We start from the raw sequence: 111,943 nt of genomic DNA, 5'->3' as shown, positions 1-111,943 counted from the left end.
ACCATCGCGTAGCGGATCGCGAGGTCGCCGAACCAGGTCGGGCTGAAGCGCTTCACGCCCGACTCGGGCACGAAGGTCTGCGAGGCGGTGCGGGTGTCGGTCATTGGTCGTCCTTTGCGGAGGGTGCGGTGCCGGAGGGTGCGGTGCCGGAAGGCGCGTCGGAGATGTCGAGTCCGCTCGCGAGTCGGAAGATGCGGTCCTGCACGTCGGGCTGTTGGAGGGCGGTGCGGTCAAGCTCTGCCACCACGCCGCCGTCCTTGAGCACGAGGGCGCGATGCGACAGGGCGAGGATCTCCGGCATGTCGCTCGATGCCATCACCACGGCCATTCCCGAGGCGGCGAGGTCGGTGATGATCCGGTAGATCTCGCTGCGGGCGCCGATGTCGACGCCGCGGGTCGGCTCGTCCAGCAGCAGCACCTTCACTTCGCCGGTGAGCCAGCGCGCGAGCACGACCTTCTGCTGGTTGCCGCCCGAGAGCGTCTCCATCAATTGCCCGAGGCCTCGGCTGCGCAGGCGCACCGAGCTCATCACCTCGGAGACGGCGTCCACACGGCTGCGACCCTTGAGCCATCCGGCGACCGAGAACTGGTCCATGCGCGGCAGGGTCGCGTTGGCCAGGATGTCCATGCTGAGCACGGCGCCTGCTCCCTTGCGGTCCTCCGGGACCAGAGCCATGCCGGCGGTGATCGCGTCGGCGGGGCGTCCGCGACGCACGCGAGCGCCTCCGACGGTGATCTCGCCCGCGGTCGAGGAGCGCACGCCGAACAGCGCCTCGATCAGCTCGGTGCGTCCGGCGCCGACGAGCCCCGCGAGCCCGACGATCTCGCCGCGGCGCACCTGCAGGTCGACCGGTTGCGGGGCCGGCGTGTACTCGAGCCCGTGCACCGAGAGTGCCACATCGTCCGCCGCAGGTGGCAGATCGGGGAAGAGGTCTTCGAGCTCGCGGCCGATCATCGCGGTCACGATGTCGTCGTCGCTGAGTTCCGAGAGCGGCGCATCTGCGACGAGGCCGCCGTCGCGGAGCACTACGACCCGGTCGGCGATCGCGCGGATCTCCTCCATCTTGTGCGTCGTGAAGAGGATCGCGACACCGCGGTCGCGCAGCATGCGCATGCTCTCGATCAGGCGAGCGACCTCGCGCTCGGCGATCGCGCTGGTCGGTTCATCCAGCAGCAGCACCCGTGCACCGGTGCTGGTGGCCTTGACGATCTCGACGATCTGTCGCAGTCCCACCGGCAGTGATCCCATGCGGGCCCCGGGATCGATGTCGACCCCGAACTCGGCGAGCATCTGCCGGGCCTCCCTGGCCATGCGGCGGCGGTCGACCAACCCGAACCTGTTGCGCAGCTCTCGCCCCACGAAGATGTTCTCGTACACCGTGGTGTCGAGGATCGAGGCGAGCTCCTGCGGCACGATGGCGATGCCGCGCTGGTGGGCGTCGCGCGCCGATCCCGCGGTGAGCTCCTCGCCGCGCACGAGCACACGCCCGGCATCGGCCTTCATCTGTCCCGAGGCGATCTTCATGAGCGTCGACTTGCCGGCGCCGTTCTCGCCCGCGAGCGCGGTCACGGTGCCCGGAACGAGGTGCAGCCCGACGCCCTTGAGCACGGGCACTCCGCCGAACGCCTTGCGGATGTCGACGCACGCGAGCATGTCGGGCTGCTCATCGAGGGTGATGTTCCCCGTGAGCTCGAGGTCGGTCATGCTTCCCTCGCGTGCTCGCGGTCCGGACGCACGATGCTCTTCAACGTCGAGGGGTGCGAGGCGGAGTCGAGTGCCTCGCGCACCTCGGCGAGGCCGAACGAGCCGGTGACCAGCGCGTCGAGGTCGACGTCTCCCGACGCGACAAGTTCGATCGCGGCCGGCCAGGTGTTCGCGTAGCGGAAGATGCCGGTGACGATCAGTTCGCGGTTCTGGATGGTGGAGACGGGGAGCGCGATCTCGTCGGCGCCCATGCCGACGAGCACGGCGACGCCGCCGGGCTTCAGCGCCGAGATGCCCTGTTTCACAGCGACGGGGGAACCCGAGGCGTCGACGAAGGAGTCGTATCCCGATCCGAGCGGTCCCGCCGCCGGATCGACTGCTGAGGTCGCGCCGAACCGGAGCGCGACTTCGCGGCGCTCGGCCATCGGATCGCTGATCACGATCTCGGCGGCGCCGAACGCCCGCGCGGTCTGCGCGGTGACGATGCCGATGGGCCCCGCCCCGGTGATGAGCACGCGGCTCCCTGGGCGCACGCCTGCCTTCTGCACCGCTGCGATGGCGACGGAAAGCGGCTCCATGAGCGCCGCGGCGTCGTCGCTCACGGAGTCGGGCACCGTGTAGGCGAAGTCGCTCTGGATCGCGACGTACTCCGCGAAGGCGCCGTCGATCGGCGGAGTCGCGTAGAACTCGATCTGCGGGCAGAGGTTGTAGCGCCCGCTGCGGCAGAACTCGCACACGCGGCACGGGCGCTGCGGTTCGATCGAGACGCGCTCGCCGACGCGGGAGTCGTCGATGTCGGCCCCGACTGCGACGATCGTGCCGCCGGCCTCGTGGCCGAGGACGAGCGGTTCCTCCACGACGAAGTCGCCGATGCGCCCCTCGTGGAAGTAGTGGACGTCGGAGCCGCAGATGCCGACTGCGTTCACCCGGACGATCACCTGATCGGCGAACGGGACCGGTACGGGGCGGGTCTCCACCGTGAGCTCGCCGGCTCGCACCAGCACGCTCGCACGCATGGTCGTCGGCAATTCAGTGCGCTTCATCGGGCTCCTCGTGGTGCGGGGTGCGATCGTGCGGTCGTGATCGCTCGACCGACATTAGCCATGCGTGACGAATGAGACAACTGACCGCTCATATGAGCGCACCGGGCCGAATCGGGATATGCTGAAGCGACCGGACACGACGCGAGACGAAGAGGCGACATGGGACCCGATGAACTGGTGCGCATCTCGCACGTCGCACGCCGGCACTATCTGGACGGCCGGACGAAGATCGAGATCGCCGAAGAGCTCGGCCTCTCCCGTTTCAAGATCGCCCGGATGCTGGAGGATGCGCTCGAGCAGGGGCTGGTGAAGATCACGATCGAGGCGCCGGACTCCCTCGATCTCGACCTGTCCATGCAGCTGCGCGCCCGCTTCGGTCTGACGCGCGCTCTCGCGGTGATCACCCCTGGCACCACACCCGATCTGATCCAGGATCGACTCGGGCGCGCGGCCGCCGACCTGCTCAGCGAGATCGTCACCGAGGGAGACGTCCTCGGGCTCACGGCCGGCCGCACGCTGACCGCGATGGCCGGACACCTGCGCACGCTGGCGACGTGCGAGGTCGTGCAGCTCGCGGGTGTCGCCGCGCCGACGCCCGAGAACGGCGTCGAGGTGATCCGTCAGGTGAGTCGCATCTCCGGCGGCCGATCCCGCGCCATCTTCGCGCCGCTCCTCGTCGAGACCGCTGCCACCGCCTCGGCCCTGCGACGCGAGCCCGGCATCATGGAGACGTTCCGCCGCTTCGACTCGGTGACCAAGGCCGTCGTCGCGGTCGGTTCCTGGAGCCCGCCCGACTCGCAGCTGTACGACAACGCCGGGCGCGCGGGTGCGCTCGACGAGCTGCTCGCCGCGGGGGTGAAGGCCGAGATCTGCGCGACCCTGATCGATGAGAGCGGTGCTGTCGTCGGGTCGGTGGCCGAGCGGTCTCTCGCGGTGTCCACCGAGCAGCTGCGCCGCATCCCCGAGGTGATCGCGGTCGCGGGCGGCCCCTCGAAGACGGGGGCCGTCGCCGCGGCCCTGCGCTCCGGGATCGTCGATTCGCTCGTGACCGACGCGGCTCTCGCCCGGCGCCTGCTCGAGACCGCGGTCTGAGCGGAGCCGGCCTGCCCGCTCAGCGGGTGATGGGTTCGTAGCGCCGCAGGTCTGTGGAGGCGCGCACCATGCGGCGCAGGTCGCCGAGGGTTCCCCGCGCGGCGCCGTGCGCACGGGCCTGCACCAGGATGTTGCCCATCGATGTCGCCTCCGACGGCCCCGCGACCACAGGGCGTCCGGAAAGATCGGCGATGGCCTGGGCGAGGATCGACGACTCGGACCCGCCACCGACGAGGTGGATCACCCGCACGTCCACCCCCGAGAGCGCCGCTGCTTCGTCGACCTGCCTGGCCACGAATGCCCCGAGGCTCTCGAGCACCAGGCGCACGACGGCGGCACGATCGGTGGGCATGCTCCCGCCGGACTCGCCGACGAGCTGGGCGATGCGCGCGGTCATCTGCCCGGGACGCAGCAGGCGGGGGTCGCCGGTGTCGACCAGCACACCGGGGGTCGGGGTGGCGTCGGCGCGGGCGAGCAGCTCGCGACGGGCGGCGGTGCTGCGCGCGCCCCAGCCGTCGAGTCCCCATTCCCGCATGCATTCGTTGATGATCCAGAGCCCGGCGGCGATCCGCAGGAAACGCACGGTGTCGTCGAGGCCGAGCTCGTTGGTGAAACCCGCCTCCCGGGCGCGGTCGCTCGTGATGAGGTGATCGACCTCGACCCCCGTGAGGATCCACGTTCCGCACGAGACGAAGGCGAAGTTCTCGTCGAGAGCGGGGGCGGCGATCACGGCGCTGGCGGTGTCGTGCGAGGCGACGGTGGTGATGTCGGTGGTGTCCCCCGGGGCCAGGATGCCGCCCGCCACGCGCCCGGTCACGGTGCCGGGTGCGACCGTCTCGGGGAAGATCCGCGCCGGCAGCCCCAGTGCGTCGATCCGGCGGGCGTCCCAGCCGGTGCCGCGGGGGAGGGCCAGGCCGGTGCTGGAGACGTTCGTCGCCTCGGCGACCTCTTCGGCGCCCAGCCAGTGCGCGAGCAGGTCGGGCATCAGCAGCATCCGCTGCACGGTGTCGAGGCGTCCGGCCTCTCGGTCGGCCATCAACTGGTAGATCGTCATGATCGGGAGTGCGGTGACCCCGGTCTCTCGGAAGGCGTCGGCAGCGGGGAGGATCGCGTCGACGAGGGGAAAGCTGCGGTCGGTGCGCGCGTCGCGCTGATGGAAGGGGGCGTCGAGGATGCCGTCGTAGGCGAGCAGTCCGTAGTCTCCCGACCAGGCGTCCACTCCGACGCTGGCGAAGGCGGGCCCGTCGTGGCGAAGCGCGGCGAGACCGGCGACCGCGTCGCGGTACAGCCGTTGGGCGTCCCACCGCAGTCCGAGCTCATCCGTGAACGCACGGTTGCGGAACCGGTGCACCCCGTCGATGCGCACTCGTTCCCCGTCGACGGTCGCGCTCACGACGCGACCGCTGGACCCTCCGAGGTCGACGGCGGCAGCTCGGAAGGTCGCCGAGCCGAGGGGCAGTTCGGGCATGCCTCTCAGCCTATGGTCCGGCGGGCTCTCACACGCTGGTGTAACCGCCGTCGATGAGGATGCTCTGCCCGACGACATAGCTCGACCGCTCGCTCGCGAGATAGACCAGGAGGTCGCCGAGCTCTTCGGGCTCTCCCATCCGCCCGACCGGGATGCGGCGCACCCACTCGTCGGCCATCTCGGGGTTCTCCGCAACGAAGTCCCTGGTCATGTCGCTGGCGAAGTATCCCGGGGCGATCGCATTGACGCGGATGCCGTGGGGCCACCACTCGATCGCCGCGCTCTTGGTGAACATCGACACGGCGGCCTTCGACGTGTTGTAGACCGCCTGGGTCTGCGGGATGTTCACCGCGAACGCCGACATCGACGACACGTTGACCACGCTGGCCGGGTTTCCTCGCGCGGATTCCACGTGCCGTCGTGCGAACTCGCGGCTCGTGACGAAGGTGCCCGTGACGTTGACGTCGAGCACCCGCCGCCAGTCCGCAGGCGTGGTGTCGAGAAGGGGTGTGCCCAGCGTGATGCCCGCGCTGTTGACGAGCACGTCGGCCACGCCCAGGTGCTCGGAGACGGCGTCGAAGGCGGCGGCGACGGATGCGTCGGAGGTGACGTCGACGCCGACTCCGACGCACCGTCGCCCCGATGCGGACTGCAGGGTCTCCGCCGCTTCGGCGACGGTGTCGAGGCGGTCGAGGAGCGCGACATCGGCCCCGGCGGCGGCGAGTGCTTCGGCCATCGCGTACCCGAGGCCCCGTGCCCCGCCCGTGACGATGGCGACGCGGCCGAGAAGAGGTTCCGTGGTGTTTCCGAGCATGAGCAGAGCCTAGCGTCGGCGCTCACCTCGCGATACTAGCCGCTCATATGAGCGCATCGAATCGATGTCGTGGTTCGGAGGATCCGCCTCCTCGCGCGCACCGGATAGATTCCTCCCATGGCTCTTTCCGGCAATCTCGAGGCGCAACGACGTCGAGACGAACTCGTCGAACTCGCGAACGGCCCGCAGGGCGTGATGATCGAGGCTGCCGCCGAGCTCTTCGCGGTGTCGTCGATGACGATCCGACGAGATCTGCTCGAGCTGGAGGCCGAGGGTCGGGTGCGCCGGGTACGGGGTGGGGCGACCGCCGCCCCCCGAGCGCGGCCGTTCGACGCACGCCGCGCCATCAGGGCGAGCGCGAAGAGGGTGATCGCCGAGAAGGCGCTGCGACTCGTCCCGGCCCACGGCACCATCGCGCTCGACGCCTCGTCGACCGTCAACATGCTCGCCTCGACGATCGGTCCGCGCGCCGGGCTCACGGCGTACACGAACTCGTTCGAGTCGTTCCAGGTGCTGCATCCGCTCGACGGCGTGACCGCGGTGATCTCCGGCGGCACGGCAGAGCCCACCACGGGCAGCCTCGTCGGCCCGATCGCCCGCCGGAGCATGCGTTCGGTCTACTTCGATATCTTCTTCTCCTCGGCGGACGCGCTCGACAGCGCCGACGGCACCTCGGAGGTCTCGGTGGACGAGGCTGAGCTGAAGCAGGCGATGGCCGCGAATGCCGGTACCACGGTGGTGTGCGCCGACTCCAGCAAGCTCGGGCGCCGGTCTGTGGCCCGCGCGCTCGAACGCGACGAGATCTCGGTGCTGATCACCGAACTCGATCCTGGTGACGAGCGGTTGGATGTCTTCCGGGACATCTCCGACATTCTCTGACCGTTCCTCGACAACCTTTCTGCGCGACGTTAGTTCGTGTTATCTTTCACAAGAAGTAACAGCACGAATGCACACGGTCGTGTGCATCGCCCCTGTCTTGGAGAGTCATGACCAACGCCAACGCCGCCGCTCTGATCGCCCGGTCGAACCGCCTCGGCGCCGACCCGAAGAACACCAACTACGCCGGAGGGAACACCTCAGCCAAGGGCACCGCGACCGATCCCGTCACGGGTCAGCCGGTCGAGCTGATGTGGGTCAAGGGCTCTGGCGGAGACCTCGGCACCCTGACCGAGAGCGGTCTCGCCGTGCTGCGCCTCGACCGGATGCGTGCGCTGGTCGATGTGTACCCGGGACTCGAGCGCGAAGACGAGATGGTCGCGGCTTTCGATTACTGCCTGCACGGCAAGGGTGGTGCCGCCCCGTCGATCGACACCGCCATGCACGGCCTGGTCGACGCTGCGCACGTCGACCACCTGCACCCCGATTCGGGCATTGCGATAGCCACCGCGGCCGACGGCGAGGCGCTGACGACGAAGATCTTCGGCGACAAGGTGGTGTGGGTGCCGTGGCGTCGTCCCGGCTTCCAGCTCGGGCTCGACATCGCCGAGATCAAGAAGCAGAACCCGCAGGCGATCGGCTGCATCCTCGGCGGGCACGGCATCACCGCCTGGGCCGACACGTCGGAGGAGGCAGAGGCGAACTCCCTCTGGATCATCGACACCGCGGCCGCGTACATCGCCGAGCACGGCAAGGCCGACCCATTCGGCGGCGTCCGCTCGGGCTTCGAGGCCCTCTCAGCGTCCGAGCGCCGAGAGCGGGCTGCCGCCCTCGCCGGCACCATCCGGGGCATCGCGTCGACAGACAAGCCGATGGTCGGACACTTCACCGACACCGATGTCGTCCTCGACTTCCTGGCCTCCGAGCAGGCGCCGGCGCTCGCCGCGCTCGGCACCAGCTGCCCCGACCACTTCCTGCGCACCAAGGTCAAGCCGCTGATCCTCGACCTGCCGGCCACCGCCTCCATCGACGAGCAGATCTCCCGCCTGCACGAGCTGCACGAGCAGTACCGCACCGACTACCAGGCGTACTACGACGCCCACGCCACCGCCGAGTCGCCCGCGATCCGCGGTGCCGACCCGCTCATCGTGCTGATCCCCGGTGTCGGCATGTTCTCCTACGGCGCGAACAAGCAGACGGCCCGCGTCGCCGGCGAGTTCTACGTGAACGCGATCAACGTGATGCGTGGAGCCGAGGCCCTGTCGACCTATTCGCCGATCTCCGACGCCGAGAAGTTCGACATCGAGTACTGGGCGCTGGAGGAGGCGAAGCTGCAGCGGATGCCGAAGCCGAAGTCGCACCAGGGGCGCATCGCCTTCGTCACCGGCGCCGCATCCGGCATCGGCAAGGCCATCGCCACCCGTCTCGCGGCGGAGGGCGCCTGCGTCGTCGTCGCCGATCTCGACGCCGCGAAGGCGCAGGCCGCGGCCGCCGAGCTCGGCAACACCGATGTCGCGATCGGCATCGCCGCCAACGTCGCCGATGCCGAGGCCGTCCAGGCCGCACTGAACGAAGCGGTGCTCGCGTTCGGTGGCATCGACCTCGTGGTCAACAACGCCGGACTCTCGCTCTCGAAGCCGCTGCTGGAGACCACCGAGAAGGACTGGGACCTGCAGCACGACGTGATGGCGAAGGGCTCGTTCCTGGTGTCGAAGGCCGCCGCCCGCGTGCTCATCGATCAGAAGCTCGGCGGTGACATCATCTACATCTCGTCGAAGAACTCGGTCTTCGCAGGTCCCAACAACATCGCCTACTCCGCCACGAAGGCCGACCAGGCGCACCAGGTGCGGCTGCTCGCGGTCGAGCTCGGCGAGTACGGTATCCGTGTGAACGGCATCAACCCCGACGGCGTGGTCCGCGGCTCCGGCATCTTCGCCTCCGGCTGGGGTGCGAACCGCGCCGCGACCTACGGCGTGGCCGAAGAAGACCTGGGCCAGTATTACGCGAACCGCACGATCCTCAAGCGCGAGGTCGTGCCCGAGAACGTCGCCGACGCCGTCTACGTGCTGACCGGTCCCGAGCTCAGCCGCACCACGGGTCTGCACATCCCCGTCGACTCCGGCGTCGCCGCGGCGTTCCTGCGATGAGCGTGCGCGCGGTCGCGGCCGTCGATCTCGGGGCGACCAGCGGCCGCGTGATGATCGGGCGCATCGGGGAGGGGCGACTCGAGCTCGAGCTCGTGTCGCGCTTCCCGAACGGCCCCATCGAGCGGGAAGACGGTCTGCACTGGGACTTCTCCGCCCTGTACGAGCATGTCGTGGCGGGTCTGGCGGAGGCGGTGCGGCGAGAGCCGGCGATCGAGAGCATCGGGATCGATTCCTGGGCCGTCGACTACGGCCTGCTCGCGGACGGCGCTCTTCTCGCCGAGCCGTTCCACTACCGCGACTCCCGCACGGCGCAGGGCGTCGCAGAGGTGCACGACATCGTTCCGTTCGCGGATCTCTATGCCCGCAACGGACTGCAGTTCCTGCCCTTCAACACCCTGTACCAGTACCGGATCGACGAGCGGATAGGGGAAGCCGACGTGGCGCTGCTCATCCCCGACCTGATCGCGTTCCTGCTCACGGGCGTCAGCGCGGCGGAGCGGACGAACGCCTCCACGACGGGGCTGCTCGGAGTGGGCGACGGGGAGTGGGACACCGATCTCGCATCGCGCATCGGCATCCCGTCGCGCATCCTCCCTCCGCTCATCGACCCCGGCGCGGTGATCGGGTCGCTGCGTCCCGACCTCGCCGCCCGGATCGGCGCAGACCTCCCGGTGATCGCGGTCGGGTCGCACGACACCGCCTCAGCAGTGGTCGCCGTGCCGATGACGTCGCCCTCTGCCGCGTACATCTCGTGCGGCACGTGGGGCCTCGTCGGACTGGAGCTGGCCGAACCCGTGCTGACGGATGCCGCTCGTGAGGCGAACTTCACCCACGAGCTCGGCGTCGACGGTCGATACCGCTTCCTGCACAACGTCACCGGCCTGTGGCTGCTGAGCGAGAGCGTGCGGGCGTGGGAGGCGGAGGACGGCGCGTCGATCGATCTGGCGGAGCTGCTCGCTGCGGCAGCCGCGGTCTCGGATGAGGTGCCGCTGTTCGACGCGAACGATCCTTCGCTCAGCGCGCCCGGTGACATGCCCGCCCGCATCGCCGCGCTGATCCCGGCGACCGGGGGCTCTGTTCCGATGAGCCGTGCGGCGTTCGCCCGCAGCATCGTGGAGAGCATCGCCGTGGCGTTCGCCGAGACCGTGCGGACGGCATCCGCGCTGTCGGGGCGTGAGGTCGACGTGATCCACCTCGTCGGGGGCGGCTCGCTCAACGCGCTCCTCTGTCAGGTCACCGCCGATCGTTCCGGTCTTCCGGTGCTTGCCGGTCCGGTCGAGGCGACTGCTCTCGGCAACGTGCTCGTGCAGGCCCGGGCCCGGGGTGCGGCCGCTGCCGATCTGGAGGGGCTGCGCGCGCTCGTCGCGGCGACCCACCCGGTCCGCCGGTTCGATCCGCGAGGCTGAAGGCGACGTCCGGAAGCGCCCGCGGCTCAGATGACGTGCGTGTTCGGCAGCGAGCTCACGGTCGGTCGGGTGTAGGCGCGACGTCGGGCGGAGATGTCGGTCGGTCGTGCGGCACGGGGCATGCTCCGCTCGACGGCGATCACCTCGAACTCCTGGATCTGTGCGGGTCGCACCGGGGTGAGGTGGATCATGCAGATCAGCTCGCCGCGTGCGGCGGGGATCGACCAGGTGATGTCGGCCGGGGTCGCTGCGGAGACGACCTCGGGTGTGCCGAGGCCGTTGCGCAGCGGTCCCACCCGGGCGATGAGCTCGTCGATAGCGGCCCGGCGCTGGGGGAGCGGGCGATCGAAGTCGATGTTGTCGGCGAAGATCTCGGCGGCGAGGGCGTCATCCCAGGAGCGGATCAGATCGTCGGCGGCGGACATCAGTCGTCGCGTCTCCGGCCACGGCTGCACGGTGCGTGCGGGCGTGTCGTCGAAGGCGAGCGCGCGGAACAGTGCGTCTTCCGACAGGACGACCGGGTTGCTCCGGTGACTGTTCGTGAAGACGACGATGCCCTTCCCGGACCCCGCGTGCCACACCATGTTCAGGATGAAGCCGGGAAGGCCGCCGCTGTGCGTGACGATGCGTCCGCGGTGCAGGTCTTCGCGCACGAAGAGGCCGAGCGCGTAGCCCCCGGTGACGAACTTCCAGGTGCCGTCAGGACGTGCCTGGAGCGAGGGGATGTCGACCTGATGGATGCGCTGCAGCTCACGCCGTGACGCTCGGCTCACGATGGCATCGTCACTGCTCGCGGGCGTCGAAGCAGGTCGTGTGGCGGCGGCGAGGAAGCGCACCCAGATGCTGAGGTCGTTGATCGTCGACTGCATGCCGCCGGCTGCGGCCATGGCGTCGGACACGGCGGGCGGGAACCCCACCCAGTCGCCATCGGTGTTCAGCGAGTATCCGACCGCTCGGTGGAACCCCTCTTCCGGTGCGCGGTTGTCGAACCAGGTGCTGTTCATCCCCAGTGGTCGCAGGATCTCGTCGGTGACCCAATCCTCCACGCGCCGACCGACGGCCGTGCCCACGGCGAGACCGGCCATCGTGAAGCCGATGTTCGAGTACTCGAAGGCAGTTCCGGGGTGGGTGCTGTAGTTGAAGCCGGGTCTGATCCGTTCGACCAGCTCTGCTTCGGAGAGGCCCAGGAACGGGTCGACCCACGAGTTGTCCTCGGTGAGTCCGCCGCCCATGCTGAGCAGCTGCCGCAGCGTCGGGGCGGCAGCCGGTTCGTCACCCACCGTGCCGTGCCACTCCGGATAGAAGTCGGTGATGGGGGCTTCCAGGTCGAGGAGCCCGCGGTCTCGGGCGAGCAGGCCGCCGAGTGCGACGAAGCTCTTGGTCATCGAGGCGATCGGGAAGACCGTGTCGCCGTCAGGGGCGCTGCCGTCGTCGTCGGCGGTCCCGAACCCTCGGGTGTGCTCGAGGCCATCGGGCCCGACGACTCCGTACACGAGCCCCGGCGACTGACCGGCAGCCGTGTACTGCCCGAAGAACGCGTCGAGCTGATCGACGAGTGGCACGACCAGGGTTTCGCTGGACATGGAGACTCCTTTGTTCGGGCGTGCTCTCGCGGCGGGTGCTCCCAGGCAGAACGCCGGTTCGTCTCCACACTCTCGTGCCGCGCGGGCGAAGTCATGTCCGCGGGCACCGAGTGTCGGGGCCCGATGTGTGCGGAGCGACGAACACGGCGTTCGTCGTCTGGCTCCGCTGCCGTCCGCACCTTCTACGCAGCAGGATCACGAACAGCGGCGAGAGCAGCGATAAGACGGGTAACATCATCACCGTCATGCGGTCTGGTGGCGGAGGAACGAGCGGAGGCCGCTGATGAGCATCAGGTATGACCCCGAAGTGGACGCGGCATACATCACTGTCGGTCGCGACTTAGGCAAGGGCGAAGCAGCCGCTCAAGTCGGAGACATCCGTGGTCCTCGCGGAGAAGGCGAGATCATCCTCGACTTCGACGCAGAAGGACATCTCGTCGGCATCGAAGTTCTTCACGCGTCGCGACTCCTCCGGGCCGAAGATCTTGATCGCGCCACACGCATTTTCGCGACGGACTCTTAACAGGCCGAGACATCGAGGCTCGCCTCTGCTTCACGGGATACAGCTGAGGTGGTCTCGAATGGAGACGACCTTGCCGATCCAAAAAAGCCGGCGATGATTCGGATGGGGGAATCCGGTGGATCAGTCCTGGTCGGGTACTCGTCGGCGGCGCTTCACGATGATCACGATGAGGATGATGACGCCGGCGACCGCGGCGAGGGCGAGGACCGCGACGATTGCCAGGCTCACGAGCACCATCGGGAGCCGCGACTCTTGGGGAGCGACAGGCTCGGCGGTGGGCGTGGGGGAGGGCGGGTTGTAGACCGCGTCGAACGACGGCGAGCGGCCCTCCACGAAGAGAGGGTTCTCGTCCGGGTACTGTGTCGGGTCCTCGGCGATGAACCGGGTGGCGTTGACGATCCCGTACCCGAACCGGTCGGACCGTTCGAGTTCGTGAGGGGTCGATCCGGTGTTGTGGATGAGCGACTGGGTCAGCTGCGCGGCTGTCGCGTCCGGCCATTTCTGCATGCCGAGGGCGATGAGTCCCGCGACCAGGGGCGCCGCGGCGGAGTTGCCCTGCCAGGTGGTCATGCCCCAGGTGTCGTTGAAGCCGACGCCGGCCACACCGATTCCGGGAGCCGTGACGTCGGTGTTCGGGTCGGCCATCTCCTCCTCTGAGTGCCTCTTCTTCGCAGGAGCAGCGGTTGCGTCCACGGAGGCGACGCTGATGACACCGTTGGCCGTGTCCAGCTCGTTCGCCCACACGTCGTCGTTGTTGGGGAGCCCGGTGACGATGACGACTCCGGCTCGCAGCGCCCTCGCGACACCCTCGTATGCGCCCTCGGCCAGTTCCTCGACGAGGAAATTCGTGCCGCCCGACATCGTGACGATGTCGGCCCCGCGGGAGACGGCGTCGTCGAGGAAGTCCTCGAACGGCGCCTTGCACGTGTACGGGGACTGACCCAGGCTGTCGCCGCCCTGCAGCGCCCCGTAGTAGAGGATGTCGACGTCCGGTGCGATCCCCTTCGGCCCCTCGCCGCCCTCGGATGTGCCGTTCCCGACGATGAGAGAGGTCACCGAGGTGCCGTGCTGCAGTTCCTCGTACTGGGTCGGCGCGTAGTCCAGCGGGTCGTGACACGCGTCGAAGTCGGGAACCTCTATGTCGGCGTCCTGCAGCGTGGGTGACTCCAGGTACAGTCCGCCGTCGAACACGGCGATGGTCACACCTTCACCGGTGATGCCGGCGTCGTGGATGGGGGCGAGCTTCATCGCATCCATGTACCAGTTGGGCCCACCGGACGAGAAGTCCTGCGCGGCGGCCGCGCTCGGAACCACCGCCGCGGTCGCCAGGGCGGCCAGCGCTGCTCCGGCCGCAATCCATCGTCGTGCGCGATCAACCATTCTCTTCCCCCCGTGATGATGCTGACTATTCAGCCTAGATGGGGGGAAATCACATGGAGGGACTGACGGGAATCGAACCCGCGCCATCTGCTTGGGAAGCAGAAGTTCTACCATTGAACTACAGTCCCGTACTCGCATCCGAGGAGCGGGTGAACGCAAGCCTACCTGGCGGGTGCCCGATGGCCAAAGCAGGCACGACGGCCGACGCCCACGGCAACTAGGCTGAACCCGTGCTTCTCAGCGACCGCGACATCAAGGCAGAACTCGCATCCGGCCGCATCGGCCTCGAACCGCGCGAAGACGGGATGATCCAGCCGTCGAGCATCGACGTGCGCCTGGACCGGTACTTCCGGCTGTTCGACAACCACAAGTACCCCTTCATCGATCCGTCGGTCGACCAGCCCGAGCTCACCCGCCTGATCGAGGTCGACCCCGACGAGCCGTTCATCCTGCACCCCGGTGAGTTCGCGCTCGGCGCGACGTTCGAGCAGGTCACGCTGTCCGACGACATCGCGGCACGCCTCGAGGGCAAGTCGTCGCTCGGGCGCCTGGGACTCATCACCCACTCGACCGCGGGGTTCATCGACCCGGGGTTCACCGGGCACGTCACGCTCGAACTCGCGAACGTCGCGACCCTCCCCATCAAGCTGTGGCCGGGGATGAAGATCGGGCAGCTCTGCTTCTTCCGCCTCACGTCTCCTGCCGAGAACCCCTACGGCTCCGGCCCCTATGGCAACCGGTACCAGGGGCAGCGCGGACCGACCGCCTCCCGGTCGTTCCAGAACTTCCATCGGACCGATGTCGGCACGACCGACATCGGAGCAGTCGGAGGCTGAGATGAGCGATGTCAGCGGCACACCCCCGGAAGACCCGGTCGTCCCGGACGAGCCGGGCGCCCTCCCGGACGAGCCGCTGATCCCGCCCGCCGACGTCGTCATCCCGCCGCCCCCACCCGAGATCCCGATCCCGGAGGGGCTGCTGACCCCGCCCCCGTCGGACACCCCCTCGACGGTCTCCGCGGCCGACGCGGTGATCCCGCCGCCACCGCCCGCGATGCGCCGCGGTTCCGACCGCCCGCGTCCGACTCCGGCCATCCTCGAGGGGGAGCCGCCCGCCGCGGTGGCGGATGACTGGGCGTTGCCCTCCGTCGCGCCCGAGGCTCCGACATCCGGCGGCTACCGGGTGCTCACCGTCGTGATCTTCGCACTCCTGTTCGTGCTCTTCGTCGCCGCGATCGTCGTGGGCGTTTACCTGCTGAACACCACGACCTTCCCGTTCGCGGGCGCCGAGCTCGCGGCGTCGATCTCGTTCGCGCCGATCTCGTTCGCGCCGATCTCGTAGGTTCGCAGCCCGCGGGCCTGCGAAACCCGAACAACTGAGGCTCAGGCGCGCTTCGGCAGCTGTCGGCGCCGGAGAGCCGCCGACGCGACGGCGACGAGGGTGCCGACGGCCACGCCGATCACGGTCTCGATCGCGCGGTCCTGCAACAGCATGTCGACCGGGGTGGGCGCGGCGAGGTGCACCATGAGCAACGCGAGCGGGGTGATGAACACCATCGCGATGCCGTAGTTGCGGCCGACGAACAGCTCGGCGGCGGCCTGCAGCACGACCACGAGGGCGATGACGGCGAGCGGCGGCAGGTCGATTGCGAGGATGCCCGCTGCGACCAGGACGCCGAGCAGGGTGCCGACGAGGCGCTGGATGCCGCGGATCACCCGGGCATTGAGCTGCGGCCCGCTGACCGCGGCGACCGCGCCGACGGCCGCCCAGTACCAGTGCGAATCCATGATCAGCAGACCGGCGAAACCTGCACCCACGATCGCGATGCCGACCGACACGGCCATCTCCCCGGCGATCGGCCCCACGGGTTGCCGGGTCTTCGGCGGAACGGCGTCGGTGTTGCGGGCGAAGACGCCGATGAGCGCGGTGATGGCGAGCCCGAACAGCACGCTCGGTCCGCCGATCACGAGCACGTCGCCGAACGAGGCGACGGTCGCCGGGATCGTGGCGCACGCCCCGACCGCGAACACCGGGAACAGCGGCCCCGGCGGATGCCACCGCATCGTGTAGGCGAGCAGGGTGACGGCGGAGGCGATGACCGCGACGACGAGGATGCTGACCGCGGCGGGAGCGGCGAGCACCGACAGCGCGGTGCCGATGAGCATCGAGGCGAGGATCACACCGCCGGCGCTGGCCTGCATCCGGATGCGGTCGCGGAACACGTCGTGGCGCCCGTAGAGGGCGGCGAAGGCTCCGAAGCTCGCGTAGATGCTCAGGTCGAGGCGCCCCAGCATCCACAGCACGAGGAGCGGCACCGCCACGCTGACCGCGGCGCGCAGAGCCACCCTGTGGTCACCGCGGTGTGGTTCGACGCGCAGGACGCCGGTCCACACTCTTCCCCGGGAATCCGCCACCGATCCAGCCTACGTCGCCCTCGGAATCCTCCGACGCGGTCGGGTCAGGCCGTCGAGGCACGCAGAAGCATTCTGGCCTCTTCGAGGACGTGGTTCAGCACCCGGGTCGCGGCCTGGGACTCGCGCTCGTCGATGCCTTCCCAGAGGGAGCCGGTGAGGTCGGCGATCTCCCGTCCGATCTCCGCGACCAGGGCCGCACCCGAGGCGGAGAGCGCAGAGCCGGCGATGAGCCCGCGGTCGCGCAGCGAAGCGAGGAGCCGCCCGACATCCGGACCATGCAGGCGGGCGGCCACGAAGGTGTCGAGGTCGTCGCCGTCGTCGAGCTGTGAGGCGAGTCGCAGGGACATCCATTGGCGTTCCGTGAGGTCGCGGCCCGAGAGGACGATCTGCAGAAGCGCGTTCAGTGCCTTCTCCGTCTGCCCGATGAGCTGAGGGCCGAACGGGATCACGTCATCACCCATTCGTCGGCGGGGTCGCGAGTCGTCCAACAGCTCGAACAGGCTGGAGAAGCCCTGATCGCCGTGGCCGTCGGAGATCCGCCTGTCCATCAATCGCTGGACCTCTCGCATGCGCACAGTGTCGATGTCGAGGGATTCGCGATGGCTGATCAGGTCGTCCATCAGCGCCGCCTGCACGCTCAGCGGACCCAGGTCCGGCCCGTACTCCCGCGTCGACACGGCGGCGCCGAAGCTCTTCACCAGCGGCACGTAGCCTCCGATCGAACCGGCGACGCGGTCGGCGAATGCGGTGACGTCGGCACCCTCGGCCTTCACGAGCGCGAACGTGTGCAGCAGACCGAGGAGGAACTCGTAGCCGACCGCGACCTGGGCGAGGAACTCGACGGCGGCGAATCCGGGGTCTTCTCCGAAGTACGCGATGGTGCCGAGCCCTTCCAGCACGGGACGGTGCGCCTCGTAGCCGTCATGGTCGCCGCTGAAGGAGAACAGGACATCGGGCGTGCCGACGCGAGACACGTCGCCCATGATGCCCCCGTCGACGTACTTCGCGCCGTGTGCCGACGCCCACTCCGCGGTGCGACGGGCCGCGGCGGGTGATCCGCTGGTGACGTTCACCACGACCTTGTCGCGCATATCCGCATCGAGGGTTCCCCGCACGGCATCCACGGCGTCTCCGTCGAGCAGGCACACGACGATGAGAGGGCTTGCGGCCACTGCGGCCGCCGCCGTCGGAGCGGCCTCGGCGCCGATCGCGACCAGCGGTGCGCTCCTGCTCGCGGTGCGGTTCCACACCGTGGTGCGGTGGCCGCGCTCGATGAGCGCCTCGGCGATCGCCGTTCCCATCTCGCCGAGGCCGATGACGGTGACGGGAGTGTTCGTGTCGATGTTCGTGTCCATGCTCGTGGCGCCTTTCGATCAGTGGGTGTCGGTGTCGGTGTCGGTGTCGGTGTCGGTGTCCGCGCGTCCGATGCCCCAGCTCGCACCGCGGGCGACGAAGGTGCCGAGAACGGTGACGCCCGCGAACACCAGCATCAGCAGTCGGGCGGCCTCGACGATGTCGGGCATCGCGAGATTGACGAGCACCCCGGCCATGGCCGAGCTGAACGCGCTCGCGATGATGAAGACGGTGTTGACGGCCGCGGCCGCCTTGGCGCCTTCCTCCTCGCCCGGCGTGCTCCCCAGCGCGGCCACGGTCAGGTGCGGGAACCCCAGGCCGATGCCGGCACCGGCGAGGAACAGTGTGGCGAACCAGAGGGCGATCACGAGGACGGACGGGGCTTCGTGCTGGAGCAGACCGTATGCGGTGAGGCCGGTGGCGATGACGAGGGGACCGATCGTGATGAGCACGCGACGGGACCGGATGCCGGTGGCGTTGGCCGTGAACACCTGCGTGATCGACCATCCGAGCGAGAGGGCCGCACCGAGCAGGCCGGAGACGAACGGCATCAGTCCGCCGATCTCCTGGCCGAAGAGCGGGATGAACGCCTCGGTGCCGATCGCGAACGCCAGGACGGCGACCGTGAGGTACACCCAGCCCAGGGATGAGCCGGCGGCGAACGTGATCCGCGGGAGGACTCCCGTGCGGCCCCGACGCTCGTGACGCAGGAACCACGCGCCCAGCACGACGCCGACCACGATGGCGACTCCGGTGGCGAGGCCGCTGGGGACGACGCCGGCGAGGCCGACCGCGGCGACTCCGCCGGAGAGGAGCACGAGGGATCCCCACGGAACGGACTCGCTGGATCGGCTTCGAGTGGTGCGTGGCAGGGCGCGCACCACCACGATGCCGATCAACGCGGAGACCACCGCGAGCCCGACGAAGGTCACCCTCCAGGCGTCCAGCTGTGCGAAGACGCCGCCCACCACCGGGCCGACGATGTTGCCGACGCCCCACATCGCCGAGACGAGTGCGGCCCCGCGCGCCCAGAGGCGCTCGGGGAGAGCGCGTTGGATCAGCGCGTAGCCGAGCCCGGCGAGCAGTCCGCCACCGAGACCCTGCACGGCGCGTCCGGCGAGCAGCGCCCACATCCAGGGACTCGCGGCGCACAGCAGGGAGCCGAGCGCGAACAGGCCGAGCGCCAGCAGGTAGGCCTGCACTGCTCCCCGCTGCGTGAGGATCCGACTCACCATCATCGAGCTGACGACGGAGGCGAGCAGGAAGACCATCATCGTCCAGGCGTAGAACTCCGCTCCGCCGATATCACCGACGATCGTGGGGAGCAGGCTGGTCGTGAGATAGACATTGCTCGCCTCGAGGAGCACGCCGCCGGCCAGCACCGAGGCGATCGGGGCATAGCGGCTGCCGAGCAGTTCGCGCCAACTGCCTGCGGGATGGGTGCGGGGTGGTGTCTGGGTCATCGGCTGCCCTTCGTGACGTCGGAGCGGGCGGTGATCCGCCCGGAGGCGCCTTTCCTCGGCGACCGATCGTCACGCTAATACCTCGAGTAAACTCGAGGTCAAGAGGAGGCGACGATGTCTTTGGAACCCGATGACCTGCTGGCGATCGGCGAAGTCGTCCGGCGCTCCGGGGTCCCCGCGACGGCGTTGCACTTCTACGAGCAGCTCGGCCTCATCGCGTCGACCCGGACCGCGGGCAACCAGCGTCGCTACCGTCGGCACATGCTGCGGCGGATCTCACTGATCGTCGTCGCCAAGCGGCTCGGCATCCCCCTCACCGATGTGCACGAGGTCTTCCAGAGCCTCCCGGTGGATGAGCCTCCCTCGCAACGGGACTGGCAGCGGGTGGCGAAGCTGTGGCGCGCGCAGCTCGACCTCCGGCGCACACAGCTCGAACACCTGCGGCGCGAGCTGACCGGATGCATCGGGTGCGGCTGCCTGTCGCTCAAGGCGTGCCGTCTGCTCAACCCCGAAGACGCGCTCAGCATCGACGGGCCGGGGCCGCGCCGCATCTGACGACGCCGACCGGTCCATGCGGTCAGCCCTCGGTTCGGGTGGCCTCCGGGACGAGGTCCGTCGGCAGCAGCGGTCGCATGAAGGTGCGCTCGTATCGCAGCACGCATCCGCTCTCGTCGCGGATGCGATCGGCCTCGACGAACTCGGGATCGACGCCGAACCTCGCCCGATACACCTCGTACTCGGCGAGCGACGGGAAGGTGAACAGGGCCAGGGCCTGGTCGCTCGCGCCCTCGGACGGGAGGAAGTAGCCGTGATGGGTGCCGCCATGACGGTCGACGAGCCGCATCCAGGCGCGCGCGAACTCTTCGAAGGCGTCGATCTTCTCCGGATCGATCGTGTACGTCACGACGCAGGTGATCACGGCGCCAGATTACTCGTCGTCGGCGACATCACCTCCGAATCCGTGACAAGGGCGACGACCGCATCGAGCGTGGCATCCGCCGACAGCACCCGCGTGTGGCCGAGTCTCTCGGTGCGGATGAGACGAGAGCGGTCGCCATGGGCGTCGTGCAGGCGGAGGGAGTCGTGGTCGGGCATGCGCCGGTCGCCACGGTCGTGCACGACGAGGAGCGCGGTGTCGGCGGGGAGGGGATGACGGGCGGCGTCATAGCGTGCGGACACCTCCGACCGATCCATGCCCAGCCTCCGGCGGAACCGCTCGGCGAGGCGTGCTGTCGTGGCGGCGTCGAGGCGGAGGTCCTCGGCGAACTGGGTGAGAAAGGCGTCGGGACTCGCGGCTCCGGCGATCGCGGCGACCGCCCGGGTGGGAACGGTCGATCGTGCGAGAGTCAGCGCGGCCAATGCGCCGAACGAGTGTCCGATGATCGCGTCGAACGGTCCGTGGTCGGTCTGCAGCTGCCCGGCGGCATCGATCCAGTCGCGGATGTCGGTGTTCCGCCCGGAAGACGCGCCATGGGCCGGGGCGTCGAACGCGATGACACGGAACCTCTCGGCGACGAGCTCCCGCACGAGGGGCGCGAACTGCGAGGCGCGTCCGCGCCATCCGTGCAGGAGTAGGACCGTTCGTGGCCCGGCACCCCATTCGTATGTGGCGACGTCGACGCCGCGCACTGTCAGTCGTCCTCGGTGCGCGTCGGCGTGGGTGGCCGCATCGGCGTCGCGCACCACCATCCGCGGAGTCGTCGTGAAGAACAGGCGGTAGGCGATGTCGCCGGCGATCCGGGGCGAGACTGCGGCGGCGGCATGGATGCTGCGAGCGAGCAGCGCGGGAACGGACGGCATGAGAGCTCCTTCGCCAGAACAATACGAACGATCATACGTATATTAGGCGAACGATCGTTCGTATACTAGGGAGATGGCCGAAAGCGCGGTTCTGGACGGGCGGAGAGCCCGCGGCGATGCGTCGCGACGGATCGTGCTGCAGAGTGCGACCGACCTCGCGTCGGTCGAGGGCCTCGACGGGCTGACGATCGGTCGCCTCGCCGAAGCCTCGGGGTCGAGCAAGAGCAGCATCGCCACGCTCTTCCAGAGCAAAGAGGGTCTGCAGCTGGCGACGGTCGCCGCCGCCCGCGAGATCTTCACGGCCCGGATCGTCGAGCCGGCGCGCGCACACCCCCGTGGCGTGCACCGACTCGCCGCGCTGCTGCGCAACTCGCTGACGTACTCGAAGGAGCGTGTCTTCACCGGCGGGTGCTTCTTCGCGGCGACCGCCGCCGACGTCGACTCGAAGTCCGGGCCGGTGAGCGATGCCGTGCGCGCGGCGCTGGTCGACTGGTACGGCTACGTCGAGGCGCAGTTGCGTCATGCGGTGCACGCGGGCGAGGTCGACGCCGACCCCGAGGTGCTCGCGTTCGAGCTGGTCGCCCTGAACGAAGAGGCCAACTCGCGCTCGCTGCTGTTGGACGACGCGCGACCGTATGCGCTCGCCGCCGCGGCGATGCGTGCCCGGCTGCGTGCTGCGGGTGCCGACGAGGCGGCCGTGGTTCTGCTCGATCTCTGAGAACGCCAAACGCCTCACCCGGCGTGCTCGGGTGAGGCGTTTCGTTGGTGCTTCTGTCGGTCAGGCGTCGCGACCGCGGGTGAAGCCCGCGTCGAAACCGCGCTCGAATGCGTGCTGAGCGATGCGCTCCGCACGGTGCGGACCGTGTCCGCGGTGCCCGTGGTCGCCGTGGCCGCCGTGACCCGGGTGCCCGTGACCGCTACCGCGGTGACCGGCACCGGGCTCGCCGTGGCGGCATCCGTGCTCGACATCCGTCGTGTGCTCGAAGCCGCGCCCGGGGCCGAAGCCGCGCCCGGGGCCGAAGCCGTGGCTGCGGTCGACGCCGTGCTCCTGGCCGTGCTCCACGTCGTGGCCGAAGTCGCGCCCGAACGGGCGTCCGAATCCGCGCGGGAAACCGCGTCCGTGGCGGGGACCGCCGAAGCCGTGCCGGCGTCCGCGCGGAAGAGGGGTCTCCTCGTCCCAGCCGAATGCGCGGGCGATCTTCTCGAGCGACGCCAGCGTGGTGGCCATCTCCTCGGGGGAGACGGCCTCGCTGACCTTCGCGCGGATCTCGTCCACGATGCTGCCGAGGCGTTCCTTCGCTGCGCGGCCGTCGTCGGTGAGCGTCCAGCCGTCTCCTTCGGGGGAGACCCAGCCGCGCTCGACGAGTCGGTGCAGCTTGTGGCTGTTCAGCGGGCGGTCGGATGCGACGGTGCCGTCGACGATGTTGAGGATGTGCCAGTCGCGACGACTCGCATGCTCGCTGTCGAAGGCGGTGGCGAACTCCGCCGCCATGAGGCGGTCGGCGGCCTTCAGCCAGTAGCCGAAGGGGCGGGAGGTGTTCTCGGGGCCCTGGGCGGGCCCGTTCTGTGATTCAGAGGTGTTCATGGGAAATCCTTTTGTCGATGGGAGTTTGATGTCAGTGTGCATCTGTATGTCACAGTGCATGTACATGTAGTGTGACATGAACTATCAATGCATGTCAAGTCGCATGTAAAATCGAACGGTGACCACCGAATCGAACGACGCCGCACTGAACGACGCCGCACCGGATCCCGCCGCACCGGATCCCGCCGAAGCCATCGCGCAGGCGTTGTCCCGCCTGCGTGGTCGGCGACCCGGCGAGCGGGGTCCCGGGGGAAGGGCAGCGGACGGCCGCGGTCGCGGACATGGCGGCCCCCACGGCTGGCACGGGGGCCCACACGGCGGGCGAGACGGCGACGATCCGCACGACCACTTCGACCACCACCGCGGTCACCCCGGGATGCCGCCCTGGATGGCCGACCCGTCCGGTCGGCTCGCCGGCCCGGCCCGCATGCGCATGCTGGAGGCGCTGGCCGCGGCATCCGCCCCGCTCAGCGTGAGCGACCTCGGTGCAGCGATCGGGGTTGACCAGCCGCGAGCCTCACGGCTCGTGCAACAGGGCGTGGAGCGGGGGTTCGTGCGCCGCGAGGCCGACCCCGACGATGCGCGACGCACCCGCATCGCGCTGACCGACGAGGGTCGACGCCTCGCCCGAGGCATGCGGGGGGAACGTCGCGAGATGCTGACGACCGCCCTCACGACGTTCACCGACGACGAGCGCATCGAGCTCGCCCGACTGCTGAACAAGCTCGCCGACAACTGGCAGCGCTGAGCACAGGGCCCGGCCTGTGCTGCGGGGTCTGCCTAAGCCGAAGCGAACTCCGCCGACGGCTCGTCGTCGACCGACAGCGACAGCACGGCGGTCTCGACCGCCTCGTGCTCCTCGATCCGCTGCTCGAGTTCGCGCAGTCGCCGCGCCACATCGTGCTCGCGCGCATCGCCGGCCAGGTCGACCTCGGCGACGATGAAGAGGCGGTTCGGCCCCACGTACTCGATGTGCAGGTAGGTGACCCGCTCGATCTGCGGCAGGCCGAGCAGAGCCCTCCCGACACGCGCCCGCAGCTCGGGTGCGGCCGTCGCGCCCACGAGGAAGGCGATGTTCCGGCGGATGAGGATGATCGCCACCACGCCGAGGAGCACACCGACCAGGATCGAGCCGATGGCATCCCAGGCGGCGACGCCGGTGATCTGGTGCAGGAGGATCGCGCCTGCCGCCAGGACCAGGCCGATGAGCGCCGCCGAGTCCTCGAAGAACACGGCCCGCAGCGTGGTGTCGCTCGTCTCCAGCACGAAGTCCCAGGTCGACGAACCGCGCTCCTTCGCGAGTCGGCGGGACTTCACCATCGCCTGGGTGAACGACGCGCCCTCGAGCACGAACGAGATCCCCAGCACGATGTAGGCCACCAGGGGGCTCTCGACGGGACCGGTGTCGGCGAGCTCCTGGATGCCGTGCATGATCGACACGATCGACCCGGCCGTGAAGATCCCGAACGCGGCGATCAACGACCATACGAACGCGTTGCGCCCGTAGCCGAGCGGATGCCGTGCGTCCTTCGCCTTCGCCCCTCGGCGGTCGGCGATGAGGAGGAAGACCTCGTTGCCGGCATCCGCCCAGGAGTGCGCCGCCTCGGCCACCATCGAGGCCGATGAGGTGATGATCGCGGCGATCGTCTTCGCCACCGCGACGAGCACGTTGGCGAGGAAGGCGAGGAACACGGTCACGCGGTCAGGCTACTCCCGCCATGCGACACGGGCGTCAGCGGGGTGCCTTGACCGGGAGCAGGAGCAGGAAGCCCGCGATCAGGACGATCACGATGCCCAGGATGCCGAACGCCGTCTGGGCGGTGAGCACGATCAGGAGCGTCCACGCGCCGGAGGCCATCCAGCTCGCGGCCCGACCGGTCGTGGCGTACAGACCGAAGATCTCGCCCTCGCGTCCCGCCGGGGTGACCCGGGCGAGGAAGGAGCGGGCGGAGGCCTGTGCGGGACCGACGAAGGCGCAGAGGATGAGTCCGCCGATCCAGAAGACGATGGTGCCGCCGTCGCGCAGGAAGAACACGCCGAGACCGGCGACCACCATCGAGCCGAGCGACAGCAGGATGATGCGCTTCGGCCCGAACCGGTCGTCGAAGCGTCCGGCGATGATCGTGGAGACGCCGGCGATGAGGTTGGCGGCGATGCCGAAGATCACGATGTCGAGGAACCCGAAGTGGAACACCGTCGACCCGATCACGGCTCCGAACGCGAAGACACCGCCCAACCCATCGCGGAAGACGGCGCTCGCGAGCAGGAACCAGAACGTCGGCCGCGTGTCCGGGGAGCGGTAGAGGCCGATGACGTCTTTCACGAGCAGCGGGTAAGAAGCGAAGAAGCCGACCTTGCGCTCCGGCCGGCCGAGCGAGGGCTCCGGCACGTTCAGGAAGATCGGGATGCTGAACACGATCGCCCAGATCGCGCAGCCGACCGCGATGATGCGGAACGGCAGGCCGCCGTCGGAGGGGAGGCCGAACCAGTCCATCATGTAGAAGACGATCACGATGACCAGGGCGATGATGCCGCCCAGGTAGCCGAAGCCCCAGCCGAGTCCCGAGATGCGACCGACGGTCTTGGGGTTCGCGATGCCGATCAGCATGGCGTTCGAATTGACCGCCGCGATCTCGCCGAACACCGATCCGGCGGAGATGAGTGCGACGCCGAGCCAGAAGAGTGTGGGTGCCGGCTCGACGAACCAGAGTCCGAACATGCACAGGATGAGCGCGCCCGTGCCGATGCCGAGCCAGAGCTTCTGCCGTCCGGCGGCGTCGGCACGCTGACCCAGGACCGGCGCGAGGAGCAGGATCGCGAAGGCCGCGATGGTCGAGCCGAGGCCCAGGCCCGAGGTGAGATCCGCGATGGCTGCCTCGTGCGCCTGGCTCTTCGGGTCGAGCGCAGCGACTCCCGCGGGGAGGAACGCGTCGGTCGTCAGGTACAGCGCTGTGAAGATGAAGGTCAGGATGACGGTGTTGAAGGGCTGCGTCGCCCAGTCCCACAGCGCCCAGGAGTAGACCTGCTTCTTCGGCGCCGATGTCTCGCCGCGCAGGTCGAGGCCGACGACGGCCACGGCGCCGCTGTTCGCCGTCGCCACGGGCTCGGGAACGTCGTGGCGAGGTTCGGGTTCGCTCATGCTGGAAGTCTGGTGGCCCACGGTGAACGCCCGGTGACGGCGCGCCGTACTGATGTTCCGGGGCCACGCTCGTTCCGGTCGCAGCTTCTGCCGCGCGAACGCGCCGGAGGCGGCAGCAATTGCGACCGGAACGGAGGGGCGGTGGGGGATGAGCCTCAGTCCGTGCGCAGGGGGCGGAGGGTGCGGGCGTAGTCCTCCTTGAGCACGGCGAGGTGCAGCCAGGCCTCGATGCGCGTCACGCCCGGCAGCGCCCGCAGGCACTCGAGGCTGGCATACAGCGCCCCGGCCGAGGGCTCGACCAGCGTGGCCACGGCGTCGAACCGACCGAGCGTGCGCGCGGCGAAGTCGACACCGCGCCCGCGTCGCAGCTCGTCGATCACGGCTTCGTCGTCGTCGCCGAGCGTCATGCCGACCCCCATCGACAACTGCCGGTGCGCGAGCCCGCGCGCCTCGACCGCGCTGATCTTGATCACCCCGGCGTCGATCATTCGCTGCACCCTCGTCGCGACGGCCGAGGGGGAGAGGCGCACCTCGTCGCCGAGCGCGCGGAAGCTCTTGCGCCCGTCGGTCTGCAGTTGCTCGATCAGCGCCTCGTCGATCGTGTCGAGCGTGACGCCGCCGTGGTATTCCGAGACGAAGAAGCCCTTGATGACGGTCGAGTAGATGATCGTGCTGATGTCGAGCACCCCGTCGATCGCGCGGATCAGGGCCAGCAGGTCGTGCAGCTCCGACATCGACCCGACGCGCACCTCGGTGACCACATCGTGTGCCCCGCCGACCGCCGACACCAGCACGGTCTCGCTCATGTCGCGCAGATGCTCGGCCACGAGCTCGACCGACCCGTCGGTGCGGATCGAGACATGGGCGAGCACGTGCTGGCCGAGGAAGACCGGGTCGACGGCGGCCACGACCCGCACGGTGCGGTCGGCGAGCATGGTGCGCAGCCGGGCGGCGACCGCGGCACGGGACTGCCCGAGCCGTTGGGCGAGCGAGAGGATGCTGGCGCGACCGTCTTCCTGCAGTGCACGGATGAGTCCGGCGTCGAAATCCATGGTTCCGTTCATTTCGTCAGTTTCCCGCGATCGCACGCTTCGCCGCGCACAAGTTCAGTGTAGAAGAGGAGTCTGCCATCGGGAAGGCGCGCATTGTGCGGGTGCGCGATCATATATTCAGTGAATCCTTGTTATTGCTGGAGTTCTGCCCTTGCTGGCGGAGCCGCACGTCCGTAGCATCCTTCGCTATCCGACATCTTCCGCAAAGGAGCGGGCACCCCCATGACCACTACCCCCACCAGCGGCACCCACAGCCGGGCCCGACGCGCCGGCATCGCCGCCTTCGTCGGCACCACCATCGAGTGGTACGACTTCTACGTCTACGCGACCGCCGCGGCGCTCGTCTTCGGTCCGCTGTTCTTCCCGAGCGGCGACCGTCTGGCCGAGACCGCAGCGGCCTTCGCGACCTTCGCGGTCGCCTTCCTCGTCCGCCCGCTGGGCGGCATCATCTTCGGCCACATCGGCGACAAGCTCGGCCGGCGCACATCGCTCGTCATCACGCTGCTGATGATGGGCGCGGCCACGGTGCTCGTGGGCTGCCTGCCCACGTACGAGAACATCGGCATCCTCGCCCCGATCCTGCTGATCCTGCTCCGTGCGGTGCAGGGTCTCGCGGTCGGCGGCGAGTGGGGCGGTGCGGTGCTCATGAGCGTCGAGCACGCCCCCGAGAAGTCCAAGACCTTCTACGGCGGCTTCACACAGCTCGGCAACCCGGCCGGTGCCCTGCTGGCCTCCGGCATCTTCGCGATCATGACCCGCATGGGCGACGACTTCATCATCAACGGCGGCTGGCGCATCCCGTTCCTGCTGTCGATCGTGCTGGTCGGCGTCGGCTTCTGGGTGCGCTACCGCGTCGAGGAGACCCCGGTCTTCGAGGCGAAGGTCGAGGGGCGCAAGCAGTCGATGCCGCTGGCCTTCGCACTGCGCACCAATTGGCGTCCGATCCTGCTCGGCATCGGCATCCTGCCGATCTCGACCGGCGGCTACTACCTGGCCACCACGTTCGCCACGGCCTACGCCACCGGCGACACGGTCGCGATCAGTGAGCAGGTCATCCTCGACGCCATGACGATCGCCTCCTTCGTGGAGTTCGTGGTGACCCTCCCCGTCGCCTGGCTGGGCGACAAGTGGGGCCGCAAGAACGTCATGTACATCGGCCTGATCACCTCGGTGCTCACGTTCGTGCCGTTCCTGCTGATCCTGCCCGGACGCATCGAGCCGCTCATCTTCCTGTTCGCCTCGTTGGTGCGCATCGCGATGAGCGCGACCTATGCGCCGATCGCCGCACTGCTCTCGCAGATGTTCCGTCCGCAGGCCCGCTACACCTCGATCGCGCTGTCGTACGGCGTGGGTGCGGCTGTCTGGGCCGGTTTCTCGCCCTGGTTCGCGACGCAGCTCATCGCCTGGACCGGCAGCATCTGGTCGGTGATCGCGATGTTCATCGGCATGGCGCTCATCGCCGGGATCTGCACGCGGCTCGCGCCGCAGCACTCCGACGAGGCACCCGTGACGGCGTCCTTCACCGCACGCACGGACACGACGGCGAACCGCCTGCCCTGACGGCGCACCGACCCCGACGACGTCCCCTCCCGCACGCCACGACCGCGAACAGGTTCCCCATGAGAAAGCTCACCCCCTTCGACCGCTCGGCCCAGACGGCACCCGTCCTGCTGACCGCGCACGCGATCCACACGGCGGATGCCGCGGCCACCATCGCCACGGCGATGCTGACCGATCGCGGGCGGATCCTCGCGATCGGCACCCCCGCCGAGTGCGAGGCCGCGGCCGAGCGGGGTGGGCTCTCTCCGGAGCGCATCGACCTCGGAGACGCGGTCGTGGTCCCCGGGTTCGTCGACGCCCACGCGCATCCGCTCATGTTCGGGCAGATGATGAGCTGGGTCGACTGCGGGCCCGAGAAGGCCGGCAGCATCCCCGAGATCGTGGCCCTGCTGAAGGCCGCGGCCGCAGACCTGCCCGCGGGGCGCCCGGTGCGCGGCTACGGCTACGAGCAGCGCAACCTCGCCGAGAAGCGGCATCCCACCCGCTTCGAGCTCGACGAGGTCGCCGCCGACCGTGAGGTGTACCTCATGAATGCGTCGGGCCACGGCGGCGTCGTGAACTCCCACACCCTCACGATCAACGGCGTCGACCGCGACACCCCGAACCCCGACGGTGGCGAGTTCTTCCGCGACGCGGACGGCGAGCTGACCGGAGAGCTGTCGGATGCCGCATGCAACATCCTCACCGGTGTGCATGGCGTGAAGATCGGTCACCACGGTCCGAACTTCCACCTCGCCGACGAGCCCGAGGAGCACCTGCGCCAGTTGGATGCGGCGACCCAGCGTTTCCTCGCCGGCGGGGTCACCTCGATCGGCGACGCCCAGGTCACGCGTCGGGAGTTCGACATGTACCTGCGCCTCGCCGAGGCCGGACGCCTCGAGCTGCGGGTGTCGATGTACCTGCTGTCGCACCTGCTCGACGAGGCGCTCGAGATGGGCCTGGTCGGACAGTTCGGCAACGCGCACCTCAGCTTCGCGGGCATCAAGTTCTACGCCGACGGCACGCTCGGCGGCTGGACCGCGTACTTCCCCGACGGCTACGTGGGCGACCCGTGCCGCACGGGCCAGCTGTACCACGAGCCCGCCGAGTACGCGGGGCTCATCCGCAAGGCGCATGCGGCAGGACTCCAGACCGCCACGCACGCCCAGTCGCCTACCGCGATCGAGATGGTCGTGTCGGCGATCGAGGCCGCACTCGCAGAGCATCCGGATGCCGACGCCCGCCACCGCATCGAGCACTGCGGCCTGCCGACGCCCGAGCAGATCGAGCGGATGGCCGTCTCCGGCATCCGTCCCGTCAACCAGACCCAGCACTACTTCAACTGGGGCGAGGGGGTCGAAGAGGCCATCGGCACCCCGGGCGAGCGCTTCAACCCGCTGGGCGAGTTCGAGCGCGCGGGTGTGCCGTTCACCATCTCGTCGGATGCTCCCGTCGCCGAGCCCATCCCGCTCGAGGCCATCCAGACCGCGGTGACCCGCGTCACGCGGCGTGGACACAAGCTCGGGCCGGACGACCTGCGCGTCTCCGCGCTCGCAGCCCTCCGCGCCCACACGATCGAGGGCGCCGTGTCGATCGGCCGCGAAGACGACCTGGGGTCGCTCGAGGTCGGCAAGTACGCCGACTTCGCGGTGCTCTCCGGCGACCCGCTGACTGTTCCGGCGGAGGAGATCTCGGCGATCACGGTGCGCGAGACCTGGGTCGACGGCACGCGCCGTCACCAGGTGTGAGGATGACACGATGAGCACCGAAACCACGACGGCGGAGCAGTACGCCGACACCGCAGGGCGAGCCGTGCTGGAGACGATCCGCGCCTACGGCGTGACCGCGATCTTCGGCATCCCCGGCACCCACAACCTCGAGTTCTACCGGCCGCTCGCCGACCTCGGCATCCGCGCGGTGACGAACCGCCACGAGCAGGGATCCGGATACGGTGCCGACGGCTGGGCGCAGCAGACCGGCCTCCCCGGCGTCGTCATCACCACCTCGGGCCCCGGCCTCCAGAACGCCATGAGCGCGATCGGCACGGCGTTCTGCGAATCGCGGCCGCTCATCGTGCTCTCACCGGGAGTGCCGCTCGGCGCGGAGTTCGCCGACGTGGGGACGCTGCACGAGACGAAGGACGCGACGGCCATGGTCGGCGCGATCGCAGAGTGGTCGCGCCGGGTGACGAGCGCGGCCGAGGCCGTCGATGCCGTGCACGACGCCTTCACGCTGTTCCGCACCGGTCGTCCCCGTCCTGTGCACATCGAGATCCCGCTCGACGTGCTGGAGGCTCCGGCTGATGTCTCCGCCGAGGCGCGGCAGCCGCGTCCGGTCCCGGTGCGGGTCTCGGGGGAGCCGACAGCGCTCGCCGAGGCGGCACGCCTGCTCGCCGCCGCGGAGAACCCGGTGATCGTCGCCGGTGGCGGAGCGGTGGATGCCGCGCACGAGGTCACTACCCTCGCCGAGCGACTCGGCGCCCCGGTGCTGACCACGCTGAACGGCAAGGGCGTCGTCGACGAACGGCATGCGCTCTCGCTCGGCTCGAACCTGCGTCTGGCCGCCGCCCGCACCGTCGCGGAAGGCGCCGACGTGCTGCTCGTGGTCGGTTCGAAGCTGGGTGAGGCCGAGCTGTGGGCGCCGCGACTCGAAGCCAGCGGAACCGTAATCCGCATCGACATCTCGCCCGCGCAGCGTGACAAGAACCTCGTCGCGACCGTGGGGCTCACAGGTGACGCGGCTGCCGTTCTGGAGGCCCTGCTGACGTCCCTCCCCGCCGAGGCCCGCCCGCCGCGCGATCTGTCCGCCGAACGCGCCGCGATCGCCGTCGAGATGCGCGAGACCGCACCCGAGACGGTCGCCCTGGCCGAGATCATCGCCGACGCTCTTCCCGACGACGCGATCGTCGCGGGCGACTCGTCCCAGATCGTGTACATGGCGCTCGGCAGCGTGCTGCGGTCCGAGCATCCGCACTCCCTGCTCTACACGCCCACCTACGCGACCCTCGGCTACGGCCTGCCCGCCGCGATCGGCGCACGGGTCGCGCAGACCGCGCACCCGGTTGTGACCGTGATCGGCGACGGCGCCCTGATGTTCTGTGTGAACGAGCTCGTGACCGCGGTCGAGCAGCGCCTCGACGTCACGATCGTGTGCGTCGACAACGGCGGGTATGCCGAGATCCGGCAGAACGAGGTCGACCGGGGGATGGTCCCGATCGGCGTCGACCTGGTGCAGCCCGACTGGGCGGCGCTCGCCACGGCCTTCGGGGCGACCGGCCGTCGGGTTGAACGGCGCGACGACATCGCGTCGAGCATCCGCGCCGCGATCGACGACGGGGGAGTGCAGCTGGTGCACATCCCGCAGAACGCCCTCTGACTCCACACCGACCCTCCAGACCTCCCCGAATGAACAGGAACGAGCAATGACCGAGAACGTGGGCCCGATCGACGCGTCCGTGAACCCCCGCTACTCCGGCATCGCGACGTTCGCGCGGTTGCCGCGGATCGAAGACGTGCCCCGTGCGGACATCGCGGTCGTCGGCATCCCCTTCGACTCCGGCGTCAGCTACCGGCCGGGCACGCGATTCGGGCCCTCGCACGTGCGCGAGTCGTCGCGACTGCTGCGGCCGTACAACCCCGCGCAGGATGTGTCGCCGTTCGCTATCGCGCAGGTCGTGGATGCCGGTGACATCCCGGTCAACCCGTTCGATCTGACCGAGGCCGTGACCGAAGTCGAGCGTGCCGCACTGGCACTCGGCGAGCAGGTGCAGCGCATCGTCACGATCGGCGGCGACCACACGGTGGCTCTGCCGTTGCTGCGGGCGGTGGCCGCGAAGCATGGCCCGGTCGCGGTGCTGCACTTCGACGCGCACCTCGATACGTGGGACACCTACTTCGGGGCTCCCATCACGCACGGCACCCCCTTCCGCCGGGCGAGCGAGGAGGGACTGATCGACCTCACCGCCAGCTGCCACGTGGGCACTCGCGGACCGCTGTACTCGAAGCAGGACCTCGAGGACGACGAGCGCCTGGGCTTCTCGATCGTGTCGAGCGAGTACATCGAGGAGCACGGGGTCGAGGCCGGCATCGCCCGCATCCTGCAGCGTATCGGCGACAAGCCGCTGTACGTGTCGATCGACATCGACGTGCTCGACCCCGCGCACGCGCCCGGCACCGGCACCCCCGAAGCCGGCGGGCTCACCAGTCGCGAGCTGCTGCGGATCCTGCGCGCCCTGAAATCGCAGAGCATCGTCGGGGCGGACGTGGTCGAGGTCTCGCCCGCCTACGACCATGCACAGATGACCGGCATCGCCGCGAGCCACGTGGTCTACGAGCTCGTGACGCTGCTGGCCGCCCGCCTCGCCGCCTGACGTCGAGTCCGTCCCGCCCCTCCGATCCGCCGGCCGGTTCCGGTCGCAGTTGCTGCCGCGCCGCATCCGTCCCGCTGGCTCCGGTCGCAGTTCCTGCCGCGCCGCATCCGTCCCGCTGGCTCCGGTCGCAGTTCCTGCCGCGCCGCACGCCGCCGGGCGGCAACAACTGCGACCGGGACCTCCCGGATGCGACCGGAACCTCCCGGATGCCACCGGAACCTCCCGGATGCGACCGGAACCTCCCGGAGGCGACACCTCCCGGAGGCGACACCTCCCGGAGGCGACACCTCACGTGTACGACGCCGCGAGCAGCTCGGCGAACAGCTCCTCGGCGTCGCAGTCGACGCGGCGGCGGGTGAACCAGTCGCAGATGTTGACGCAGTCGCGGTGCAGCAGGTCGAGCCCCTGGGGATTGGCGATGATGTCGACGATCTGCGGCAGGTCGATCACCCGCACGCGCCCCTCGTGCACGAGCAGGTTGTAGGCCGAGAGGTCGCCGTGGGCGAAGCCCGCCGCCGCGAAGGTCCGCATCAGGTCGACGACCTGTGCGTAGTAGCCCTGCAGCTCGGCGCGGTCTGCGCGCACCTGGGCCAGGCGGGGCGCGGCCGTGCCGTCGGCGTCGCCGAGGAACTCCATCAGTACCTCGGTGCCGTTCACCTGCACGGGATAGGGAACCGGTGCGCCGAGCTCCCACATACGGCAGAGGGCCTCGAACTCGGCGAACGACCATTGTGCGGCGGCCACCTCGCGACCGTGGTCGGACTTCTTGGCGAGGGCGCGTGCATCTCGGGTGTTCCGGGTGCTGCGGCCCTCGGTGTAGACGGATGACCGGTGGAAGCTGCGGTGCTCGGCGCTGCGGTAGCGCTTCGCCGCCAGCAGGGTGTGCTGGGTCGGATCGCCCGGCACTGCGCGTTCGAGCAGGAACACGTCAGCCTCCTTGCCGGTCTTGAGGATGCCGCGTTCGGTGTCGAGCGCCCCGGCCGAGGTCACCACCCACGCCGGCCAGGGTTCTGGGCCGCGTTCGGAGGGGGTGATCGCCGGCCACGTGGACCAGCGCTGGCCCTCGCCGGGATCGACGTCGGCGAAGGAGAGCTCGGTTTCGAGGGCGTCGAAGGACGTGGCATCGAAGGACGGGGCGTCGAAGGGCGAAGCATCGAAGGACGAAGCGTCGAAGGGCGAAGCGTCGAAGGTGGACCCGTCGAAGGACGGGGCGTCAGAAGCAGGGGGATCGAAGGAGGAAGCATCGAAGGAGGGGCTGTCGGGGGTTGCGTCCGAGGACGCGGCTTCCGAAGAAGCGAAGAGATCAGACAAGATGTGGCTCCGGGAGCAGGAGGCCACACCGCGATCAGGAGCGGGCGGCCTCGAAGGGAAGATGGTCGGCGGAGAGCGCGACAAAGACGGTGTTCATGTCCTCGGCTCCTTCCGCTCGGCTTCCCGGGCTCGTCCCGGTGCGTCGTCGAGCCTAGGGTGTGCGCGGCGCAGTTGTCCAGACCCGCGGTCGCTCGCCCGAGCGTTTCAGTCGAGCGACGTCGGCGGCGTGACCCGCACGAGCACGCCGTCGGCTTCGCCTCCCGCGGAGACGACCCACGCCGAGCCGATCCAGACCGCGTTGTTCACTCCGCACAGGAAGGGCAGCGGGTGCTCGGCGCCGTCCACGCTCAGCCGCAGCGCGTCTGTTCGGAAGAATTCGTCGCATGTCGAACGTTTCTCGATCGCCTCTCGAGCCTCGGGAGATCCGCCCACGATCTCGGACGTGGCCCGCGCCCGCGCAGACTCTCCTCCCCACCACAGCGCCGTCCCGTCCGGGCGGACGGCCACCTGCGGGAAGTTCGCGGACTGCGCAGTGCGTGTGCGCTCGGTCCCGTCGGGGTTCAGCACGACCCGCGCCGATGGCACAGCGAGGTGGATGGCGCCTTCCGCGTCGACGTCGAGGCGAACCGGGGGTACATCGGAAAAAGCCTGGGGAGCTTCGCTCAGTTCGATGGGCTCGGCGTGCAGCAACGTCCGGGTGCCGTCCATGAGATCGATGCGGAGGATCTCGAGCATCAGATAGCCGAGACGCTCGGGTCGAACGTGGGCGACGATCGCGTCGCTGTCGTGGGTGGCGACGTCGACGAACTGGAAGAGCGCGGAATCGCCACCACCGGCCGCGGTATCCGGCACGTCGTGCATGGTCATCGTTCTGGTGTCGAGAACCGCGATCGCCGGTGCAGTCCCCGCGCGGGCCACGACCAGCTCATCGGGCGACGATGATGCCATCGCGATGACCTGCGAGAGACGGTCGTCGTGCTCTCCGGTGAAGCGGGCGAGTGTCTCGCCGTCCTTCCCCACATGCAGGAAGGACCCGGCGGATGCCGCCCAGAACCGGCCGGCGCTATCCGACGCGAGCAGCGTCATGCTGAAGGAGACGTCGGCGAGAGCTCCCGCTCCCGTGTCTGTGGTCTGTGCGGTTCCGCCGGGCGGCGCGAGCCTGGGCTGAGTGATCACGTGCGTGTCGATCGCGAGGGGTTCGAGCGTCCAGTCGTCCGGGCCCGGAGGCACGGGCGGCGGCGTGCATGCGGCGAGGAGCACGGTCGCAGCCGTCAGAGCGAGGAGGGAGGCTCCGGCTCGGCGGGTGAGGCGCATGTGCTCAGCCTGGTCGAGCCGACTGGGAGATCTATGAATCGTGCTCCGGACGAATGGTCGGGTGCCGCGGACGACCGGTCGGGCGACGGCATCGGCACCCTGCGAAGGTGGAACCATGACCACGACCGCCCCCGTTCCCACCCTGCCGTCCTCTGCGGTGTCCCGCATCCGCTACGGCGGGCTGATCGTGCTGATGCTGATGGGCTTCCTGCTGGTCACCGCCGAGTTCCTCCCCAACGGGGTGCTCACCGAGATGGCCGACGGGCTCGGGGTCACGCCGGGTCAGGCCGGACAGACCGTGACCGTGACCGCGCTGGTCGGACTCGTGGTCGCGCCGACGGTCGGGCTCATCTTCCCGCGCCTCGACCGCCGGTCGCTGCTGGTGTGGATGGCGCTCGCCGCCGCGGTGTCGAACCTGATCGTGGCGATCGCGCCGAACCTGATCATCGTGCTGCTGGCGCGCTTCCTGCTCGGGGCGGCGATCAGCGCGTTCTGGGCGATGTCGATCACGGTCGCCGCACGACTCGCGGGACCGGCGAACCTCGGCCGCGGTGTGATGTTCACCTCGGCCGGCGTCTCGCTGGCGACCGTGGCGGGCGTGCCGCTCGGGGTCATGCTGAGCGAGCTCGTCGATTGGCGGATGGTCTTCGCCATCGCGGGTGTGCTGATGGTCGTGCTCGCGGTCGTCCTGCGGTTCGCGCTGCCGTCGGTGCCGGCGGAACGGGCATCGAGCCTGCGTCTGCTCGTCGACACCCTGCGCCGTCCCGGCATCGGTCTCGGCATGGTCGGGCACGTGCTCGTCGTGCTCGGGCACTTCCTCGCCTACACGTACGTACGTCTCGCGCTGGAGCGGATCCCGGAGGTCGATGCCTCGACCATCGTCGTGCTGCTCGCGCTCTTCGGTGTCGGCGGCCTGCTCGGCAACATCACGATCGGCCTCGTCATCGACCGCACGTTCGCCTTCTTCGCGGTGTTCGCGCCGCTGGTGATCGCGGTGTCCGTCATCTCGATGATCCTGTTCTCGGGGTCGATCATCGGCGTCGGCATCGTCGTGCTGGTGTGGGGCTTCTTCTTCTCGTCCTGGCTGATCGTCGCCAACACCTGGGTCGGGCACCGCATGCCTGATCGGCTCGAAGCCGGCGGCAGCCTCGTCGTGGTGGGCTTCCAGGGGGCGATCACGCTCGCGGCCGGTATCGGCGGACTGCTCGTCGACACCTTGAACGTCGAGCTGGTCTACGTGATCGGCGCCATCTCGCTGCTCGCAGGCGCGGTGCTCTTCGGCGCCTCGAACCGCGTCAGCAGCAGGGCCTGAGCGGTTCCTGGATCCCTCTGGCCGGGATCCCTCTGGCGGGGATCTCTCAGGCCGGGATCGGCGTGCGGCTCGCGAGCCGCCAGGACGAGGGGGTCTGCCCGGTGCGGCGTCGGAACGCCCGGCTGAACCCCTCATCCGAGGCGTAGCCGAGCTCGCGGGAGATGTCCGAGACGCTCCGCCCGGCGTCGAGCATCCGCTTGGCCGCATCGACACGCACTTCGGTCACGTAGTCGGCGGGCGAGCGGCCGACGGCGCTGCGGAACCGCTCGGCGAACGTGGAGCGAGACATGGCTCCGATGCCGGCGAGACGTTCCACCGTCCAGTCGCGGCCGGGCTCCTCGCGAATGGCATCGACGACGCGGTCGAGGAACGGATCGTTCGACAGCGACGGCCAGCCCGTCGGGGCGCAGCCGTTCGCGGCCCAGGCGCGGATGACGGACAGCAGCACCGTCGTCGCCATCATGCGGCAGATGATGGGGTCACCCTGGCGTGCGGGTTTCAGAGTGTGATCGACCACACCCATGTTCAGGGCGAGGGCCGCGGCGGCCGGCTCCAGGGAGTCGAACCCGGTGACGGTGAGGAAGGGCGGCAGCAACGCGGGCAGCGGCGACGCCGCATCCGCGAGTTCGATGTCGGCGATCATGAGGCTCGTGTCGTTCTCGGCTTCGAGGACGAACGCCGAGCGGCCCACGGTCAGGAAGGCGTCTCCCGCCACCAGCACGTCATGGCGGGGTTTCGCGTCGACGGCGAGGCGCCGTGCGCCCGTTTCGACATCGAGACGGCAGCCGTCTCCGAGTGGTGGGTGCCCCTGAATGGCGCCCTCCACGACATACACGAGGGTGATGGCGTCGGCCGGGATGGGCAGCAGCCCTCCCGTCGGGAGCGTCGTGCGTCGGCCGATGCCGACGCGGAGGTCGACGGCGCCGAGCACGTTCGAGAGCGCGTCCGCATCCACTGTCACCATGCCTTCGGCAACGTCGCGGCGCGGCATGCTATTCCGCCGTCGGAGTCTTCGACGGCGAATTCTTCGATACGCGAGAAAGGGCCGCATGGTCCCGTGGGGAACTCAACCATTCGATGGAGTCGACGGGGATGACCGCCGGATACGGTGGAAGGACCCCACCCGAGGAGTACCGTGTTTCGCACCCCCGACCGCTTGTTCCGAGTTCTCGCGATCGCGGAGGCGATCACCTGGACGATTCTGATCGCCGCGATCATCGCCCGCGCCGTCGGCGCCCCGGGCATCGTGGTGACGGTGGGTGGTGGCATCCACGGTTTCGTCTTCCTGGCTTACGCGGCGACGGCGATCCTGGTCGCGTTGAATCAGCGCTGGCACCTCGGAGTCGGCGTGCTCGCCGTCGCCAGCGCCGTCATCCCGTACGCCACGATCCCGACCGAGATCTGGCTGCACCGGACCGGTCGGCTCGCCGGGGACTGGCGTCTCGAGGCGACGGACGACCCGCGCGATCGCCGCTGGTACGACCGGCTGATGCGCTGGTTCCTGCAGCGGCCGTGGGTTCTCGCGCTGCTGCTGGTCGTCGGCATCGTCGCGCTGTACGTCATCCTGCTGCTGGTGGGGCCTCCCGGCGGCAAGTGAGTCCGCGGCCCCGGTGTCGGCGGGCTCAGGGCGTGACGACGACGGCGTTCTCTTCGTTGATCGCGGCCATCGTCGCTTCTGCGTCGCCGGCGGTGCAGTCCACGATCACATACAGGCCCACCCCTGTCTGCGTGAAGGCACGCGCGGCCATGAGCCAGGTGCGGCTGCCGTCGACGCCGACGACCTGGCGGGTCTCGACGCCGCCGTTCCCGCCCGCCATGTAACTGAACTCGCCGGTGGTCGCGACCGGGGTGACGTCGGCGGTCGGGGTCTGCAGCAGCACTCCCAGGATCGCGTCGGACGATGCGCTGTCGTCTCCGGCCACCACCGGCACATCGGTCGTGTGGCCTTGCCAGAATCGTGCGGTGCAGGTGCCGTCGACCGTGCCGTAGGTCCACCCGCCGTTGCCGTCGTCGGGGGCGACGATCTTCCACCCGTCGTCGACGACGAGTCCGTCGCCCCACTCGATATAGGTGTCGCTCGTGAGGTCGAGGCCCTCCGCGAAGGTCAGCGTCGAACCGGTCGACCCGTCGATCGGTGCATCGGTCTCCGCGGGCGGTGCGGGGGTGTCAGAAGGTGAGCCTGCAGGGATCTGCGCGTACAGGCACCCGCTCAGTGACAGGACGGCCAGCGTGGCGACGGCGGTGGCGGCCAGGCGCAGGGGAATCGAGGAGGGGCGCGTCATGCCGGTCAGCCTAGCCCCGGACCCCGACTCCTGCCCCGTTCGCACCCCGGCTCGCTCCCCGTCAGTGGGCCGTTTCGGCGGGCGGCGTCAATGGGCGGTGGCGACGCCGATCGAGTCGTGCACCATGACCGCGGCCACACGAGCGCCGGCCCCTGCCGCCACGATGAGCTGCTGCGGACCCGGTGCCGCGGCGTCCCCCGCGGCATAGAGGCCCGGCACGTCGGTGCGACCGGAGCGGTCGGTGCGCAGGTGCCCGGATTCGTCCAGCGCCGGCGTCATCCCGTCGAGGAACGACAGTGTGCTCTGCCACTCGGGTCGCACGAAACCACCGTCGACGGCGACCGCCGTGCCGTCGGCGAGGCGGATGGCTTCGAGCTGCCCTCGGTCGCCCACGAGCTCGGCGATGGGTTCCCGACGCACGGCGATCCCGGCTGCGACGAGCTCGGCCTCCTCTGCCGCGGTCACGACGTCCGCGCCGTGGGTGAAGACGGTGAGGCTCTCGGTCCAACGTCCGATGAGTCGGGCACGATCCGCGATGTCCGCGGTCTCGCCGATCAGGGCGAGTCGGCGGCCCTGCAGTTCCCACGCATCGCAGGCAGCGCAGCTGAACAGGCTCATGCCGTAATAGCCGCGCAGATTCGGCACATCGGGGAGCGTCTCGCGCAGACCTGTGGCCAGCAGTACGGTGCGCGCGGTCACGGTCGCCTCCGCCTCACGTCGCCCTATGTCGGCCGCGAACCCGCCGATCGTCATTCGGAGCGCGGCGACACGTGTGCGCGATCTCACCTCGACGTTCGGGTAGGCAGCGAGCTCGTCTCTGGCGAGGCGACGCAGCTCCTGGGGCGGAATGCCGTCGCGGGTCAGGAAGCCGTGCGATCGCAGTGTCGCCGCGTTGCGAGGGCGATCGGCATCGACGACCAGCACGCGTGCGAGGGCACGGCCGAGGTTGAGCGCGGCGGAGAGCCCGGCGGGTCCGCCGCCCACGATGAGCACGTCGTAGGGCGCGCGCTCCGTCACGCCCGTCACGGGTGGAGTCATCCGCATGGTCCTTCCGAGAAAGGGACGGATCCATGCCGCGGCGTCTGCCGAGGCGACACCGCCGGGCGGCCGGTAAGGCTCGCCTTACTCTCATCCTGCCACTGTTCAGCTGGGTGCGACCCCGCTCTGTCGGACGGGCTGCTGCAGCTCGGTGACCCAGTCGGACTGGTCGTCGGAGACAGCGCGCACGTAGAGCTCGCGGCAGGGGCCGTCGTGCACCAGCCCACGCGCGAGGATCTCGGTGTGGATCGCGTGCCAGCTCTCGGCGATGTGCGCCATCGACCCGAGGTGGATGCCGCACACGGCCGCGTCAGCCGCGGGGAGCTCGATGATCTCGAACCCGTCGCGGTCGGGGCCGGCGTACGCGTAGCCGACGATGACCTGCAGGCCGTCGTCGAGCGTCTCGTACTCGGCGATCGGGGTGGACAGGGAGTGCGCGTCGCCGATGATCTCCGCCACGGCGTCGAAGGAGGGTCCGACCACCCCCGCGACCGCGGGCTGGTCGGCGACGACCGTGCGGATGGCCGCGAGGCGGACGGCGGGGAGGGGCTTGTCGATGATCTCGATCCGGGACATGTGCTTCTCTCTCTCGATGAGGTGGAGGCGCCTCTCCACGTCGACGAGTCTCGCCGCGGCGATCCGATGCTCCTGCTCGACCTCGGCGCGACGGATCCGCAACAGGGCGGCGATGCGCTCGGCATCGACACCGCGTTCGAGGATCGCCGAGATGTCATCGAGCCCGAAGCCCAGCTGGCGCAGGGCGACGATCCGGTGCAGTCTCTCCAGCTGCGAGGGATCGTAGGAGCGGTAGCCGCTGAACTCGTCCACGTGGGCGGGCACGAGCAGACCGGCGGTGTCCCAATGCCGGAGCATCCGGTGGGTCACCTGACCGATCTGCGCGAACGCTCCGATGGACAACATGTCTCAGTTCTCCCGTCTGCCACTGTGTCAGAGTCAAGTATCGCGTCGGGGGAAGGGCGGATGCGGAGTCGCTCGACGGTGTACGGCACGCCCCCGACTACATTCCGGCATATCGTTTTCGCAGGCTGATCTGGGGTTGAAATGTCGGTGGCTCCTGGTTCGCTGAAGGTATGACGGCACTGGCGGATGCGACTCTCGAGCAGGTGGGTGCGCTCGCCGCGCTCACCGAGATGCTCGTCGAGGTCGAGCGCACGATCGGCAGCCTGCAGGCCGCCCGCGACGGCATCCTCGCTCTCGGGTCCCGGCTCGCGCTCGAGGTCGCCGCGCAGGCGGAGCATCCCGATCATGGGGAGATGACGGCGCGCACCGTGGCCGCTGAGTTCGCCACTGCCCTGCGCGTGAGCGATCGGACGATGCAGCGCCGGATGGCGGATGCGGCGTGGGTCGTGGAGCGCTTCCCGATGGTCTGGGAAGCGCAGGGCGCCGGTCGCATCAGTGCTGCGCACGCCCGGGTCGTGTGCGAGGCGGGCGAGCACCTCGACGACCCGATGAGTCGCGATGCCTACGCGACGCAGATGATTGCCTTCGCCGAGACCGAGGCCCCGGCGCGAGTGGGCCGGATGGTACGACGGGTGGCCGAGCGGTTCCAGGCGCGATCGATGGAGGAGCGGCACCTCGGCGCGAGGGAGAAGAGGCTCGTATGGGTGAAAGACGTCGGGGACGGGATGACGCAGCTCGGCCTGCTCGGTCCATCGGCGCTCGTCCACGGTGTCTTCGATCGCCTGACGCAGATGGCCAAGGCGGTGCAGAAGCCCGAACCCCCGGAGCCTGAATCCCCGGAGCCTGAGTCCCCGGAGCCCGATCGGCGCACGATCGCGCAGCTCCGCGCCGATCTCGCCCTCGACCTGCTCCTCACCGGTGCTCCGGTCGGGCACGATGGCTCGGAGGGGCCCCTCGCGGCGCTCCGTGGAACGGTATCGATCACCGTTCCCGTCATGACCCTGATCGCGGGCGACGCGACGCCGGCCGAGCTGAACGGCCGCACCCCGATCGATCCCGCGACCGCCCGCCGTCTCGCCGGGGCGGCATCCGGGTGGGATCGCATCCTCACCCACCCGATCACCGGATCGCTCCTCGCGGTCGACCGCTACCGCCCCGGTGCGGAGCTGAAGCGACATCTGGGCGCCAGAGACCGAAGATGCCGATTTCCCACCTGCGGGTACGCGTCCACCGACTGCGACATCGATCATCATCACGATGCGGCGCTCGGGGGATCCACCGACGAATCGAATCTCGGCCACCTGTGCCGCCGACACCATTCACTCAAACATCATTCGCCGTGGGCAGTCGAGCCCCTAGGGGCGGGGGTCTATGCCTGGACGAGCCCGACCGGCAACGTCTACATCGACCGGCCGCCGTCACAGCACACGGTCACCTTCACCGACGATCACGAGGCCGCGTTCACCGACGATCACGAGGCCGCGCCGTTCTGAGCGGGGGCGCCGCCGGCCGGAGAGCGCACCGGAGGGCTCCGGGTAAAGTTGAGCCAGTTCATATCAAGTTCATTTGACACCTCCGGGGCCTCTCGTTACACTTGAGTCATCGCGACTCAGGTTTTCCTGATCGCCGCAGATTTCCGAACCACAACGAACTTCCAACAAAGGAGAGAACACATGGCACGTGCTGTCGGTATCGACCTCGGAACCACCAACTCCGTCGTCAGCGTCCTCGAGGGTGGCGAGCCCAAGGTCATCGCCAACGCCGAGGGCTTCCGCACGACCCCCTCGGTCGTGGCCTTCACCAAAGACGGGGAGGTGCTCGTCGGTGAGACCGCGAAGCGCCAGGCCGTCACCAACGTCGACCGGACGATCGCTTCCGTCAAGCGCCACATGGGCACCGACTGGAGCTTCGACGTCGACGGCAAGAAGTGGACGCCGCAGGAGATCTCCGCGCGCATCCTCATGAAGCTCAAGCGCGACGCCGAGGCGTACCTGGGTGACACGGTGACCGACGCGGTCATCACCGTCCCCGCGTACTTCAACGACGCCGAGCGTCAGGCCACCAAGGAGGCCGGCGAGATCTCGGGCCTCAACGTCCTGCGCATCATCAACGAGCCGACCGCGGCCGCTCTGGCCTACGGCCTCGACAAGGGCAAGGAAGACGAGCTCATCCTGGTCTTCGACCTGGGTGGCGGAACCTTCGACGTCTCGCTGCTCGAGGTGGGCAAGGACGACGACTTCTCCACGATCCAGGTGCGCTCGACCGCCGGTGACAACCGCCTCGGTGGAGACGACTGGGACCAGCGTCTCGTCGACTACCTGATCAAGCAGTTCAAGGAGACCACGGGCGTCGACGTCTCGGGTGACAAGATCGCCCTGCAGCGTCTCAAGGAGGCTGCGGAGCAGGCGAAGAAGGAACTCTCCTCCTCGACCTCCACCAGCATCAACCTGCCGTACCTGTCGCTGACCGAGTCCGGCCCGGTGTCGCTTTCCGAGACCATCACCCGCGCGAAGTTCGAGGACCTCACGAAGGACCTGCTCGACCGCACCAAGAAGCCGTTCGAGGATGTCATCCGCGAAGCCGGTATCAAGGTGTCCGAGATCGACCACATCGTGCTCGTCGGTGGATCGACGCGTATGCCTGCGGTCGCCGAGCTCGTCAAGCGCGAGACCGGCAAGGACGCGAACAAGGGCGTCAACCCGGATGAGGTCGTCGCCGTCGGCGCGGCTCTCCAGGCCGGTGTCCTCAAGGGTGAGCGCAAGGACGTTCTCCTCATCGACGTCACCCCCCTCAGCCTCGGCATCGAGACCAAGGGCGGCATGATGACCAAGCTCATCGAGCGCAACACGGCCATCCCGACCAAGCGCAGCGAGACCTTCACCACGGCAGACGACAACCAGCCGTCCGTCGCGATCCAGGTCTTCCAGGGCGAGCGTGACTTCACGCGCGACAACAAGCCGCTCGGCACGTTCGAGCTGACGGGTATCGCACCGGCGCCCCGTGGCATCCCGCAGATCGAGGTCACCTTCGACATCGACGCCAACGGCATCGTGCACGTGTCCGCCAAGGACAAGGGCACCGGTACCGAGAAGTCGATCGTCATCTCCGGCGGCTCTTCGCTGTCGAAGGAAGACATCGAGCGCATGGTGCGCGAGGCCGAGGAGCACGCAGCTGAGGACAAGGCGCGTCGTGAGGCCGCCGAGGTCCGCAACCAGGCCGAGACGCTCGCGTACTCGATCGACAAGCTGATCACCGAGAACGACGACAAGCTGCCCGAAGACGTGAAGACCGAGGTCAAGGCCGACGTCGACGCGCTCAAGACGGCGCTGGCCGGCGAAGACGACGAGGCCGTGAAGACCGCGTTCGACAAGCTCAACCAGTCGCAGTCCAAGCTCGGCGAAGCCATCTACGCCTCCTCGCAGGCGGATGCCGCTGCCGGCGCTTCGGCTGACGGCGAGGCTCCGGCCGGAGACGCTCCCTCCTCCGAGGAAGACGTCATCGACGCCGAGGTCGTCGACGACGAGGACGAGAAGAAGTAATCATGACGGACAAGAACTTCGACGAGAACCAGTTTCCTGAGTCCGCCGAAGGTCGCAGCGAGGGGTCGGACGCTCAGGCGTCCGGCCCCGCGCCGCAGAACCCGGACTCCACCGAGGCGAAGGCTGCCGAGGGGTCGGACGAGACCCCCGTCGACGGCGCCCCCGACGACCTCACGGTCGACGACATCCTCGGAGCGACGCAGACCGGCGAGGCCGCGGCGGAAGACGCCGTGCTCGCCGACCTCGAGTCCACGCTGCTGAACGACCTCAAGCGCCTCCAGGCCGAGTACGCCAACTACCGTCGTCGTACCGAGGACCAGCGCCAGGTCGAGATCGAACGCGCGAAGGGCGAGGCCGCCAAGGGCCTCATCCCCGTGCTCGACGACCTCGACCGCGCCGCCCAGCACGGCGATCTCGTGGAGGGCACGCCCTTCGCCGTGATCGCCGACAAGGTGCGGCTGGTCGTGGAGCGTCTCGGAGTGGTCGCGTACGGCGAGAAGGGCGAGGAGTTCGACCCCCAGCGTCACGAGGCCATCTTCCAGCAGCCGACTCCCGGCGCCGAGAAGACCACCGTGCTGGAGGTCGTCGAGGTGGGCTACCGCCTCGGCGATGTCGAGCTGCGTCCCGCGAAGGTCGTCGTCGCTGTCCCGGAAGGGTAGGTGATCGATGGCCAGCCAGGATTGGTTCGACAAGGACTTCTACAAGACCCTCGGGGTCTCCAAGGACGTCAGCGATGCGGACCTGAAGAAGACGTATCGCAAGCTCGCGCGCAAGTATCACCCGGACTCCAATCAGGGTGACGCCAAGGCCGAGGCGAAGTTCAAGGAGATCAGCGAGGCCTACTCGGTGCTCTCCGACGCCGACCAGCGCAAGGAATACGACGAGATCCGCGCCATGGGCTCCGGCGCCCGCTTCACGGCGGGCGGTCAGGGCGCCGGCGGCTTCGAAGACGTGTTCAGCCGGTTCGGCCAGCAGGGCCGCGGGCAGTCGGCGGACTTCGAGGACATCTTCGCGATGTTCAACCAGGGTCAGGGCGCGAGCTTCGGCAACGGTCGCTTCGGCCAGCCGAGCGGCGGCTACCGTGGCTTCGGCGGTCCGCAGCGCGGGGCCGACGTCACCGCGCGCACCACGCTCGACTTCGTCACGGCCGTGCAGGGCGAGACCATCTCGCTGCAGGGCGAAGACGGCAAGCCTTTCAAGGTGAAGATCCCCGCGGGCGTCGCCGATGGTCAGAAGATCCGTCTGCGCGGCCGCGGTCGTCCGTCGCCCGACGGCGGAGAGAGCGGCGACATCGTGGTGCAGATCGCGGTGCGCCCGCACCCGGTCTTCACGCGCGACGGTCTCAACCTGCGCGTCGTGGTGCCGGTGACCTTCACCGAGGCGACCCTCGGTGCGACCATCGAGGTTCCCACACTCGGCGGCGATGTGGTCAAGCTCCGCGTCGCACCCGGCACCCCCTCCGGGCGGGTGCTGCGGGTCAAGGGCCGCGGCGTCACGACCTCGAAGGGCACGGGCGATCTGCTCGCCGAGCTTCAGGTCGCGGTGCCCACGCACCTCGACGAAGCCGCACGGGCGGCACTGGAGAAGTTCCAGGAGCTGGAGCCCACGGAGAACCCGCGGGCCGAGCTCATGGCGAAGGCACGGCGATGACCGGCCGTCGAAGCGAGCACCGGGGGCGGAGGCGTTCATGATGAACGCTGACACCCCGGTGTTCGCGATCGCGGCCGCCGCCGAGCTCTCCGGTCTCCACCCGCAGACGCTGCGGCAGTACGACCGCATCGGACTGGTCGTCCCCGGCCGCACCTCGGGCGGGTCGCGTCGCTACTCCAGCCGAAACATCGAGCAGCTGCGCGAGGTCGCCCAGCTCTCCTCCGAGGGTGTGAGCCTTCCCGCGATCGCGCGTCTGCTCGACCTCGAAGACGAGAACAGGGCGCTGCGCAACCGCATCACCGTGCTCGAGAGCGCTCTGCGCACCGAGCGCGAGAGCCGTCCGGGAGTGCGTGTGTTCGCCGCCGGCTCTGCTGGCGTCGTGCCCATGCCGACAGGTCGCCGCCTTCGGCGCTCGACCGAAGTCGTGCTCTGGGACCCGCGCGGGAGCGCGTAGGTCGCTCGCGACGAGTCGTGTGTATCCTGTCAACTGTTAACAGGAGGTCACCATGACGCAGACCGTCACGCGTGGAGAGTCCCTCGGCGCCCAGGTGGCGCGGGTGCTCCGCCAGCGCATCGTGCGCGGTGAGCTCGCCCCCGGGGCCCGCATCACCGAAGAGGCGCTCGCTGAAGAGTTCTCGGTCAGCCGCGGCCCGGTGCGCGACGCTCTCACCCAGCTGAGCTTCGAGAAGCTCGTCGAGGTGCAGCGTCCGCGCGGGGTCTACATCGTCGGACTCACTCGTGACGACGTCGATCAGTTGTACAGCCTGCGCGGGGCCCTCGAGCAGCTCGCCCTCTCCCGCGCGATGCGCGTCGATGACGATGAGCGTTGGACGGCGATGGCGGCAGCCGTCGGTCGCATGGGCGCGGCGGCGGATGCCGGTGATCACGCGGCCTTCGTGGCGGCCGACCTCGAATTCCACTCGCAGATCTATGCGCTCGCCGACCACCCGCGCCTCGAGGGTGCGTGGAATCAGTACCTCCCGACGTTCACGGCGCTGCTCGAGGTCACGATCAACCACGACGAGGATCTGCACGAGTCGTCCGGCGACCACGTCAAGCTCATGGACGTGATGCGCACCGGCACCCCGGCGCAGGCGGCCGAAGTGCTGTCCGAGCACTTGGACGGCGCCCGCGAGCGCATGCTCGCCGAGATCGCCGACCGCGCCTGACGGAGGACATCCGTCCGTCCTGGCCGTTCCGGTCGCAGTTTCGGTCGCCTGCGCGCTCGGGAGACGGCCGAAACTGCGACCGGAGCGACCGATAGCTATCCCCACAGTGTTGACTGTTAACAGTCAACACTGCTACGGTCGGGGAGTCGACAACAAGGTCGACCCACGTAGAGGAGCAAAGATGCCCCGCAAGCGCATCACCCGGGCGGCCGCCGCGATCGCCGCCCTCGCAGCCACCGCTCTCATCGTCTCGGCCTGCACCAAGGTCGAAGAGGGCGAGGACGCCGGATCGGCGTTCCCCGAGAACGACATCCGGCTCATCATCCAGGCCAACCCCGGCGGAGGATCCGACCTCTCGTCGCGCGCGCTCGCCACGGAGCTGGAGAAGATCCTCGGCGTCAGCGTCATCCCCGAGAACATGCCGGGAGCCGCGGGGGCTCTCGCGATGGAGTATGTCGGCGCGCAGGATCCCGACGGCTACGTCATCGGATTCGCACCCGTCGAGATCGCGATGCTGAACACCACCCAGAGCGCCAACGTGCTGCCGGACGACTTCGATCTGCTCGGCCAGATCATGCTCGCCCCCGGCGTGGTCACGGTCGGCGCGAACAGCGGCATCGAGACCCTGGAAGACCTTGTCGCCCAGGCGAAGTCCGGTGCCGTGACGGTCGCCAACTCCGGCGCCGGGTCCATCTGGGAGGCGGCGACCATCGGGCTCGGCGATGCGACCGACGCGGTCTTCACCCCGGTGCCCTACGACGGCGGTGCGACAGCCGTCGCGGCCGCCGCGTCGGGCGAGACCGTCGCCGCCGTCTCCGGCCTCGGCGAAGCCCTGGCTCAGGGCGAGGCCGTGCGCATCCTGGCTGTGATGAACGACGTGCGCCACCCCGACGCGGAAGACGTCGAGACGGTCGAAGAGGCCATCGGCGAAGACGTGATCTTCGGCGGTTGGGGAGGCATCTACGCCCCCAAGGGGCTCCCGGACGACGTCAAGACCACGCTCGAAGCCGCCGTCAAGGAGGCCGTCGAATCCGACAACTACCAGAAGTTCCAGGCCGATGCCGGAAACCTGGTCGTGTACCGCGACTCCGCCGAGTGGACCACGTTCGTCGGCGAGCAGTTCGACCTGTTCAAGGACCTCCTGGGCTGAGAAGTCCGCGTGGCGAACGCTGCGGGGCCGGGCGCATCACCGGCCCCGCAGCGCTCTCCCTCACTTCTCGGATCACGAAAGGAGCACCATGTCGACTTCTGCATCGGATGCGTCCGCCTCCGCACCGGACGCCTCAGCCGCCGTCACGGACGACGAATACCAGGGCGCGCCCGCATCGCGGCCGCTCGAGATCGTGTTCGCCGTCGTCGCCCTGGCGTTCACCGCCGGGTACCTTTTCCTCGCGACGCAGATCCCGCTGCGCCGCGAGGCCGCCCCCGGGCAGATCGACGCCCGGTTCTGGCCGCTCGTCATCGGGGTCACCGGAGTTGTCATCGCCATCGCGCTGCTCGCCGTCGCGCTCACCCGCCCGGCGCCCACGCGTGAAGACCTCGAGCGCATCCAGCCCGGCGGCTACCTCCGCGTCATCGCCACCCTCGCGATCACGGGCGCCTTCATCGCGCTGTGGTCGCTGGGCTCCGTCATCCTGTTCGGCTACCGCATCGAGGTCTTCCCGATCGCCGCCGCCCTGCTGATGGCCGCCCTCATGCTCCTCTACGGCCACCGCCGTTGGCTGAGCCTCATCATCTACTCCGCCTCCGTCACGGCGTTCGTCTACGTCGTGTTCGGGATGCTCCTGAGGATCCCCCTGTGAACGCGCTCATGGAGGGGCTGAACTCGCTCCTCGACATCTCGATCCTGCTCTACATGCTCGTCGGGCTCGTGCTCGGCTTCATGGTGGGAGCGTTCCCCGGCATCACCGCGACCATGGCCGTCGCCCTCGCCGCCGGCTTCACGATGACCCTCGAGCCCGTGCAGGGTCTCGCCGTGCTGCTGACGATCTACGTCGCGGCGAACTTCGGCGACCGGGTGCCGTCCATCCTGATCAACACCCCGGGAACGCCCGCCTCCATCGCCACCACCCTCGACGGGTATCCGATGGCCAAACAGGGCAGGGCAGGACTCGCGCTCACCATCTCCGCGATCGTCTCGGCCGTCGGCATCCTCGCCTCGCTCGTGCTGTTCGCGGTCGCCGCCGTGCCGATCGCCAGCTTCGCCCGCGACTACTTCAAGTCGCCCGAGCTCTTCGCCCTGGTGGTCTTCGGTATCGCGATCATGATCGGCATCTCGTCGAAGTCGATGCTCAAGGGCATCCTCGCCGGGCTGTTCGGCCTCATGCTCGGCAGCGTCGGCACCTACGCGGCGACCGCCGACCAGCGCTTCACCTTCGGGGTTCTGGAACTCGTCGAGGGCGTCAACTTCATCGCCGTCATCATCGGACTCTTCGGCATCGCCGAGCTGTTCGACCAGCTGCTCACGCACCGGAAGTCCGCCGTGCGGCCGATCTCCAGCCTCGGCCGCTGGTGGCCGAACCGCGCCGAGCTGAAGCAGAGCGGGCGTGCGACCGCGGTCGGCGGCGCCGTGGGACTCGGCGTCGGACTCATCCCCGCGGCCGGCGGTGACATCGCCGGGCTCATCGGATGGGAGCGCGCACGCAAGGCGTCGAAGCACCCGGAGATGTTCGGCAAGGGATCGATCGAGGGCGTCGCAGCCTCGGACACCGCCTCCAGCGCCACGCTCGGCGGCTCGCTCACCACGACCATGGCGCTCGGCATCCCCGGCGACTCGGTCATGGCCGTGATGATCGGCTCCATGATCATCTGGGGGATCACCCCCGGTCCGACGCTCTTCACCAACCGCCCCGACCTGGTCGTCTCGATCGTCGGCATCATGCTGATCGCGACGATCCTGTCTCTCGGCCTGAGCCTGGTGCGGATGAAGGGCATGGTGAAGCTGCTCGACGTGCCGCAGCCGTACCTGTGGAGCGGCATCCTGATCTTCTGCATCATCGGCACCTACGCCACCTCGAACAGCCTCTCGACCGTCGTGACGATGCTCGTCTTCGGTGTGATCGGCGTGATGCTCAAGCGCATGCAGGTGCCGGCCGGTCCCGTGGTGCTCGGTCTTCTGCTCGGACCGCTCGCCGAGGAGAACCTCGCCCGTACGCTGGCGATCCTTCCCACGCGTCCGTTCTTCGAGGTCGTCAGCCCCATCGCGCTGGTGCTGCTCGCACTGGCCGTGCTCTCGATCGTCATGCCGGCGATCCGCGCGGCCCGCCGGCCCCGCGCCGAGCGCGCCTCGCTCGCGGACTCGATCCTGCATGACGACAGCATCCAGCAGATCGAGAAGGCGCACGACGAGCTCGCCGCCCAGCCCGATCTGCTCACATCCACCGTCCGCAACGTCGACGCCGCCGGGCGCCGAGCCCGCAAGTCCCGCAAGAACTCCGAGGAGACCGAGAAGTGACCCGCTACGACATCCTGACCGCCGTGCCCACCGCTTTCCACAGCGACGGCACCCTCGATGTCGAGGGCTCGCGTGCGATCTTCCGGTTCGTCGCCGACTCGGGGAACGAGGGCGCATTCGTGCTCGGAACGACGGGGGAGTTCCCCGCCGTGGATGCCGAGGAGTTCGCGGCCATCGTGGAAGCCGCCGTGGCCGAGCTGCAGGATCGCATGCGCGTGGTCGTGCACGTCGGTCGGCCCAGCACCTTCGAGGCCGTGCGCCTGACCCGCATCGCGCGCGAACTGGGCGCGATCGAGTTCGCCGCCCTGACGCCGTACTACCTGCGCGCCACGGACGACTCGATCTTCGAGTACTACCGCGCGGTGTCGGATGCCGTCGGCGATGGGCGCCTGTACGTCTACATCTACCCGGCTCGCAGCGGCAATCCGGTCTCGCCGGAGCTCCTCGCGCGGCTCGCGCAGCTGCCGAACGTCGTCGGTGCCAAGATCAGTGAGCTCTCGCTGGACGACATCGCCGCCTACCGTGCTGTCGTGCCCGCCGATTTCGACCTCTACACCGGCGCCGACCGCGACCTGATCGCCGCCGTCGAGGTGGGGGCCCAGGGCGTCGTCTCGGGGGTGTCCTCCGTCACGCCGAAGCCGTTCCGCGCTCTCGCCGATGCCGGCCGGTCGGGGAATACGGCGGCCATCGTCGCCGCGCAGGCCGCGGTGGATGAGGTGGTCGCGCTCATCGGCGGCGACATGGCCCGCATGAAGGAGGCATACCGCGTGCTCGACGTGGTCGACACGCATTGCCGCATGGCGATCGCGGAGCCGAGTGCCGCCGAGCGCACCGCCGTCGCCGAGGTGGTGGCAGCGCATCGGTGACACGTCACAGGTGACACGGTCACAGGAGATGGAAATGTCGTCTTCCTAGCGTGGAAGCAGGGAACGACCCTGCTCCGCGCCTGGCGCGCGGGTGTCCTGCCACGAAGGAAGAACTCCTCATGACGAACACCAAAGCCCCTTCCGCCGCACCCTCGCTGGGACTCCTGGTCCTGCGCGCGGTCGTCGGTGCGATCTTCGCCGCACACGGTGCGCAGAAGATCTTCGAGTTCACGCTCCCCGGAACGATCGGCAGTTTCGCGGGCATGGGGGTTCCGCTCCCGGAGATCGCCGGTCCTCTCGTCGCCTTCGTCGAGCTCATCGGCGGCATCCTGCTGATGCTGGGCCTCTTCACTCGTCCGGTCGGCATCCTGCTGGCGATCGACATGATCGTCGCGCTCATCGCCGTGCACCTTCCTGCAGGCCTCTGGGTCGGCGAGGGCGGCTACGAGTTCGTCGCCGTCCTCGGCGCGGCAGCTCTCGCTCTGGCGCTCACGGGCGCCGGACGGTTCTCCCTCGATGGGGCATTCCTGCGGGGCCGCGCACCGGCCTGGCTGAGCTGAGGAGCCTCCACACCACGACGGATGCCGCGGCCCGAGGGGTCGCGGCATCCGTCGTCTCTGCGGGCTGTTGCGAGGGCGGGCTGTTGCGAAGGGCGGGCTGTTGCGAAGGGCCGGTGTTGCGGAAGGGAAACCCACGCTCCGCGCCGTTGCGGCCTCGGGGGATGTGTCCGCTTTCGTTTTCGACGACGAAGATATGTGAAAACACAAAAAAGAAAAGACTTTCGCCGAGGTTCCCTGTATTCCTGGCGATTAATACGCAAATAAACCTAAACTGAGCGCATTCGGCATTTCGCCGAGGACTTTTACAGCGAAGTAAGGGGATTGCAGATGAAGCTCAAGAGGAGCCTGGCGGGAGTGGCCACGGTCATCACCGCACTGGGAGTCACCGCCTGCGCCGGCGGCGCAGCGCCGGACGCGTCGGGGAACGCCTCCAGCGACACCATCACGTTCCGCTCGTGGAGCCCGATCGAGCAGACGACCCGTCAGATGATCGAGGCGTTCCAAGCCGAGAACGACGGCTCGAAGATCGACGCGACGATCTTCAACTACCCGGAGTACCTCGTCGACCTGCAGAGCCGGGCCAGCTCGAACACGATGCCCGACGTTCTCGGCCTGCAGCCCGGAGCTCTCACGCAGCAGTACCGCGAGAACCTGATGCCTCTGCAGGACTGCGCTGCCGAGACCTGGGGCGACGACTGGCAGAGCAAGTTCTACCCGATCGGCATCGAGCAGGCGCGGATGGGCAACCCCGAGGGCGACGACAACTTCTACTCGCTCCCGATCCTCACCCAGACGGTCAATCTGTGGGCCAACTCCGAGATCTTCGACGATGCGGGTCTGAGCGTGCCGAAGACGTGGGACGAGCTCGTGCAGACCACGAAGGACCTCAGCGGCGGCGACGCCGCGCCGTTCCTGCTGCCGGCGAAGGATTCCTGGCTGCGCAACGTCGTGTTCCTGCAGATCGCCAACAACGTCTCGCCCGGGACCGTCTACGAGGCCGAGGCCGGCACCGTGTCGTGGACCGACCCGGCCATCGTGAAGGCGTTCGAGTACTGGGGCAAGCTGTTCTCCGACGGCATCGCCCAGGACGGCGCGATCGGCCTCGACGCCTACCCGTCGGCGGTGAACCAGTTCGAGGCGGGCAACGCCGCCATGATCCCGCTCGGCGCCTGGTGGATCCAGCAGTCCGACCCGACGAAGTCCGACATCCCCCCGCTCTCGGAGGGCATGTCCGGCTACGAGCCGTTCCTCTTCCCGACCATCCCCGGCGGCGCCGCTGAACCGCAGTTCGTCGGAGGCATCGACGTGAGCCTCGGGATCTCGAAGAACACGGCCAACCCCGACCTCGCCTGCAAGGTGCTCACCGACTTCATCGCCGGCTCCGCCGCGCAGAAGCTCGTCAACACCATGAACGATGTCCCCGCCGTCACCGGCCTCGCTCCGGAGAAGTTCACGAGCGAGAAGCAGGAGCAGATCTGGAACCTGTTCGTCGACGAGTGGCTCCCGCAGGTGAAGTACTCGCGCTACTTCGAATCGCCCAAGCTCGACCAGGCCGTGGCCGATGCCCTCGCCGCCATCGCGACCGGAGATTCCACTCCGCAGGAAGCGGCGGAATCCGTCCAGGCCGTCCAAGACACCCTGTAGCGACGGAACCTGTGGCAGCGGAGTTCGTGCAGGGTCCGGGGCCTCTTCCCCGGACCCTGCCCCGAGAGGAGCGCGCATGAAGATCCTGACGAGAGAGCGGCTGGTCGGCCTGGCCTTCCTGGCACCGACCCTCATCCTGTTCGCCGTATTCGTCGTCTACCCGATCGTGTACAACGTGCAGGCGAGCACGCTCGACTGGGACGGCGTCAACGTCGGATCGGCGGTCGGGATCGGGAACTACCTGGAGCTCTTCCAGGACCCGACGTTCCTCATCACCTTGCGCAACTCGGTGTTCTGGATCGTGCTGACGATCGTCCCCCAGGGCGTGATCGGCTTCCTCCTCGCCGTCGCGCTCAACCAGGGGCTCCGCGGCAGCACGGTCTACCGGGCGATCTTCTTCATCCCTGCCATCCTCTCCCCGGTCGTGGTCGGGATCGTGTGGCAGCGCATCCTCGACCCGTTCAACGGGGTGCTCACCGCCATCGGCAAGGCCACGGGGCTCACCTTCCTCGGGGGCAACTACCTCGCCGACCCCCAGACGGCGATCTTCGCGGTGATCTTCGTGAACGTCTGGATGTGGACCGGGTTCTCGATGCTGTTCTACCTCGCGGGGTTGCAGCTGATCGATCCCAGCCTGGTGGAGGCGGCGCGCATCGACGGTGCCAGCGGCTTCCAGACCATGGTGCGCATCACGTTCCCGCTGCTGAAGACCACGACCCTGTCGCTCGTGCTCCTCGGCATCATCGGCTCGCTCAAGACCTTCGAGCTCGTCTACGTGCTCACGCAGGGCGGACCCAACCACGCGTCGGAGATGCTGCCCACCTTCGCGTTCCTGGAGGCGTTCCAGCTGCAGAACGTCGGGTACGCCTCGGCCATCAGCGTGGTCCTGCTGGTCGTCGCCGTCGTGAGCTCGCTCTCGATGGTGCGGGTGTTCGGCGCCGGATTCATCACAGGAGACGAGAAATGACCGCGACGAGCGAGACCCGCACCCTGATCGTCCCGAAGGACACGGCCGGCCGTCACCGCCACGGTGCACCTGGCCGCCGAGTCGGCTGGCTGCACTTCGTGCTCGTGCCGCTCGCCGGGCTCTGGCTCGTGCCGATCGTCATGGTCGTCGGGCTCTCGATGATGCCGCCGAACAACCCCGGAACGCAGTTCTTCGGGCTGTTCCCCGCGGAGTTCAGCGTCAAGAACTACCTCACGATCTGGGACCAGAACCCGATCCTGCTGCACCTGCTCAACAGTCTCCTCATCACGGTGCCGTCGGTGCTGCTGGTCTGTCTGCTCGGATCGATGACCGCCTTCGCTCTGGCTCGGCTGCGTGTTCCGCTGAAGGCTCTGATCTTCGGAGTGCTGATCCTCGCGCTGATCCTGCCGATGTCGAGCATCGTGGTCGCGACGTTCCGCATCCTGCAGTCGATGCAGCTGTACAACAACCTCCTCGGGCTCGTTCTCGTGTACAGCGCGCTGGGCCTGCCGTTCGCGGTCATCATCATCCGCACCTCCTACCTCGCGATCCCGCTCGAGACCTACGAGGCCGCGCGGCTCGACGGGGCCAACAGCTGGCAGATCTTCTGGCGCATCTACCTGCCACTGGGCAAACCCGCTCTCGCCGTGGTCGCGGTGTGGCAGACCATGATGAGCTGGAACGACTTCCTGCTGCCGCTCGTCACCCTCGGAGACAACGAGCTCAAACCGCTCACCCTCGTTCCGCTCGCTTACCGCGGCATGTACCTGTCGCAGCCGGGGGCGCTGTTCGCGATCCTGGTGCTGATCTCCATCCCGGTCGTGCTGCTGTTCATCTTCATCCAGAAGTACCTGGTGAACGGTCTGTCGGGGGCGATCAAATGAGCGTCATCGGCCTCGACCTCGGAACCAGCGGCGTGCGGGCGGTCGCCTTCGCTGCCGACGGACGCATGCTCGGCGGCGCATCGGCACCGCTGACGCTGCGGCGCGACGGCCGCGGGCGCGTCGAGCTCGACGCCGAGGAGATCATCGCCGCCGCCGAGAGCGTGGTGCATGCGGCGGCCGCCGAGGCCCTGCAGCTCGGAGACGCGGTGCAGGCGATCGGCTTCAGCGTGCTCGGCGAGGCGGTCGTGCCCGTCGACGGGTCCGGCGCACCGCTCGCCCCGGTAGCGGTGAGCATGGACACGCGCGGCATCGAACACGCGGCCGGGCTGGGCGCGAGGCTCGGAGAGGGCCGCTTCACCCAGATCACCGGACAGCCGTTGCACGGAATGTTCTCGGTCTTCAAGATCATGGCCGGCGACGACGCCTGGGCCGCGGCTGCGGGCTACCGCTGCATGGGGGATCTGGTCGCCGAGCGGTGGAGTGGTGTCGCCGCGATCGACCTCGGTCAGGCCGCGCGCACCGGCATCCTCGACGTCGATGGGGGCGAATGGAGCACGGAGATCCTGGAAGCCGTCGCCGCCTCCGCCCCCTGGGTGCGGGAAGACCGGCTGCCGGTCCCCGTCTCCTCGGGAACCGTGATCGGCGGCGTCCACGACCAGGCAGCGGCCGTGCTCGGCGTCGCACCGGGCACGGCCCTCGTCGCTGGCACGCACGACCAGGCGGCTGCCTTCCTCGGCGCCGGCGGAGAGGCGGGAGAGCGCTCCGTGATCGCACTCGGCTCGAGCGACTGCCTCACCGTCGCCACCCGCGAACGCCCGCGCGGACTCGAGACGACCGGCTTCGCCAGCTATCGACTGGATGACGAGACCTGGATCACCCTCGCCGGAACCGCCGCAGGAGGATGGGCGCTCGAATGGCTGGCCGCCCTCCTGGGCCGCGACATCGGCGACGTGTTCGGGGCGCTCGCCGAGGATCCGCCTTCCCTCATCGTGCTGCCGTACCTCGCCGGCTCCGGCACCCTCGACAATGACCCCTCCGCGCGCGGAACGATCCACGGTCTCACCCTCGACACGACCGTGCCCGAACTGGCACGAGCCGTCGTGGAGGCCGCGGGCTTCGAGTTCCACAAGATCATCGCGGCGCTGGAAGCACACGGGGTCCGCGTCGACGACCTCCAGGTCACCGGAGCAGGGGCTGAGAACGCCGCGGCGCTCTCAGCCCGTGCCGCGGCCGCCGGAGTGCGGATGACGCCCGTCGCGCGTGATGCTTCCGCCCGAGGTGCGGCGATGCTCGCGCTCCGCGGTCTCGGCGGCGATGCCCGGGATCTCCTCGTCGCCCCCGGCCCCGCTGCCGCGGCCGATCCCGACCCCGCGTCGGCCCCCTGGTACGCCGCACAGCGTGCCGCCTACGCCGCCCTCTACGACGTGACCCGCGGCATCGCCCCCCATCTGACCGGGCGACCGCGGAAACAGCCGTCCCAGATCCAACCGTCCCAGATCCAGCCCCAGATCCAACCCCAGATCCAACCGCAGTCCCATCAGAAGGAGAACACGAAATGACCGAGACGACGCTCCAGCTCGACTTCGACATCGATGCCGCGCGCGAGGAGATCCTCGACTACTGCCTGCGGTCGATGGAGTACGGACTCAACTTCAACACGCAGGGCAACATCAGCATCCGTGTCCCGGGCGTCGAGGACCGGTTCCTGATCACGCCGACCGATCTCGAGTACGACAAGATGAGCGCCGATGACATCGTGCTCGTCAACGGCGACAGCGAGGTGATCGACGGACGGCTCGGGCCGTCGAGCGAGGTCACCGTGCACATGGCCGTCTACCGGCGTCGACCCGATGTGAACGCGATCGTGCACTCCGAGCCGGTGTTCTCCAACGTCTGGGGTGTCGTGGGCTCTCCGATCCTCGGGACGCTGGTGAACATGGTGATCTACACCAAGGGCGACGTGCCGATCATGCCGTTCGAGCTCAGCAACAACACCGAGTTCGGCGAGCACATGTGCGACGCGATGGGCGACCTCAACGCGGTGGTGTGGGCGAACCACGGCCTGCTCACCGTCGGACCGAACCTGCGTGACGCGTTCAAGACCAGCGTCGCGGTGGAGTCGGCGGCCAAGGTGCAGGCCTACGCCCGCGCGCTCACCGACACCCCGATCGTGCTCGACTACGACACGCTCGGCATCACCGAGTCGCTCTGAGGTTCGCGGATGGCACTGCAGACTCTGCGCACCGCGCTCGCCGACGCCGACGCGGGCGGCTACGCCGTCGGCGCCTTCAACGTGTCGAGCATCGATCAGGCGATCGCGGTGCTCGATGCCGCCGAGACCGAGCGCTCGCCCGTGATCGTGCAGGCGATCGCCGGGATGTCCGCCTACGACGACGAATCGCGTTGGTGGCACCGCCTGCGGGGCCTGGTCGCCGAATACGAGCACGTCCCCGTGGTGCTGCATCTCGATCACGGGCGCACGTATGACGACTGCGTGCGGGCGATCGAGCACGGCTTCACCAGCGTCATGATCGACGCGAGCAGGGCGAGCGGCACGGATGAGCCCGCCTCCTTCGCCGACAACGTGGCGCTCACGCGTCGGGTGGTCGAGGCGGCCGCGCCTTTCGGTGTGAGCGTCGAGGGCGAGCTCGGCACGATCGGCGGGGCCGAGGCCGGCGTCACCGGGGTGCTCGAGGAGATCGTGTTCGCCGACCCCGACCAGGCCGTCGAGTTCGTGGAACAGACCGGGGTGGACGCGCTCGCGGTGGCGGTGGGCACGAGCCACGGCTCGGTGAAGTTCACCGACGAGGCCGGAGGTCAGCGGCTGCGACTCGGCCTCATCTCGGAGATCAGAGGACGCCTGCCGGACACCTTCCTGGTGCTGCACGGTTCCTCGTCGGTGCCGGCCGAGGCAGTCACCAGGATCAACGCACACGGCGGCGACGTGCGGCCCTCGTACGGGATCTCGCCCCAGCAGAAGTCGGAGGGCATCGCCGCCGGCATCCGCAAGATCAATCAGGGCACCGACTCGCATCTCGCCTGGAGCGCCGCGCTGCGCACGTTCCTGCAGGAGAATCCCGCGGTGGTCGAGCCCAGCGAGCAGTTGCGCCCCGCGATGGGTGGGTTCCGCGCGATGGTGACGCAGCGCATGCGCGAGTTCGGATCGTCGGGTCGGGCCTGAAGCTCTGTGCCGCGGGTCGAGGGCTGCGGGGTCAGGCGAGCTCGATCGTGAGCCCGGCTTCTCGAAGCGCCTCCAGCTCGATCGGAGGCGCTTCGATGCCGGTGATCAGCATGTCGACGCGCGCGAGCGGAGCCACCTGGATGACCTGACTCTTGCCGATCTTCGAGCTGTCGGCGACCACGATGGCCCGCGCCGCCGAGTCGAGGTAGCGCCTCTTCATGGTCACCTCGGGAAGGCTGGAGTTCGTGAACCCCCGCTCCGACACCCCGTTGCAGCCGATGAAGCAGATGTCGCTGTGCACGGAGCCGATGAACATGTCGCCCATCGGGTCGATGAGCGAGCGCTGCTTGTAGTTCACGGTGCCGCCGGTGACCACGACCGTGATGTGGTGCGGCTCGGCGACGCCGAGCTCGAGCGCGATCGTGAGCGAGTTGGTGAACACCACGACGCCGCGCAGATCCTCACGGGCTCGCAGCGCGCGGGCGATCGCGAGCGTCGTCGTCCCGGCATCCAGCAGGATCGCCATCTCGCTCTCCACCAGCGCGGCCGCAGCGTTGCCGATGCGTCGCTTCTCGGTGACGGCCCGCGTGAGCGCCCGCTCGTAGTCGGGGGAGTGAGCGGTCGACTTGATGCCCGAGATCGCCCCGCCGTGCACCCGCTGGATCACGTTCTCCTCGGCGAGGAGGTCGAGATCGCTGCGCACCGTGACCTCGGAGACGCTGAGCGTGCGGCTCAGCTCCTGCACACGGGCGAAGCCCTGGCGTTCGATGATCGACACGATCTGCTCGCGCCGCACTGTTGCGGGGACCGTCTGCGACCACTCTGGCATCCCCTCAGCGTACTCGGGACGGCGCAGCAGCCGACGGGCGCTCCACCGGAGGGACTCGAGAGCCGGTATCGATTTCATGGGAAGCGGATCTTCGGCCGCCGCGCGGTACTGTTGCAGCACCCGGCTGCCGTTGCACTCGACCGCTGCCGGCGGTAAGTCGGGCGGCGGGAAGCAGGGGAGCGCATGGCAACGATCTACGACGTCGCCGAGCTCGCGGGCGTCTCGCCCGCGACGGTCTCGCGTGTCTTCAACGGCACGAGTGTGTCGGACGAGAAGGTCGCCGCCGTCCGTGCAGCCGCGGCGACGCTCGACTTCACACCCAACCGAGCCGCCCGCTCGCTGCGTCGGCAGAGCTCCGAGGTCATCGCCCTCGTGATCCCCGACATCGAGAACCCGTACTTCACCGAGATGGCGAGAGGGGTCGAAGATGTCGCCTCGGAGGCCGGGTACTCCGTCGTGCTCTGCAACTCCGATGCGCAAGTGGAGAAGGAGGCGACGTACCTCCGCATCGCGATCGCCGAGAACATGTCCGGCGTGATCATCGCAACCGCCGACGAACACTCCGACCTCGACGGTATCCTCGCCACCGGTCGCCCCGTCGTCGCCGTCGACCGCAGCACCGCCCACGACATCGACGGCGTGGTGATGGCCAACCGGGCGGCGGGCACGTCGGCGACACGGAGTCTGATCGACGCCGGGCACCGTCGCGTCGCCTACATCGGGGGGCCTGCACACATCGACACCGCCGCCGAACGCGCCGCGGGGTGGCGTTCCGCGCTCACCGCGGCGTACCCAGAACTCGCTCTCGACGGGCTCGAGCGCTTCGCGACGTTCCGTGTCGACGGCGGGCGTGCCGCGATGGAGGAGCTGCTCGCCCTTCCGGAACCTCCGGACGCGGTGGTGGCCGGCAACAACCTGATCGGTGTCGGAGCGATCCAGGTGCTCACGGAGCACGGCCTCACCCCGCCGGACATGGGTGTCGCCGTGATCGGCTCGCTGCCGTTCACGACCCTCTCGCCGAGCGCCGTGACCGTGGTGCGCCTACCGGCGCGGCACATGGGTGTGACCGCGGCGCGGATGCTGCTCGAACGGATCAAGGGCGACACCCAGCCGGCACGCACGATCGTGCTGCGCAACGAGCTTCAGCCCGCGAGCGCGATACGGAGCTGAGCGGGCGGTCGGGCCGGCTACTGCGAGCGCCAGAACCGCGTCGCGAGGTTCGCCACCTCTTTGTCGAGGCTGTCGACCTTGTGCTCCAGGGCGTCGATGCGGCCGGTGAGCCGGCCCTCGAGACTCTCCAGCCGCCCGCTCAGATCGCCGCGCAGTCCGCCGATCTCGCCCCGCAGCTCGCCGCGCAGGCCACCGACCTCGGCGCGGATCACCCGGCTGAACTGCATCGTCATGAGGGTCATGCCGCCGAGCATCATGGTCGTGAACACGCCGATCAGCGTCCATACCTGCGGGTCGTCCAAGCGCATGCCTCCAGTCTGATTCGGGGTGCCCAGAATGTCACGGTATTCCGGTGCTGGTCAGCCAGAAAGCCGCGGTCGGTGGGCAGATCTTCTCTGGTGAAAACGGTGCAGGGCGAGTCGTGTCTTGCGTCATGAAATCGATTTCGCGTACAGTATCGGTGAGGCTGCGGACTCCGTTGTCCCGCCACGAGGAGGACTCCATGCGCTGCACCATCGGGGTGGACATCGGCACGTCCAGCAGCAAGGGCGTACTGGTGGATGTCGAGGGCGGCATCCTGGCTTCGGCGACCAGAGCGCACGACGTCGATCGCCCTCGCACGGGCTGGGTCGAGATGGATGCCGCGATCTGGTGGGACGAGTTCGTCGCGATCTCGCGAGAGCTGCTCGCCGGAGTGCCAGACGCCGAGATCGTCGGCGTCGGCGTCAGCGGCATGGGCCCCTGCATCCTCCTCGCCGACGAGCACGACGTCCCTGTGCGACCGGCGATCCTGTACGGCGTCGACACCCGCTCGACCGTGCAGATCGAGCGCCTCACCCGCGAGCTGGGCATCGACGACATCACGCGTGTCGGCGGGTCGACGCTGACCTCGCAGGCGGGTGGGCCGAAGATCGCCTGGGTCGCCGACGAGGAACCCGCCGCGTGGGCACGGGCGCGCCGGCTGTACATGCCCGCGACATGGCTCGTGCGCAAGCTCACCGGCGCTTACGTGCTCGACCACCAATCCGCCAGTCAGGTCTCTCCTCTCTACGACATCGAGGACGAATGCTGGCATGGCCCTTGGTGGGACCGATACGCGACGGATATCGAGCAGCCGTCTCTGCAATGGGCGGGTGAGGTCGCCGGCGAGGTCACGGCCGACGCGGCGGCGCTCTCCGGCATCCCCGTCGGCACCCCCGTGATCACGGGCACTATCGACGCCTGGACCGAGGCCGTCAGCGTCGGCGCGCACGAGGTCGGCGACCTGATGCTGATGTACGGCACCACGATGTTCATGGTCTTCACGAACGGTGCTGAGACGCTGCGGACGCCATCGATGTGGACCACGGCCGGGGCCTTCGCCGGCACGCGCAACCTCGCCGGCGGTCTTTCGACCTCCGGTGCGCTGACCGCGTGGCTCGCGGGGCTGACCGGCGCCGACTATCCCGAGCTGCTCGCCGATGCCGCAGCATCAGGGGCCGGAGCGCGGGGCCTCCTCGTGCTGCCCTACTTCGCCGGCGAGCGCACGCCGATCCAGGACCCGGACGCCCGAGGAGTGATCGCCGGGCTCACGCTCGATCACACCCGCGGCGACCTCTACCGCGCCGCGCTCGAGGCCACGGCGCTCGGGGTGCGCCACAACGTCGAGACCATGCGCGCGGCGGGTGCCGACATCCGCCGCATCGTCGCGGTCGGCGGCGGCACCCAGGGGCGCTTGTGGCTGCAGATCGTCTCCGACGTCACCGGCCTCGTGCAGGAGGTGCCGGCGACCACGATCGGTGCGAGCTACGGTGCGGCGTTCCTCGCCGCGACCGCGACGGCCGCACCCGACGGGACTCCGGCCATCGCCGACTGGAACCCGATCTCCGAGCTCATCCACCCCGACGAGGCGGTGCGCTCGCTCTACGACACCCTCTTCGACCGCTACGTGCGGCTGTACGAGGGATCGAAGTCCGTCATCCACGAACTCGCCGCCGCGCAGCGCGACACTCCCACGACCACCGCCAACCCGACCGATACCGCCCCGGAGGCATCATGACCACTTACACCCTGCCGACGACGGCGTCCCGGCCGACCACCGCGCCGAAGACGGCGTACATCATCACGTCCGGAGACCTGCGCGAGTCGGCGAACGTCGCCGGCTGGCCGACGCAGGTCGAGCTGGAGAACGGCGTCACCGGGGTGCTGAATGCACTCGGCTGGGAGGTCATCCGTCCGTTCGGCGTCGACCCCGAGACCGGCCATGGCTTCATCTCGAGCCAGCGCATGGGTCTCGAGGTGTTCAAGAGCATCCCCGTCGATGCTCCCCTCATCGTCGCGATCGCCAACTGGCAGTACTCCCACCACGTGCTCGCCGGTCTGCGGTCGCACGAGGGACCGATCCTCACCGTCGCCAACTTCGCGGGGGACTGGCCCGGACTCGTCGGGCTGCTCGGGCTGAATGCGGGACTGACCAAGATGGACAAGCCCTACGCGACGACGTGGTCGGTCGACTTCACCGATCAGTGGTTCACCGACGGCATCAGGGAATGGACCGAGACCGGCGCCATCGCGCACGACGCCTCGCATGTGCGGCCGCTGCCTGAGCTGCCGGAGAGCCCCGAGAAGCAGCTGGGCGAGGCACTCGCGGCCGAGCTGCGCGCCGAGAAGGCGATCATCGGCGTGTTCGACGAGGGCTGCATGGGCATGTACAACGCGATCTTCGACGACGAGCTGCTCAACCCGACCGGTATCTACAAGGAGCGGCTGTCGCAGTCGGCGCTCTACGCCGAGATGCTGAACGTCACCGATGCCGAGGCGGATGCCGCCTATGACTGGCTGATCGATGCCGGCATGACCTTCCGATACGGCGAGGACGCCGTCACCGAGCTCACCCGTGACCAGGTGCAGTGGCAGCTGAAGATGTACATCGCCGCGCTGCGCATCGCCGATGACTTCGGACTCGATGCGGTCGGCATCCAGTACCAGCAGGGGCTGAAGGACCTGGTGCCGGCGTCTGACCTGGCCGAGGGCATCTTGAATTCGACCGAGCGGCCGCCCGTCACCTCGCGTGACGGCTCGCGCGTGCTGCACGAGGGGCGCGCGTTCCCGCACTTCAACGAGGCCGACGAGGGAGTCGCGGTCGACGCGCTCGTGACCGACAGGGTGTGGCGTGCGATGGGCCTCGTCCCCGACAACACGCTGCATGACGTGCGTTGGGGCCAAGACTTCGACGGACAGTTCGTCTGGGTCTACGAGATCTCCGGCTCGGTGCCGGCGTCGCACCTGGGCGGGTGGCAGAACGCCGAGGGGTGGCGACAGGGCCACGTGTTCTTCCCCGCGGGTGGAGCGACCATCAACGGTGTATCGAAGCCGGGTGAGATCGTGCTGTCGCGGGTGTTCATCGCCGAAGGTGTTCTGCAGGCCGACATCTTCCGGGCCTCGGTCGTCGAGCTTCCCGCCGAGGAGACGCAGCGTCGCAAGGACGCCACCAACCCGGAATGGCCGATCGCGCATGTGGTGCTGCACGGCATCTCGCGCGACCAGTTCATGGCCCGCCACAAGGCCAACCACGCCCAGCTGGTCTACGCCCCCGACGCAGAGACGGCCGACAAAGCCCTGATCGCGAAGGCCGCGATGTTCGCCGGAATGGGCATCAAGGTCAACCTGGTGGGAGACGTGGCGGTCTGATCGGCTCGTGAGTAGCTCTCGTGAGAGTTCTCACGAGAGCTACTGCGATCGCCAGAAACGGGTCGCGAGATTCGTCAGCTCCGTGTCGAGATCGTCGACCTTCGATTCGATGCGCCCGAGTCGACCATCGATGCCGTCGATGTGAGCCGAGAGGATGCCTTCGACGCGATCGATGCGAGCGGTGAGCGAGCCCTCGACGCGGATGATGCGGCTCAGCTGTGTCGTCATGAGCGTCATGCCACCGAGCATGACGGCGGCGAACACGCCGATCAGCGTCCATACCTGCGGGTCGTTCAATCGCATGCCTCCAGTGTGAGTCGGAGCGGCCAGGTTGTCACGGTATTCCGGTGTCCGCGAGTCACGTACCCAGTCGTTGTGGGCAGGTCTCCAGCCGCGGCTCCGGTGCAGGAAGAGAGAATCATCCGCTCCATCGACTTCTTCGCCTCCGTCCACTTAAGCGATATAGTCGGCCGCAGGTCGCACCGAAGCGGCCTGATCTCGATATCGATGATGAAGGAGACGATCTGCAATGACACGGTCACACGTCAGGAATCACCGGTTCCGAAAAGGGCTCGCAGCGCTCGCGGGTGTCGCGGTCGCCGTGGTCGGTGCTGCCGCCGCCTCGCCTGCCGTCGCCGAGAGCTCGGCGATCGACCCGCAGGTGGTGGCGTACGTCGAGGTGAACTCGAACGATTTAGCGAATGTCGCCGACTACACGTTGGCGGATTCAGGCAGACCCGCCGTCGACATGGCGATCATCTTCGCCGCCAACATCAACTACGACGGCGAGAAGGCCTCCCTGCACTTCAACGACCGCGTCACCGCGACGCTCGACGACGCCGAGAATCAGATCCGTCCCGTTCAGGAGCGCGGCACCAAGGTGCTGCTCTCCGTGCTCGGCAACCACCAGGGGGCCGGATTCGCGAACTTCACCTCGTACGAAGACGCCGATGCCTTCGCCGCCCAGCTCGCCGATGCGGTGACGACCTACGGGCTCGACGGCATCGACTTCGATGACGAGTACGCGCAGTACGGAGTCAACGGCACACCGCAGCCCAACGCGCAGTCGTTCGGCTGGCTGGCGACGGCTCTCCGCGATCGCCTGGGCCCCGACAAGATCATCAGCCTGTACGCGATCGGCGAGACGTACACCGTGACCGACTTCGGCCTGTTCGACGTCGCCGGGGTGATCGACTACGCCTGGAACCCGTATTACCCGACGTACGACGCCCCCACGATTCCGGGCTTCGGCGACAAGACGCGCCTCGGGGCTGCGGCGATCGACCTCGCGAACGTGAGCGCGGCGACGGCCACGGACTTCGCCGAGCGCACGGTCGCCGACGGCTACGGCGTCTACGTCGCGTACAACCTCACCGCGACCGATCAGTCCGCGCTGCTGTCGGGGATCACACGGCAGCTCAAGGGCGAGGCGACGCAGTACAAGGCTGTGCCGTGAGCCGGCCGCGCGCCGTGAGCCGGCCGCGCGCCGTCTCGAGCGCTCAGTCCAGATCGAACACCTCGACCTGACGGATCGTGACCTCGGCCTCCGCACGTACGCGGAGCGCCGGGGTCACGACCCGGTTCGTCAGGGTGAACGGCGTGGTGCGATCGCGAAGCAGATCCTCCTGATGCGTCGTCGTCACGGGAGTCCAGTTCGCGTCCGGTCCCAGGATCTCCCAGCACAGTGCAGACGAGTCCGAGGCTGACATCGTCGTCACGCTGAGGTCGCTGAGGCCGCGCGGCTCGGAGAACCGCCACCCGACCCATTCCCCGGGGCGGAGCGTGACGCCGGGATCGCCCGCCGGATCCCCGTCGTCGAAGACGCGCTCGGGGTGCGCGAACGCCGTGGAGGAGATGACCCCGCCCCCGGTCGATGTCAGGTCTGCGCGCCAGGATTCGAGTGTGTCGCGCGGAGTCGGCTCGCCCGTCTCGAGCGCGCACACCGGGTCGACGCCGAAGACCAGGTCGAGCACGGCGTCGCCGCCGAGAGCGTCGATCGGCAGCGTGGCCGAGGGCAGGGGGGCCCCGTCGAGTCGTGCCTCCTGCAGCACGTGGGCCGCGGGGGCGGTGCGTCGGGAACGGATGCGAAGGGTCGAGCCGTCGCCGCGATCCACGCGGATGTCGTCGAAGAGCGGAGATCCGATCCGCAGCCGTCCGGAGGCGAGCTCGAGCGGATAGAGTCCGAGCGCCGCCCAGAGCCACCACGCGCTCATCTCGCCGTTGTCCTCGTCGCCCGGGAAGCCCTGGCCGATGTGCGCGCCGGCGAACAGGCGTCCGGCGAGGTCGTGCACGAGCGGCCCCGTGCGCCACGGACGGTCGCTGAACGCGTACATGAAGGGGATGTGGTGGGCGGGCTGGTTGGAGATCGCGCACATCCCGGAACGCAGTGCCCTCGCCTCGCGCTGCTCGTGGATGACGGTGCCGTACGTGCCGCCGAATCGCTCGTCCGCGGTCTCCGGCTCCGCGAAGAGGGCGTCGAGGTGGCGTCCGAGGCCGACAGGGCCCCCGTGGAGATCCGCGAGGCCGGCTCCATCGTGCACGGCCCCGACCGACATGCCCCAGGCGTTCGTCTCGACGTTGTCTCCGCCCCAGGACCGCGGGTCGAATCCGGGGGTGGGCGCTCCTGCGTCGTCTCTTCCCCGGAAGAACCCCGTGCCGTCGTCGAACAGCGTGCGATACGACAGGGCTCGATTCGCGAAGTACCGGGCGAAGGCTCGATAGCGTGCGGATCCTGATTCTGAATCGGCGGCCAACTGCGCGGCGAAGCGGCCGAGGGCGGCATCGCTCACCGCGTTCTCGATGCTCCAGCTCATGCCCTCCGGCACCTCCGAGGCGATGTAACCGGTGAACCGGCCCCTCGCGATGCCCTTGCGTCCGCGGCGCGCATCCGGCCCCGGTTCGCAGGCGTTCCGCCATCCGCTCTCGAACGCGGTGATGCGATCGAAACCCGCGCCCCAGCGGGCGGCGTCGGCGAAGATCTGGTCGCTCGAGGTGCCGACCATGCTGTCGACGTACCCCGGGGCGCTCCACCGCGCCATCCAGCCTCCGCGGCGATACTGCTCGAGCTGCCCGTCGAGCAGCCTTCCCGTGAGAACCGGGTCGAGCAGTGCGAGCGCCGGCCACTCGGTGCGGTACGTGTCCCAATAGCCGTTGTTCACGACGAGCTCCCCGTCGACGGCCGGTGCGCCCTCGCCGGAGGGGCGTCGCGCGGCGAACACGTCGGCGAAGCGCCAGACGGGCACCTCTGCTGTCCCGGTGTTCTCGGCGGCGCTGTTGGGATACAGATGCATCCGGTGGAGGGCGGCCGCGATCCGGGAACGATGCTCCGCGTCGGCGAGCGTGCGATAGGGAAGGTCGGCGTCGGGCAGCGGCGGGATCGTCACGCGCGACAGCAGGCGATTCCACGAGGCGGCGCCGGCGTCGCGCAGCTCGTCGTAGGTGGTCTTCGGGGAAATCTCGGTCTCCAGGGCGTGCCTTGCCTGCTCCACCGACAGGAAGGATAGGCCGATCCGCACCTCGAGCGATCCGCGTCCGGCGACGTAGCCCGCGACCTTGCCGCGTCCGTCGTCATCGAGCGGGCCGTGCTCGGGAGCCCCCACGGCCCCCTGCGCGTCGCCCCTGGCAGGCAGGATGGCGCCCGCGAAGTAGCACCGGGGCGCATTGCCCCACTCCTCGGACCCTTCCGGGATCCACCCCTCGAATCCTCCGGCGTCCGTCCAGGCGAGACGCCCGTCGTCGGTGAGCTGGTCGATGACGAAGCCGACCGAGGCATCGGGGTCTGCGCTGTGCACGCGGAACACGGCTCCGTGTGCGGTCGCGGTCATCTCGACGCGCAGGCCGTCGCCGAGTTCCGCCGTGTACTCGTGCGGACGCGCGCGTTCGGAGCCGGGAGTGATCCACCGTCTGCGGCCGGCACGGTGCGAGGTGGGCGTGCCGAGGAACGGCATCAACTGCAGCACGGAACGATCGCCGATCCAGGGGCTCGGCTGATGGGAGAACTGCAGGGCTTCGAGGCGACGTCCCTGCGGGTCGTCGTGCACGAAGGGGCGGTAGGGCCAGCGCGAGTCCTCTGCATCGGTCGCCGGGGTGACGAACGTGAATCCATGAGGCAGGGCGACCGCAGGGATGGTGTTGCCGCGAGAGAATCGCGGGCTGGAATGCGAGCCGCGCCGGGTGTCGACCCGTTCGACGGGCCCGAGGTCGGGCGGCGTCGGCTTCCTCTCCTCGACCATGAGCTGCGCGAAACCCGTGCACCGAGCCGGGAGGCCCGCGGCGTCGCGAAGGGTTTCGGTGCCGAACACGAGCTCCACCACCCCGCTCCGGCGTGCGAAGGGGGCGAGTGAGACGGTGTCGGCGTTCCACTGCTCCGGCAGGCTCCACCGTGCGTCGAACTGGGCGCACGCCGTGACCGGGAAGTCGTAGCGGTCGCGCACAGCCGACGTCTCACTCAGTCGAGTGCCGTCGGAGAAGCGCACGTCGACCGTCACGGCGAGGGCCGCATGCGGTGTCATGGTCGCGCCGGGGCCGTCGGCGTAGAACGCCCAGTGCAGCACGGTGTCCGGCGTGATCTCGAGATCGTCGAACCCCGGCACGTCGACCCGCTGCTCGCCGACGGAGGGATCGAACGCGAAAGCGTGCACCGGGCCGGGCAGCACGCCCGACCGGGGGCGGGACGACGGGGGATCCGCCGGTCCGTCGGCCGGTGTGAGATGCACGGCGCTCACCCCTTGATCGCGCCCTCCTGCACGCCCTTGAAGAAGAAGCGCTGCGTGAACGAGAACATGATGACGATCGGCACGAGAGCGATCATGGTGCCGGCCGCGATCAGGCGCGGGTCGACCGAGAAGCTGCTGTTCAGATACGCCATTCCGACCGTCAGCGTGTACTTCGACGGGTCGGACAGCACGATCAGCGGCCAGAGGTAGTCGTCCCAGGCGCCGATGAACGCGAAGATCGCGACCACCGAGACCATGCCGCGGATGTTCGGCCACACGATGTGCCGGATGCGCTGCCAGGTCGTGGCGCCATCCACCGTCGCGGCATCCAGCACGTCCTTCGGGATCATGCGGCAGGCGGTCGCGATCAGCAGCACGTTCATCGCGCTGATCGCGCCGGGGAGGAAGACGCCCCAGAGGGTATCGGCCAGCCCCAGGGCGCGGATGGTGAGGAAGTTGCTCGTCACCGTGACCTCGCCGGGGAAGAGCAGTGTGGAGAGCAGGATGCCCATCACGATCCACTTGCCGCGGAACCTCATGCAACCCAGCGCGTAGCCGGCGAACGTGGCCAGGACCACGTTGCTGACGACGGTGCCGACCGAGACGAGGAGTGAGTGCCAGGCGTAGAGGTACACCGGGACGACGTCGGCGACCCTGGTGTAGTTCTGCAGCGTCGGCTCGCGCGGGATGAGCTCGGGCGGGAAGGAGTAGATGTTCTCCTGCGCCCCCTTGAACGAGGTCGACAGCTGCCACAGGAACGGGCCGATGACGATCACGAGGACGAAGAGGAGGAGGGCGTATCGGCCGATCAGCCCGCCGAGGGTCGGCTTGCTGAAGTCGCCGGAGCCGCGGCGGCGGAACATGCGCTCGCGGGTCGGGGCGGCCGATTTCTCGGAGGGGCGGACGTCTTCCGTCGCCCGGGGTGGCGTGAGCGTGCTCATGCGGAGACCTTCGCCTTCTTCTCGTGATTCATGACGGCGATCGCGATGAGCGGGATGAGGGTGAGCAGGAACAGTGCCACGCTGATGGCGGAGGCGTATCCGATGTTCCCGTTGAGTCCGGACCCCACCTGGCGGATGAGCATCACGAGCGACATGTCGTATCCGCCGGGGCCGCCCGTGCTCTTGGAGAGCACGTCGAGCTCGGCGAAGACCCGCATGGCGGACACGGCGATGAGCACCGAGATGAGCAGCATGGCTCCGCGCACGGAGGGGATGGTCACGGACAGGAACCGGCGGAACGAGCCGGCGCCGTCGAGCATCGCGGCCTCGTGCAGCTCCTTGCCGACGTTCCCGAGCGCCGCGAGATAGACGACCATGTAGTAGCCCAGGCCCTTCCAGACCGTGAGCAGGATGGCGCAACCGAGCAGCAGCCAGCGGTCGACGAGGAACGCCATCGGCTTGTCGATCAGCCCGAGGAACTCGAGCGTCTGGTTGATGATGCCGCGGCTGTCGAACAGCCAGGTCCAGATGAGGGCGACCACGACGACCGAGGCGATCACGGGGAAGTAGAACGTGGTGCGGAAGAACGAGATGCCGGGGAGCTTCTTCTGCACGAGCAGCGCCAGCAGCAGCGGGAGGATCGTGAGCAGCGGCACGCACACGACCACATAGATGAGGCACGTCGTCAGAGCGTTCCAGAACATCTCGTCGCCGAACATGCGCTCGTAGTTCGCCCCTCCCACGAACTCGGGCGTGCGCAGCGGTCGGGCATCGGTGAAGCTGAGGAAGACCGTGTTCAGGAACGGCCAGAGCGCGAACACCAGCACCCAGGCGACGGCGGGCCCGAGGAGCAGCCAGGGTGTGAACCACCGGTGGGATCTCATCGTCTTCCTGCCGGACCGGATGTCGGTGTTCGCGCGCATGGCTTACTTGTCCACGCGGTTGGCGTTGGCGTACTCGACGATCTTGTCGAGCTGGGTCTTCGAGTCCGCTTCGCCGTTCACGGCGAGGGCGATCTGCTGGGTCATGTACGTGGCCATGTCGGAGGTCCACTGGAAGGGCAGCGCCTTGGCATCCTTCATCGCCCCGAAGACCGTGTCGATCGCCGAGAGTTGCTTCTCATCGGTGACAGTGGAGGCGATGTTGTCGACGACCTCGTCGCCGCCTTCGGCCGTGCCGGGGGCGGTGCCGACGGCGAGCGACGAGAAGGCGACCTGGTTCTCCTGGTTCGTCGCGAACTCGGCGAACGCGAGGGCAGCCTCCTTGTTGTCGGAGTCGGCCGAGACGTTGAGACCCTGCACGTACAGGGGGGCGATGCCGAGTCGCGGAGTGGCCACCGTGTTCTCGAGCAGTGCCGGTGCATCCTTCTGCAGGTCGGTCGTGAAGCCGGTGCCGCCGGTCGTGAAGGCGACCTTCTCCTGGATGTACGCCTCGGCGTTCCCGCCGTAGTCGCCGGTCAGGGCCTCTGCGGGCATGGCCCCCGCCGCGTAGGCGTCGGCGTACTTGTCGATGATCGCGGCGGCCTCGTCGGTGTTGAAGTCGAACTCGCCCTTCTCGTCGATGACCTCCATGCCTGCGGCCGTGAACGTGTCGAGGGCCGGGATGGAGGAGAGCAGCTGCACCTTGCCACCGGATTCCGTCGCCACGTCCTCCGCGAGCGTGAGGAGCTCGTCGACCGTGGTCGGGAGGTTCTCCTGCGTGACGCCGAAGGGGGCGAGCTGGGCGAGGTTCCACCAGGACGCGTCGCTGGAGAGGTACCAGGGCAGGCCGTAGGTGCCCTCCATGCCCGGGTACTCGCTGTAGGCCTCCCACGCGCCGGTGTTGTAGGCCGACTTCAGGTCGGGGTCGGCGGTCTCCAGATCGACCAGCTTGCCTGCAGCCACCAGGGGGTAGGCGATGTCGGGCGGCAGGTTCAGCACATCGGGGAGGGTGTCGGCGTTCGCCTGGCTCAGGATCTTCTCCTGGTAGCCGTCGCCCGGCTGGTCGAGCCACTCGACCGTGACGTCGGGGTGCTCCTTCTCGAAGGCGTCGATGAGGTCTTCGAAGTAGGGCGTGAACTTCTCGTTCTTGAGCGACCACGTCTGGAACTGGATCGTGCCGCTCAGTTCGCCCGAGGTGTCGATGGGGCCCGAGGCGCCGGAGGATCCTCCGCCTCCCGTGCAACTCGTCAGCGCCAGAACGCCGATGCTGAATGCTGCCAGAGCGACAATGCGTGTGGGAACTTTCATCGTGCTTCTTCCTTGAGGCGGGCGAATCCGCGTGACGTCCGCAACAGCGGCCTGCGCAAATCGGGGACTACAACGCTTTAGCAGATGAAACCATCCGATTCCGTCCGTGTCAAGAAGCTCGGTGGCGCGAACTCTGTCCGCGTGCAGGGAGGGGGTGCGCCATGTGTTGCTCAAGCGTTATAGTGGTGCGAAATCCGTCCTCGCCGGAGGGCACGTCCGAAAGGCCTGACACATGACGCAGCGCGGCGCCCTCGATGCTCCTCTGAGGTTCGGGGCGAACTACACGCCGTCGAAGAACTGGATGCACTCCTGGCTCGACTTCACTCCCGACGACGTGCGCCGCGACTTCTCGGCTCTCGCCGAGCTCGGGCTCGACCACGTCAGGGTCTTCCCGCTGTGGACCGTGCTGCAGCCCAACCGCACGCTCATCCGCGAGAAGGCGATCGACGACGTGCGCGCCGTCGTCGACATCGCCGGCGAGTTCGGGATGGACGCCAGCATCGACGTGGTCCAGGGCCACCTCTCGAGCTTCGACTTCGTCCCCTCGTGGTTGTACACGTGGCACGACAAGAACATGTTCACCGATCCGCGGGCCCTCGAAGGTCAGGTCGCGCTCGTCGACCGGCTCGGGAGGGCACTGAGCGAGGCGCCGAACTTCCTCGGGCTGACGCTCGGCAACGAGACGAATCAGTTCTCGGCGCACACGCACCCCTCGCCATGGCCCGTCACGCAAGACGAGGCCGGTGGCTGGATCTCGGCCCTGCTGGCGGCGGCGGATGCGGCGGCCCCCGGGCTCCCGCACGTCCACAGCGAGTACGACGCGGTCTGGTACATGGACGGCCACGGTTTCACGCCGGCCCATGCCTCGCGACTGGGGGCCATGACCACGATCCACTCCTGGATCTTCAACGGCACCGCCCAACGCTACGGTGGACGCTCGGTCGCTTCCGACCGTCATGCCGAGTACCTGATCGAGCTCTCCCGCGCCTTCGCGACCGACCCCGACCGCGTCGTGTGGCTGCAGGAGGTCGGTGCCCCCTCGAACTGCCTCGCCGACGACGAGATGCCGGATTTCCTGGAGGCGACGGTGCGCTCCGCTGTGCGCACCGAGAATCTGTGGGGCATCACGTGGTGGTGCTCGCATGACGTGAGCCGTGACCTCGGCGACTTCCCCGAGCTGGAGTACACCCTCGGTCTGATCGGTCAGGACGGCGCGGCGAAGCCCATCGGCCGCCGGCTCGCCGAGATCATCCCCGAGCTGCGGCAACGGGTCGCGGCGCCCGCGAGGGACACCGCGATCGTGGTGGACGTGGATGAGCGCGAGGTTCCCGTGAGCCGAGCAGCGCTGAGCCCGGGCGGAGCGGTGTTCCAGGCCTGGGTCGACGCGTGTGCTGCAGGCCTCGATCCTGCACTGATCACGTCCCGTGACGCGCTCGATCCCACTGCGCTCGATGCGCGGGGGATCCGCCGGCTCATCCGTCCCGACGTATCGGCCGATGTCGTCGACCCCTACGGATCGGTCAACACCGTCGTTCCGAACTGACGGCGGCTCACCCGAGGCGTGCGGGCGGGGCCGTGCTCTCGCGCGCGGTGAGCACGGGCGTCGGTCCCTCGACGCTCGGCAGGTTGGCTCCCGCCTCGATCTGCTGCAGCAGGAGAGTGGCGGCGCGTTCGCCGAGCTCGAAGGTGTCGCGCGTCATCGCCGTGATCGAGGGGTTGATCAGACCGGCGATCACCGAGTCGTCGAACGAGGCCAGCGAGACGTCGCGCGGCACGGCGCGCCCCATCTCCTGCGCGACGCGGAGACCTGCGACCGCCATGACGTCGTTGTCGTAGACGATCGCCGTCGGGTGCTGTCGACCCGACAGCAGCGCCCGCGTCACGGCGGAGGCGCGTGCCGGCGAGAAGTCGGTGGTGATGACCTCGCCTTCGAGGCCGTCAGCGGTCATGCGCTCCAGCACCTCGGCGCGCAGTCGCGTGTGCTCGAGCTCGGCGGGGCCGGCGACGTAGGCGATGCGCGCGTGGCCGAGGGCGGCGAGGTAGGAGAACAGGGTCTCTGCGACCGTGTCGTCGCCGATCCAGACGCTCGGCACCGATCCTTCGGGGGAGGGCTCGGAACCGATCATGACGGCCCGGGCGTCGAGGGCTTCGATGCGTCCGACACGGGGGTCGTCGTCGCGTGGGTCGATGAAGATGAAACCGTCGACCTGGTTGGAGGAGCGCCACTGCCGGTGCACCTCCATCTCCTCCGCGATGTCGGCGACCAGCCGCAGCTGCAGGCTCACCTTGCTCTCGGACAGCCGCGACTCGATGCCCGCGATGAGGTCGGTGAAGAAGGCTTCGGAGCCGAGGGAGCGGGCAGGGCGGGCGAGGGCGAAGCCGACCGTGTTGGCGCGTGCGCCGACCAGGGCGCGAGCCGCGGAGCTCGGCTGCCAGCCGTTCTCCTCGACGATCGAGAGGATGCGCTGTCTGGTCTCGTCGCTCACACCGGGGCGGCCGTTCAGGGCGAAGGAGACGGCACCGGGGGAGACCCCAGCCATGCGCGCGATATCGGCGATCGTGACGCGTTTCGCCGGGCTCATAGTCCCTCACCCTACTTGATCGGTTTAGCCTCGGGAAAGCAGCCTTGATGTGCCCTAGACTCTTCCACTAGATCGCTTTAGTACAACAGATAGCATCAGTCACAGCGCATCACCCGCAGACCCGAATCAGCCCTCACCGTCGAGCCCGGAGACCCACCCATGCATGACGACACCTCGCTCACCGTCGGCCGCGTCAAGCGCGTGCTCGACGAGCGCATCCGCCCGGCGATCCACTCGGCCTCCGTGCCGCTGGACGTCGAGATCCATCAGCTGCCCGGCGAGCCGATCGCGCCCGCTGAGGGTATCGCGCTCGACTACGCGCCCGGCGCTGTCGGCGCTCCCTGGGGCCCCGCATGGGGGACCACCTGGTTCAAGCTCACCGGACGCGTGCCGGCTGAATGGGCGGGACGACGCGTCGAAGCTCTCATCGACCTCGGCTTCGACGTGAACATGACCGGTTTCCAGTGCGAGGCCCTCGCGTACCGACCGGGCCCTGCGGATTCCGACCCGATCCCGGTCAAGAGCATCAACCCGCGCAACCAGTGGGTCCCCATCGCCGAGACGGCAGCGGGCGACGAGCCGGTCGAGCTGTACCTCGAGGCGGCGTCGAACCCGGTGCTGCTCGACTACCACCCCTTCCTGCCGACGCAGGAGGGCGACATCCTCACCTCATCGAAGGAGCCGCTCTACCGCGCGCGGCGGATGGACCTGGCCGTGTTCGAGCAGGAGGTGTTCGATCTTTCCCTCGACCTCGAGGTGCTGTTCGAGCTGCAGGCCGAGCTGCCGGCGACGTCTCCCCGCCGCATGCGCATCCTGCAGGCTCTGGACGATGCCCTCGACGTGCTCGATCTGCAGCACATCGTGCAGACCGCGCCCGACGCCCGCGCCCGCCTCGCTGGCGTCCTGGCCGCACCCGCCGAGGCGAGTGCGCACCGCATCTCGGCCGTCGGGCACGCGCACATCGACTCGGCCTGGCTGTGGCCTGTGCGCGAGACGATCCGCAAGGTCGCGCGCACCACGTCGTCGATGACGACGCTCATCGAGGAGCAGCCCGAGTTCCAGTACGGCATGTCCAGCGCGCAACAGTACGCCTGGATCAAGGAGCACCGCCCCGAGGTGTGGGAGCGCGTCAAGGCCGCCGTCGCCGCCGGGCGCTTCCTGCCACTGGGCGGCATGTGGGTCGAGTCCGACACCGTGATGCCGACGGGCGAGTCGCTCGTGCGGCAGTTCTCGCACGGTCAGCGGTTCTTCGAGCGCGAGTTCGGCATTCGGTCGAAGGGCGTGTGGCTGCCGGACAGCTTCGGGTACTCGCCGGCCCTGCCGCAGTTGATGCGCCGTGCCGGGTTCGAGTGGTTCTTCACGCAGAAGATCTCGTGGAACCAGCAGAACGTCTTCCCGCACCACTCGTTCCTCTGGGAGGGCATCGACGGCTCGCAGGTCTTCACGCACTTCCCGTCGATGGACACCTACAACTCGCAGCTGAGCGGCATGGAGGTCGCGAAGGCGTCGCGCCAGTTCAAGGAGAACCGCCTCAGCTCGCGGTCGATCGCTCCGGTCGGCTGGGGCGATGGCGGCGGCGGCACGACGCGCGAGATGACGGGCAAGGCCGAGCGGCTGCGCGACCTCGAGGGCAGCGCGCAGGTGGTGTGGGAGCATCCGGACGTCTTCTTCGACGCCGCCAAGGCCGAGCTGCCGAACCCGGCCGTGTGGGTCGGCGAGCTCTACCTCGAACTGCACCGCGGCACGCTCACGAGCCAGCACGCCACGAAGGCGCTGCACCGCTGGGCCGAGCACGCGCTGGTGGAGGCCGAGCTGTGGGCGGCCACCGACGCCGTGCGCACCGGGGCCGCGTACCCGCAGGCCGAGCTCGACCGGCTCTGGCAGGCCGTGCTGCTGCACGAGTTCCACGACATCCTGCCCGGCACCTCGATCGCCTGGGTGCACCGTGAGGCCGTCGCGGTGCTGTCGGATGTGCTCTCGGACGCACGCGACATCGCGGATGCCGCTCGCCGTTCGCTCGCCGGCGAGGGGGATCGCGAACTGCGGTTCGAGCCGACGTCGGTCGGGCGTGGACGCGCCCTCGGGGCGGCCTTCGTGGCCGAGCCCACGGCGGCGCCGGTGTCGCTCACCGAGGAGGACGGCGGCTGGCGCCTGGAGAACGAGCTCGTCTCGGTGCGGGTGTCGGGCGAAGGCCTGATCGTCTCGGCGGTCGACAAGTCCACCGGCCGTGACGCCGTCGCGCCGGGCAAGGCGGCGAACCTGTTCCAGCTGCACCAGGACTTCCCGAACATGTGGGACGCGTGGGACATCGACCGGTACTACCTGGGCAGCGTCGATGACCTCACCGCGGTCTCGTCGATCGAGGCCTCGGTCGTGAACGGCGTCGCGCAGATCGTGGTCGTCCGTCCGTTCTCGGAGTCGACCATCACGCAGACGATGCTCCTCGCTCCGGATTCGCGGACCGTGCTGCTGCGCAACGAGGTCGACTGGCACGAGACCGAGAAACTGCTCAAGCTCGCCTTCCCGCTCGACATCCAGGCCGCGCACACCGAGGCCGAGACCCAGTTCGGCTACCAGTCGCGTGTGACGCACACCAACACCAGCTGGGAGGTCGCGAAGTTCGAGACCTCGATGCACCGCTTCGTGCTGGTGCGCGAGCAGGACTTCGGCGTCGCGCTCGTGAACGACTCGATCTACGGGTACGACACGTCGCGCGAGGTGTCGGACGACGCGGTGGCGACGACCGTTCGCCTCTCGCTGCTGCGGGCGCCGCGCTTCCCCGACCCCGACACCGACCACGGCCACCACGAGATCGAGGTGGGCTTCGTGATCGGTGCGGATGCCGCGATCGCCACGGCCGAGGGCATCCGGATCAACGCCCTCCCGACGACCGTGCGGGGCGCCCGCGAGGTCGAGCCGCTGGTGTCGGTGCAGGGTGAGGGGATCGTGGTGTCGGCCGTCAAGCTCGCGGACGACGGCTCCGGCGACGTGATCGTGCGCGTGTACGAGGCGCTCGGCCGGCGCACGGTCGGCGAGCTGTCGGTCGGGTTCGCACACCGCGAGGTGCGTGAGGTGAGCCTGATCGAGGATGACATCGACGACGCGCGGATCGGTGGTGAGCTGCGGTTGCGGCCGTTCGAGGTGCGGACGCTGCGCATCGTGCGCTGAGAAGAGGCGCCGGATCAGGCGGAGGCGCGGGATCAGGCGAAGCGCCCGTGTAACTGCCTGATCTCGCGTAAGTGCCTGATCTCGCGTGCGTGCGTGCGTGCGTGCTGGCGTGCGTGCGTGCGTGCGTGCTGGCGTGCGTGCGTGCGTGCGTGCGTGCCTGACCCGCGTGCGCATCGCGCGCTGAAGGGGGACGCTGGCCTGTTGTGGCGACCGGGCATTGCAGCGGCGGGCGACCGGGAGGACGATGGCGGGATGGTGAGCATCGAGGATGTGCGCACGATCGCCCTCGCCCTTCCCGGCGCCGAGGAGTCGGTGAGTGGACACACGGGTGAGGCCGCCTGGCGGCTGAAGAGCGGACAGTTCGCGTGGCTGCGCGGTCCGAGTGCGACCGACCTGCGGCAGCTCTCCGAGCTCGGGCGGGAGTGGCCCTCCGGCGAGGTGCTCGCGGTGCGCGTCGCCGACCTCGAGGAGAAGGAGGCGCTGCTCGCCGCCGAACCCGACGCCCTGTTCACGATCCCGCACTTCGACGGCTACCCCGGATTGCTCGTGCGTCTCGACGCGGTCGACCGCGACCGGCTCGCGGAGATCATCACCGACGCCTGGCTGGTGCGGGCCCCCGCCCGGGTGGCGAAGGAGTGGCTGGGGGAGCGCGGTCTGGAGTGAGAGAGGCGCGGACGTGGACGTCGGCCCGCGTCGGACCTAGTTCGATACGGTCAAGAACGGGCGTGCGGCGTCGAGGAAGGTGCGAGGCTCATCAGCCCAGAGCCTGATGCTCGTGATCTCGTGTGCCCCTCCGCGCGGAGCGAGCCCGGGGAGCGAGATCGTGATCGGGCGTTCCAGCTCGATCTCGATGTTCGTCTCGTCCTGCATTCTCTCGGCATACTCGGTGTGGTCGCCGCGCACCGTCACGCGGGGTTGCTTCGGCTCGTCGACGCGCTTCGAGATCGCCACCGACGCGACCGCCTCCCACGGGATGGCGACATCGATCTCGAGGCCGCTGCGCACCTGGAAGCCCTCGGGGCCCACCGTGTGCGGGCGCAGGAGCATCGCGCACAGGAGCCCGGCCATCCACGTCAGTCCCCAGATCCCGAGGATCAGGATCGGGATGCGCACCGCAGGCCAGGGGTGCACGATCAGATCGAGGATCGGTATCTCGACGGCGGAGAGCACGATGAAGATGATGAGGATGGTCAGTACCGGGCGGTGATACCCGATCCCGGTTCCTCCGGCGGGAATGGCCGGGCGGCAGGCGATCGCACGACCGATGCTCGAGTAGACGCGGATCTCGGCGCGGAGGGCGCGGCGGAGCATGTCGAGCACGCGGGTGGTGGGGGACGGCCGCACCACCGGTGCCGCGGGTGGCCCAGCGGGGGTGTGCCCGAGCTGGGCGGGGTCGCCGGTCATGGTGTGCCGCCCGCCTGGGCCACGAGTGTTCCGAGGCGGTCGGCGATCGCGGTGATGCCTCGTTCCACCGTGTCCCGATCCTCCGGGGCGACGGCTTCGAGCAGAGTCGCGTTGAGGTCGGAGTGCTCCTTCTGCATCTGCGTCATCGTCTCGGCCGCCGAAGCCGTCAACTCGACGAGCACGGCCCGGCGGTCGGACGGGTGCGGCGTGCGACGCACATGACCGGATGCTTCGAGTGCATCGACGAGTCCGGTGATGTTGCGCGGGGTGACCTCGCACAGGCGAGCGAGTTCCCGCTGCGTCGACGGTCCCGCATGCTGCAGGGTCCAGAGCAGGTGCACGCGCGCCGTGGTGAGTCCGGTGCCCTCGAACGCGCGCGCCATATCCCTCTGGAACAGGTCGCCGATCTGGAGGAGGCGATCGAGGAGGAGGAGATCCATATTCGTGATGCTACTACATTGTTACCTTGCTTCACTATCTAGAGGTGGGAAGAACGGGGAGCGCGGGCTGGAGTGATGCGCTAGAACGGGAGCATGACCTCAGACGTGACGGGCATCGGTGGCCTCTTCTTCCGCAGCAGGGATCCGGAGGCGAGGGCCGCCTGGTATCAGGAGCATCTCGGGATCAGCGCCGGTCACACCGGCATCTGGCAGCAGGAGGCGGGGATGACCGTGTTCGCGCCGTTCCCTGCCGACAGCGACTACTTCGCCGCCGACCAGCAGTTCATGCTGAACCTGCGCGTGGCCGACATCGAGCAGCTCGCCGCGCGGCTGGAATCCGAGGGCATCCCCGTGGAGCGCCGCGACGATTGGAACACCGAGGAGTACGGGACGTTCGCGCGCATCCACGATCCGGAAGGTCTCGCGATCGAGCTGTGGCAGCCGCCGGCGGAGTCGGACTGATCCACCCGTCGGCAAGCGGGCGCTCTCAGCTCCGCAACGCGCTCTCGGCCGTGTGCATCGCGACGGTGCCGTCGGCCAGGGTATGCCGCTGCTCGGGAGAGTCGCGGAAGAAGGAGACGACGGCAGCCACCGCCGCCGGGTCGGAGCCCAGGTGATGTGCATCGACGATCACGGGTGCACGTCCCGCGACCGAGACCGCCAGCTTCGGCCCGTAGGGCCCGACGGGTGTGACGGTGCCGATCTCCTCCCAGGAGGCCTCGAGCGGCGCGGATCTGCGCACCCCGTGGAGGCCGCGCTCGTCGACCGCGAGGCCGAGCGGCCGGCGAAGTGACATGACCTCTCGCCCGAGACTGACGAGGGAGACGGCCGCGAGGAGGTACGGTCCCCAATCGAGCAGGCGGCTGCTCATCGTCGGAAGGCCCAGGATCTGGACCAGGTAGGTCATGGCGGCGGGAAGGAGGCCTGCCATGGGGATAAGCCACTGAGTGGTACGTACTCCGCAGGGCGGCGCGAACCGCAGCGGGCCGGTCGCAGCGATCCGGATGAGGCGTTCACGCATTGACCGGACCCAGAACCAGAGCGCGACCGCGAGCGTCGCGGCGTACACGGTCAGCGAGAGCAGGACAAGCCGGAAACCCGGGCGTGCGTCCACGACGGCCAGTAGCAGAGGCACCAGCGGAAGGACACCGACAACCACGAGCGCCGCGGTCGGGAAGCGGCCGTTCGGATGGACTGACCGCGATCCGTCGACGATGCGCGGAGAACGAGCGACAGTGTTCATCGGCATCCGTTCAGCCTGCCAGCTGGGGCGGTTGCCAGAAGCGCGTGCCGTCCGCCAGCCACTCGTCGATCGACTCGCGAGCATCGATCGGCAGATAGAGCACCGGCGGAACGATCGTGCCGGCGGCCGGCTCGCTCCGGTGGTTAGTCCACATCTCGTTACCCCCTGGGTTGCGGAACTGCCCAGATCCTCTTCGAGGGTGTGCCTCAGGCGGGATCGAGTCGCAGCACGTCGGGCGATTCGCCCCCCGTGAGGTCGTCGGCGATGCGGAGGCTGCGCGCGAGATCGTCGAGCGCACCGATCAGCGTGCCGAACCGCTCCTTGTCGCTGCACACCGCCGTCAGCGTCACCAGGTGCGTCCCCGTGTCCCAGGTGTACGTCGCGAACGGCGGCGACGCCGGCGACGGAGGCATCGGGACGAGCAGCTTCTCGCCCACGCCGAGCCGGGTCGGGAACGACTCGGTGTCGTCGTAGTCCATCGGCATCGAGGCCCGGGCGATGCGCACATCCGGCGTCAGCACCTGTGCGGTCGCCATCGCCACGACCAGCTCGGGCTCGGCCTTCCACGTCCAGACGAGCACGCGTCCGTCCGCCCGCTTCATGAGCATCGGCGCTGCCTGACTCATCGCCCACGCGCCGAACTTCGAGCCGGGGCGCTCTGTCGCCCCCATGGCGGCGTTGACCTGGCCGAGCAGCATCCGGATCGCGGCTTTGCGATGCCGGCGGCCCTTCCAGCCGAGCGAGTCCGTCACGGGAATCCACAGCTGGGAATCGGCGTCGGCAGTCAGTCGCATGGCTCCACGGTATCGGCTGCACCTGGGGGATGCCCGGTACGCCTCGGCCGCGCGATCAGGGCCCTCGGGTAGAGTGGCCAGCGCCCGACCAGGGCTTTCCCTTGGCCGCCACATCGTAAGGCAGCATGTCTGTGACCTCCTCCGACGATCCGATCGATCCGTCGAGCGGCCCCGCCGCCGAACCCGCGCCCCGACCGTTGAAGATCGTGATCGGCTGCGACACGTTCGCGCCCGACATCAACGGCGCCGCCCGCTTCGCCGAGCGTCTCGCCGCCGGCCTCGTGCAGCGCGGCCATGACGTGCATGTCGTCGCCCCCAACCAGGCCTACCGTCGCGCGCAGCCGCACACCGAGGTGATCGAGGGCGAGCCGATGACTCTGCACCGGCTGCCGTCGGTGCGCTGGGCGCCGCACGACTGGCTGCGGTTCGTGTGGCCCTGGCGTTCGAAGCACTACGCCCGCAAGGTCATCGACCAGGTGCAGCCCGATGTCGTGCACATCCAGTCGCACATCGTGATCGGTCGTGGCCTCGCGTACGTGGCCCACGAGCGCGGCATCCCCGTCATCGCCACGAACCACGTCATGGCCGAGAACATCCTCGACCACACGACCATGCCGAAGTTCATCGACGACATGGTGCTCAAGTTCGCCTGGGCCGACGCGAAGCGCACCTTCGATCTGACGCGCGCGATCACCACGCCCACCCGTCGCGCCGCCGACTTCCTCGAGAAGACCGTCGAGGTGAAGGGCGTCATCCCCGTCAGCTGCGGCATCGATCGCACGCAGTACACGCCGGTGATCGCCCCGCGCGAGAAGAACCGGATCATCTTCGTCGGCCGACTCACCGCCGAGAAGCAGGTCGAGGTCATCCTCAAGGCGATGACGAAGCTCGACCCGGCACTCGACACGACGTTCGACATCGTCGGCGGTGGCGACCAGCGCAAGCAGCTGGAGCACCTGACCGCGCAGCTCGGGCTCACCGACCGGGTGACCTTCCACGGCCGCACGAGTGATGAGGATCTCCGTGCGCTGCTGTCGCGAGCGAGCCTGTTCGTGATCGCCTCGATCGCCGAGCTGCAGTCCATCGCGACCATGGAGGCGATGGCCTCTGCCCTGCCGATCGTCGCCGCCGACGCCGTCGCCCTCCCGCACCTCGTGCACGACGGCGAGAACGGCTACCTGTTCGAGCCGGGGAATGTCGATGAGCTCGCCGCGCGCCTGACCGACGTGCTCACCGCGGAACCCGCGGAGTACGAGCGGATGCAGCGTGCCTCCCTCGACGGAGTCGCCATCCACGACATCAACCGCACCCTCGACACCTTCGAGGCGCTGTACCGCGACGCGCCACTGCCGGAGTAGCCCCCATGCACGGTATCCCCATCCGATCACGCCGCGGTGACGCGTCGGCGGCGGAGTGACACGCATGCACATCGTCTTCTTCGGCGATCAGCACCTCGACTCCCTCGGCGGGGCCCAGGTGTCGATGCGGCTCCAGCGGGAGTTCCTCGAACGCGCCGGTCACGTCGTCACGGTCGTCGCTCCGAAGATGCACGGGTCGCGTACCTCGTCCAGCTCCCACCGCGGGGCGTACATCGACCTGCCTTCGATGCCGATCACGACGGATCGCGAGTACGCGATGAGCTGGCCGGGACGCGCGACCGACCGCTTCCTCGACAAGGCGATGACCCGCAGGCCCCCGGTGGATCTCGTGCATGTGCAGGCCGACTTCTGGGGCGCGTTCATCGGGCACCGCTACGCGCAGCGCCACGGTGTCCCGGTCGTGCACACCATGCACAACCGCGTCGACGTCGGCATCGCCGCCGTCACTCCGCTGCACGGGCCGGTGCTCGCGGCGCTGAACATCTGGCGCCGCATCGCGATGCGCGGGATCGGAGCCCCTGTGTCCGGCGCCGACGGCTGGGCATTCCTGCGCGGGCTCGCCGCTGGGGCATCTGCCGTCACCGCGCCGTCGACCCACTTCGCCCGCCGCCTCGAACGACACGATGTGTTCCCCCACGTGGACGTGATCTGGAACGGCATCGACGACGACCTCCGCGCGCAGACGCTCGCCGCGGGACCTGCCGAACGTGCGCCGGGACGACCGCGCTTCGTCTGGCTCGGGCGGATGAGCCCCGAGAAGCGCCTCCTGCCGTTCCTGGAAGCGTTCGTCGCGTCCGGCATCGATGCGGATCTGGAGATCATCGGCGGGGGAGGGCAGCATTCCGCCGCCGAGAAGATCGTGCGCGGGCGCGATGGCGTCCGATTCGCCGGACGCCTCACCTACCCGCAGACCCTGGCACGGATCGCCGCAGCCGACGCGCTCGTGCAGACGTCGATCGGCTTCGAGACCCAGGGTATGACTCCGTTCGAGGCGGCCACGCTCGGAACTCCCTCGGTGATCTGCGACCCCGACATCGCGGCAGAGCTCGGCGGCGGACTCTGGGCCGTTCCGGATGCCGAGGAGTCGGCGAGCGGACGGGTGCGCGAAGCTCAGCGCACGTCCGCACTCGCCGAGACGCTGCGGCAGGCCGCATCCGACATCGCCGCGGGCACGGCGCCCACCCCGCTCCCCGACGTGGCCGAGGCCTTCCGGCAGTCGTCGCGCACGGCGGCGATGGTCGAGGTCTACGAGCGGGTGCGCGCCGGAGGCTGAGCCGGCGCCGCGTCAGAGGTACTGGTACAGGCCGATCGTGAGCCCGGTGAAGGCGATCCCGATGGCCCCCGCCCCCGCGATTCCGATGGCGATGCCCGTGAGCAGTCGATTCGCGGAGCGGCGCAGCGCGATCAGCCCCAGCACAAGGGCGACGGCATAGGCGAAGAAGCTGAGGACGCCGATGCCGTTGTCGAACGCGAGCATGAACTCGAATCCGCCATCACCGCCGTAGACGAACGGCCGGGCGACGGAGCTGAACAGGTTGACGGCGAGAGTGGCCACCGCGATCACGAACGCCGCGACCCCGACCGGGTTGCCGGTGCGGGTCTGCGCCGCGGGCGTGGCCGGGCCGGGGAACGAGGGTTGCGCCGCCGCGTGCGTCTGCCACCCGGGTGCGGGCACCGGATACGCCGTCGGAATTGCCGTCGAGGAGGGCACGGAGGCGTCGGGCGCGGGCGTGGGGTGCTGCTGTGGCGGAGCCGAGTGCTGTGGCGGAGCCGGGTGCTGTGGCGGAGCCGGGTGCTGTAGCGAGGCCGGGTACTGCTGTTGCGCGGCGGGATACTGCGGTGCGGCGGGCAGATGCGCGGGCGGAACGGGGGGCTGCTGTGGCTCGCTCATGACCACGAGCGTAGCTTCGGCCGCGGTGGGGCGCACGCGCGTGAATCTTCGGATGCTGCGCCCGAAAGCCGTCCCGGCCGCCGGTGCGACGATCAGCGGTAGACGTGCCCGGACTCGGCCTGGTGGCCGACCTCGTGGCCGTCGATCCGTTTCCAGTCGGTGGGGGTGCGGCGGTAGCCGTCGCGGCGCAGTTCGATGACGGTGGCGACGGTGGCCCACGCGGCGAGGGCGAGAAGTGCGATGACGAGTATCATGGCAGAAACGCTACGTTCGATGTCAGACGGCCACGAGTGGCAGAATAGACTATCAACGTACGAAAACTGCCAATCGGGAGCGTGTGCATGAAGACGGTCGCCTGCGTCATCCAAGACGGGTTCGCGCCCTTCGAGTTCGGTGTGGCCTGCGAGGCGTTCGGCCTCGACCGCGCCGACGACGGAGTGCCCAACTTCGATTTCCGCATCGTCGCTCCCCATGCCGGCGTGGTGAAGTCCAAGATCGGCTTCTCGGTCAACGTCGAGCACGACCTCTCCTTCGCCTACGAAGCCGACCTCGTCGTGTTCTGCCCGCTCCCACGTGAGAGCTGGGGCGAGATCGATCCCCTCCTGCTCGACCTCGCCCGCCAGGCGGTGGCGCGCGACGCCTGGGTGATGAGCGTGTGCAGCGGCTCGTTCATCCTCGCCGCCGCGGGAGTGCTCGACGGTCGTCGCGCCACCACGCACTGGATGTACGCGCACGTCATGGCGGACATGTACCCGCAGATCGACATCGACCCCGACGTGCTGTTCGTGCAGGACGGCAAGATCATCACGAGCGCCGGCACGGCCGCCGGGATCGACGCCTGTCTGCACCTGCTGCGGCAGGAGGTGGGGGCGGAGCTCACCAATCGCATCGCCCGCCGCATGGTGGTGCCGCCGCAGCGTGACGGCGGACAGGCGCAGTTCATCGATCGCCCGATCCCCGTGGTTCCCACCGACTCGCTCGCGGCCGTCGCCGATTGGGCGGTCGAGCACCTGCGTGACGACCTCGGTGTCGATCAGCTGGCGGCCAGAGCGCTGATGTCGCCGCGCACCTTCGCCCGCCGCTTCAAAGCCGAGTACGGCGCGACGCCGGCGGCGTGGCTCGCCCGGCAGCGCATCATCCACGCGCAGCGGATGCTGGAGCGCACCGACCTGCCGCTCGAGCACATCGCCGACGAGTGCGGGTTCGGTTCGGCGGCCGTGCTCCGGCAGAACTTCGCGCGGGTGCTCGGCCTCACCCCCACGGCCTACCGCGCGCGCTTCTCCTGTGCGGAGGAATCGGCGGTCCCTGCGGCCTGAGCGGCTATCCGTTCTTGGCCTGCCCGCTACGCGTCCGTGTCGGCGATCCGCTCATCGGTCCAGTGGGCCGGCGAGGGGAGCGCGACATCGCGCACGTCCACACCGTCGCCGCTCACCGAGGCGATGCAGTACAGCAGTGACTGCGTCGGGTAGCCGTGCGGACGATTGTCGCGGATGATCGCCCTGTCGTCCTCCGGAGGCAGCGCGGTGGAGGAGGCGAGCAGCGCGGTCCACTCCGCCGTCCAGTCGTCGCTGTCGGCCGTCGGACCCAAGGCGCGGAACTCCGGCAGCCAGGCTTCGATCCGGGGGGTGGTCGCATCGTCGAGGTCATCGTGCGCGATCATGTGCGTGCCGGGATCGATGGCGGTCTCGCGCAGCTCGACACCGTCCCACGACAGCACCCGCGCACCCTCGGGCCGCACCTCGAGCAGGTTGAAGCCGTGCATGGACAGCGGTGCGACGGGAGAGCGGCCCATGACCGATTCCAATGCGAGAGCGCCACGAGAGACGGCACGCGCCGCGGGGAGGTCGCCCACGTCGGCCCGGTTCAGCAGCACGGCGAGTCGACGTTCGGCGGGGTTCGAAGCGAGCCAGGCGCCGCCGGCTCGGCGATCGCGGATGCCGACCACGCCGGGGTAGTCCACCGGCCACCAGGCCCCGAGGGAGTCCCACGCCCGCAGCGGGTCTTCGTCGCGGACCGCGAGAAGTCGTGCGGAGCCGGCATTCTCGACATCGATCACGACCGTGCACACGGGTGCAAGTCTAGGTCGAGGATGAGACGTCGGCCCACGGCGGCGGATGCTGGGGCAGAATCGAGACGTGAACATCGTCGTCGGAGTCACGGGCGGCATCGCCGCGTACAAGACGGTGCACCTCGTGCGCCTGCTCACGAAGGCCGGTCATGATGTGACCGTGGTGCCCACCGAAGATGCGCTGCGCTTCGTGGGCCTGCCCACGTGGGAGGCGATCAGCCGGCACCCGGTCACCACGAGCGTGCACGACGACGTGGCGAAGGTGCGGCACGTGGCACTCGGCCAAGCTGCTGAGCTCGTGATCGTGGCACCAGCGACGGCGAACTCCATCGCGAAGATCACCGCGGGTCTCGCGGACGACCTGCTGGGCACGACGCTGCTCGCCACCGAGGCGCCCGTGCTGGTCGCGCCGGCGATGCATGCGGAGATGTGGCGGAATCGGGCGACGCAGGCGAACATCGCCACGCTGCGCGAGCGCGGCGTCCACATCGTCGGTCCGGCCGACGGCGAGCTCGCCGGTGGCGACAGCGGGCCCGGACGCATGTCGGAGCCGGAGGAGATCTTCGCCGCGGCGCAGGCGCTTCTGGCCCCCGGCGACCTCGCCGGGGTGCGGGTCGTGGTGTCTGCCGGCGGCACGCGCGAGCCGATCGACCCGGTGCGTTTCCTGGGCAACCGCTCCAGCGGCCGGCAGGGAGCGGCGCTCGCCGCAGAAGCCGCCGCACGCGGTGCCGAGGTGACCCTGGTGTCGGCTCACATCGCCGGTGACGTGCTCGCCGAGGCGCGGCATCCGTCTATCCGCATCGTGCACGTCGGTTCCGCCTCCGAGCTCGCCGAGGCGATGAAGCGCGCGGCCGCAGAGGCCGACGTCGTCGTGATGGCGGCGGCCGTCGCCGACTACCGGCCGGTGCAGGTGTCGGACCGCAAGCTCACCAAGGAGGGTGGCGGAGTGCCGGCCATCGAGTTGATCGAGAACGAGGACATCGTGGCGGCGCTCGCCGCGGCTCGGCGACCGGGGCAGCTCATCGTCGGCTTCGCCGCGGAGACTCCGCAGGACGAAGCCGAGTTGCTCGCCCGCGCGCGCGGCAAGCAGCAGCGCAAGGGTGTCGACCTGCTCGTGGTGAACGAGGTCGGGTGGGAGCGCGGGTTCGAGTCCACAGAGAACACCGTGCACATCCTCGGGCCGCGCGGTGTCGACGCCGGGGTGGCATCGGGGTCGAAACGCGCGGTAGCGGCAGCGATCTGGGACGCCGTCGAGCGGGAGCGCTGATCGCGTGGAGTGGAGGAGAACGCGGGCGAGTGTTAAACTTGAGTCAACATCACTCAACTTTGATCCCGTCTCCCGATCCGGCAGGCGGGAGACGACCAGAAGGAGCATCTCCAGGAGGAGCACATGACCACCCCGCAGACCGGTAACCAGAATCAAGACCAGCAGTCCGCCCTCGAGCAGTTCGGCATCAACCTCACCGACCGTGCCCGCGAGGGCAAGCTCGACCCCGTGATCGGACGCGACAGCGAGATCCGTCGCGTCAGCCAGGTGCTCACCCGCCGCACGAAGAACAACCCCGTGCTGATCGGTGAACCCGGCGTCGGCAAGACCGCCGTCGTCGAAGGGCTCGCTCAGCGCATCGTCGCCGGCGACGTCGCCGAATCCCTCAAGGACAAGGAGCTGGTCACCCTCGACATCTCCGCCCTGGTGGCCGGCGCCATGTACCGAGGGCAGTTCGAGGAGCGGCTGAAGCAGGTCCTCAAGGAGATCACCGAGTCCGACGGGCAGGTCATCACCTTCATCGACGAGCTGCACGTGCTGATGGGCGCCGGCGGTGGCGAGGGGTCGGTCGCGGCCTCCAACATGCTCAAGCCCATGCTGGCCCGCGGCGAGCTGCGCCTGATCGGCGCGACCACGCTCAACGAGTACCGCGAGTTCATCGAGAAGGACGCCGCTCTCGAGCGCCGCTTCCAGCAGGTGTACGTGGGTGAGCCCACGGTCGAAGACACGATCGCGATCCTCCGCGGACTCAAGGGCCGGTACGAGGCGCACCACGGGGTCACGATCTCCGACAGCGCTCTCGTCGCCGCCGCCGCGCTCTCGAGCCGGTATCTGCCTGCACGCCAGCTTCCCGACAAGGCGATCGACCTGATCGACGAGTCGATGTCGCGACTCAAGATGGAGATCGACTCTTCTCCGGTCGAGATCGACCAGCTCAAGCGTCAGGTCGACCGCATGAAGCTCGAAGAGCTCGCTCTCAAGCGGGAGAAGGACGCCGCCTCCAAGGAGCGTCTGAGCGCGCTGCGCGAGCAGCTCGTCGGCATGGAGAAGCAGCTCGCCGAGCTCGAGGCCCGCTGGGCACGCGAGCGTCAAGGGCTGAACCGTGTCGGTGAGCTGAAGAAGCAGCTCGACGACGCGATCACCCAGCGCGACCTCGCCATGCGCAACGCCGACTACACGAAGGCCTCGAAGCTGGAGTACGAGACCATCAAGCGTCTGGAGCGCGACATCGCCGAGGCCGAGCAGGCCGAGGCCGCGACTCCGGCAGAACCCCGCATGGTCAACGAGCAGGTCACCGACGAGGACATCGCCGCCGTGATCGCCGCGTGGACCGGCATTCCCGTCGGCCGTCTGCTGCAGGGCGAGAGCGAGAAGCTGCTGCACCTGGAGAACGAGCTCGGCAAGCGTCTGATCGGCCAGAAGGATGCTGTCAAGGCGGTGTCGGATGCCGTGCGCCGCTCGCGCGCCGGCATCAGCGACCCCGGTCGACCGACCGGATCCTTCCTTTTCCTCGGCCCCACCGGTGTCGGAAAGACCGAGCTGGCCAAGGCGCTGGCGGAGTTCCTCTTCGACGACGAGCACGCCATGGTGCGCATCGACATGTCGGAGTACGGCGAGAAGCACTCGGTCTCGCGACTCGTCGGTGCGCCTCCAGGGTACGTCGGCTACGAGCAGGGCGGTCAGCTGACCGAAGCCGTGCGTCGTCGTCCGTACAGCGTGATCCTGCTCGACGAGGTCGAGAAGGCGCACCCCGAGGTGTTCGACGTGCTGCTGCAGGTGCTCGACGACGGTCGCCTGACCGACGGTCAGGGCCGAACGGTCGACTTCTCGAACGTGATCCTGATCCTCACGTCGAACCTGGGATCGCCGATCCTCATCGACCCGGTGCTCGCACCCGACGAGAAGCGCGATCAGGTCATGGCCCTCGTGCGGCAGGCGTTCCGTCCGGAATTCCTGAACCGTCTCGACGACATCGTGATGTTCTCGGCCCTGAGCGAGGACGACCTCGCCCAGATCGTGGAGCTCTCGGTCGACCAGCTGCATGACCGGCTGCGTGACCGCCGCCTCACGCTCGCCGTCACCCCCGACGCACGGGCCTGGCTCGCCGAGCGCGGATACGACCCCATGTTCGGTGCGCGACCGCTGCGCCGCCTCATCCAGAGCGAGGTGCAGAACAAGCTCGCCACCGCACTGCTCTCGGGCAACGTGCACGACGGCGACACGGTGCGGGTCGACGTGGCGGCCGATGGGGCGGGCCTCGTGCTCACCTCGACGACGCCCGACCCCGAGCCGGAAGAAGACGACGTGATCGAGGCCGAACTGCTCGATGACTGAGCTGCGGCACGATTGAGCGCAGCAACGCACAGAAGAGGGGCCCGCGGATGAATCCGCGGGCCCCTCTTCTCGTCTGATGCGCCCTGCTTCAGGGGTGCGGGCGAGATGCTGCGGCGAGGGCCCGACCCGTGAGCGAGTCGTCGTCGCGCGAGATCTGTGCCGGAGTGCCGGTGAAGATCAGCTGACCGCCATCGGAACCAGCGCCCGGACCGATGTCGACGACGTGGTCGGCGCGCGCGACCACGCGCAGGTTGTGCTCGACCACCACCAGCGTCGCCCCCTCGTCGAGCAGATCGTCGAAGAGGGCGTTGATGGTGTCGACGTCGGTCGGATGCAGCCCGGAGGTCGGCTCGTCGAGGATGATGCGGTCGGTGCGATCGCGTTGCGGGTCGCTGAGGTGTCGGGCCAGCAGCAGCCGCTGCTTCTCGCCGCCGGAGAGGGTGTCGAGCGAGCGTCCGACCGGGATGTAGCTCAGGCCCGTGCGCTGCACCCAGTCGAGCGCGTCGACCACATCGTGGTGACCGGAGAAGAGCGCGCCGACCTCGGCCGGGCTCGCTGCCAGGACATCGGCGATCGAGGAGCCGTCGACCTGCACGCCGAGCGCGGTCTCATTGAAACGCAGCCCTCCGCAGGCATCGCACGGGAGGGAGACATCGTCGAGGAACGCGAGCTCGGTCGTGATGTGACCTCGTCCGCGGCAGGTAGGGCAGGCGCCGCGGGAATTGAAGCTGAACCACGACGGGTCGAGCCCTGACGCGGCGGCGAAGACCTCGCGCACGGTGTCGGCGATGCGCAGGATGCTCAGGGTCGTCGAGCGGGCTCCGCCCCGCAGCGGATCCTGCCCGACGACCGTGAACTCCGGCTGCTGGCGCGGCAGCTCGGCGGTCGCGAAGGAGCTCTTGCCCGACCCCGCGACCCCCGTGACGGCGGTGAGCACGCCGAGCGGGATGTCGACATCGAACCCGCGGAGGTTGTGCGAGCGCGCATTCCGCACGGTGACGCGGCCCGAGGGAACCCGAGTGGCCGTGCCGATCGTCAACGGCTCGGCGAGCACGCGTCCCGTGAGGGTGTCGCCGGCACGGAGCGCCGCGGGCGTGCCCTCGAACTGCACGGTACCGCCGGCGGAGCCCGCCCCGGGCCCCAGGTCGACGACGTGATCGGCGACCGCGATCACCTGCGGGTGATGTTCGACGACGAGGATCGTGTTGCCGGCATCGCGCAGCCGCTGCAGCAGGGCCACCAGCCGCTGGATGTCGGCGGGGTGCAACCCGGTGCTCGGCTCGTCGAACACGTAGGTGACGTCGGTGAGGGCGCTGCCGAGGTGGCGCACGATCTTGACGCGCTGGGCCTCCCCGCCGGAGAGCGTCGCCGATTCGCGGTCGAGGGTGAGGTAGCCGAGGCCGACCGAGAGCAGGGCGTCGAGCACGTGGCGGATGCCCTGTACCGCCGGGGTCACCCGTGGGTCGTCGAAGCCGCCGAGCAGCGCGTGCAGTTCGGACACCGGCATCTTCATCCAGTCGACGATCGAGCGCCCGTCGATGAGGCTCGCCCGCGCCGCCTGGTTGACACGCGCGCCGTGGCAGTCCGGGCACGTGTGACGGGTCACGAGTCGGTCGAGCTCTTCGCGCACCGAGGCCGACATCTTCACCGGGCGCTGCTTCAGGAACACATCGCGCATGCGCGTGATCACTCCGTCGAAACGGGCGCTCTGCGGGAACCGCGGATCGGGGTCGTCGAGCTTGAGCTTGTCGGCGTAGAGGAACTGGTCCATCTCTTCGGCCGTGTAGTCCTTGAGCGGCTTCTGGCGGTCGAACAGCCCGCAGTAGGCGAACCGCTTCCACCGGTACACGCCGGGGCGGAACAGGCTGAACCTGACCGGTCCCTCGTCGATGTTCTTCTCGGGGTCGATCAGGGCGTCGATGTCGATGTCGTACACCGTGCCGAGCCCATCGCAGGTCGGGCACATGCCGGACGGGTCGTTGAACGAGTAGGCGGGGGAGTAGCCGGCGGAGGGCTCACCGACGCGCGAGAAGACCAGGCGCACCAGCGATGCCAGGTCGGTCGCGGTCGCCACGGTCGAGCGCGCGTTGCCCGTGAACCGGCGCTGGTCGATCAGAACCGTGAAGGTCAGCCCGTCCATGGCCTGCACGTCGGGGGTGGGCATCTGCGGCAGCCGGGCACGGATGAAGGTCGAATAGGAGTCGTTGACGAGTCGCTGCGCCTCGGCGGCGATCGTGTCGAGCACGAGGGACGACTTGCCCGAGCCCGAGACGCCGGTGAAGACGGTCAGCAGCTTCTTGGGAACGTCGACGGAGATGTCGCGGAGGTTGTTCGTCCGCGCGCCCGTGATGCGGAGGAGGTCCATCCGCACACGCTAACGGGGCCCCCGGACAATCCGGAGGCCCCGTCGATGCAGAGGGTGTCGAGAGCGCGAAGGTCAGGCGCTGAGGACGACCGTCTCGGCGATCGGACGACGCACGCGCGGAGCGACCTCGCGCTCCTGCAGCACCTCGGGCAGCGCCTCGATGTCGCCGAACTCGCCGACGGCGAAGACCGTGAACGGCACGAAGCGCGCCTCGAGGTCGGCGAACTCACGGACCACCTCGGGGTCGAAGCCGCTCATCTGGTGCACGACCAGACCGTCGTGGTGCGCCTGCACCGAGAAGTGCGCGACCGCCTGGCCGAGGTCGTAGAGGGCGTGCGTGATCGGGGTGCCGTCGGCCGTGGCCGTCTCGGCGATCGCGACGACGAGCACGGCGGCGTTGCCCGCCCAGGCCTGGTTGAAGCCCATCAGCGCGTCGACGACCTGCGCGTGCAGAGCGGTGCCGCGGCGGGCGACGATGAAGCGCCAGGGCTGCGTGTTGTTGGCGGACGGCGTCCACCGGGCGGCTTCGAGGGCAGTGGCGAGCTTGGCTTCGTCGATCGAGCTCTGCGCGTCGAAGGCGCGGGGGCTCCAACGGCCGGCGAGGACGTCGAGCACGGGGTGCTCGGTCGGTGCGGTGCGGTCGATGACGGGAGTGCTCACAGAAGTGCCTTTCAGAAGGAGTGGATCGGACTCCTTCGTCCGGGTACACGGAACAGAACAGATGCATGTGCATGCATATTCCCGGTGGGTTCCTCTGTGTCGGCTCCGGGCGCTGTTCGCTCAGACCGGGAGGTTGTGCGACGCCGCGTCGGCCAGCGCGCTGCGGACCGCGCGGATCGACGGCGCATCGGCCGACACCCGCCGCGCAGAGGAGAAGATCTCGCGGCGTGGTTCGTGGGGGAGGGGTGCCAGATCGACGGTCGGGGTGTCGCCCGCCCACACGAGCTCCGGCAGCAGCCCGACCGCGAGCCCCGCATGGATCAGTCGCACGTGCGCGGTGAGGTCGGCGATCTCGAAGCGCACGTCGGGCTCGAACCCCGCGGTGCGGCAGAGCTGCTCGGCCCAGGCGCGCGAGGCGGTGCCGGCGGGTTCGAGCACCCACGGCTCCTCGCGGGTGGACCAGAGCTCGGCGAGCGCATCGGCATGCCGGGGTGCTCCGGGCTGTCGAGCGAGCGCGATCGCATCGTGCGCGAGCATCACCCGGTCGAGGTCGGCGTGGATCGGCCTGGTGTGCCCCGGGTACTGCTCGGCGAGGATCAGGTCGAAGTCGCGGCTCGACACTCCGACCAGCCCGGTCTCCGGGTCGCACTCGGTGACCTCGACGCGCAGCGCCGGATGCCGATCCCTGAGTGCCTCGAGAGCGCGCGGGAGGAGGGAGTGCGCCGTCGACTGGAACACCGCGATGCCGACGGTTCCCGTCACCTCGGTGAGCGATTCGGCCACGGCGACCTCGGCGTGTTCGAGCTGGTCGAGGATGCCGATGGCCTCGGCCACGAGCACGTTCCCCTGCGGGGTGAACTGCACGCCGCGCCCGACGCGACGCAGCAGTGGCACGCCGACATCCCGCTCCAGGGCGCTCAGCTGCTGCGACACCGAGGCCTTGCTGTACGAGAGGGCGTCGGCCACCGCCGACAGCGTTCCGCGGCGCGAGAGCTCCACCAGCATCCGCAATCTGTTGACGTCGAGCACGCCCGCATCCTTCGTTCAGCTTGAGTGAACAGAATCCACGCAAATCGGTTGATAGACGGAGCCTACCGAGCGGCAGGACAATGAACCAGCCCGCACACGAAACCCCGGTGTGCGCTCTCTTGGAAGGTCCCACCGATGCCTGTCGCCGCCGACACCACCACCCCCCGCACCGAAGACGTCGCCGCCCTGGTGAAGCGCTGGCTCGTCGAGAGCGAGACGCACCCCGTCGAGCCGGCCGCCCAGCGCCTGTCCGAGGTGCTCAAAGACCCGAACGGACTCGCGTTCACGGTCGGCTTCGTCGACGGCGTGATGCGTCCGGAAGACCTGCGCGTCGCCGGTCGCAAGCTCGCCGAGCTGAGCGACATCACCCCGGCGCTGCTGCCCGGCTACCTGCGCGCCGCGATCAAGACGGGCGGCTTCTGGGCTCCCAAGCTCCCCGGTGTGGTGGTGCCGATCTCTCGTCGCGTGCTGCGCGCCATGGTCGGGCACCTCGTGCTCGACGCCACGCCCTCCAAGCTCGCCCCCGCGATCGCGAAGCTGCGCAAGAGCGGCAACCGCCTCAACCTCAATCTCCTCGGCGAGGCTGTGCTCGGCGAGCGCGAAGCGGGACACCGCCTGCAGGGCACCCGCGACTTCCTCGCCCGCGACGACGTCGACTACGTCTCGATCAAGGTCTCCAGCGTCGTGAGCCAGCTGTCGATGTGGTCGTTCGACGAGGCCGTGGCCGATGTGGTCGAGAAGCTCACCCCGCTCTACGAGCTCGCCGCGAAGGCCGAGGCGAAGGGCAAGGCCAAGTTCATCAACCTCGACATGGAGGAGTACCGCGACCTCGACCTGACGATCGCGGCCTTCACGAGCATCCTCGACCAGCCGGGGCTCGAGAACCTCGAAGCCGGCATCGTGCTGCAGGCCTACCTGCCCGACGCCCTCGGTGCCATGCAGCACCTGCAGGAGTGGGCCGCCGCGCGTCGCGCGAAGGGTGGAGCGCCGATCAAGGTGCGCGTCGTCAAGGGCGCGAACCTGGCGATGGAAGAGGTCGACGCGGCGATCCACGGCTGGCCGCTCGCCACCTACGGCACCAAGCAGGACTCCGACACCAACTACAAGCGGGTGCTGGACTGGGCCATGACACCGGAACGTCTGGACGCCGTGCGCATCGGCATCGCCGGCCACAACCTGTTCGACATCGCCCACACCTGGCTGCTCGCCCAGGCGCGTGGGGTCGCCGACCCGTCCGGCGCCGATCCGCTCGTCGAGTACGAGATGCTGCTGGGCATGGCGACCGGTCAGGCCGAGGCCGTCCGCAAGGACGTCGGCCGCCTGCTGCTGTACACGCCGGTCGTGAACCCGGCCGAGTTCGACGTGGCGATCGCGTACCTCGTGCGCCGTCTCGAAGAGAACGCCAGCCCCGAGAACTTCATGTCGGCCGTGTTCGAGCTGGCCTCGAACCCGACGCTGCTCACCCGCGAACGGGAGCGTTTCGAGCGCTCGCTGGCCGTGCTCGCGACCGATGAGGCGGGGTTCGTCCCCGGTCCCCATCGCGTGCAGGACCGTACGGTTCTGGATTCCGACGCCGATGCGTCCTCCGGAACCACCACAGGCTTCGAGAACCAGGCCGACACCGATCCGGCGATCGCCGCGAACCGCGCGTGGGGTCGCGAGATCCTGCGCCGCTCGGTGGGATCGACGCTCGGCCTCGACACCATCGCGATCGCCAAGGTCGAGACGGATGCCGAGCTCGACGGCATCTTCTCCGCCGCGACCGCCGCCGCCGAGAAGTGGGCAGCGCTCCCGGCCGCCGATCGCGCCGCCGTGCTGCACCGCGCGGGAGACGAGCTCGCCGCGCGCCGTGGTCAGCTCATCGAGATCATGGCTCACGAGGCGGGCAAGACCATCGCCGAGGCTGACCCCGAGATCAGCGAGGCCATCGACTTCGCGCACTACTACGCCGAGCGCGCGAAGGATCTCGAGGCCGTCTCCGGCGCCGAGTTCGTGCCCTCGAAGGTCACCGTTGTCACGCCGCCGTGGAACTTCCCTGTCGCCATCCCCGCCGGTGGCGTGCTCGCGGGTCTCGCCTCCGGCTCGGCCGTCATCATCAAGCCGGCCAAGCTCACGCAGCGCTGCGGCGCGGTGATGGTCGAGGCGCTGTGGGCCGCGGGAGTGCCGCGCGACCTGCTCGCGCTCGTCGACCTCGCTTCGCGCGACCTGGGCACGCGCCTCGTGGCCGGTCCCGCGGTGGATCGCGTGATCCTCACGGGTGCGTACGAGACGGCGCAGCTGTTCCGCTCGTTCCGCGCCGACCTGCCGCTGCTCGCCGAGACCAGTGGCAAGAATGCGATCATCGTGACGCCGTCGGCCGACCTCGACCTGGCGGCCGCTGATGTGGCCCGCAGCGCGTTCGGCCACGCCGGGCAGAAGTGCTCCGCGGCGTCGCTCGCGATCCTCGTCGGATCGGTCGCCGACTCGAAGCGGTTCGAGCGCCAGCTGGTGGACGCCGTGACCTCGATGCGCGTGGGCCTGCCCGATGACCCCGCCACCCAGATGGGGCCGATCATCGAGCCCGCGAACGGCAAGCTGCTCACAGCGCTGACGAAGCTCGAGAAGGGCGAGCGCTGGTTGGTCGAGCCGCGCAAGCTCGACGACGAGGGCAAGCAGTGGACGCCCGGTGTGAAGACCGGTGTGCGCGAAGGCTCGTACTTCCACCTGACCGAGTTCTTCGGCCCGGTGCTCGGCATCATGCACGCGAAGGACCTCGACGAGGCCCTGCGCCTGCAGAACGCGGTCGACTACGGCCTCACAGCCGGCATCCACTCGCTCGACTCCGACGAGGTCGCCACCTGGCTCGACCGCGTCGAGGCCGGCAACCTGTACGTGAACCGCGGCATCACCGGCGCGATCGTGCAGCGTCAGCCGTTCGGCGGCTGGAAGCGCTCGGCGGTCGGCGCGGGTGCCAAGGCCGGAGGCCCGAACTACCTCTTCGGTCTCGGAGAGTGGGCTCCTGCGGAGCTTCCGGCCGCGGCGCCGAGCGCGGCCGTCGTGCCGGTGGTCGGCGCACTGCTGGACGCGACCGCCTCAGAGGTCGACGCGGCCGAGGCGGAATGGCTGCACCGCGCCGCGGCATCCGACGAGCGCGCCTGGGTCGACGAGTTCGGTGCGGTGAGCGACAAGTCCGGGCTCGGGGTCGAGCGCAACCTCTTCCGCTACCGTCCGGTCGCGGTCGACGTGCGCATCGCAGAGAACGCCCCTCTGGTCGACGGCATCCGCGTGCTCGCCGCCGCCCTGCGCAGCGGCAGCCCGTTCACGGTGTCGGCACCGGCTCTGCCCTCACGCATCGAGAAGGCGCTGCGGGCGCATGGGGTGACCGTGAAGCACGAGTCGGATGCGGCGTGGACCAAGCGCTACGCCAAGGCGGCGAACTCGTGGCACCGTGTGCGGCTGGTCGGCGGCGACGCCGCAGCTCTCCACGAGGCGCTCGACGGAAGCCCCGATGTGGCGGTCTGGTCGCACGCCGTGACCGGTGCCGGCCGGGTGGAGATGCTGCCGTTCCTGCACGAGCAGGCCGTATCGATCACGAACCACCGTTTCGGCAACCCGACCACCCTCGCCGACGGCGTGATCTGACCCGGGCTCTCGCTCCCGGAAGCGAAAACGGAGACGATCGACGCTGCCGTCCGCGTGTCATGCACCGACACGCGGACGACGAGCGCGATCGTCTCCGTTTTCGCACCCTTGCGGGGCGGGGTGGGTGAGACGGGGGTCAGCCGCGCAGGGCTTCGGAGAGCTTGACTCGGGAGCCCATGCGCAGCAGCGAGTTCTCGTAGATCTTGGCGCCGATCACGATCGCCGCGACGCAACTGAGGAGCAGGATCACCAGGCTCAGCAGCGGCTCCCACCACTGGGCCTCGCCGACGAACAGTCGCATCGGCATGCCGACCGGCGCCGAGAACGGCACGTACGACATGATCGTCAGCACCAGCGGGTTGTCGTTGAAGACGATGACCAGGATGTACGGGGCCATGATCAGCATCGTGATCGGGGTGGTCGTCGAACCGATGTCCTCCTGACGCGAGACCATCGACGCCGCGGCAGCGAACATCGCCGCAAGCAGGATGAAGCCGAACAGGAAGAACACCGCGAACCAGATGATCGGCGCCCCGAGGGTCGTGAGCACCTCGCGCTGACCCGTGACGATCAACCCGATCGTGGCCACCGCCGCCAGGGCGAGGATCTGCCCCATCGCCAGCACCGTGTTGCCGATCACCTTGCCCGCGAGCAGTGTGCGCGCGGGGATCGCCGAGAGCAGCACCTCGACCACGCGGGTCTGCTTCTCTTCGACGACGCTCTGCGCGATCGTGCCGCCGAACGTCGCCGCGGCCATCATGAACACCAGACCGAAGGCGATCGCGATGAAGTACCGCAGAAGCGGGTTGGTGGTCGCCGGTTCCAGGATCACTTCCTCGGGAGTGATCGACAGGGCCGAGACGAGCGAACCCGGCGCCTCCTGAAGCGCGACGATCGTGTAGCCCGAGGGGCCGTCGCCCGGGAGCACCGCAGCGTCGACCTCGTCGTCGCGCACGAGCTTCTCGGCGGCAGCCTGGTCGGCCACTTCGGTGACCTCGACGTTCGGGATGGCGGAGACGGCTGCTGCCGTCTCCGAGGTCGCTGCGACCGGCATCGCATCGGTGTTCTTGCTCGCGAAACCGCCGAGGATGATACCGGCGAGCGCGAGTACCAGCAGGATGCCGGTGGAGATCAGGAACGCCTTGCTGCGGAGCTTCGAGCCGATCTCGCGTTCGGCGACGAGCCAGATGCCGTTCGAGGCGCGGACGGGGGTGGGGGCGCTCACTGGATGACCTCCTTGAAGATCTGGGCGAGGGACGGATGCTTGGGGGCGAAGCTGGCGACATCGCCACGCTGCACGGCCGACTGCAGCACACGCTGCGCCGTTTCGGGGCCGTCGGCGTCGAACAGCGCGTAGCCGCCCTCGAAGTCGACGACCGTGACACCGGGCTCGGTGCGCAGCCATCCGGCGTCGCCGGCCGAGACGAGCTCGTAACGGTCGCGGGCGTGCTCGGAGCGCAGTGCATCGCGGGAACCGGCGGCGCGGATCGTGCCGCCGGCAAGGATGACGAGGTCGTCGCACAGGCGCTCGACCACGTCGAGCTGGTGGGAGGAGAACAGGATGGAGGCACCCTTGGCGGCACTGGACTGCAACACGCCCGCGACCACGTCGACCGCGAGCGGGTCGAGGCCCGAGAACGGCTCGTCGAGGATGAGTACCTCGGGGTCGTGCACGAGCGAGGCGGCGATCTGCGCGCGCTGCTGGTTGCCGAGCGAGAGCGACTCGATGGTGTCGTTCAGCCGCTCGCCGAGCCCGAGCTCCGTGAGCAAGGCCGTCGCGCGCTCCGTGGCTTCATGCTTGCCGAAGCCGTGCAGGCGGGCGAGGTAGACGATCTGCTCGAGCACCTTCATCTTGGGGTAGAGACCGCGCTCTTCGGGCATATAGCCGAAGCGGCGGCGGTCCTCGGCGGTGAGGGGAACGCCGTCCAGGTCGACTCGGCCGCCGTCGGAGGACAGCAGCCCCAGGACGATGCGCATGGTGGTGGTCTTGCCGGCGCCGTTGCCGCCGACGAAGCCCGTCAGTCGCCCGGGGGCGACCGTGAAGGACACGTCATCGAGCACGCGCCGAGAGCCGTAGCTCTTGGTGATGCCGGAGAGTTCGAGCATTCCTGTGGTCATGCCTTCACGCTACGGAGCAGGGCTGCCTTGGGGCATCCCCCCTGCGGCGGACTCCGCGGCATCAGCCGCGCGGGGGAGGGCGCGCGGGGGAGGGCGCGCGGGATCTCGCCGACTGCACGGGATCTCGCCGAGTGCACGGGACGGAGACGCAGACAAGTCGTGCGCTCGACGAGAAGCGGTGCACTCAACGGGAGAGGGTGGGGTGTGCGGGTGGGGTGAGGAGAGGGGAAGGGGAGGAGGGGGAGTGGGAGTGGGAGAGGGAGTGGGAGTGGGAGTGGGAGAGGGAGTGGGAGAGGGAGTGGGAGAGTGAAGGTGTGGGGGTCAGGGGCGTGCGGTGTGGAGCACGGTGCGGACGAGGAGCCCGGCGACGAGGGCCCAGAACGCGGCGCTGACTCCGAGCACGGCGATGCCGGATGCGGCGACGAGGAAGGTCACCACGGCGGGGATCCGTTCGCCCGGCTCGTCGATCGCCTGCTGCACGGACGAGCCGAAAGCGGCGAACAGCGCGAGACCCGCGACCGCCGGTATCACGGCGGTCGGCGCGAGCACCACGAGTGCGGCGAAGGCGGCCGAGAACACCGCGAGCACGAGATACGACACCCCGGTCGAGACCCCGGCGACCCACCGCCGCTTGGGGTCGGGGTCGGCGTCGGGGGATGCGGCGAGGGCGGCGCTGATCGCGGCGAGGTTGATGGCATGCCCGCCCGCCGTCGCGCCCAGTGCCGTGCCGACACCGGTGACGAGCATGGCGGGACGCCACGGCACCTCGTACCCGAAGCTGCGCATGATCGCGATGCCCGGCACGTTCTGCGACGCCATCGTCACGATGAACAGCGGCAGCGCGAGGCCGACGAGCGCGCCGACCGTGAACGTGGGTGCAGTGAACTCGAGGCGCGGGAGCAGCAGCGCGGGGTCGAACGTTGCATGCTCCATCGTCAGCGACACCGCGACCACGACGGCGGCGGCGACGAAGGCGAGTGGCACCGCCCAACGCGGAGCGAGACGTGCGAAGACCAGCCACGTGAGCACGACCGGCACCACACCCCAGGGGTTCGCGACGATCCCGGTGATCGGGGCGAGGCACAGGGGCAGCAGCACGCCGGCGAGCATCGCCTGCGCGATCGACGGAGGGATGCGGGCGATCAGCGCGCCGAGGGCCGGCCAGAGCGCGGTGAGCAGGATGAGTGCAGCGGTCACCAGGAACGCGCCGACCGCTGCCGGCCATCCGCCCTCGACAGTGCCGGTGGCGACGAGCAGGGCGGCTCCCGGAGTCGACCAGGCGACCGTGATCGGCATCCGGTACCGCCACGCGAGCACCACGCAGGCCAGACCCATCGTGAGACTGGCCGCGAGGAGCCCGCTGGCCGCCTGCGCCGCGTTCGCCCCGACCGCGTCGAGCCCGGTCAGCACCACTGCGAACGAACTGGTGAATCCGACGAGTGCCGTCACCACCCCCGCCAGGATCGGGCGGGACAGGGGCGCGGCTTCGGGCATGGCTCCGAGGGTATCGCGGAGCCGGAGGACCCCGCAGACCGGGTGGGTGTCGCGCTAGGCGAGACCCATTCGGTGCGCGAGAACGACCGCCTGCACGCGATCCCGTGCGCCCAGCTTCTGGAGGATGCGCGAGACGTGCGTCTTCACGGTGGCCTCGCCGATGAACAGGGCCTGCCCGATCTCGGCGTTGCTCCGTGCATCGGCGAGCAGCGTCAGCACTTCGGCCTCGCGCTCGGTGAGAGGTTCGGCGAGCACGACCTTCGGGACGGCCTCGCTCATGGTCGGCACCGCCGATGGAGCGGGCTTCGCGGCGAACCGCGCCAGCACCCGCCGGGTCACCTCGGGGGCGAGCATCCCGTCGCCGGCGGCGAGCGCCCGGACGGCCGCGATCAGATCTTCGGCGCCGGCGTTCTTGAGCAGAAAACCGCTGGCCCCGGCATCCAGCGCCTGGTAGAGGTAGTCGTCGCGATCGAAGGTCGTCACGATCGCGATCGCCGCGTCGACCGCCGGGTCGGCGACGATGCGTCCGGTCGCCTCGATGCCGTCCATGTCGGGCATCTGCACGTCCATCATGATGACGTCGGGACGGAGGGCGGATGCCTGTGCCACGGCGTCGGCGCCGGACGACGCCTCCCCGACCACGGCGATGTCGGGCTGGGTGTCGAGGATCGTGCGGAAGCCGGCGCGCAGCAGGGCATGGTCGTCGACGAGCAGCACGCGGATCGGATCGTTCATCGGTTCCTGCTCGATTCGCTCGCGACGGGAATGGGCACACGGGCGCGTACGCGCAGGCCGCCGAACGGCCGGGGGGTCACCTCGAGCGTGCCTCCGGAGGCGGCGGCGCGCTCCCGCATCCCCAACTGGCCGAGTCCGGGCCGCAGCTGGGCGACCGGTCGCCCCGTGTTCACGATCTCGACCTCGACGCCGTCGTCGTCGTAGCGCACGCGCACGTCGGCTGTCGCATCGGGGCCGGCGTGACGGCGGGCGTTCGTCAGCGATTCCTGCGCGATGCGGTACAGGTTCACGGCGACGAGGGACGGCACGGGTGTCGGGTCGCCGATCACCGTGTAGGCGGTCGGCAGTCCCGCTTCCGTCGAGGCGTCGACGAGTTCGGCGATGTCGTCGAGGGCGAGAGTCGAGGCGGCATCGGTCGTCTCTCCGCCGGGGGTGCGCAGAGTCTCCAGCAGCTGCCGCAGCTCGTGGATGGCGTCGCGAGCGGACCCCTCGATCCCGGTGAGGATGCGCGCGGACTCCGCCGGATCCCGCTCCAGCATCAGGCGTGCGGCTCCTGCCTGCACGCCCATGACCGATACGTGGTGGGCGACGACGTCGTGCAGCTCGCGGGCGATGCGCACCCGGTCGAGGGCGACCGCCTGGGCCGCCGTGACCTCGCGCTCGCGCTCGAGCTCGGCCGTGCGCTGTTCGAGGACAGCCAGTTGGCTGGCCGCAGCCCAGGAGCGCTCGCCGAAGTAGTACGCCCCGCCGAAGTAGAGCACGTTCAGCAGCAGTTGGATGAGCATGAAGGCGACGTAGGGCGACATGGCTCCGGCGATCACATCGGCCTTGTCGGCTTCGCGGATCGCATCGCGGTACATCGTGATCAGCAGCCACACGAACATGCTCACGATGATCCCGACGCGCACGATGATCGCGCGGCGACGGTTGTTCATCCAGGCACCCGCGGTGTAGATGGCGATGAACATCGCGATGTTGCCGACGTAGATCTCGGGGATGCGGATGGTCACGGCAGTGAAGTAGGCGGCGACCACGATGACGGCGACCGTGCCGGGCCAGCGGCGGCGGACGGCCAGGGGAGCGGTGACGACCGCCGCATACACGAGGGCCGTCCACAGCGGCGCCTGCTCATCGCCGTACATCTCAGCGATCGAGGAGAGCGCAGCGCTCAGCACGGCTCCGACGAACATGACGGCGGCGAGCAGGATGTCGCTGCGCCGCTCGCGCTCAGTCGGCGTGCGGAGGAACGGGGCTGCGGGCATCCCTCCACCGTAGGGCGGGACTCGTTCCGGCCGCATCCCCCGCACGGCGGACCGAATCATCGCTACTTGCTATTGACAAGTGTGGTTGTTTTTTGCAAGCTAGTCACGAAAGGGTCCGTCGGCCGATGGGCTCGCATCTCCGGAGGAGTCATCATGACCAAGGTGTTCGTCAACCTGCCCACCAGCGACCTCGAGCGCGCGAAGGCGTTCTACACCGCGCTCGGCTGCGAGATCAGCCCGCAGTTCACCGACGAGAACGCCGCGTGCATCGTGTGGAGCGAAGACATCTACTTCATGGTGCTCAAGCGCGAGTTCTTCGCCACGTTCACCGACAAGCCGATCGCCGACCCGAACGAGGTCGTGCAGGTCTCCGTGGCCTTCAGCCAGGACTCGCGAGACGAGGTCGATGCGATCCTCGCGAAGGGGCTGGCGGCCGGCGGCACCGAGCCGAAGCCCGTGCAGGACTACGGCTTCATGTACTCGCGTGACCTTGACGACCCCGACGGCAACTCGCTCGGCTTCCTCTACATGACGCCCGAAGCCATCGAGAACGGCCCCGACCACGTGGCCGACACCGCCGCCTCGGCCTGACATGGCGGCGCGCAGCTACGGCCAGTATTGCGGTGTGACGACGGCCGTCGAGCTGATCGGGGAACGGTGGGCGCTGCTCATCGTGCGCGATCTGCTCGTCGGGCCGCGCCGGTACACCGACCTCAAGCAGGGCCTGCCGCGCATTCCCACCAACATCCTGTCCACGCGACTGAAAGAGCTGCAGGAGGGTGGGGTCGTGCGACGTGTGCCGCTGTTGAACTGCGGGCTCGTGTACGAACTCACCCCCTACGGCCGTTCGTTCGAGCCGATCATGCTCGCGCTCGGTCGTTGGGGTTTTCAGGCGATGGGCGACCCGGAGGAGGGTGACGTCGTCACCCCCGACTCTCTCACGATGGCGCTGCGCACGGCGTTCCAGGCGGAGTCCGCTGCTGACGCCGAATACGAGCTCCACGTCGGCGATGTCGCCCTGCGTGCATCGGTGCGCGACGGCGAACTCCTTGTCGCGCAGCTCGCACCACCGGCCCCGCCGGTCGGCGGGCGTCTTCCCGAGGGGCCTCCGGACGCGGTGATCGTCGCCGGCCCCGGCATCCGTCGTCTCATCGGCGGCGACATCACGGCGGCAGAAGCCATCGCGCAGGACGTCGTCGCGGTCGTCCGTGGCGACGAATCCCTGCTGGACTCGTTCGCCGACACCTTCCGTATCGCACGAATGACAGTAGGGAGCACGACATGAATGACCAATATGCCGATGAACAACAGGCACCCGGTCGCATCCTGATCGACCTCTTCACCTCCCTCGACGGTGTCGCCCAGGGGCCGGGCGGCACCGACGAGGACACCTCCGGCGGCTTCCGCTTCAGCGGCTGGCAGGCGGGATACCCCTCGTCGGGGGTCGGCCCCGAGATCGAGAAGGGCATGCGCGGACTCGACGCGCTGCTGCTCGGGCGTCGCACCTACGACATCTTCGCGTCGTACTGGCCGCACCACACCGAGGGGGAGTCGGGTGACATCGGCACGCTCTTCAACCGGGTGCCGAAGTACGTGGCGACACGGGATGCCGATCTCACTCTCGACTGGGAGGGCAGCACGCGCGTCGGCGGTGATCTGGCTGCCGAGATCGCAGAGATGCGGGCGACTCACCGTGAGGTGCACGTGATCGGCAGCATCGACTTCGTGCACACCCTGCTCGCGGAGGGACTCTTCGACGAGCTCAACCTCTGGGTGTATCCGCTTCTGCTCGGCGCGGGCAAGAAGGTGTTCGACGACGACGCGATGCCGAGTGTGCTGCGTCTGCTGGAGGCGCCGATCACCGACGAGGCCGGAGTGGCACTCCTCCGTTACGGTCGCACGGATCGGGTGCCGGAGGTCGGCACGTTCGAGTGATCACGAGGGGGTAACTCCCGTGTATCGACTATTCCCTTCCTATGTGCTGTACCCCTAGGTTTGAGGGGAACGTTGCCGTGCGATCGGCACTGGCTCGAGGTCGACCGCGACAAGCTTCGCTGCGTCGTCCTTCATCGGAGGGTGGGAACATGGCGCGACGACGCGCATTCATTCGTGCGGTGCTCGGGGGAGCGGCGGCTCTCGCTCTCGCTCTCGGCGGTGTGACGGCGGCCGCAGCGGCAGACGATCCGGTCGTCACCGGTTCGATCGCCGGGACGGTGACATCGGCCGTCGACGGATCGGCGCTTCGGGGAATGCTGGTGCAGGCGCAGCGCGATGGCGACACGACACAGTTCGTCATCGCCACCAATGCGAGCGGCAGCTACATGGTCGAGGGTCTGGGCGACGGCGACTACACGGTGCGGTTCTCCGACCTGGCGGGCAACTTCGTCACCGAGTACTGGAACGACGCCAGAGACCTTCTCAGTGCGCAGCGCATCACTGTGACGAACGGATCGGCCCACACCGGAATCGACGCCGCGCTCGCAGCCGCGCACACGTCATCCATCAGCGGGAAGGTCACGCGGGAAGACGACGGTACGCCCGTCGTCGGGGTCAGTGTGACCACGGATGGCCCGACGACGGCCTCGGTCACGACGGATTCGACGGGCGCGTACACGCTGCCGAATCTCGCCGCGGGCTCGTACGTCGTGAGCTTCTTCCCTGAGGGAACCGACCTGAAGCGCGAGTACTGGAAGGACGCCTCCGACTACTCGCAGGCGACCCCGGTCGTCGTCGGCGACGGGGAAGCGGTCTCTGCGATCGATGCCTCGCTCGTGCAGGGCGGGTCGATCCAGGGCATCGTGACCCGTGAAGACGACGGCTCCGCGATCGCCGGCGCCGAGGTGCAGGCTCTCGACAGCAACAACGAGATCGTGGCGGCGTCGACGGCAGGAGCATCGGGGGAGTACACCCTCGGCGGACTCCCCACCGGCTCGTACCGCGTGCGGTTCGCGTCGACGGATCCCGAACTACTGGCCGAGTACTGGGATGGCGTCTACGAATGGGGCTACGCCAAGTATGTGCCGGTCGGCGAGAAGGAGACGGTCACAGGGATCGACGCCTCGCTCGTGGTCGCGGGGTACATCAGCGGCACCGTGACGCGGGGTGCCGACGGCCAGCCCCTGCAGGCGCGTGTGATGCTCTATGACGTCAACGAGGGCAACGACCTGCCGAACAACAACACGAACATCGATGGCACGTACCGTGTGGCGGTCGCCCCCGGGACCTACAAGGTGCGGTTCCTGTCGCCCGGCCTCGCCGAAGAGTACTGGGAGGATGCGGCGATCTGGGAGACCGCCAAGACCATCACGGTGGCGGCGCGTCAGGAGGTCACTGGCATCGACGCGGCTCTCGAGCCCATCGCCACCATCAGTGGGACCGTGACGATCGATTCCACCGAAGCATCGAAGATCTGGGTCGAAGCGTGGAGCGATGGGCATGCCGTCCGGAGCATTCGTGCCGACGCGACGACCGGCGCCTACACACTGCATATCCCGCGAGGAACCTATGTGGTCAAGGCCAGGGTCGAGTTCGCGAACGGGACGACGACCGCCAAGCCGCAGTTCTTCGATGGAGTCGCGACCGCTGCGGAGGCCACGCCTGTCTCGTTGGCGCCCGCGCAGGTGAGGAGCGGTATCGACTTCGCGCTCACGGTCGACAAGACCCCCGAGCCGCAGCCGGTCGTGAGTCTCGGAGTCGGTTCGATCCGGGCCGGCGACGACATCACGATCTCGGGCACCGGGTTCACGCCGGGAGCGACGATCGCGTTCGAGCTGCACTCCGATCCGATCGCGCTCGGCACGCTGACGGCTGACGCAGATGGTGCACTCCAGGGCACGCTGCGTATCCCGGCGACCGCACCCGCGGGTGCGCACACCCTGGTGGCGCTGTCGGGAACGACGGTGATCGCGAGCACGGCGCTGACCGTCACCGCGGCAACAGGTGCGGGTACGGGGGGTCAGGCCGGCGGAAGTGCGGTGGTGCCCGGAGGCGGGTTGGCCACAACCGGCGCGGACGCCCCGGTTGCGCTCGTCGCCTTCGGGGTCATCGTGGCCGTGATGGGCGGGCTGCTCGTGCGGCGTCGCCGCGTCGAGAGCTGAGTCTCAGCCGAGTAGCCGCTCGATCACCTGCGCCACACCGTCCTCGTCATTGGATGCGGCCGATTCGTCGGCCGCATCCTGCACGAGGGGTTCGGCATCGGCCATCGCGACCCCGTGACCTGCCCAGCGGAGCATCTCGACGTCGTTGAGCGCATCGCCGAAGGCCACCACGTCGGCGCGATCGATGCCGAGGTGCTCGCACAGCCGGGCGAGGCCGGTGGCCTTGGTGACGCCCTCGGCCATGACCTCGACGAACGGGGCTCCGGAGAGCGTCGCCTCGAAGCCGGTGAGTCCGAGCGAGCGCACCACGTCGAACAGCGCGTCGGGCGCGAGCTCGGGGTGTCGGATCACGAACTTCAGGCTGGGAGCGGCGAGCACCTGCTCCAGAGGCACGCCGCCCATCGTGGCGGGGTCGCGCTTGTGGTCGGCGAGAGCGGCGATGGCCGCATAGCCGTCCTGGGCCACGAACGTCTCGCCGGCGTCACGCACACTCGCGAACAGCAGCCCCGGGATGCTCGCGCGCAGAGCCTCGGCGAGCGAGCGGATCGTGTCAGCGGGAAGCTCTTCGGCGAACAGCATCCGCCCGTCGTCGAGACGCACCGCGTAGGCGCCGTTGCTGCACAGGGCCCACCCGTCGAACCCGGCGTCGGCCGCGATCGCACGCAGACCGATCGGCTGGCGCGCCGTGACCGGCACGACGTGGATGCCGCGCTCCCGCGCGGCGTCGAGGGCTGCTCGCGTGCGCGGGGTGACCGCCGAGGTCGAGTCGAGAAGGGTGCCGTCGAGATCGGTGGCGATCAGCCGCACACTCACGGGGTCGGCATTCAGGAGAAGATCATCGGCATGTCGTCGTCGTCATCCGCGCCGCCGAAATCGAGGTCGACGACCACCGGAACGTGGTCGCTGGGCTGTTCGCCCTTGCGCTCGTCGCGGTGGATGGACGCGCCCTTCACGGCCTCGGCCAGCGTGCGCGAGCCCAGGACGAAGTCGATGCGGACACCCTCGTTGCGGGGGAACTTCAGGCGCTGGTAGTCCCAGTAGGTGAAGCCCTCGGGGATCAACGGGCGCACGACGTCGGTCACCCCGGCATCCTGGAACGCGAAGAACGCGTCGCGCTCCTGCGGCGAGACGTGGGTGGACCGACCGATCACGATGTCGGGGTCGCCGTTGTCGACGTCGAACGGGATGATGTTGAAGTCGCCCACCAGGGCGAGAGGGAGGTCGGGGTTCGCCGACAGCTCGGCGGCGGTCGACTTCTTCAGCTGCTCCAGCCAGTGCAGCTTGTAGGCGTAGTGCGGGTCTTCCAGCGAACGGCCGTTGGGCACGTACAGGCTCCACACCCGGACCCCGTCGACCATCACGCCGAGCGCGCGAGCCTCGAGCGGAGCATCCGGCCCCTCATGCCCCTTCGCGAAGCCCGGCATGCCGTCGAACGACGTGCGCACATCGGTGACCGGCAGGCGGCTCGCGATCGCGACGCCGTTCCACTGGTTCAGGCCGTGCACCTCGACGTGATACCCGGCCTCTTCGAACGGGCCGTAAGGGAACTGCTCGGGCTTGCACTTGATCTCCTGCATCGCCAGCACGTCGATGTCTTCTCGGACGGCGAACTCGACGGTGCGGGTGACGCGGGTGCGGATGGAGTTGACGTTCCAGGTGGCCAAGCGCATGCGTCCAGCCTAGGGCCCACCTCCTACACTGGATGCCGTGACCGCACTCGACGCAGACCGCCAGACGCTTCTCGACCTCATCAAGGATGAGGCGGTGTTCCACGGCGACTTCACCCTCTCCAGCGGCAAGCAGGCGACGTACTACGTCGACATGCGCAAGCTCACGCTGGACCACCGTGCCGCTCCCGCGATCGGCCGCATCATGCTCGATCTGATCGGCGACCTCGACGTCGTGGCCGTCGGCGGGCTCACACTCGGCGCCGACCCGATCGCCAACTCGGTGCTGCATGCGTCGGTCGCCGCCGGTACCCCGCTCGACGCGTTCGTCGTGCGCAAAGAGCCGAAGGACCACGGCCGCGGGCGCCAGATCGAGGGCGCCGACGTCAAGGGCAAGCGCGTCGTCGTGCTCGAAGACACCTCGACAACCGGGCAGTCGGCCCTCAAGGCCGTCGAAGCCCTGCGCAAGGAAGGCGCCGAGATCGTCGCCGTCGCCGTGATCGTCGACCGCAAGACCGGGGCGCAGGCCGCGATCGAAGCCGAGGGTCTCGAATGGCGCGCCGCCTTCGACCTCGACGACCTCGGGCTCGACCCGCAGTGACGCGCTACGCGTTGGCCGTCGACGTCGGCGGCACGAAGATGGAGGCCGCGCTCATCGCGGAAGACGGTCTGCTCGTCGAGGGCAGCCGGAGCCGGCAGGCAACCGGTCGCGAAGCGACACTCGAGTCGCTCGACGCATCGGTGGTCGCGATCGTCGAGCATGCTCTCGCGGCTCTGCCCGCGGACGCCGAGCTCGTCGGAGCGGGAGTCGGCAGCGCCGGCCCCATCGACCGCACCGCCGGCGCGATCATGCCGGTGAACATGCCCCTGGCACGCGGTTTCGGTCTCGAGGATTCCGTCCGTGCGGCGGCATCGACCGTCATGGGGAACGACGTGCCGACGGTGCTCGGCCATGACGGCGGTGCGCTCGCACTCGCCGAGTCGTGGCTCGGCGCCACGCAGGGTGCCGGCGCTTCGCTGTCGATCGTCGTCTCGACCGGAGTCGGTGGGGGCTTCGTCGCGAACGGCGCGTACATCCCCGGAGCCACCGGCAACGCCGGCCACCTCGGTCAAGTCCGCCGCGAAGGCGGGCTGACGCTCGAGGAGATCGCCTCGGGGCCGGCGAGCGCGGCGTGGGCGCAGAAGCAGGGATGGACAGGCGCCACCGGCGAGGACCTCGCCCGGGACGCGGCTGCCGGTGACCCCATCGCGCGGGCGGCGATCGAGCGCTCTGCGCGCGAGGTGGGAGAGGCTCTCGCAGATGCCGCCACCCTCGTCGACCTCGACGTCGTTGCCATCGGCGGCGGCTTCTCTCGGGTGTCCTCGGACTACATCGACCTCGTGCAGCAGGCGCTCACCGCGAGCGCGGCTCATGAGTACTCTCGCCGGACCCGCGTCGTGCGTTCAGGGTTGGGTGACGAGGGGCCGCTCATCGGCGCTGCCGCCCTCGTGCTCCGCTGACGAGGTCCGTCCGCACGCGCTGATCAGCCGCGCGCCGCGAGCAGGTGTCGCGGTGGCCCTTCGAGGCGTGCGACGGAGATCTTGAGGTCCGTGACATCGGCCGCGACCGCGTCGATGCGCGCGCTGAGCTTCTCGTCGACGGCGTCGATGCGGTCGGTCAGTTTCTGTTCCACCGTGTCGAAGCGGTCGTCGAACCGGCGGATCATCCAGGCGCCGGCGGCGAAGAGGCTGGTGCCGAGGGTCAGCACGATGCCGATTGCGCTGAGGACGATCGTGAGGGTCTCGGTGGTCACGGTCTCATCCTTTTCCTGCGGTGAGCAGGTGTCGCGGTGGCCCTTCGAGGCGTGCGACGGAGATCTTGAGGTCGGTGACATCGGCCGCGACCGCGTCGATGCGCGCGCTGAGCTTCTCGTCGACGGCGTCGATCCTG

Annotated in this window: 102 protein-coding genes and 1 tRNA gene (1 of these 103 only partly in view); 53 read left to right on the top strand and 50 right to left on the bottom strand. The window is 69.0% G+C overall.

Annotation, left to right across the window (positions count from 1 at the left end):
* The 3 genes in view from ACIQLD_RS10590 to ACIQLD_RS10580 are tightly spaced (each overlapping or abutting the next) and all read right to left on the bottom strand, a layout consistent with a single transcriptional unit that may run on beyond the window.
* On the bottom strand, positions 1 to 104 hold the beginning of the coding sequence (locus ACIQLD_RS10590; RefSeq protein WP_402607970.1) for an ABC transporter permease. 904 nt of this gene lie to the left of the window's left edge; 104 of the gene's 1,008 nt are visible here — the first part of the coding sequence; its start codon is at positions 102 to 104; its stop codon lies off the left edge, out of view.
* Positions 101 to 1,705 carry a sugar ABC transporter ATP-binding protein gene (locus ACIQLD_RS10585; RefSeq protein WP_402607969.1) on the bottom strand — a complete coding sequence of 535 codons (1,605 nt, stop codon included), beginning with the start codon at positions 1,703 to 1,705 and terminating at the stop codon, positions 101 to 103. Before ACIQLD_RS10585 ends, ACIQLD_RS10590 begins: the two co-directional genes overlap by 4 nt.
* Positions 1,702 to 2,748: an NAD(P)-dependent alcohol dehydrogenase gene (locus ACIQLD_RS10580; RefSeq protein WP_402607968.1), complete on the bottom strand. Its 1,047-nt coding sequence runs from the start codon at positions 2,746 to 2,748 to the stop codon at positions 1,702 to 1,704. Before ACIQLD_RS10580 ends, ACIQLD_RS10585 begins: the two co-directional genes overlap by 4 nt.
* 159 nt (positions 2,749 to 2,907) lie before the next feature.
* On the opposite strand from ACIQLD_RS10580, the gene ACIQLD_RS10575 reads away from it, so the two are divergent.
* Positions 2,908 to 3,840, top strand: a complete 933-nt coding sequence (locus ACIQLD_RS10575; protein ID WP_402607967.1) for a sugar-binding transcriptional regulator — start codon at positions 2,908 to 2,910, stop codon at positions 3,838 to 3,840.
* A 19-nt stretch (positions 3,841 to 3,859) separates the two neighbouring features.
* On the opposite strand, the gene ACIQLD_RS10570 is transcribed toward ACIQLD_RS10575, so the two are convergent.
* Complete coding sequence (locus ACIQLD_RS10570; protein WP_402607966.1) at positions 3,860 to 5,308, bottom strand: rhamnulokinase family protein; 1,449 nt, start codon at positions 5,306 to 5,308, stop codon at positions 3,860 to 3,862.
* 28 nt (positions 5,309 to 5,336) lie between these two features.
* Positions 5,337 to 6,122 carry an SDR family NAD(P)-dependent oxidoreductase gene (locus ACIQLD_RS10565; RefSeq protein WP_402607965.1) on the bottom strand — a complete coding sequence of 262 codons (786 nt, stop codon included), beginning with the start codon at positions 6,120 to 6,122 and terminating at the stop codon, positions 5,337 to 5,339.
* Positions 6,123 to 6,239: 117 nt separating this feature from the next.
* On the opposite strand from ACIQLD_RS10565, the gene ACIQLD_RS10560 reads away from it, so the two are divergent.
* The 3 genes from ACIQLD_RS10560 (at position 6,240) to ACIQLD_RS10550 (ending at position 10,551) form a co-directional block, all read left to right on the top strand.
* Positions 6,240 to 7,001, top strand: coding sequence for a DeoR/GlpR family DNA-binding transcription regulator (locus ACIQLD_RS10560; RefSeq protein WP_402607964.1), 762 nt, complete (start codon positions 6,240 to 6,242; stop codon positions 6,999 to 7,001).
* A gap of 107 nt (positions 7,002 to 7,108) precedes the next feature.
* Complete coding sequence (locus tag ACIQLD_RS10555; RefSeq protein ID WP_402607963.1) at positions 7,109 to 9,145, top strand: bifunctional aldolase/short-chain dehydrogenase; 2,037 nt, start codon at positions 7,109 to 7,111, stop codon at positions 9,143 to 9,145.
* Positions 9,142 to 10,551 (top strand): rhamnulokinase family protein, encoded by a 1,410-nt coding sequence (locus ACIQLD_RS10550; RefSeq protein ID WP_402607962.1) that lies wholly within the window; start codon positions 9,142 to 9,144, stop codon positions 10,549 to 10,551. The genes ACIQLD_RS10555 and ACIQLD_RS10550 overlap by 4 nt, the downstream gene beginning before the upstream one ends.
* Before the next feature lie 26 nt (positions 10,552 to 10,577).
* On the opposite strand, the gene ACIQLD_RS10545 is transcribed toward ACIQLD_RS10550, so the two are convergent.
* The gene (locus ACIQLD_RS10545; protein WP_402607961.1) at positions 10,578 to 12,134 is read right to left on the bottom strand and encodes a serine hydrolase domain-containing protein; all 1,557 of its coding nucleotides are present in this window, start codon (positions 12,132 to 12,134) and stop codon (positions 10,578 to 10,580) included.
* 283 nt (positions 12,135 to 12,417) lie between these two features.
* Here ACIQLD_RS10545 and ACIQLD_RS10540 point away from each other — a divergent pair, with 283 nt between their 5' ends.
* Positions 12,418 to 12,657, top strand: coding sequence for a DUF2283 domain-containing protein (locus tag ACIQLD_RS10540; RefSeq protein ID WP_402607960.1), 240 nt, complete (start codon positions 12,418 to 12,420; stop codon positions 12,655 to 12,657).
* Between the two features lie 120 nt (positions 12,658 to 12,777).
* On the opposite strand, the gene ACIQLD_RS10535 is transcribed toward ACIQLD_RS10540, so the two are convergent.
* The gene (locus ACIQLD_RS10535; RefSeq protein WP_402607959.1) at positions 12,778 to 14,037 is read right to left on the bottom strand and encodes a S8 family peptidase; all 1,260 of its coding nucleotides are present in this window, start codon (positions 14,035 to 14,037) and stop codon (positions 12,778 to 12,780) included.
* A gap of 54 nt (positions 14,038 to 14,091) precedes the next feature.
* Positions 14,092 to 14,165: transfer RNA gene (locus ACIQLD_RS10530), tRNA-Gly, on the bottom strand.
* Positions 14,166 to 14,267: 102 nt separating this feature from the next.
* Between ACIQLD_RS10530 and dcd the strand changes: the two genes are divergently transcribed.
* Together dcd and ACIQLD_RS10520 are read left to right on the top strand one after the other, a co-directional pair.
* Positions 14,268 to 14,873, top strand: coding sequence for a dCTP deaminase (gene dcd / locus ACIQLD_RS10525; protein WP_141386944.1), 606 nt, complete (start codon positions 14,268 to 14,270; stop codon positions 14,871 to 14,873).
* A 1-nt stretch (position 14,874) separates the two neighbouring features.
* Positions 14,875 to 15,378, top strand: coding sequence for a hypothetical protein (locus ACIQLD_RS10520; protein ID WP_402607958.1), 504 nt, complete (start codon positions 14,875 to 14,877; stop codon positions 15,376 to 15,378).
* A 41-nt stretch (positions 15,379 to 15,419) separates the two neighbouring features.
* Here the strand turns inward: ACIQLD_RS10520 and ACIQLD_RS10515 are convergent, their stop codons facing one another.
* From ACIQLD_RS10515 to ACIQLD_RS10505, 3 genes are read right to left on the bottom strand one after another with little or no spacing between them, the layout of a single operon-like run.
* Complete coding sequence (locus tag ACIQLD_RS10515; protein WP_402607957.1) at positions 15,420 to 16,451, bottom strand: FUSC family protein; 1,032 nt, start codon at positions 16,449 to 16,451, stop codon at positions 15,420 to 15,422.
* A 44-nt stretch (positions 16,452 to 16,495) separates the two neighbouring features.
* On the bottom strand, positions 16,496 to 17,806 hold the full coding sequence (locus ACIQLD_RS10510) for an NAD(P)-binding domain-containing protein (RefSeq protein WP_402607956.1): 1,311 nt from the start codon (positions 17,804 to 17,806) through the stop codon (positions 16,496 to 16,498).
* An 18-nt stretch (positions 17,807 to 17,824) separates the two neighbouring features.
* Complete coding sequence (locus ACIQLD_RS10505) at positions 17,825 to 19,267, bottom strand: MFS transporter (protein WP_402607955.1); 1,443 nt, start codon at positions 19,265 to 19,267, stop codon at positions 17,825 to 17,827.
* A 114-nt stretch (positions 19,268 to 19,381) separates the two neighbouring features.
* On the opposite strand from ACIQLD_RS10505, the gene soxR reads away from it, so the two are divergent.
* The gene (gene soxR, locus ACIQLD_RS10500; RefSeq protein ID WP_292766350.1) at positions 19,382 to 19,822 is read left to right on the top strand and encodes a redox-sensitive transcriptional activator SoxR; all 441 of its coding nucleotides are present in this window, start codon (positions 19,382 to 19,384) and stop codon (positions 19,820 to 19,822) included.
* A 22-nt stretch (positions 19,823 to 19,844) separates the two neighbouring features.
* On the opposite strand, the gene ACIQLD_RS10495 is transcribed toward soxR, so the two are convergent.
* Both ACIQLD_RS10495 and ACIQLD_RS10490 read right to left on the bottom strand, forming a co-directional pair.
* Positions 19,845 to 20,186 (bottom strand): NIPSNAP family protein, encoded by a 342-nt coding sequence (locus tag ACIQLD_RS10495; RefSeq protein ID WP_402607954.1) that lies wholly within the window; start codon positions 20,184 to 20,186, stop codon positions 19,845 to 19,847.
* Positions 20,183 to 21,067, bottom strand: a complete 885-nt coding sequence (locus tag ACIQLD_RS10490; RefSeq protein ID WP_402607953.1) for an alpha/beta fold hydrolase — start codon at positions 21,065 to 21,067, stop codon at positions 20,183 to 20,185. The genes ACIQLD_RS10495 and ACIQLD_RS10490 overlap by 4 nt, the downstream gene beginning before the upstream one ends.
* A gap of 73 nt (positions 21,068 to 21,140) precedes the next feature.
* Here ACIQLD_RS10490 and ACIQLD_RS10485 point away from each other — a divergent pair, with 73 nt between their 5' ends.
* Complete coding sequence (locus tag ACIQLD_RS10485) at positions 21,141 to 21,785, top strand: TetR/AcrR family transcriptional regulator (protein WP_402607952.1); 645 nt, start codon at positions 21,141 to 21,143, stop codon at positions 21,783 to 21,785.
* A gap of 60 nt (positions 21,786 to 21,845) precedes the next feature.
* Here ACIQLD_RS10485 and ACIQLD_RS10480 read toward each other — a convergent pair whose 3' ends face one another.
* Positions 21,846 to 22,652 (bottom strand): hypothetical protein, encoded by an 807-nt coding sequence (locus tag ACIQLD_RS10480; protein ID WP_402607951.1) that lies wholly within the window; start codon positions 22,650 to 22,652, stop codon positions 21,846 to 21,848.
* A gap of 118 nt (positions 22,653 to 22,770) precedes the next feature.
* Here ACIQLD_RS10480 and ACIQLD_RS10475 point away from each other — a divergent pair, with 118 nt between their 5' ends.
* Positions 22,771 to 23,400 carry a MarR family winged helix-turn-helix transcriptional regulator gene (locus tag ACIQLD_RS10475; RefSeq protein WP_402607950.1) on the top strand — a complete coding sequence of 210 codons (630 nt, stop codon included), beginning with the start codon at positions 22,771 to 22,773 and terminating at the stop codon, positions 23,398 to 23,400.
* Between the two features lie 32 nt (positions 23,401 to 23,432).
* Here the strand turns inward: ACIQLD_RS10475 and ACIQLD_RS10470 are convergent, their stop codons facing one another.
* The 3 genes from ACIQLD_RS10470 to ACIQLD_RS10460 form a co-directional block, all read right to left on the bottom strand.
* Complete coding sequence (locus ACIQLD_RS10470) at positions 23,433 to 24,350, bottom strand: cation diffusion facilitator family transporter (protein ID WP_402607949.1); 918 nt, start codon at positions 24,348 to 24,350, stop codon at positions 23,433 to 23,435.
* 34 nt (positions 24,351 to 24,384) lie between these two features.
* Positions 24,385 to 25,791, bottom strand: a complete 1,407-nt coding sequence (locus ACIQLD_RS10465; RefSeq protein ID WP_402607948.1) for an MFS transporter — start codon at positions 25,789 to 25,791, stop codon at positions 24,385 to 24,387.
* 155 nt (positions 25,792 to 25,946) lie between these two features.
* Positions 25,947 to 26,855, bottom strand: coding sequence for an Lrp/AsnC family transcriptional regulator (locus ACIQLD_RS10460; RefSeq protein WP_402607947.1), 909 nt, complete (start codon positions 26,853 to 26,855; stop codon positions 25,947 to 25,949).
* Positions 26,856 to 27,065: 210 nt separating this feature from the next.
* On the opposite strand from ACIQLD_RS10460, the gene ACIQLD_RS10455 reads away from it, so the two are divergent.
* From ACIQLD_RS10455 to speB, 4 genes are read left to right on the top strand one after another with little or no spacing between them, the layout of a single operon-like run.
* On the top strand, positions 27,066 to 28,403 hold the full coding sequence (locus ACIQLD_RS10455; protein ID WP_113681436.1) for an MFS transporter: 1,338 nt from the start codon (positions 27,066 to 27,068) through the stop codon (positions 28,401 to 28,403).
* A 59-nt stretch (positions 28,404 to 28,462) separates the two neighbouring features.
* Positions 28,463 to 30,130, top strand: coding sequence for an amidohydrolase (locus tag ACIQLD_RS10450; protein ID WP_402607946.1), 1,668 nt, complete (start codon positions 28,463 to 28,465; stop codon positions 30,128 to 30,130).
* A 10-nt stretch (positions 30,131 to 30,140) separates the two neighbouring features.
* A complete protein-coding gene (locus ACIQLD_RS10445) occupies positions 30,141 to 31,757 on the top strand; it encodes a thiamine pyrophosphate-binding protein (RefSeq protein ID WP_402607945.1) in 1,617 nt (538 codons plus the stop codon).
* A gap of 46 nt (positions 31,758 to 31,803) precedes the next feature.
* A complete protein-coding gene (gene speB, locus ACIQLD_RS10440) occupies positions 31,804 to 32,751 on the top strand; it encodes an agmatinase (protein WP_402607944.1) in 948 nt (315 codons plus the stop codon).
* 288 nt (positions 32,752 to 33,039) lie between these two features.
* Here the strand turns inward: speB and ACIQLD_RS10435 are convergent, their stop codons facing one another.
* Both ACIQLD_RS10435 and ACIQLD_RS10430 read right to left on the bottom strand, forming a co-directional pair.
* Positions 33,040 to 34,062: a serine protein kinase RIO gene (locus ACIQLD_RS10435; RefSeq protein WP_402607943.1), complete on the bottom strand. Its 1,023-nt coding sequence runs from the start codon at positions 34,060 to 34,062 to the stop codon at positions 33,040 to 33,042.
* Between the two features lie 204 nt (positions 34,063 to 34,266).
* On the bottom strand, positions 34,267 to 35,376 hold the full coding sequence (locus ACIQLD_RS10430) for a hypothetical protein (RefSeq protein WP_402607942.1): 1,110 nt from the start codon (positions 35,374 to 35,376) through the stop codon (positions 34,267 to 34,269).
* Between the two features lie 115 nt (positions 35,377 to 35,491).
* Here ACIQLD_RS10430 and ACIQLD_RS10425 point away from each other — a divergent pair, with 115 nt between their 5' ends.
* On the top strand, positions 35,492 to 36,688 hold the full coding sequence (locus ACIQLD_RS10425) for an MFS transporter (protein ID WP_402607941.1): 1,197 nt from the start codon (positions 35,492 to 35,494) through the stop codon (positions 36,686 to 36,688).
* A 46-nt stretch (positions 36,689 to 36,734) separates the two neighbouring features.
* Here the strand turns inward: ACIQLD_RS10425 and ACIQLD_RS10420 are convergent, their stop codons facing one another.
* On the bottom strand, positions 36,735 to 37,679 hold the full coding sequence (locus ACIQLD_RS10420) for a helix-turn-helix domain-containing protein (protein WP_402607940.1): 945 nt from the start codon (positions 37,677 to 37,679) through the stop codon (positions 36,735 to 36,737).
* A 144-nt stretch (positions 37,680 to 37,823) separates the two neighbouring features.
* Here ACIQLD_RS10420 and ACIQLD_RS10415 point away from each other — a divergent pair, with 144 nt between their 5' ends.
* Complete coding sequence (locus ACIQLD_RS10415) at positions 37,824 to 38,285, top strand: DUF3817 domain-containing protein (RefSeq protein WP_402607939.1); 462 nt, start codon at positions 37,824 to 37,826, stop codon at positions 38,283 to 38,285.
* 25 nt (positions 38,286 to 38,310) lie between these two features.
* Here ACIQLD_RS10415 and ACIQLD_RS10410 read toward each other — a convergent pair whose 3' ends face one another.
* From ACIQLD_RS10410 to ACIQLD_RS10400, 3 genes are all read right to left on the bottom strand, one after another.
* Positions 38,311 to 38,970: a hypothetical protein gene (locus ACIQLD_RS10410; protein ID WP_402607938.1), complete on the bottom strand. Its 660-nt coding sequence runs from the start codon at positions 38,968 to 38,970 to the stop codon at positions 38,311 to 38,313.
* An 87-nt stretch (positions 38,971 to 39,057) separates the two neighbouring features.
* Positions 39,058 to 40,008 (bottom strand): NAD(P)/FAD-dependent oxidoreductase, encoded by a 951-nt coding sequence (locus ACIQLD_RS10405; RefSeq protein WP_402607937.1) that lies wholly within the window; start codon positions 40,006 to 40,008, stop codon positions 39,058 to 39,060.
* A 105-nt stretch (positions 40,009 to 40,113) separates the two neighbouring features.
* On the bottom strand, positions 40,114 to 40,929 hold the full coding sequence (locus tag ACIQLD_RS10400; protein WP_402607936.1) for a MerR family transcriptional regulator: 816 nt from the start codon (positions 40,927 to 40,929) through the stop codon (positions 40,114 to 40,116).
* Between the two features lie 170 nt (positions 40,930 to 41,099).
* Between ACIQLD_RS10400 and ACIQLD_RS10395 the strand changes: the two genes are divergently transcribed.
* The 17 genes from ACIQLD_RS10395 to ACIQLD_RS10315 all read left to right on the top strand — a co-directional run bounded on the left by ACIQLD_RS10395 (position 41,100) and on the right by ACIQLD_RS10315 (position 58,843).
* Complete coding sequence (locus tag ACIQLD_RS10395; RefSeq protein ID WP_402607935.1) at positions 41,100 to 42,422, top strand: DUF222 domain-containing protein; 1,323 nt, start codon at positions 41,100 to 41,102, stop codon at positions 42,420 to 42,422.
* A 180-nt stretch (positions 42,423 to 42,602) separates the two neighbouring features.
* Positions 42,603 to 44,468, top strand: coding sequence for a molecular chaperone DnaK (dnaK, locus tag ACIQLD_RS10390; RefSeq protein WP_055866321.1), 1,866 nt, complete (start codon positions 42,603 to 42,605; stop codon positions 44,466 to 44,468).
* Positions 44,469 to 44,470: 2 nt separating this feature from the next.
* Positions 44,471 to 45,127, top strand: a complete 657-nt coding sequence (locus ACIQLD_RS10385; RefSeq protein ID WP_402607934.1) for a nucleotide exchange factor GrpE — start codon at positions 44,471 to 44,473, stop codon at positions 45,125 to 45,127.
* 7 nt (positions 45,128 to 45,134) lie between these two features.
* Positions 45,135 to 46,118, top strand: a complete 984-nt coding sequence (locus ACIQLD_RS10380; RefSeq protein ID WP_402607933.1) for a DnaJ C-terminal domain-containing protein — start codon at positions 45,135 to 45,137, stop codon at positions 46,116 to 46,118.
* 40 nt (positions 46,119 to 46,158) lie between these two features.
* The gene (locus ACIQLD_RS10375; protein ID WP_402608521.1) at positions 46,159 to 46,572 is read left to right on the top strand and encodes a heat shock protein transcriptional repressor HspR; all 414 of its coding nucleotides are present in this window, start codon (positions 46,159 to 46,161) and stop codon (positions 46,570 to 46,572) included.
* 52 nt (positions 46,573 to 46,624) lie between these two features.
* A complete protein-coding gene (locus ACIQLD_RS10370) occupies positions 46,625 to 47,287 on the top strand; it encodes a GntR family transcriptional regulator (protein WP_402607932.1) in 663 nt (220 codons plus the stop codon).
* A 181-nt stretch (positions 47,288 to 47,468) separates the two neighbouring features.
* A complete protein-coding gene (locus ACIQLD_RS10365) occupies positions 47,469 to 48,437 on the top strand; it encodes a tripartite tricarboxylate transporter substrate binding protein (protein WP_402607931.1) in 969 nt (322 codons plus the stop codon).
* A gap of 88 nt (positions 48,438 to 48,525) precedes the next feature.
* Entirely contained in the window at positions 48,526 to 49,089 is a 564-nt protein-coding gene (locus ACIQLD_RS10360) for a tripartite tricarboxylate transporter TctB family protein (protein WP_402607930.1), read from the top strand.
* Entirely contained in the window at positions 49,086 to 50,741 is a 1,656-nt protein-coding gene (locus ACIQLD_RS10355) for a tripartite tricarboxylate transporter permease (protein WP_402607929.1), read from the top strand. Before ACIQLD_RS10360 ends, ACIQLD_RS10355 begins: the two co-directional genes overlap by 4 nt.
* Positions 50,738 to 51,607 carry a dihydrodipicolinate synthase family protein gene (locus ACIQLD_RS10350; protein ID WP_402607928.1) on the top strand — a complete coding sequence of 290 codons (870 nt, stop codon included), beginning with the start codon at positions 50,738 to 50,740 and terminating at the stop codon, positions 51,605 to 51,607. Before ACIQLD_RS10355 ends, ACIQLD_RS10350 begins: the two co-directional genes overlap by 4 nt.
* Before the next feature lie 119 nt (positions 51,608 to 51,726).
* Positions 51,727 to 52,167, top strand: coding sequence for a DoxX family protein (locus ACIQLD_RS10345; protein ID WP_402607927.1), 441 nt, complete (start codon positions 51,727 to 51,729; stop codon positions 52,165 to 52,167).
* A 327-nt stretch (positions 52,168 to 52,494) separates the two neighbouring features.
* Positions 52,495 to 53,811, top strand: coding sequence for an ABC transporter substrate-binding protein (locus ACIQLD_RS10340; RefSeq protein WP_402607926.1), 1,317 nt, complete (start codon positions 52,495 to 52,497; stop codon positions 53,809 to 53,811).
* 76 nt (positions 53,812 to 53,887) lie between these two features.
* Positions 53,888 to 54,778, top strand: a complete 891-nt coding sequence (locus ACIQLD_RS10335; protein ID WP_402607925.1) for a carbohydrate ABC transporter permease — start codon at positions 53,888 to 53,890, stop codon at positions 54,776 to 54,778.
* The gene (locus ACIQLD_RS10330) at positions 54,775 to 55,662 is read left to right on the top strand and encodes a carbohydrate ABC transporter permease (RefSeq protein WP_402607924.1); all 888 of its coding nucleotides are present in this window, start codon (positions 54,775 to 54,777) and stop codon (positions 55,660 to 55,662) included. The genes ACIQLD_RS10335 and ACIQLD_RS10330 overlap by 4 nt, the downstream gene beginning before the upstream one ends.
* Positions 55,659 to 57,221 carry an L-fuculokinase gene (locus ACIQLD_RS10325; protein ID WP_402607923.1) on the top strand — a complete coding sequence of 521 codons (1,563 nt, stop codon included), beginning with the start codon at positions 55,659 to 55,661 and terminating at the stop codon, positions 57,219 to 57,221. Before ACIQLD_RS10330 ends, ACIQLD_RS10325 begins: the two co-directional genes overlap by 4 nt.
* Positions 57,218 to 57,874, top strand: coding sequence for a class II aldolase/adducin family protein (locus ACIQLD_RS10320; RefSeq protein ID WP_021201705.1), 657 nt, complete (start codon positions 57,218 to 57,220; stop codon positions 57,872 to 57,874). Before ACIQLD_RS10325 ends, ACIQLD_RS10320 begins: the two co-directional genes overlap by 4 nt.
* Positions 57,875 to 57,883: 9 nt before the next feature.
* Complete coding sequence (locus ACIQLD_RS10315) at positions 57,884 to 58,843, top strand: ketose-bisphosphate aldolase (protein WP_402607922.1); 960 nt, start codon at positions 57,884 to 57,886, stop codon at positions 58,841 to 58,843.
* Positions 58,844 to 58,874: 31 nt separating this feature from the next.
* Here the strand turns inward: ACIQLD_RS10315 and ACIQLD_RS10310 are convergent, their stop codons facing one another.
* On the bottom strand, positions 58,875 to 59,672 hold the full coding sequence (locus ACIQLD_RS10310; protein WP_402607921.1) for a DeoR/GlpR family DNA-binding transcription regulator: 798 nt from the start codon (positions 59,670 to 59,672) through the stop codon (positions 58,875 to 58,877).
* 183 nt (positions 59,673 to 59,855) lie between these two features.
* On the opposite strand from ACIQLD_RS10310, the gene ACIQLD_RS10305 reads away from it, so the two are divergent.
* On the top strand, positions 59,856 to 60,842 hold the full coding sequence (locus tag ACIQLD_RS10305; protein ID WP_402607920.1) for a LacI family DNA-binding transcriptional regulator: 987 nt from the start codon (positions 59,856 to 59,858) through the stop codon (positions 60,840 to 60,842).
* A gap of 17 nt (positions 60,843 to 60,859) precedes the next feature.
* Here ACIQLD_RS10305 and ACIQLD_RS10300 read toward each other — a convergent pair whose 3' ends face one another.
* Positions 60,860 to 61,150 (bottom strand): hypothetical protein, encoded by a 291-nt coding sequence (locus ACIQLD_RS10300; RefSeq protein WP_021201709.1) that lies wholly within the window; start codon positions 61,148 to 61,150, stop codon positions 60,860 to 60,862.
* Between the two features lie 194 nt (positions 61,151 to 61,344).
* Here ACIQLD_RS10300 and ACIQLD_RS10295 point away from each other — a divergent pair, with 194 nt between their 5' ends.
* Positions 61,345 to 62,880, top strand: a complete 1,536-nt coding sequence (locus ACIQLD_RS10295) for an FGGY-family carbohydrate kinase (protein ID WP_402607919.1) — start codon at positions 61,345 to 61,347, stop codon at positions 62,878 to 62,880.
* On the top strand, positions 62,877 to 64,511 hold the full coding sequence (locus tag ACIQLD_RS10290) for a fucose isomerase (RefSeq protein WP_402607918.1): 1,635 nt from the start codon (positions 62,877 to 62,879) through the stop codon (positions 64,509 to 64,511). The genes ACIQLD_RS10295 and ACIQLD_RS10290 overlap by 4 nt, the downstream gene beginning before the upstream one ends.
* 39 nt (positions 64,512 to 64,550) lie before the next feature.
* Here ACIQLD_RS10290 and ACIQLD_RS10285 read toward each other — a convergent pair whose 3' ends face one another.
* Positions 64,551 to 64,814, bottom strand: a complete 264-nt coding sequence (locus ACIQLD_RS10285) for a hypothetical protein (protein WP_402607917.1) — start codon at positions 64,812 to 64,814, stop codon at positions 64,551 to 64,553.
* Between the two features lie 226 nt (positions 64,815 to 65,040).
* Between ACIQLD_RS10285 and ACIQLD_RS10280 the strand changes: the two genes are divergently transcribed.
* Positions 65,041 to 65,967, top strand: a complete 927-nt coding sequence (locus tag ACIQLD_RS10280; protein ID WP_402607916.1) for an endo-beta-N-acetylglucosaminidase H — start codon at positions 65,041 to 65,043, stop codon at positions 65,965 to 65,967.
* 43 nt (positions 65,968 to 66,010) lie between these two features.
* Here the strand turns inward: ACIQLD_RS10280 and ACIQLD_RS10275 are convergent, their stop codons facing one another.
* Genes ACIQLD_RS10275 through ACIQLD_RS10260 form a run of 4 tightly spaced genes read right to left on the bottom strand, consistent with a single transcriptional unit; the run spans position 66,011 to position 72,395 of the window.
* Positions 66,011 to 69,226, bottom strand: coding sequence for a GH92 family glycosyl hydrolase (locus ACIQLD_RS10275; protein WP_402607915.1), 3,216 nt, complete (start codon positions 69,224 to 69,226; stop codon positions 66,011 to 66,013).
* A 5-nt stretch (positions 69,227 to 69,231) separates the two neighbouring features.
* The gene (locus tag ACIQLD_RS10270; protein ID WP_402607914.1) at positions 69,232 to 70,167 is read right to left on the bottom strand and encodes a carbohydrate ABC transporter permease; all 936 of its coding nucleotides are present in this window, start codon (positions 70,165 to 70,167) and stop codon (positions 69,232 to 69,234) included.
* On the bottom strand, positions 70,164 to 71,051 hold the full coding sequence (locus ACIQLD_RS10265; protein WP_402607913.1) for a carbohydrate ABC transporter permease: 888 nt from the start codon (positions 71,049 to 71,051) through the stop codon (positions 70,164 to 70,166). The genes ACIQLD_RS10270 and ACIQLD_RS10265 overlap by 4 nt, the downstream gene beginning before the upstream one ends.
* A 42-nt stretch (positions 71,052 to 71,093) precedes the next feature.
* Positions 71,094 to 72,395, bottom strand: a complete 1,302-nt coding sequence (locus tag ACIQLD_RS10260; protein ID WP_402607912.1) for an ABC transporter substrate-binding protein — start codon at positions 72,393 to 72,395, stop codon at positions 71,094 to 71,096.
* Between the two features lie 232 nt (positions 72,396 to 72,627).
* Between ACIQLD_RS10260 and ACIQLD_RS10255 the strand changes: the two genes are divergently transcribed.
* Positions 72,628 to 73,938, top strand: a complete 1,311-nt coding sequence (locus ACIQLD_RS10255; protein ID WP_402607911.1) for a glycosyl hydrolase — start codon at positions 72,628 to 72,630, stop codon at positions 73,936 to 73,938.
* Between the two features lie 7 nt (positions 73,939 to 73,945).
* Here ACIQLD_RS10255 and ACIQLD_RS10250 read toward each other — a convergent pair whose 3' ends face one another.
* The gene (locus tag ACIQLD_RS10250) at positions 73,946 to 74,977 is read right to left on the bottom strand and encodes a LacI family DNA-binding transcriptional regulator (protein WP_402607910.1); all 1,032 of its coding nucleotides are present in this window, start codon (positions 74,975 to 74,977) and stop codon (positions 73,946 to 73,948) included.
* Positions 74,978 to 75,136: 159 nt separating this feature from the next.
* Here ACIQLD_RS10250 and ACIQLD_RS10245 point away from each other — a divergent pair, with 159 nt between their 5' ends.
* Both ACIQLD_RS10245 and ACIQLD_RS10240 read left to right on the top strand, forming a co-directional pair.
* Positions 75,137 to 78,145, top strand: a complete 3,009-nt coding sequence (locus ACIQLD_RS10245; RefSeq protein ID WP_402607909.1) for an alpha-mannosidase — start codon at positions 75,137 to 75,139, stop codon at positions 78,143 to 78,145.
* Positions 78,146 to 78,397: 252 nt separating this feature from the next.
* Positions 78,398 to 78,808 (top strand): MmcQ/YjbR family DNA-binding protein, encoded by a 411-nt coding sequence (locus tag ACIQLD_RS10240; RefSeq protein WP_402607908.1) that lies wholly within the window; start codon positions 78,398 to 78,400, stop codon positions 78,806 to 78,808.
* Positions 78,809 to 78,844: 36 nt separating this feature from the next.
* Here the strand turns inward: ACIQLD_RS10240 and ACIQLD_RS10235 are convergent, their stop codons facing one another.
* Both ACIQLD_RS10235 and ACIQLD_RS10230 read right to left on the bottom strand, forming a co-directional pair.
* Positions 78,845 to 79,549 (bottom strand): hypothetical protein, encoded by a 705-nt coding sequence (locus ACIQLD_RS10235; RefSeq protein WP_402607907.1) that lies wholly within the window; start codon positions 79,547 to 79,549, stop codon positions 78,845 to 78,847.
* Positions 79,546 to 79,989: a MarR family winged helix-turn-helix transcriptional regulator gene (locus ACIQLD_RS10230; protein ID WP_402607906.1), complete on the bottom strand. Its 444-nt coding sequence runs from the start codon at positions 79,987 to 79,989 to the stop codon at positions 79,546 to 79,548. The genes ACIQLD_RS10235 and ACIQLD_RS10230 overlap by 4 nt, the downstream gene beginning before the upstream one ends.
* A gap of 93 nt (positions 79,990 to 80,082) precedes the next feature.
* Here ACIQLD_RS10230 and ACIQLD_RS10225 point away from each other — a divergent pair, with 93 nt between their 5' ends.
* Entirely contained in the window at positions 80,083 to 80,451 is a 369-nt protein-coding gene (locus ACIQLD_RS10225; protein WP_402607905.1) for a VOC family protein, read from the top strand.
* A gap of 25 nt (positions 80,452 to 80,476) precedes the next feature.
* Here ACIQLD_RS10225 and ACIQLD_RS10220 read toward each other — a convergent pair whose 3' ends face one another.
* The 3 genes from ACIQLD_RS10220 to ACIQLD_RS10210 are packed head-to-tail and all read right to left on the bottom strand — an operon-like array spanning position 80,477 to position 82,026.
* Entirely contained in the window at positions 80,477 to 81,232 is a 756-nt protein-coding gene (locus ACIQLD_RS10220) for a hypothetical protein (protein ID WP_402607904.1), read from the bottom strand.
* 10 nt (positions 81,233 to 81,242) lie between these two features.
* Positions 81,243 to 81,386 (bottom strand): hypothetical protein, encoded by a 144-nt coding sequence (locus ACIQLD_RS10215; RefSeq protein WP_402607903.1) that lies wholly within the window; start codon positions 81,384 to 81,386, stop codon positions 81,243 to 81,245.
* A 52-nt stretch (positions 81,387 to 81,438) separates the two neighbouring features.
* The gene (locus tag ACIQLD_RS10210; RefSeq protein WP_402607902.1) at positions 81,439 to 82,026 is read right to left on the bottom strand and encodes a hypothetical protein; all 588 of its coding nucleotides are present in this window, start codon (positions 82,024 to 82,026) and stop codon (positions 81,439 to 81,441) included.
* Positions 82,027 to 82,151: 125 nt separating this feature from the next.
* Between ACIQLD_RS10210 and ACIQLD_RS10205 the strand changes: the two genes are divergently transcribed.
* Positions 82,152 to 83,384, top strand: a complete 1,233-nt coding sequence (locus ACIQLD_RS10205) for a glycosyltransferase (RefSeq protein ID WP_402607901.1) — start codon at positions 82,152 to 82,154, stop codon at positions 83,382 to 83,384.
* A 64-nt stretch (positions 83,385 to 83,448) separates the two neighbouring features.
* Positions 83,449 to 84,678 (top strand): glycosyltransferase family 4 protein, encoded by a 1,230-nt coding sequence (locus ACIQLD_RS10200; RefSeq protein ID WP_402607900.1) that lies wholly within the window; start codon positions 83,449 to 83,451, stop codon positions 84,676 to 84,678.
* 12 nt (positions 84,679 to 84,690) lie between these two features.
* Here the strand turns inward: ACIQLD_RS10200 and ACIQLD_RS10195 are convergent, their stop codons facing one another.
* Both ACIQLD_RS10195 and ACIQLD_RS10190 read right to left on the bottom strand, forming a co-directional pair.
* Entirely contained in the window at positions 84,691 to 85,296 is a 606-nt protein-coding gene (locus ACIQLD_RS10195; protein WP_402607899.1) for a hypothetical protein, read from the bottom strand.
* Positions 85,297 to 85,388: 92 nt separating this feature from the next.
* Positions 85,389 to 85,550, bottom strand: a complete 162-nt coding sequence (locus tag ACIQLD_RS10190) for a hypothetical protein (protein ID WP_402607898.1) — start codon at positions 85,548 to 85,550, stop codon at positions 85,389 to 85,391.
* Between the two features lie 87 nt (positions 85,551 to 85,637).
* On the opposite strand from ACIQLD_RS10190, the gene ACIQLD_RS10185 reads away from it, so the two are divergent.
* Entirely contained in the window at positions 85,638 to 86,612 is a 975-nt protein-coding gene (locus ACIQLD_RS10185; protein WP_402607897.1) for a GlxA family transcriptional regulator, read from the top strand.
* Positions 86,613 to 86,638: 26 nt separating this feature from the next.
* On the opposite strand, the gene ACIQLD_RS10180 is transcribed toward ACIQLD_RS10185, so the two are convergent.
* Positions 86,639 to 87,364, bottom strand: coding sequence for a hypothetical protein (locus ACIQLD_RS10180; RefSeq protein WP_402607896.1), 726 nt, complete (start codon positions 87,362 to 87,364; stop codon positions 86,639 to 86,641).
* A 67-nt stretch (positions 87,365 to 87,431) separates the two neighbouring features.
* On the opposite strand from ACIQLD_RS10180, the gene coaBC reads away from it, so the two are divergent.
* Positions 87,432 to 88,631 (top strand): bifunctional phosphopantothenoylcysteine decarboxylase/phosphopantothenate--cysteine ligase CoaBC, encoded by a 1,200-nt coding sequence (coaBC, locus tag ACIQLD_RS10175; protein ID WP_402607895.1) that lies wholly within the window; start codon positions 87,432 to 87,434, stop codon positions 88,629 to 88,631.
* 123 nt (positions 88,632 to 88,754) lie between these two features.
* Complete coding sequence (locus ACIQLD_RS10170; protein ID WP_402607894.1) at positions 88,755 to 90,965, top strand: ATP-dependent Clp protease ATP-binding subunit; 2,211 nt, start codon at positions 88,755 to 88,757, stop codon at positions 90,963 to 90,965.
* An 88-nt stretch (positions 90,966 to 91,053) separates the two neighbouring features.
* Here ACIQLD_RS10170 and ACIQLD_RS10165 read toward each other — a convergent pair whose 3' ends face one another.
* The 3 genes from ACIQLD_RS10165 to ACIQLD_RS10155 all read right to left on the bottom strand — a co-directional run bounded on the left by ACIQLD_RS10165 (position 91,054) and on the right by ACIQLD_RS10155 (position 95,019).
* On the bottom strand, positions 91,054 to 93,330 hold the full coding sequence (locus tag ACIQLD_RS10165) for an ATP-binding cassette domain-containing protein (protein WP_402607893.1): 2,277 nt from the start codon (positions 93,328 to 93,330) through the stop codon (positions 91,054 to 91,056).
* Between the two features lie 72 nt (positions 93,331 to 93,402).
* Complete coding sequence (locus ACIQLD_RS10160) at positions 93,403 to 93,990, bottom strand: nitroreductase family protein (protein ID WP_402607892.1); 588 nt, start codon at positions 93,988 to 93,990, stop codon at positions 93,403 to 93,405.
* Positions 93,991 to 94,110: 120 nt separating this feature from the next.
* Positions 94,111 to 95,019, bottom strand: a complete 909-nt coding sequence (locus ACIQLD_RS10155) for a LysR substrate-binding domain-containing protein (RefSeq protein ID WP_402607891.1) — start codon at positions 95,017 to 95,019, stop codon at positions 94,111 to 94,113.
* 135 nt (positions 95,020 to 95,154) lie between these two features.
* On the opposite strand from ACIQLD_RS10155, the gene ACIQLD_RS10150 reads away from it, so the two are divergent.
* Entirely contained in the window at positions 95,155 to 98,640 is a 3,486-nt protein-coding gene (locus tag ACIQLD_RS10150; RefSeq protein WP_402607890.1) for a proline dehydrogenase family protein, read from the top strand.
* 136 nt (positions 98,641 to 98,776) lie between these two features.
* Here ACIQLD_RS10150 and ACIQLD_RS10145 read toward each other — a convergent pair whose 3' ends face one another.
* From ACIQLD_RS10145 to ACIQLD_RS10125, 5 genes are all read right to left on the bottom strand, one after another.
* Positions 98,777 to 99,865, bottom strand: coding sequence for an ABC transporter permease (locus tag ACIQLD_RS10145; protein WP_402607889.1), 1,089 nt, complete (start codon positions 99,863 to 99,865; stop codon positions 98,777 to 98,779).
* On the bottom strand, positions 99,862 to 100,746 hold the full coding sequence (locus tag ACIQLD_RS10140; protein WP_402608519.1) for an ABC transporter ATP-binding protein: 885 nt from the start codon (positions 100,744 to 100,746) through the stop codon (positions 99,862 to 99,864). Before ACIQLD_RS10140 ends, ACIQLD_RS10145 begins: the two co-directional genes overlap by 4 nt.
* Positions 100,747 to 101,079: 333 nt before the next feature.
* A complete protein-coding gene (locus tag ACIQLD_RS10135; protein WP_402607888.1) occupies positions 101,080 to 102,252 on the bottom strand; it encodes a benzoate/H(+) symporter BenE family transporter in 1,173 nt (390 codons plus the stop codon).
* Between the two features lie 54 nt (positions 102,253 to 102,306).
* The gene (locus ACIQLD_RS10130) at positions 102,307 to 102,987 is read right to left on the bottom strand and encodes a response regulator (protein ID WP_402607887.1); all 681 of its coding nucleotides are present in this window, start codon (positions 102,985 to 102,987) and stop codon (positions 102,307 to 102,309) included.
* Positions 102,984 to 104,249 carry a sensor histidine kinase gene (locus tag ACIQLD_RS10125; protein WP_402607886.1) on the bottom strand — a complete coding sequence of 422 codons (1,266 nt, stop codon included), beginning with the start codon at positions 104,247 to 104,249 and terminating at the stop codon, positions 102,984 to 102,986. The genes ACIQLD_RS10130 and ACIQLD_RS10125 overlap by 4 nt, the downstream gene beginning before the upstream one ends.
* A gap of 153 nt (positions 104,250 to 104,402) precedes the next feature.
* Here ACIQLD_RS10125 and ACIQLD_RS10120 point away from each other — a divergent pair, with 153 nt between their 5' ends.
* The 4 genes from ACIQLD_RS10120 to ACIQLD_RS10105 all read left to right on the top strand — a co-directional run bounded on the left by ACIQLD_RS10120 (position 104,403) and on the right by ACIQLD_RS10105 (position 108,346).
* Positions 104,403 to 104,840: a VOC family protein gene (locus ACIQLD_RS10120; protein ID WP_402607885.1), complete on the top strand. Its 438-nt coding sequence runs from the start codon at positions 104,403 to 104,405 to the stop codon at positions 104,838 to 104,840.
* 1 nt (position 104,841) lies between these two features.
* Entirely contained in the window at positions 104,842 to 105,534 is a 693-nt protein-coding gene (locus tag ACIQLD_RS10115) for a winged helix-turn-helix transcriptional regulator (RefSeq protein WP_402607884.1), read from the top strand.
* Positions 105,531 to 106,184, top strand: coding sequence for a dihydrofolate reductase family protein (locus tag ACIQLD_RS10110; RefSeq protein WP_402607883.1), 654 nt, complete (start codon positions 105,531 to 105,533; stop codon positions 106,182 to 106,184). Before ACIQLD_RS10115 ends, ACIQLD_RS10110 begins: the two co-directional genes overlap by 4 nt.
* Positions 106,185 to 106,333: 149 nt before the next feature.
* A complete protein-coding gene (locus ACIQLD_RS10105; RefSeq protein ID WP_402607882.1) occupies positions 106,334 to 108,346 on the top strand; it encodes a collagen binding domain-containing protein in 2,013 nt (670 codons plus the stop codon).
* A 3-nt stretch (positions 108,347 to 108,349) separates the two neighbouring features.
* Here the strand turns inward: ACIQLD_RS10105 and ACIQLD_RS10100 are convergent, their stop codons facing one another.
* Together ACIQLD_RS10100 and ACIQLD_RS10095 are read right to left on the bottom strand one after the other, a co-directional pair.
* The gene (locus ACIQLD_RS10100) at positions 108,350 to 109,159 is read right to left on the bottom strand and encodes a Cof-type HAD-IIB family hydrolase (protein WP_402607881.1); all 810 of its coding nucleotides are present in this window, start codon (positions 109,157 to 109,159) and stop codon (positions 108,350 to 108,352) included.
* Between the two features lie 11 nt (positions 109,160 to 109,170).
* A complete protein-coding gene (locus tag ACIQLD_RS10095; RefSeq protein WP_402607880.1) occupies positions 109,171 to 110,016 on the bottom strand; it encodes an exodeoxyribonuclease III in 846 nt (281 codons plus the stop codon).
* Positions 110,017 to 110,053: 37 nt separating this feature from the next.
* Here ACIQLD_RS10095 and pyrE point away from each other — a divergent pair, with 37 nt between their 5' ends.
* Both pyrE and ACIQLD_RS10085 read left to right on the top strand, forming a co-directional pair.
* Positions 110,054 to 110,614 carry an orotate phosphoribosyltransferase gene (gene pyrE / locus ACIQLD_RS10090; RefSeq protein ID WP_045263963.1) on the top strand — a complete coding sequence of 187 codons (561 nt, stop codon included), beginning with the start codon at positions 110,054 to 110,056 and terminating at the stop codon, positions 110,612 to 110,614.
* Complete coding sequence (locus ACIQLD_RS10085; protein WP_402607879.1) at positions 110,611 to 111,513, top strand: ROK family protein; 903 nt, start codon at positions 110,611 to 110,613, stop codon at positions 111,511 to 111,513. Before pyrE ends, ACIQLD_RS10085 begins: the two co-directional genes overlap by 4 nt.
* Positions 111,514 to 111,536: 23 nt before the next feature.
* On the opposite strand, the gene ACIQLD_RS10080 is transcribed toward ACIQLD_RS10085, so the two are convergent.
* Positions 111,537 to 111,806, bottom strand: a complete 270-nt coding sequence (locus tag ACIQLD_RS10080) for a hypothetical protein (RefSeq protein WP_402607878.1) — start codon at positions 111,804 to 111,806, stop codon at positions 111,537 to 111,539.
* Positions 111,807 to 111,943: the final 137 nt, after the last annotated feature.

Source organism: Microbacterium sp. NPDC091662, from assembly GCF_044756705.1.
Classification (GTDB): domain Bacteria; phylum Actinomycetota; class Actinomycetes; order Actinomycetales; family Microbacteriaceae; genus Microbacterium.
The sequence above is the reverse complement of the archived record's forward strand: the minus strand, read 5'-3'. Positions and strand labels throughout refer to the sequence as shown.

What these genes read in the sequence shown, in the direction of transcription:
- ACIQLD_RS10585 (WP_402607969.1), bottom strand. Translation starts at nt 1,705, where the DNA reads ATGACCGACCTCGAGCTCACGGGGAACATCACCCTCGATGAGCAGCCC.
- ACIQLD_RS10580 (WP_402607968.1), bottom strand. Translation starts at nt 2,748, where the DNA reads ATGAAGCGCACTGAATTGCCGACGACCATGCGTGCGAGCGTGCTGGTG.
- ACIQLD_RS10575 (WP_402607967.1), top strand. Translation starts at nt 2,908, where the DNA reads ATGGGACCCGATGAACTGGTGCGCATCTCGCACGTCGCACGCCGGCAC.
- ACIQLD_RS10570 (WP_402607966.1), bottom strand. Translation starts at nt 5,308, where the DNA reads ATGCCCGAACTGCCCCTCGGCTCGGCGACCTTCCGAGCTGCCGCCGTC.
- ACIQLD_RS10565 (WP_402607965.1), bottom strand. Translation starts at nt 6,122, where the DNA reads ATGCTCGGAAACACCACGGAACCTCTTCTCGGCCGCGTCGCCATCGTC.
- ACIQLD_RS10560 (WP_402607964.1), top strand. Translation starts at nt 6,240, where the DNA reads ATGGCTCTTTCCGGCAATCTCGAGGCGCAACGACGTCGAGACGAACTC.
- ACIQLD_RS10555 (WP_402607963.1), top strand. Translation starts at nt 7,109, where the DNA reads ATGACCAACGCCAACGCCGCCGCTCTGATCGCCCGGTCGAACCGCCTC.
- ACIQLD_RS10550 (WP_402607962.1), top strand. Translation starts at nt 9,142, where the DNA reads ATGAGCGTGCGCGCGGTCGCGGCCGTCGATCTCGGGGCGACCAGCGGC.
- ACIQLD_RS10545 (WP_402607961.1), bottom strand. Translation starts at nt 12,134, where the DNA reads ATGTCCAGCGAAACCCTGGTCGTGCCACTCGTCGATCAGCTCGACGCG.
- ACIQLD_RS10540 (WP_402607960.1), top strand. Translation starts at nt 12,418, where the DNA reads ATGAGCATCAGGTATGACCCCGAAGTGGACGCGGCATACATCACTGTC.
- ACIQLD_RS10535 (WP_402607959.1), bottom strand. Translation starts at nt 14,037, where the DNA reads ATGGTTGATCGCGCACGACGATGGATTGCGGCCGGAGCAGCGCTGGCC.
- ACIQLD_RS10520 (WP_402607958.1), top strand. Translation starts at nt 14,875, where the DNA reads ATGAGCGATGTCAGCGGCACACCCCCGGAAGACCCGGTCGTCCCGGAC.
- ACIQLD_RS10510 (WP_402607956.1), bottom strand. Translation starts at nt 17,806, where the DNA reads ATGGACACGAACATCGACACGAACACTCCCGTCACCGTCATCGGCCTC.
- ACIQLD_RS10505 (WP_402607955.1), bottom strand. Translation starts at nt 19,267, where the DNA reads ATGACCCAGACACCACCCCGCACCCATCCCGCAGGCAGTTGGCGCGAA.
- soxR (WP_292766350.1), top strand. Translation starts at nt 19,382, where the DNA reads ATGTCTTTGGAACCCGATGACCTGCTGGCGATCGGCGAAGTCGTCCGG.
- ACIQLD_RS10490 (WP_402607953.1), bottom strand. Translation starts at nt 21,067, where the DNA reads ATGCCGTCCGTTCCCGCGCTGCTCGCTCGCAGCATCCATGCCGCCGCC.
- ACIQLD_RS10485 (WP_402607952.1), top strand. Translation starts at nt 21,141, where the DNA reads ATGGCCGAAAGCGCGGTTCTGGACGGGCGGAGAGCCCGCGGCGATGCG.
- ACIQLD_RS10480 (WP_402607951.1), bottom strand. Translation starts at nt 22,652, where the DNA reads ATGAACACCTCTGAATCACAGAACGGGCCCGCCCAGGGCCCCGAGAAC.
- ACIQLD_RS10465 (WP_402607948.1), bottom strand. Translation starts at nt 25,791, where the DNA reads ATGAGCGAACCCGAACCTCGCCACGACGTTCCCGAGCCCGTGGCGACG.
- ACIQLD_RS10460 (WP_402607947.1), bottom strand. Translation starts at nt 26,855, where the DNA reads ATGAACGGAACCATGGATTTCGACGCCGGACTCATCCGTGCACTGCAG.
- ACIQLD_RS10455 (WP_113681436.1), top strand. Translation starts at nt 27,066, where the DNA reads ATGACCACTACCCCCACCAGCGGCACCCACAGCCGGGCCCGACGCGCC.
- ACIQLD_RS10450 (WP_402607946.1), top strand. Translation starts at nt 28,463, where the DNA reads ATGAGAAAGCTCACCCCCTTCGACCGCTCGGCCCAGACGGCACCCGTC.
- ACIQLD_RS10445 (WP_402607945.1), top strand. Translation starts at nt 30,141, where the DNA reads ATGAGCACCGAAACCACGACGGCGGAGCAGTACGCCGACACCGCAGGG.
- speB (WP_402607944.1), top strand. Translation starts at nt 31,804, where the DNA reads ATGACCGAGAACGTGGGCCCGATCGACGCGTCCGTGAACCCCCGCTAC.
- ACIQLD_RS10430 (WP_402607942.1), bottom strand. Translation starts at nt 35,376, where the DNA reads ATGCGCCTCACCCGCCGAGCCGGAGCCTCCCTCCTCGCTCTGACGGCT.
- ACIQLD_RS10425 (WP_402607941.1), top strand. Translation starts at nt 35,492, where the DNA reads ATGACCACGACCGCCCCCGTTCCCACCCTGCCGTCCTCTGCGGTGTCC.
- ACIQLD_RS10420 (WP_402607940.1), bottom strand. Translation starts at nt 37,679, where the DNA reads ATGCCGCGCCGCGACGTTGCCGAAGGCATGGTGACAGTGGATGCGGAC.
- ACIQLD_RS10410 (WP_402607938.1), bottom strand. Translation starts at nt 38,970, where the DNA reads ATGACGCGCCCCTCCTCGATTCCCCTGCGCCTGGCCGCCACCGCCGTC.
- ACIQLD_RS10405 (WP_402607937.1), bottom strand. Translation starts at nt 40,008, where the DNA reads ATGACTCCACCCGTGACGGGCGTGACGGAGCGCGCGCCCTACGACGTG.
- ACIQLD_RS10400 (WP_402607936.1), bottom strand. Translation starts at nt 40,929, where the DNA reads ATGTTGTCCATCGGAGCGTTCGCGCAGATCGGTCAGGTGACCCACCGG.
- ACIQLD_RS10395 (WP_402607935.1), top strand. Translation starts at nt 41,100, where the DNA reads ATGACGGCACTGGCGGATGCGACTCTCGAGCAGGTGGGTGCGCTCGCC.
- dnaK (WP_055866321.1), top strand. Translation starts at nt 42,603, where the DNA reads ATGGCACGTGCTGTCGGTATCGACCTCGGAACCACCAACTCCGTCGTC.
- ACIQLD_RS10385 (WP_402607934.1), top strand. Translation starts at nt 44,471, where the DNA reads ATGACGGACAAGAACTTCGACGAGAACCAGTTTCCTGAGTCCGCCGAA.
- ACIQLD_RS10380 (WP_402607933.1), top strand. Translation starts at nt 45,135, where the DNA reads ATGGCCAGCCAGGATTGGTTCGACAAGGACTTCTACAAGACCCTCGGG.
- ACIQLD_RS10375 (WP_402608521.1), top strand. Translation starts at nt 46,159, where the DNA reads ATGAACGCTGACACCCCGGTGTTCGCGATCGCGGCCGCCGCCGAGCTC.
- ACIQLD_RS10370 (WP_402607932.1), top strand. Translation starts at nt 46,625, where the DNA reads ATGACGCAGACCGTCACGCGTGGAGAGTCCCTCGGCGCCCAGGTGGCG.
- ACIQLD_RS10365 (WP_402607931.1), top strand. Translation starts at nt 47,469, where the DNA reads ATGCCCCGCAAGCGCATCACCCGGGCGGCCGCCGCGATCGCCGCCCTC.
- ACIQLD_RS10360 (WP_402607930.1), top strand. Translation starts at nt 48,526, where the DNA reads ATGTCGACTTCTGCATCGGATGCGTCCGCCTCCGCACCGGACGCCTCA.
- ACIQLD_RS10345 (WP_402607927.1), top strand. Translation starts at nt 51,727, where the DNA reads ATGACGAACACCAAAGCCCCTTCCGCCGCACCCTCGCTGGGACTCCTG.
- ACIQLD_RS10340 (WP_402607926.1), top strand. Translation starts at nt 52,495, where the DNA reads ATGAAGCTCAAGAGGAGCCTGGCGGGAGTGGCCACGGTCATCACCGCA.
- ACIQLD_RS10335 (WP_402607925.1), top strand. Translation starts at nt 53,888, where the DNA reads ATGAAGATCCTGACGAGAGAGCGGCTGGTCGGCCTGGCCTTCCTGGCA.
- ACIQLD_RS10330 (WP_402607924.1), top strand. Translation starts at nt 54,775, where the DNA reads ATGACCGCGACGAGCGAGACCCGCACCCTGATCGTCCCGAAGGACACG.
- ACIQLD_RS10325 (WP_402607923.1), top strand. Translation starts at nt 55,659, where the DNA reads ATGAGCGTCATCGGCCTCGACCTCGGAACCAGCGGCGTGCGGGCGGTC.
- ACIQLD_RS10320 (WP_021201705.1), top strand. Translation starts at nt 57,218, where the DNA reads ATGACCGAGACGACGCTCCAGCTCGACTTCGACATCGATGCCGCGCGC.
- ACIQLD_RS10315 (WP_402607922.1), top strand. Translation starts at nt 57,884, where the DNA reads ATGGCACTGCAGACTCTGCGCACCGCGCTCGCCGACGCCGACGCGGGC.
- ACIQLD_RS10310 (WP_402607921.1), bottom strand. Translation starts at nt 59,672, where the DNA reads ATGCCAGAGTGGTCGCAGACGGTCCCCGCAACAGTGCGGCGCGAGCAG.
- ACIQLD_RS10305 (WP_402607920.1), top strand. Translation starts at nt 59,856, where the DNA reads ATGGCAACGATCTACGACGTCGCCGAGCTCGCGGGCGTCTCGCCCGCG.
- ACIQLD_RS10300 (WP_021201709.1), bottom strand. Translation starts at nt 61,150, where the DNA reads ATGCGCTTGGACGACCCGCAGGTATGGACGCTGATCGGCGTGTTCACG.
- ACIQLD_RS10295 (WP_402607919.1), top strand. Translation starts at nt 61,345, where the DNA reads ATGCGCTGCACCATCGGGGTGGACATCGGCACGTCCAGCAGCAAGGGC.
- ACIQLD_RS10290 (WP_402607918.1), top strand. Translation starts at nt 62,877, where the DNA reads ATGACCACTTACACCCTGCCGACGACGGCGTCCCGGCCGACCACCGCG.
- ACIQLD_RS10285 (WP_402607917.1), bottom strand. Translation starts at nt 64,814, where the DNA reads ATGCGATTGAACGACCCGCAGGTATGGACGCTGATCGGCGTGTTCGCC.
- ACIQLD_RS10280 (WP_402607916.1), top strand. Translation starts at nt 65,041, where the DNA reads ATGACACGGTCACACGTCAGGAATCACCGGTTCCGAAAAGGGCTCGCA.
- ACIQLD_RS10270 (WP_402607914.1), bottom strand. Translation starts at nt 70,167, where the DNA reads ATGAGCACGCTCACGCCACCCCGGGCGACGGAAGACGTCCGCCCCTCC.
- ACIQLD_RS10265 (WP_402607913.1), bottom strand. Translation starts at nt 71,051, where the DNA reads ATGAGATCCCACCGGTGGTTCACACCCTGGCTGCTCCTCGGGCCCGCC.
- ACIQLD_RS10260 (WP_402607912.1), bottom strand. Translation starts at nt 72,395, where the DNA reads ATGAAAGTTCCCACACGCATTGTCGCTCTGGCAGCATTCAGCATCGGC.
- ACIQLD_RS10255 (WP_402607911.1), top strand. Translation starts at nt 72,628, where the DNA reads ATGACGCAGCGCGGCGCCCTCGATGCTCCTCTGAGGTTCGGGGCGAAC.
- ACIQLD_RS10250 (WP_402607910.1), bottom strand. Translation starts at nt 74,977, where the DNA reads ATGAGCCCGGCGAAACGCGTCACGATCGCCGATATCGCGCGCATGGCT.
- ACIQLD_RS10245 (WP_402607909.1), top strand. Translation starts at nt 75,137, where the DNA reads ATGCATGACGACACCTCGCTCACCGTCGGCCGCGTCAAGCGCGTGCTC.
- ACIQLD_RS10240 (WP_402607908.1), top strand. Translation starts at nt 78,398, where the DNA reads ATGGTGAGCATCGAGGATGTGCGCACGATCGCCCTCGCCCTTCCCGGC.
- ACIQLD_RS10235 (WP_402607907.1), bottom strand. Translation starts at nt 79,549, where the DNA reads ATGACCGGCGACCCCGCCCAGCTCGGGCACACCCCCGCTGGGCCACCC.
- ACIQLD_RS10230 (WP_402607906.1), bottom strand. Translation starts at nt 79,989, where the DNA reads ATGGATCTCCTCCTCCTCGATCGCCTCCTCCAGATCGGCGACCTGTTC.
- ACIQLD_RS10225 (WP_402607905.1), top strand. Translation starts at nt 80,083, where the DNA reads ATGACCTCAGACGTGACGGGCATCGGTGGCCTCTTCTTCCGCAGCAGG.
- ACIQLD_RS10220 (WP_402607904.1), bottom strand. Translation starts at nt 81,232, where the DNA reads ATGAACACTGTCGCTCGTTCTCCGCGCATCGTCGACGGATCGCGGTCA.
- ACIQLD_RS10215 (WP_402607903.1), bottom strand. Translation starts at nt 81,386, where the DNA reads ATGTGGACTAACCACCGGAGCGAGCCGGCCGCCGGCACGATCGTTCCG.
- ACIQLD_RS10210 (WP_402607902.1), bottom strand. Translation starts at nt 82,026, where the DNA reads ATGCGACTGACTGCCGACGCCGATTCCCAGCTGTGGATTCCCGTGACG.
- ACIQLD_RS10205 (WP_402607901.1), top strand. Translation starts at nt 82,152, where the DNA reads ATGTCTGTGACCTCCTCCGACGATCCGATCGATCCGTCGAGCGGCCCC.
- ACIQLD_RS10200 (WP_402607900.1), top strand. Translation starts at nt 83,449, where the DNA reads ATGCACATCGTCTTCTTCGGCGATCAGCACCTCGACTCCCTCGGCGGG.
- ACIQLD_RS10195 (WP_402607899.1), bottom strand. Translation starts at nt 85,296, where the DNA reads ATGAGCGAGCCACAGCAGCCCCCCGTTCCGCCCGCGCATCTGCCCGCC.
- ACIQLD_RS10190 (WP_402607898.1), bottom strand. Translation starts at nt 85,550, where the DNA reads ATGATACTCGTCATCGCACTTCTCGCCCTCGCCGCGTGGGCCACCGTC.
- ACIQLD_RS10185 (WP_402607897.1), top strand. Translation starts at nt 85,638, where the DNA reads ATGAAGACGGTCGCCTGCGTCATCCAAGACGGGTTCGCGCCCTTCGAG.
- ACIQLD_RS10170 (WP_402607894.1), top strand. Translation starts at nt 88,755, where the DNA reads ATGACCACCCCGCAGACCGGTAACCAGAATCAAGACCAGCAGTCCGCC.
- ACIQLD_RS10165 (WP_402607893.1), bottom strand. Translation starts at nt 93,330, where the DNA reads ATGGACCTCCTCCGCATCACGGGCGCGCGGACGAACAACCTCCGCGAC.
- ACIQLD_RS10150 (WP_402607890.1), top strand. Translation starts at nt 95,155, where the DNA reads ATGCCTGTCGCCGCCGACACCACCACCCCCCGCACCGAAGACGTCGCC.
- ACIQLD_RS10140 (WP_402608519.1), bottom strand. Translation starts at nt 100,746, where the DNA reads ATGCTCGAACTCTCCGGCATCACCAAGAGCTACGGCTCTCGGCGCGTG.
- ACIQLD_RS10135 (WP_402607888.1), bottom strand. Translation starts at nt 102,252, where the DNA reads ATGCCCGAAGCCGCGCCCCTGTCCCGCCCGATCCTGGCGGGGGTGGTG.
- ACIQLD_RS10130 (WP_402607887.1), bottom strand. Translation starts at nt 102,987, where the DNA reads ATGAACGATCCGATCCGCGTGCTGCTCGTCGACGACCATGCCCTGCTG.
- ACIQLD_RS10125 (WP_402607886.1), bottom strand. Translation starts at nt 104,249, where the DNA reads ATGCCCGCAGCCCCGTTCCTCCGCACGCCGACTGAGCGCGAGCGGCGC.
- ACIQLD_RS10120 (WP_402607885.1), top strand. Translation starts at nt 104,403, where the DNA reads ATGACCAAGGTGTTCGTCAACCTGCCCACCAGCGACCTCGAGCGCGCG.
- ACIQLD_RS10115 (WP_402607884.1), top strand. Translation starts at nt 104,842, where the DNA reads ATGGCGGCGCGCAGCTACGGCCAGTATTGCGGTGTGACGACGGCCGTC.
- ACIQLD_RS10110 (WP_402607883.1), top strand. Translation starts at nt 105,531, where the DNA reads ATGAATGACCAATATGCCGATGAACAACAGGCACCCGGTCGCATCCTG.
- ACIQLD_RS10105 (WP_402607882.1), top strand. Translation starts at nt 106,334, where the DNA reads ATGGCGCGACGACGCGCATTCATTCGTGCGGTGCTCGGGGGAGCGGCG.
- ACIQLD_RS10095 (WP_402607880.1), bottom strand. Translation starts at nt 110,016, where the DNA reads ATGCGCTTGGCCACCTGGAACGTCAACTCCATCCGCACCCGCGTCACC.